Source organism: Citrobacter braakii (assembly GCF_002075345.1).
Classification (GTDB): Bacteria; Pseudomonadota; Gammaproteobacteria; order Enterobacterales; family Enterobacteriaceae; genus Citrobacter; species Citrobacter braakii.
Map to the genome: position 1 here is coordinate 52912 of NZ_NAEW01000009.1, position 87426 is coordinate 140337.

Annotated in this window: 80 protein-coding genes, 2 tRNA genes, 2 other RNA genes and 2 pseudogenes (1 of these 86 only partly in view); 40 read left to right on the forward strand and 46 right to left on the reverse strand. The window is 51.9% G+C overall.

From position 1 onward, the window contains the following. From BZK42_RS18610 to BZK42_RS18655, 11 genes are all read left to right on the forward strand, one after another. On the forward strand, positions 1 to 136 hold the 3' portion of the coding sequence (locus BZK42_RS18610; protein WP_080859759.1) for a DUF6631 family protein. The gene continues 332 nt to the left of window position 1, outside the view; 136 of the gene's 468 nt are visible here — the last part of the coding sequence; its start codon lies off the left edge, out of view; the stop codon is at positions 134 to 136. Between the two features lie 23 nt (positions 137 to 159). Then, a complete protein-coding gene (locus tag BZK42_RS28750) occupies positions 160 to 297 on the forward strand; it encodes a hypothetical protein (RefSeq protein ID WP_158083369.1) in 138 nt (45 codons plus the stop codon). A gap of 12 nt (positions 298 to 309) precedes the next feature. Beyond that, positions 310 to 3420 (forward strand): phage tail length tape measure family protein, encoded by a 3111-nt coding sequence (locus BZK42_RS18615; protein WP_080859761.1) that lies wholly within the window; start codon positions 310 to 312, stop codon positions 3418 to 3420. Continuing rightward, positions 3410 to 4366 (forward strand): hypothetical protein, encoded by a 957-nt coding sequence (locus tag BZK42_RS18620; protein ID WP_080859763.1) that lies wholly within the window; start codon positions 3410 to 3412, stop codon positions 4364 to 4366. The genes BZK42_RS18615 and BZK42_RS18620 overlap by 11 nt, the downstream gene beginning before the upstream one ends. Then, complete coding sequence (locus tag BZK42_RS18625) at positions 4366 to 5250, forward strand: hypothetical protein (protein WP_080859765.1); 885 nt, start codon at positions 4366 to 4368, stop codon at positions 5248 to 5250. The genes BZK42_RS18620 and BZK42_RS18625 overlap by 1 nt, the downstream gene beginning before the upstream one ends. After that, positions 5247 to 6929, forward strand: a complete 1683-nt coding sequence (locus BZK42_RS18630) for a hypothetical protein (RefSeq protein ID WP_080859768.1) — start codon at positions 5247 to 5249, stop codon at positions 6927 to 6929. The genes BZK42_RS18625 and BZK42_RS18630 overlap by 4 nt, the downstream gene beginning before the upstream one ends. Beyond that, a complete protein-coding gene (locus BZK42_RS18635; RefSeq protein WP_080859770.1) occupies positions 6916 to 7728 on the forward strand; it encodes a phage BR0599 family protein in 813 nt (270 codons plus the stop codon). Before BZK42_RS18630 ends, BZK42_RS18635 begins: the two co-directional genes overlap by 14 nt. Before the next feature lie 10 nt (positions 7729 to 7738). Next, positions 7739 to 7972 (forward strand): hypothetical protein, encoded by a 234-nt coding sequence (locus BZK42_RS18640; protein ID WP_080859772.1) that lies wholly within the window; start codon positions 7739 to 7741, stop codon positions 7970 to 7972. After that, complete coding sequence (locus BZK42_RS18645; RefSeq protein ID WP_080859774.1) at positions 7953 to 8192, forward strand: hypothetical protein; 240 nt, start codon at positions 7953 to 7955, stop codon at positions 8190 to 8192. Before BZK42_RS18640 ends, BZK42_RS18645 begins: the two co-directional genes overlap by 20 nt. Before the next feature lie 71 nt (positions 8193 to 8263). Then, a complete protein-coding gene (locus tag BZK42_RS18650) occupies positions 8264 to 10996 on the forward strand; it encodes a hypothetical protein (protein WP_080859776.1) in 2733 nt (910 codons plus the stop codon). 1 nt (position 10997) lies between these two features. Then, entirely contained in the window at positions 10998 to 12095 is a 1098-nt protein-coding gene (locus BZK42_RS18655) for a hypothetical protein (protein ID WP_080859778.1), read from the forward strand. A gap of 393 nt (positions 12096 to 12488) precedes the next feature. On the opposite strand, the gene BZK42_RS18660 is transcribed toward BZK42_RS18655, so the two are convergent. The 11 genes from BZK42_RS18660 to BZK42_RS18710 form a co-directional block, all read right to left on the reverse strand. Next, a complete protein-coding gene (locus BZK42_RS18660) occupies positions 12489 to 14201 on the reverse strand; it encodes an alpha,alpha-trehalase (protein WP_016153356.1) in 1713 nt (570 codons plus the stop codon). A gap of 171 nt (positions 14202 to 14372) precedes the next feature. Further along, positions 14373 to 15803 carry a dihydroxyacetone kinase phosphoryl donor subunit DhaM gene (gene dhaM / locus BZK42_RS18665; RefSeq protein ID WP_080859780.1) on the reverse strand — a complete coding sequence of 477 codons (1431 nt, stop codon included), beginning with the start codon at positions 15801 to 15803 and terminating at the stop codon, positions 14373 to 14375. Positions 15804 to 15813: 10 nt separating this feature from the next. Further along, positions 15814 to 16446: a dihydroxyacetone kinase subunit DhaL gene (gene dhaL / locus BZK42_RS18670; RefSeq protein WP_016153354.1), complete on the reverse strand. Its 633-nt coding sequence runs from the start codon at positions 16444 to 16446 to the stop codon at positions 15814 to 15816. A gap of 11 nt (positions 16447 to 16457) precedes the next feature. After that, on the reverse strand, positions 16458 to 17528 hold the full coding sequence (gene dhaK, locus BZK42_RS18675) for a dihydroxyacetone kinase subunit DhaK (protein ID WP_016153353.1): 1071 nt from the start codon (positions 17526 to 17528) through the stop codon (positions 16458 to 16460). A gap of 325 nt (positions 17529 to 17853) precedes the next feature. After that, complete coding sequence (locus tag BZK42_RS18680) at positions 17854 to 19128, reverse strand: Glu/Leu/Phe/Val family dehydrogenase (protein WP_016153352.1); 1275 nt, start codon at positions 19126 to 19128, stop codon at positions 17854 to 17856. A gap of 321 nt (positions 19129 to 19449) precedes the next feature. Further along, a complete protein-coding gene (locus BZK42_RS18685) occupies positions 19450 to 20418 on the reverse strand; it encodes a Csu type fimbrial protein (RefSeq protein ID WP_080859782.1) in 969 nt (322 codons plus the stop codon). Positions 20419 to 20431: 13 nt separating this feature from the next. Further along, positions 20432 to 22717: a fimbria/pilus outer membrane usher protein gene (locus tag BZK42_RS18690; RefSeq protein WP_080859784.1), complete on the reverse strand. Its 2286-nt coding sequence runs from the start codon at positions 22715 to 22717 to the stop codon at positions 20432 to 20434. Between the two features lie 55 nt (positions 22718 to 22772). Beyond that, positions 22773 to 23495, reverse strand: a complete 723-nt coding sequence (locus tag BZK42_RS18695) for a fimbrial biogenesis chaperone (protein ID WP_065554722.1) — start codon at positions 23493 to 23495, stop codon at positions 22773 to 22775. A gap of 14 nt (positions 23496 to 23509) precedes the next feature. Next, positions 23510 to 24040 carry a Csu type fimbrial protein gene (locus BZK42_RS18700; protein ID WP_016153348.1) on the reverse strand — a complete coding sequence of 177 codons (531 nt, stop codon included), beginning with the start codon at positions 24038 to 24040 and terminating at the stop codon, positions 23510 to 23512. 319 nt (positions 24041 to 24359) lie between these two features. Then, entirely contained in the window at positions 24360 to 25091 is a 732-nt protein-coding gene (locus BZK42_RS18705; RefSeq protein WP_032931597.1) for a MerR family transcriptional regulator, read from the reverse strand. Positions 25092 to 25312: 221 nt separating this feature from the next. Further along, positions 25313 to 26524 carry a diguanylate phosphodiesterase gene (locus BZK42_RS18710; protein WP_016156768.1) on the reverse strand — a complete coding sequence of 404 codons (1212 nt, stop codon included), beginning with the start codon at positions 26522 to 26524 and terminating at the stop codon, positions 25313 to 25315. A 318-nt stretch (positions 26525 to 26842) separates the two neighbouring features. Between BZK42_RS18710 and ycgZ the strand changes: the two genes are divergently transcribed. The 5 genes from ycgZ (at position 26843) to BZK42_RS18735 (ending at position 28620) form a co-directional block, all read left to right on the forward strand. Then, positions 26843 to 27079 (forward strand): regulatory protein YcgZ, encoded by a 237-nt coding sequence (ycgZ, locus tag BZK42_RS18715; RefSeq protein WP_016153345.1) that lies wholly within the window; start codon positions 26843 to 26845, stop codon positions 27077 to 27079. A 42-nt stretch (positions 27080 to 27121) separates the two neighbouring features. Then, the gene (locus BZK42_RS18720; protein WP_047358278.1) at positions 27122 to 27394 is read left to right on the forward strand and encodes a hypothetical protein; all 273 of its coding nucleotides are present in this window, start codon (positions 27122 to 27124) and stop codon (positions 27392 to 27394) included. Positions 27395 to 27428: 34 nt separating this feature from the next. Further along, entirely contained in the window at positions 27429 to 27695 is a 267-nt protein-coding gene (locus tag BZK42_RS18725) for a biofilm development regulator YmgB/AriR family protein (RefSeq protein WP_016153343.1), read from the forward strand. A 128-nt stretch (positions 27696 to 27823) separates the two neighbouring features. Continuing rightward, the gene (locus BZK42_RS18730) at positions 27824 to 28069 is read left to right on the forward strand and encodes a hypothetical protein (RefSeq protein ID WP_016156767.1); all 246 of its coding nucleotides are present in this window, start codon (positions 27824 to 27826) and stop codon (positions 28067 to 28069) included. Further along, positions 28069 to 28620: a LuxR C-terminal-related transcriptional regulator gene (locus BZK42_RS18735; protein WP_047358277.1), complete on the forward strand. Its 552-nt coding sequence runs from the start codon at positions 28069 to 28071 to the stop codon at positions 28618 to 28620. Before BZK42_RS18730 ends, BZK42_RS18735 begins: the two co-directional genes overlap by 1 nt. Positions 28621 to 28762: 142 nt before the next feature. Here BZK42_RS18735 and BZK42_RS18740 read toward each other — a convergent pair whose 3' ends face one another. Continuing rightward, the gene (locus tag BZK42_RS18740) at positions 28763 to 29554 is read right to left on the reverse strand and encodes an SDR family oxidoreductase (RefSeq protein WP_047358276.1); all 792 of its coding nucleotides are present in this window, start codon (positions 29552 to 29554) and stop codon (positions 28763 to 28765) included. 148 nt (positions 29555 to 29702) lie between these two features. On the opposite strand from BZK42_RS18740, the gene BZK42_RS18745 reads away from it, so the two are divergent. Continuing rightward, positions 29703 to 30596 carry a LysR family transcriptional regulator gene (locus BZK42_RS18745; RefSeq protein ID WP_016156764.1) on the forward strand — a complete coding sequence of 298 codons (894 nt, stop codon included), beginning with the start codon at positions 29703 to 29705 and terminating at the stop codon, positions 30594 to 30596. Positions 30597 to 30620: 24 nt separating this feature from the next. Here BZK42_RS18745 and BZK42_RS18750 read toward each other — a convergent pair whose 3' ends face one another. After that, positions 30621 to 31610 carry an aldo/keto reductase gene (locus BZK42_RS18750; RefSeq protein WP_047358275.1) on the reverse strand — a complete coding sequence of 330 codons (990 nt, stop codon included), beginning with the start codon at positions 31608 to 31610 and terminating at the stop codon, positions 30621 to 30623. A 26-nt stretch (positions 31611 to 31636) separates the two neighbouring features. Further along, positions 31637 to 32488 (reverse strand): aldo/keto reductase, encoded by an 852-nt coding sequence (locus BZK42_RS18755; protein ID WP_016153337.1) that lies wholly within the window; start codon positions 32486 to 32488, stop codon positions 31637 to 31639. A 394-nt stretch (positions 32489 to 32882) separates the two neighbouring features. On the opposite strand from BZK42_RS18755, the pseudogene BZK42_RS18760 reads away from it, so the two are divergent. After that, positions 32883 to 33095, forward strand: a pseudogene (locus BZK42_RS18760) (LacI family DNA-binding transcriptional regulator); the annotation flags it as partial. On the opposite strand, the gene BZK42_RS29715 reads toward BZK42_RS18760, so the two are convergent. The 13 genes from BZK42_RS29715 to BZK42_RS18830 form a co-directional block, all read right to left on the reverse strand. Beyond that, the gene (locus BZK42_RS29715; protein ID WP_353622582.1) at positions 33038 to 33211 is read right to left on the reverse strand and encodes a transposase; all 174 of its coding nucleotides are present in this window, start codon (positions 33209 to 33211) and stop codon (positions 33038 to 33040) included. The pseudogene BZK42_RS18760 and the gene BZK42_RS29715 overlap by 58 nt on opposite strands. A 285-nt stretch (positions 33212 to 33496) precedes the next feature. After that, complete coding sequence (locus BZK42_RS18775) at positions 33497 to 34114, reverse strand: tetratricopeptide repeat protein (protein ID WP_143329711.1); 618 nt, start codon at positions 34112 to 34114, stop codon at positions 33497 to 33499. Further along, positions 34111 to 34926 carry an SDR family oxidoreductase gene (locus tag BZK42_RS18780; RefSeq protein WP_230852504.1) on the reverse strand — a complete coding sequence of 272 codons (816 nt, stop codon included), beginning with the start codon at positions 34924 to 34926 and terminating at the stop codon, positions 34111 to 34113. The genes BZK42_RS18775 and BZK42_RS18780 overlap by 4 nt, the downstream gene beginning before the upstream one ends. After that, positions 34904 to 35569 (reverse strand): iron-containing redox enzyme family protein, encoded by a 666-nt coding sequence (locus tag BZK42_RS18785; protein WP_047389842.1) that lies wholly within the window; start codon positions 35567 to 35569, stop codon positions 34904 to 34906. Before BZK42_RS18785 ends, BZK42_RS18780 begins: the two co-directional genes overlap by 23 nt. 2 nt (positions 35570 to 35571) lie before the next feature. Next, a complete protein-coding gene (locus BZK42_RS18790; RefSeq protein ID WP_080859787.1) occupies positions 35572 to 37008 on the reverse strand; it encodes an AMP-dependent synthetase/ligase in 1437 nt (478 codons plus the stop codon). Then, a complete protein-coding gene (locus BZK42_RS18795) occupies positions 36998 to 37645 on the reverse strand; it encodes a thermostable hemolysin (RefSeq protein WP_047389848.1) in 648 nt (215 codons plus the stop codon). Before BZK42_RS18795 ends, BZK42_RS18790 begins: the two co-directional genes overlap by 11 nt. A 364-nt stretch (positions 37646 to 38009) precedes the next feature. Further along, on the reverse strand, positions 38010 to 39074 hold the full coding sequence (locus tag BZK42_RS18800; protein WP_047389853.1) for an alpha/beta hydrolase: 1065 nt from the start codon (positions 39072 to 39074) through the stop codon (positions 38010 to 38012). 135 nt (positions 39075 to 39209) lie between these two features. Continuing rightward, the gene (locus BZK42_RS18805; RefSeq protein ID WP_080859789.1) at positions 39210 to 39971 is read right to left on the reverse strand and encodes a carboxymuconolactone decarboxylase family protein; all 762 of its coding nucleotides are present in this window, start codon (positions 39969 to 39971) and stop codon (positions 39210 to 39212) included. Further along, on the reverse strand, positions 39949 to 40428 hold the full coding sequence (locus tag BZK42_RS18810) for a (R)-mandelonitrile lyase (RefSeq protein ID WP_080859790.1): 480 nt from the start codon (positions 40426 to 40428) through the stop codon (positions 39949 to 39951). The genes BZK42_RS18805 and BZK42_RS18810 overlap by 23 nt, the downstream gene beginning before the upstream one ends. A 107-nt stretch (positions 40429 to 40535) precedes the next feature. After that, the gene (locus tag BZK42_RS18815; protein WP_080859814.1) at positions 40536 to 41183 is read right to left on the reverse strand and encodes a DUF4405 domain-containing protein; all 648 of its coding nucleotides are present in this window, start codon (positions 41181 to 41183) and stop codon (positions 40536 to 40538) included. A 51-nt stretch (positions 41184 to 41234) separates the two neighbouring features. Next, positions 41235 to 41885, reverse strand: a complete 651-nt coding sequence (locus BZK42_RS18820; protein ID WP_412097350.1) for a flavodoxin — start codon at positions 41883 to 41885, stop codon at positions 41235 to 41237. 70 nt (positions 41886 to 41955) lie between these two features. Next, on the reverse strand, positions 41956 to 43425 hold the full coding sequence (locus tag BZK42_RS18825) for a heavy metal sensor histidine kinase (RefSeq protein WP_080859794.1): 1470 nt from the start codon (positions 43423 to 43425) through the stop codon (positions 41956 to 41958). A gap of 15 nt (positions 43426 to 43440) precedes the next feature. Then, positions 43441 to 44121, reverse strand: coding sequence for a heavy metal response regulator transcription factor (locus tag BZK42_RS18830; RefSeq protein WP_046275295.1), 681 nt, complete (start codon positions 44119 to 44121; stop codon positions 43441 to 43443). Between the two features lie 219 nt (positions 44122 to 44340). On the opposite strand from BZK42_RS18830, the gene BZK42_RS18835 reads away from it, so the two are divergent. Together BZK42_RS18835 and BZK42_RS18840 are read left to right on the forward strand one after the other, a co-directional pair. Further along, positions 44341 to 45390, forward strand: coding sequence for an alpha/beta hydrolase (locus BZK42_RS18835; RefSeq protein WP_080859796.1), 1050 nt, complete (start codon positions 44341 to 44343; stop codon positions 45388 to 45390). A gap of 668 nt (positions 45391 to 46058) precedes the next feature. Then, positions 46059 to 46454, forward strand: coding sequence for a VOC family protein (locus BZK42_RS18840; RefSeq protein WP_080859798.1), 396 nt, complete (start codon positions 46059 to 46061; stop codon positions 46452 to 46454). Positions 46455 to 47101: 647 nt separating this feature from the next. Here BZK42_RS18840 and BZK42_RS18845 read toward each other — a convergent pair. The 3 genes and pseudogenes from BZK42_RS18845 to pth all read right to left on the reverse strand — a co-directional run. Continuing rightward, a pseudogene (locus BZK42_RS18845) lies at positions 47102 to 47764 on the reverse strand (tyrosine-type recombinase/integrase); the annotation flags it as partial. 221 nt (positions 47765 to 47985) lie between these two features. Further along, a complete protein-coding gene (gene ychF / locus BZK42_RS18850; RefSeq protein WP_016153303.1) occupies positions 47986 to 49080 on the reverse strand; it encodes a redox-regulated ATPase YchF in 1095 nt (364 codons plus the stop codon). Between the two features lie 115 nt (positions 49081 to 49195). Further along, a complete protein-coding gene (gene pth, locus BZK42_RS18855; protein WP_046275292.1) occupies positions 49196 to 49780 on the reverse strand; it encodes an aminoacyl-tRNA hydrolase in 585 nt (194 codons plus the stop codon). Between the two features lie 274 nt (positions 49781 to 50054). Between pth and ychH the strand changes: the two genes are divergently transcribed. After that, a complete protein-coding gene (ychH, locus tag BZK42_RS18860; protein WP_016153301.1) occupies positions 50055 to 50336 on the forward strand; it encodes a stress-induced protein YchH in 282 nt (93 codons plus the stop codon). Between the two features lie 124 nt (positions 50337 to 50460). On the opposite strand, the gene lysC is transcribed toward ychH, so the two are convergent. Then, positions 50461 to 51822 (reverse strand): lysine-sensitive aspartokinase 3, encoded by a 1362-nt coding sequence (lysC, locus tag BZK42_RS18865; protein ID WP_080859800.1) that lies wholly within the window; start codon positions 51820 to 51822, stop codon positions 50461 to 50463. 611 nt (positions 51823 to 52433) lie between these two features. Here lysC and BZK42_RS18870 point away from each other — a divergent pair. Beyond that, positions 52434 to 53819 (forward strand): diaminobutyrate--2-oxoglutarate transaminase, encoded by a 1386-nt coding sequence (locus BZK42_RS18870; protein WP_019076946.1) that lies wholly within the window; start codon positions 52434 to 52436, stop codon positions 53817 to 53819. A gap of 15 nt (positions 53820 to 53834) precedes the next feature. Continuing rightward, positions 53835 to 55298: a pyridoxal phosphate-dependent decarboxylase family protein gene (locus BZK42_RS18875; protein ID WP_016156743.1), complete on the forward strand. Its 1464-nt coding sequence runs from the start codon at positions 53835 to 53837 to the stop codon at positions 55296 to 55298. 97 nt (positions 55299 to 55395) lie between these two features. Here the strand turns inward: BZK42_RS18875 and dauA are convergent, their stop codons facing one another. From dauA to lolB, 4 genes are all read right to left on the reverse strand, one after another. Continuing rightward, a complete protein-coding gene (gene dauA / locus BZK42_RS18880) occupies positions 55396 to 57078 on the reverse strand; it encodes a C4-dicarboxylic acid transporter DauA (RefSeq protein WP_029139565.1) in 1683 nt (560 codons plus the stop codon). Between the two features lie 124 nt (positions 57079 to 57202). Further along, entirely contained in the window at positions 57203 to 58150 is a 948-nt protein-coding gene (gene prs, locus BZK42_RS18885) for a ribose-phosphate diphosphokinase (RefSeq protein ID WP_001518537.1), read from the reverse strand. 217 nt (positions 58151 to 58367) lie between these two features. Beyond that, on the reverse strand, positions 58368 to 59219 hold the full coding sequence (ispE, locus tag BZK42_RS18890; protein WP_080859803.1) for a 4-(cytidine 5'-diphospho)-2-C-methyl-D-erythritol kinase: 852 nt from the start codon (positions 59217 to 59219) through the stop codon (positions 58368 to 58370). Then, positions 59216 to 59839: a lipoprotein insertase outer membrane protein LolB gene (gene lolB, locus BZK42_RS18895; protein WP_047358971.1), complete on the reverse strand. Its 624-nt coding sequence runs from the start codon at positions 59837 to 59839 to the stop codon at positions 59216 to 59218. Before lolB ends, ispE begins: the two co-directional genes overlap by 4 nt. Before the next feature lie 211 nt (positions 59840 to 60050). On the opposite strand from lolB, the gene hemA reads away from it, so the two are divergent. Genes hemA through kdsA form a run of 6 tightly spaced genes read left to right on the forward strand, consistent with a single transcriptional unit; the run spans position 60051 to position 65355 of the window. Beyond that, positions 60051 to 61307, forward strand: coding sequence for a glutamyl-tRNA reductase (gene hemA / locus BZK42_RS18900; RefSeq protein WP_016153294.1), 1257 nt, complete (start codon positions 60051 to 60053; stop codon positions 61305 to 61307). A 41-nt stretch (positions 61308 to 61348) separates the two neighbouring features. Beyond that, positions 61349 to 62431: a peptide chain release factor 1 gene (prfA, locus tag BZK42_RS18905; RefSeq protein ID WP_080859805.1), complete on the forward strand. Its 1083-nt coding sequence runs from the start codon at positions 61349 to 61351 to the stop codon at positions 62429 to 62431. Then, entirely contained in the window at positions 62431 to 63264 is an 834-nt protein-coding gene (gene prmC, locus BZK42_RS18910; protein ID WP_075848720.1) for a peptide chain release factor N(5)-glutamine methyltransferase, read from the forward strand. Before prfA ends, prmC begins: the two co-directional genes overlap by 1 nt. Next, positions 63261 to 63653 (forward strand): invasion regulator SirB2, encoded by a 393-nt coding sequence (gene sirB2 / locus BZK42_RS18915; RefSeq protein ID WP_016153291.1) that lies wholly within the window; start codon positions 63261 to 63263, stop codon positions 63651 to 63653. The genes prmC and sirB2 overlap by 4 nt, the downstream gene beginning before the upstream one ends. 2 nt (positions 63654 to 63655) lie before the next feature. Continuing rightward, positions 63656 to 64465, forward strand: coding sequence for an invasion regulator SirB1 (gene sirB1 / locus BZK42_RS18920; RefSeq protein ID WP_003020775.1), 810 nt, complete (start codon positions 63656 to 63658; stop codon positions 64463 to 64465). 35 nt (positions 64466 to 64500) lie between these two features. Next, positions 64501 to 65355, forward strand: a complete 855-nt coding sequence (kdsA, locus tag BZK42_RS18925) for a 3-deoxy-8-phosphooctulonate synthase (protein WP_016156739.1) — start codon at positions 64501 to 64503, stop codon at positions 65353 to 65355. 152 nt (positions 65356 to 65507) lie between these two features. Here the strand turns inward: kdsA and chaA are convergent, their stop codons facing one another. Then, a complete protein-coding gene (gene chaA, locus BZK42_RS18930) occupies positions 65508 to 66608 on the reverse strand; it encodes a sodium-potassium/proton antiporter ChaA (RefSeq protein WP_016153289.1) in 1101 nt (366 codons plus the stop codon). Between the two features lie 275 nt (positions 66609 to 66883). Between chaA and chaB the strand changes: the two genes are divergently transcribed. Both chaB and BZK42_RS18940 read left to right on the forward strand, forming a co-directional pair. After that, positions 66884 to 67114, forward strand: coding sequence for a putative cation transport regulator ChaB (gene chaB / locus BZK42_RS18935; RefSeq protein ID WP_016153288.1), 231 nt, complete (start codon positions 66884 to 66886; stop codon positions 67112 to 67114). Positions 67115 to 67310: 196 nt separating this feature from the next. Beyond that, entirely contained in the window at positions 67311 to 68006 is a 696-nt protein-coding gene (locus BZK42_RS18940) for a gamma-glutamylcyclotransferase (protein ID WP_080859807.1), read from the forward strand. A 54-nt stretch (positions 68007 to 68060) separates the two neighbouring features. Here the strand turns inward: BZK42_RS18940 and BZK42_RS18945 are convergent, their stop codons facing one another. Together BZK42_RS18945 and BZK42_RS18950 are read right to left on the reverse strand one after the other, a co-directional pair. Further along, a complete protein-coding gene (locus BZK42_RS18945) occupies positions 68061 to 68306 on the reverse strand; it encodes a DUF1883 domain-containing protein (protein WP_003833405.1) in 246 nt (81 codons plus the stop codon). Between the two features lie 262 nt (positions 68307 to 68568). Continuing rightward, positions 68569 to 68922, reverse strand: coding sequence for a DsrE/DsrF/TusD sulfur relay family protein (locus tag BZK42_RS18950; RefSeq protein WP_016156736.1), 354 nt, complete (start codon positions 68920 to 68922; stop codon positions 68569 to 68571). Positions 68923 to 69097: 175 nt separating this feature from the next. Between BZK42_RS18950 and BZK42_RS18955 the strand changes: the two genes are divergently transcribed. Continuing rightward, positions 69098 to 70483: a YchO/YchP family invasin gene (locus tag BZK42_RS18955; protein ID WP_071600324.1), complete on the forward strand. Its 1386-nt coding sequence runs from the start codon at positions 69098 to 69100 to the stop codon at positions 70481 to 70483. A 21-nt stretch (positions 70484 to 70504) separates the two neighbouring features. Here the strand turns inward: BZK42_RS18955 and narL are convergent, their stop codons facing one another. After that, the gene (gene narL, locus BZK42_RS18960; protein WP_003020756.1) at positions 70505 to 71155 is read right to left on the reverse strand and encodes a two-component system response regulator NarL; all 651 of its coding nucleotides are present in this window, start codon (positions 71153 to 71155) and stop codon (positions 70505 to 70507) included. Continuing rightward, positions 71148 to 72944: a nitrate/nitrite two-component system sensor histidine kinase NarX gene (gene narX, locus BZK42_RS18965; RefSeq protein WP_016156734.1), complete on the reverse strand. Its 1797-nt coding sequence runs from the start codon at positions 72942 to 72944 to the stop codon at positions 71148 to 71150. The genes narL and narX overlap by 8 nt, the downstream gene beginning before the upstream one ends. A gap of 340 nt (positions 72945 to 73284) precedes the next feature. On the opposite strand from narX, the gene BZK42_RS18975 reads away from it, so the two are divergent. The 5 genes from BZK42_RS18975 (at position 73285) to narI (ending at position 81734) form a co-directional block, all read left to right on the forward strand. Further along, on the forward strand, positions 73285 to 74676 hold the full coding sequence (locus tag BZK42_RS18975) for a NarK family nitrate/nitrite MFS transporter (RefSeq protein ID WP_016153284.1): 1392 nt from the start codon (positions 73285 to 73287) through the stop codon (positions 74674 to 74676). 395 nt (positions 74677 to 75071) lie between these two features. Next, a complete protein-coding gene (locus tag BZK42_RS18980; protein ID WP_047358964.1) occupies positions 75072 to 78815 on the forward strand; it encodes a nitrate reductase subunit alpha in 3744 nt (1247 codons plus the stop codon). Next, complete coding sequence (narH, locus tag BZK42_RS18985) at positions 78812 to 80350, forward strand: nitrate reductase subunit beta (protein WP_003833388.1); 1539 nt, start codon at positions 78812 to 78814, stop codon at positions 80348 to 80350. Before BZK42_RS18980 ends, narH begins: the two co-directional genes overlap by 4 nt. Then, on the forward strand, positions 80347 to 81057 hold the full coding sequence (gene narJ / locus BZK42_RS18990) for a nitrate reductase molybdenum cofactor assembly chaperone (protein WP_016153282.1): 711 nt from the start codon (positions 80347 to 80349) through the stop codon (positions 81055 to 81057). Before narH ends, narJ begins: the two co-directional genes overlap by 4 nt. Next, positions 81057 to 81734 carry a respiratory nitrate reductase subunit gamma gene (gene narI, locus BZK42_RS18995; protein ID WP_016153281.1) on the forward strand — a complete coding sequence of 226 codons (678 nt, stop codon included), beginning with the start codon at positions 81057 to 81059 and terminating at the stop codon, positions 81732 to 81734. The genes narJ and narI overlap by 1 nt, the downstream gene beginning before the upstream one ends. Before the next feature lie 166 nt (positions 81735 to 81900). Here the strand turns inward: narI and BZK42_RS19000 are convergent. The 6 genes from BZK42_RS19000 to BZK42_RS19025 form a co-directional block, all read right to left on the reverse strand. Continuing rightward, a non-coding RNA gene (locus tag BZK42_RS19000) (RtT sRNA) lies at positions 81901 to 82032 on the reverse strand. Between the two features lie 44 nt (positions 82033 to 82076). After that, positions 82077 to 82208: non-coding RNA, RtT sRNA (locus BZK42_RS19005), on the reverse strand. Positions 82209 to 82252: 44 nt separating this feature from the next. Next, positions 82253 to 82337, reverse strand: a tRNA-Tyr gene (locus BZK42_RS19010). 36 nt (positions 82338 to 82373) lie between these two features. Beyond that, a tRNA-Tyr gene (locus tag BZK42_RS19015) sits at positions 82374 to 82458 on the reverse strand. Positions 82459 to 82614: 156 nt separating this feature from the next. Further along, positions 82615 to 83457: a formyltetrahydrofolate deformylase gene (gene purU / locus BZK42_RS19020; protein ID WP_016153278.1), complete on the reverse strand. Its 843-nt coding sequence runs from the start codon at positions 83455 to 83457 to the stop codon at positions 82615 to 82617. 55 nt (positions 83458 to 83512) lie between these two features. Beyond that, the gene (locus tag BZK42_RS19025) at positions 83513 to 83968 is read right to left on the reverse strand and encodes a YchJ family protein (protein WP_016153277.1); all 456 of its coding nucleotides are present in this window, start codon (positions 83966 to 83968) and stop codon (positions 83513 to 83515) included. A gap of 111 nt (positions 83969 to 84079) precedes the next feature. On the opposite strand from BZK42_RS19025, the gene rssA reads away from it, so the two are divergent. The 3 genes from rssA to galU all read left to right on the forward strand — a co-directional run bounded on the left by rssA (position 84080) and on the right by galU (position 87208). Then, on the forward strand, positions 84080 to 84991 hold the full coding sequence (gene rssA, locus BZK42_RS19030; protein ID WP_016156731.1) for a patatin-like phospholipase RssA: 912 nt from the start codon (positions 84080 to 84082) through the stop codon (positions 84989 to 84991). A 90-nt stretch (positions 84992 to 85081) separates the two neighbouring features. After that, a complete protein-coding gene (rssB, locus tag BZK42_RS19035; protein ID WP_016153275.1) occupies positions 85082 to 86095 on the forward strand; it encodes a two-component system response regulator RssB in 1014 nt (337 codons plus the stop codon). 204 nt (positions 86096 to 86299) lie between these two features. Further along, positions 86300 to 87208, forward strand: a complete 909-nt coding sequence (galU, locus tag BZK42_RS19040; RefSeq protein ID WP_016153274.1) for a UTP--glucose-1-phosphate uridylyltransferase GalU — start codon at positions 86300 to 86302, stop codon at positions 87206 to 87208. Positions 87209 to 87426: the final 218 nt, after the last annotated feature.

Below are 87426 nucleotides of genomic sequence, written 5' to 3' on the forward strand. Positions count from 1 at the left end.
CTGGTGGTGGAGCGTGAACCGGCATTTTTTTATGACCGCTGTCATCCGCCGTCTGGTGTGCAGGCAGGTGACTGCCTCCGGTTCAGCCGCCTCTTCGCCGTCCTCATCCGCGCAGGTCATCCCTCCGGGCGCTTAGGGGACTACACCCTGCGTCAGCTGATGCTCTATTACCGGGAGGCGCTGCAGTTACAGTGCCAGGACAGTCAGTCCCGCATCGCGGATGTCAACGCCGGTCTGACCGGTGGCAGCAGCGCCCGACAGCGTCTGGCCACGCTTGGCCGGGTTGCCGGGAAATAATACGGAGTCTTTATGGCTGACAGCGATCTGAATCTGGCCCTGCGCGTTACCGCCGACCTGAACGAAGCGGTGCAGGGCCTGAATAACCTCAGCGGACAGGTTAAAGCCACCGGCGAGGCCGCCGCAAGCAGCAGCGCGCAGTGGCAGCAGAACGCCCGCAGCGTGGAAGAGGTGGTGGCCGCCCAGGTTGCCGCCATGAATCGCGGACAGGCGTGGGCGCGTGAAGAGGCCCGTCTGGCCGAAGCGGAGGAAGCCGCGCAAAAAGCAGCAGCGGCGCAGGCGAAGGAGACGGACAAACTCCGTAAAGACCTTGATAACCTGCTGGGCTCCATTGACCCGGCACAAAAGGCGATGGGTAAACTGGACGCCCAGGAAGAAAAGCTGCGTAAATCCTTTAAGGCCGGTCTGATTGATAAAGACACGCTGGATGATTTTCTGGGGAAAATCGCGCAGCAGCGTGAGGCGCTCGACACGCTCTCAGCCGGTACCCGTAAATTCTCCCTGAATTCACGTACAGCGGTACGTGAACTGCGTTTCACCTTTGACGAACTGCTGACCGGTCGCTACACCAACGCGGGCAGCAATCTGTTTGCACTGGGCAATCAGCTCGGTCTTCTGCCGCCCATTTTCAGCGCCACCACGCTGGCGGTGGGCGGCTTTGTGGCCGCGCTGGGCGGCATTGGCTATGCCGTTTATACCAGCCTGCGCGACGAGGAGGCGTTTAACCGCAGCCTGCAACTGACCGGCAATATCACCGGGCAGACGGCAGCCAGCCTGGAGAAGATGACCGGAAAACTCGGTCAGGCAAAAGGAGACTTCGCCTCTGTCCGTGATGTGCTCAACGGTCTGGTCAGCAGCGGGCAGTATACCGGGAGAACGCTGAACGATGTGGCGGGCGCTGCCGTGGCCATGATGCAACTGACCGGCAAATCTGCTGATGATACCGTCCGGTCCTTTTCCCGGATGAGCAGCAGCGTCACCGACTGGGCGCTGGAGAGCAACCAGCAGTACCACTGGCTGGATCTGGCGACTTACCAGCGTATCGCGTCGCTGGAAAAACAGGGTGACAAAGAGGCCGCCATTTCGCTGGCCAGCCAGCGGTATACACAGGTCGCGCAGGAACGTCTTGGCGACCTGAAAAACCAGCTCAACTGGCTGGAAAGTGCCTGGGATGGCGTCACCGAAGCGGTGGGCCGGTTTGGTCATGCGCTTAAGCGGGACCTTAAAGTCTCGCTGGGGCTCGGTAATATCGAAGAACAAATCCAGAAGCTGGAAGAGGCAAAGCGACTGGGCATGTACAGTACCCTCGGTCAGCCCATCCCCTGGAATCAGGGCATGGAGCGGGATCTGCAGAACCTGTATCAGCAGCGTGACGCGCAAAATAAAGCCAGCCAGAAAAAAGCCAGTCAGCAGAAAGTAAATGATGATGCCATTGCCGCCCAGAAAAAGCTGCAGCAGACCTGGGACAACAACCGTACCAGCATTGAGAAAGAAGCCGACGCAGTTGAACAATTGCGCCAGAACTATGCTGCGCTGTGGAAAACGGCGAGCGGACGGGAAACCCTTCAGGACAGGGGGGTCACGTCCACTGACGGTAAGCATTTCAGTGGTGGTCAGTGGGATACTGATGTTAAAAATCTCAATCCTGATGAGAAAAAGGCGGAGCAGTACAATGACCAGCTGAAACAGCGTCTGACCCAGGTCGGCAAACTGACGGAGCTGGAAAAAGTTGAAGCGGATATCCGTGACGGAAAGCTGCAGAACGCCACGGTCGCCGAACAGAACGAAGCACGTGCGCTGGCGAAAAAGATTGATGCGCAGGTGGCGGCCAACAAAGCCGCACAGGCTGCAGCCAGTCAAAGCAAGCGGACGTTTGAGGACAACCAGCGTTTTGTGCAGTCCCTGCAGCATCTGGCGGCAAAGCGCAGCGAAGACGCGGCGGTCACCCGGACGCAGGAAATTGCCACCCGCAACCTCACCGCCGCCCAGCGGGCGCAGGCTGAAGCGGCAAATGCCATCATCAACGCCCAGGAGTTTAAGCAGCAGAACTTTCAGCTGCAGCTACAGCTGATGCGCGCCAGTGGCCAGCAGGAACAGGCACAGATGGCGGAACTGCATGCACAACTGGGTAAACAACGGGAAAACTTTGTTGCATCAGGCAATACCGAAGGGGTGAGCCTGATTGACAAACTGCTGCCGCTCCAGGAGACACAGATTCGGGTCAATGAAATCAAACGTCAGTTTGATGAACTTGAGCAGTATCGTTCCCGGCAGGAAAACCATATTCAGGCTGAGGTCCAGACCGGACTGATTAGCGAAATTGAAGGTCGTCAGCAACTGGTTGACCTTCATCAGCAGGTGGCGGACAAAATTAGCGCCACCCTGCCTGAATTACGGGAAATGGCAAAACTGCCGGGTACAGCCGGTGAAAATATCCGAAAGATGCTGGAGGATCTGGATACTGAGTTATTGAGATTACACGCGACAACCGGAAGCCTGACACAGGCATTTAAGAATGGGTTGCAGGACGGGATAGAGTCTTCTTTGAAAGGATTAGCCACTGGCACAATGTCTCTCAGCAGTGCAGTTCTTAACCTTGGACAATCTATTGTTAATGCGATGGCACAAATTGCCGCGCAAAAACTGGCCCAAATGGCGATATCAGGCTTGTCCTCCGGGGCTGGAGCAATTGGTCTTGGGGCATTATTCGCCGCCACCGGCGGCTATATTCAGGGCCCCGGCACAGCCACTTCCGACAGCATTCCGGCTCGTCTCTCTGACGGCGAATATGTGGTTCGCGCCGCCGCTGTCAGTCATTATGGCGTGGATTTTTTACATGCTCTCAACGCCACCCGGCTGCGCAAGTTCGCAGAAGGCGGCCTGGTCTCCCCGTTGCATCTTCCCTCCCTGCCTCCGGTGACCGCGTCGTCATTATCTGACGCACCGGCGCTGAGTTCGCAGGCACCGGCTCCGGTTATTCAGCAGACGCTGGTGATGAATGCGGGTGAGGCATTCCAGCGTGGTATTAACACCGTGGAGGGAGAACGCGCCTTTATGACCTTCATTAGGGTGAATAAACAGACTATAGGACAGGAACTGGGGGTAAGCCCGCATGGCACATGAAACCGGTACGGCCAGCAGTGAAACCGACCTGCTGCAAAAGCTCGATACCTTTCTGACCGGCAACGCACAACTGACGGTCACCGGCGAACAGTGGCAACGCATTTATGATCACACCACGCAGGCAGGCGACAGTGTGGAGACGTCCCGCGCGGTGGTCTGGCAGGCACCGGGGGCTTCCGGCGGCGACAAAATATATATCGGGGCTTATACCCACGGCGTGACGGCCAGTAACACTTACAACCTCTGTTTTTGCGGCGGCAGCATGTTCAGCGCCGCCGGTGTGGTGTATGACGATATGCATTCCGGTTTTATCAATATCAGTAAGGACGTGGTGTTATTTGCCGATCGCCGTAGTTTCCGTTACTGGTTCTTTGCCAGTGGTCGCCGTGTCATTGTGGTGACCGGCGTGAACACCATTTACAGTTCCGCATATTGTGGCTTCATGTTGCCGGTGGTTAATCCGTCAGAATACCCGTACCCGCTGGTGATTGCCGGGAGCGCCAGCAATACCGGACTGCGTTACTCCGATACCACGGATGCGCACAGTTCCATTGTTGATCCGCGACAGAAAAACTTCTGGCTGCTGTATCCCGATCAGGGCTGGCGGGATATTTACGGCAGAAACTACAGTTACAGTACCACCGGGGCAGATAAACGTTATCTGACGCCCAACGGAGCCACGCGATATAAAAGCGGCATTCTGCAGACCCTGACCGCTTTGCAGGCCTCCCCCGGCAGTCACTGCCCGCTGTTTCCTGTGGAAGTCCGGTCGCTGGAAGAGTCCGGCGTCAACTTTCTGGGCGCGCTCGATGGCGTGTTCTGGTTGCCGGGCGTGGGGCGGGCTTCAGAAGACACCATCAGTTCAGCGGATGGTCACCAGTACGTGGTGTTTCAGAATGGTTTTCGTATCACACCCTGTGATTATTTTGCGGTGGAGGTGTCCTAATGGCGTACCAGACGGGTTCGATGAAAGATGCGCTGGATTTAATGAAACAGCTTATTCCTGTACTGCAGGCGCAGGGCTGGGTGGTGGATAAACAGGCATTCAGTAACGGGAACGGGGAATGGTATATCCACAATGCCGCTGATGCTTATTTCAGTATCACTGGAGAAGAGAGTTCTTCCAGCTACAGTTCTCTTGGCATTGCCGGAAATACCGGATTTGATGGTACTAAAAATGCTTATAGTCAACCGGGAAGCACCGGACTGGACTGGGTGTATCTCGGCGGTGGTGATGATCCTGTTATCACTTTTGACGCGTTTATTACTCCCCGCTACTGTCACGTGACCACGCAGACCAGGCAAAGCTTCTTCCGTCATTTCGGGTTTGGCGTGCTTGATAAAGAAGGTGATTACACCGGAGGGCAGTATCTGTACCGGGGCGGTTCGGTCCTGCCGTTCGATCACCATATGAATAGCTACGATTCTTTCGTACGGGCTGAATTACCCGATGAGACCGGGCTGACTGCGGGCTGGTATCCATTCAGAAATACCGTTCCGCGCGCAATGGGACTGGGCGGACCAATGTATGACCCCCTGCATCCGGATTTACTGGCCGTGGAGACGAGTCAGAGTGCGCTGGGTGGCATTCTGGCCCCGGTACCTAATGCCGTCTACCTGACCACGTCAAAGAACGTGAACCTGCGGGCCGGCGTGGTTCCGGACTTTTGTGTCTGTCACATGAAAGGGCTTACTCCCCGGGCGAAGGTTGAAATTAACAGTGAGCAGTGGATGGTGTTCCCCGTCGCGCGTCTGACGCTGACCATGCCTGATAAATGGCATAATGACGACACCTTCACCTATGCCTATGCCCTGCGGATGAACGCATGAGTGACTGTTACCGTATCCCGCAAGCCCGGTCATTTTCGGGACGTCTGCCGGGAATGCCTCACCCGGTCAGCCTGGTCACAGGCCAGCGTCCGCCCTCGCTGGTTATTTCCCCTGTCGTTCGTTCCGGTCAGGTAACTTCTGTGGGGCATTCTCCCCTGGTTTTACCGGCAGCCGGTGACCGTATCCCGGCGTTCATCTGGCAGTTTTATAACCGGGTGATTGCCATTCCGGAAATGCTGTCACTCGGCAGTATCAGCACCACGCAGGTACTGAAGGTCAGCGTCTGGAATGCCACGCTGGCCCCGGTTCAGCTCCGCTCTCAGGTGGTGACCGGCAATGAAGGTATCGCACTCAATGGTCCTGCCATTCCGCTTTCCCTGAACCGGCTCGGCCTGCGGAGCTGGACGCTGACCGTCACGATGGACGGCCCGGATGGCATTAACAGCCAGATAACCTGGGTTACAGATACAAATCGTCGGGTGATTTTTACCCTGACGGGCCGCCGTTCTGTTCCCTGGCTGTTGCTGCCACAACAGGACGTGACCGAAACGCTGTCCTGGAAAACCGATATTCTGGCCTCACAGAACGGGGCGGAGCAGCGTATTGCACGCCGGTTGTCACCGCGACGCACACTGGCGTTTCAGGTGCTGGCTGCGGGTAATGACCGTCAGCGACTGGAGGCTGACCTGTTCCACTTTGGCAGCCGTGTCTGGTCAGTACCGGTGTTTATGGATGTACTGACTTTCTCACACCCCGTTTCTCCGGGCCGTCTGACGTTGCCACTCAGCCCCCGCTGGCGTGATATTCATCCCGGCAGTAATCTTCTGTTGCGCACGGGGTCTGGCATGGCGGATGACAATGAAACTGTGGAGGTCAGTACACTGGATGATAAAACCATCACCCTGAAACGTCCTGTTACCCGTTACTGGCCAGCCGGTACCCGTCTGTATCCGCTACGCAGCGCTCATCTGACGGATATGCCGGTGCTGACGCGGAAATCGGATGGCGTGGCAACGGCGCAGGTTCGTTTTCGTTTCAGTGGTCATCAGGTCTTTGACGATACACACATCACACCCCCTGTTACATACCGGGGTTTTCCGGTACTTGAGCCGGGCAGTGACTGGTCAGAGGATTTAACGGGGCAGTACACGCGTCTGCTGGCGGAGTTCGACAGCGACACTGGCGCCACGGTGCAGATGGATTTGGCCGGACGGGCCTTTACCCTGCAGCGTCACCACTGGCTGGCGGCAGGACGGGAGACTCAGGCCACGCTGCGTGCGCTGTTTTACTCGCTTTACGGGCGTCAGCGCCCGGTCTGGGTCGGCAGCCAGTGCAGTGATTTCACGCCCTTATCCATGACAGGAAATGTGATGCTTATTGTGGCCTGTGGCATCAGTCGCTTCGGACCGCAACCGGGACGCCAGGATATTCGTATCGAAACTCATCAGGGGGTGTATTACCGGCGCATTGTGTCCGCTGCTGCCGCTGACAGCGCGACAGAGCATCTCACCCTCGATGGTGACGGACTGACACTTAAGCAGCCCGATATTTTCAAGGTCTCCTGGCTCACGCTGTGCCGTAATGACAGCGACGATATCGCCTGGAAACATATCACTGACGCAGACGGCTGCGCGAATATTACAGTTAATTTCAGGGGAGTACGCGATGAGCTGGAATAGTCAGGAATACAGCGTGGCGGCAGGTCAGCCGGTTATGCTGTACCAGTTCAGTCTGGGCAATAAGTTCTGGCGTTACACCAGTGCCGATATGGATTTGACCATGCTGGGGCAGCACTGGGAGGCGGTAGCCATCAGGGACGGCGGTTTCATGCAGGGTACCGGTGATAATGTCGAAATCTCGCTGGCCAGTAACAACCCTGTGGTGCAGCTGTTTCGCGGCATTCCCCCCTCCAGTCCGGTGCAGGTCCGGGTATATCGCTGGCATAACACTGACCCGGCTCAGGAGTGCCATACCGTCTGGGTGGGGTCTGTCAGCGAAGTGCGGCGCGAATCGCCGGAACAGGTAAAACTGCTGTCAACCGGCGTGGCCAGCAGTTTTACGCGTACCGGACTGCGGCTGACCTGGGGGCGTGGATGCCCTTATTCTCTTTACGATCACAACTGTCGGGTCAGCGCAGAGCGAATGGCTGTCCGGGATTTGCCGGTTACTGCCGTTACGGGCAGTGGTATCACGGTCACGCTGCCCGCCGGAACAACGCAGGGGTATTTCAGTGGCGGGTATATTGAATGGACGGATGATGGTTTTCTGCAGCGCCGGGGAATTCGTACTCACAGCGACAGCGTACTGCAGCTATTCGGTGGCGGACAGGGAATCAGTACTGGCATGGTCATCACGGCGTATCCGGGGTGTGATCTGACGCTGGAAACCTGCGCAAAAAAATTCAGCAATCAGCTTAACTATGGCGGATGTCCGCATATGCCGGGTATTTCGCCATGGGAAATTATTAAAGTGTTTTAATGGAGGCAATATGTGGGTTCAGATAGCGTATTACGTGGCAGTTCTGGTGGCATCCTATTTTATCAGTGTGGCGGTCGCCAGAAAAAATCAGGGCAGCAACGCGAAGCCGGAAACCGCAGATAACTGGGAATTCCCGCAGGCGCAGGAAGGGACGGCCCAGTGTATTTTCTTTGGTGACTGCTGGACCCAGGACTGGTTTGTCCTGGCTTACGGGAATTATCGTTATGCCGCCATCAAAAAATAATACGGTCCTGCGGGTCACGCTGGTTCATGTTCGTCAGGCGGGTTACTGTCCGCAGGGAGCCCGCCAGTTTGCACGGCGTTATGGACTGGATTTTCGCCGGTTTATTCGCGATGGTTTTATTGATGCTGAAATATTATTGTCCACCGGCGATGAACTGGCAGTCCGGCTGGTTGAATTTGCCCGCCAGGACGCGTTGCAGAATAAAAGTTTGCCAGATTAAATTCGCTGTCTGATTTAATCACCTTAATTGACAGAAAACATCTCACTGTATTTATAACCGGGACGCATATCATGGGGAAAAAGAAAAAGGTCACAGTCGGCTATAAATACTCCTGGGATATTCAGTCCGGTCTGGGGCGTGGTCCCGTGGATGAAATAGTCGCCATTACCGCTGATGATAAATATGTTTTTGCCGGAACGTTGCGTGAGGTAACCGCCAATAAAGCTATCTATATTAATCAGGAGGGCTTATTTGGCGGAACAGATGTGGGGGGCGAAGGCGGTATCCGGGGAACACTGGAATTCTGTATGGGCGAAAGTGACCAGGTTCCTTCTGACAGGCTTAAAGGATTACTGAAAGGCGTGGTGCCGGGATTTCGTGGTGTGGTCACCACTTTTTTCTCCGGGATGATAAGCGCCTACAGCGCCAGCCCGAAACCGTGGAAATACCGTGTCCGTCGAGTACTGAAAGGCTGGGACAACAATAACGCGTGGTATCCGGAAAAAGCGTTGATTGTCCTGCGCAACGATAACGCAAATGTGAACTGCGGCGGTGCGGTAAACAACTCGGATATGATAATACCGCCGGGACCGGGAGGCCCCATTTTTAACCCACCGGTGGGTAATCCTGACGGACGCAATGATAATCTGCACACCATTCATGCCATGAATCCCGCGCATATATTAATAGAGTGTGCGACTAATCGTGACTGGGGGCGGGGGTTGTCCTTTGAAGATATTGATACCGACGCTTATAAACGTATGGCAGATAAACTTTATGATGAAAAGTTTGGTCTGTGTTTTCGTTATAACCGTCAGGACAGTCTGGATACCTTTATTCAGCAGATTCTTGATCATATTGGCGGAGTTCAGTATGGCGATTTAACCACCGGGAAATTAACCGCGAAATTAATTCGCGATGATTATGATCCGGAAAAATTACCATTATTTACTTATGACAATGGCATATTACGTGTTCAGGATGATGACAGCAGTAGCGCCGATAAAATGGTCAATGAGGTTGTTGTTACCTGGCATGACCCTGTGACAAATAAAGATGATACGGTGCGGGCTAAAAATCTGGCATCCATCCAGTCTGTGGGACTCATCAGCCAGTCAGTGGATTATAAAGCGATACCCACGCACGAACTGGCGTCCAGGGTTGCCCAGCGTGAACTGGAATCTGGCGTAAGTGGTCTCACGCGTCTGGTTATTTTTATGGATCGCCGCGCCGGTATTCTGGCTCCGGCAGACTGTTTTCGTATTTCTGTGCCGGACCGGGGTATCAAAAATATGATCCTGCGGGTGGGGGGTATGCGTGAGCAGGATGACGGCAGTCTGAAGGTTACCGCGCTGCAGGATGTTTTTGGTCTGCCTTCTCAGTCCTACAGCAGTGGTCAGCAGGACAGCCAGTGGATACCGCCTGACAATACGGCACATCCTGTCACGCTGCTGAAAGTAACGGAAATCCCCTATTATCTGCTGAGTACCGTCTTAAGCGATCAGGATATTCAGCAACTCCCTGACGATGCCGGATATACAGGCGTCATGGCGTCATCACCGGGGAGTCAGGCAATCAATTACGAACTGCTGACGAGGTCGGGTAACCAGGATTACAACAGAGCCGGGCTGGGTGACTGGACGCCCCTGACAGTTCTGCAGACTCCGCTGGGGCCGCTGGATACGAGGATTAACGTCTCTGTTTCAGAACCGTGGCCAGTGGCAGGTGACAGTATCCTGATTGATGAAGAAATCGCGCTCATTCAGTCAGTCAACAATAACGATGGCAGTCTGACGCTGGGGCGAGGGTGTGCTGATACGATACCCGCCGCTCATGCCGCCGGGGCCGTTGTCTGGTTTATAAGTAAAGAGATTGTTGTTGATCCCCAGGAATATCTGGCAGGCGAAGTTGTCAGCGTTAAATTACTGACCCGCACCTCGGCCAGTGTCCTGGCTGTAGCGGATGCCCCTGAAAACCGTATTACACTGTCCCACAGGCCGGAGCGTCCATATCCTCCGGGTAACCTGCGCATCAATAATCAGCCGGTTCAGACGGTCACGGGTACCGGGAGGATCACTTTCACCTGGTCGCATCGCGATCGGGTTCTGCAGGGCAGCAGTCTGTTACCTACCCAGGGCGGCAATGTCGGGCCGGAGGCAGGTACCCGTTACCGGGTCAGACTATGTAAAGGTAATACCACTCTCCGGGAGGAAATGACTGAAGGTACTTCGTGGTGCTATCCGCCGCAGTCCATGACGGCTGATGAGGCCGCCCATCTGCCCCGCTGGGAAGCCATTGACCGTTTCACGCTTTGCAGTCTGCGTGATGCTCTGGAAAGCTGGCAGGGATACAGTCTGTCGGTCAGCGTCTCATCGGGGTCGATTTTTGATGATGTGACGCCGCCAGAACCACCCACACCGCCCGTTGACCCGGATAAGCCCGTCGACCCGGACATACCCGTTGACCCGGATAAACCTGTTGATCCAGATAAACCCGTTGACCCGGACAAACCTGTTGATCCAGATAAACCTGTTGACCCGGATAAACCTGTTGACCCGGATAAGCCAGACGACCGCCCGGATACACCGGAAAACCGCATCAATGTTCGCGCGGTATATGGCAACACCCTGATTAAGGCAGGTATGGCGATACCCGCTAAAGCGCTCTCTGGCGATATCGTTAGTGGCGGTAATACGCTCAGTATCCCGGTAAAAGCTGTTTGCGGTACGACGCTGGACAGTGGCGCGGATTTACAAAAGCCCGTGAAAAGTGTTTACGGTTATTTATTAGTGACGGAGGTCTGACATGGCAGGCGCAAATCCCCTGGCAGCAATGAAGATTAAAGAGCTGATTAGTTTTAAACAGATTACACCGGGTGAGCTGGGCCAGTATCCGGTACTGGCGTTAAATAACTGTGGTATCACTGCAGTCAATGGTATTTCAAATAATCCCACGACGTTCAGTATCGGGCAGATGACGGTACTGGGGAACACCTTTTATGGTCTTGTGGGTAAAACGCAGACCCGGCAGCGAGTCAGCTATGTTGATATTCTGCTTCTGAAAGACCCGAGCCAGCTGAAGCAGAAAGCGGTTCAGGTGGGAATACGGTTAACCCAGAGTGCGGTACCTGCCAGTCAGCGCGGTGAAAAAATGTTAAACATTGTCAATAATTCGTCCATATCCACCCAGCCCATAGCGGGTACGCTTACTGAGGACAGCAGCGCTTATTATGAAGTCGTTGTAAGCGCTGCCAGCAACAACATTCTTACAGCGCAGGCATTCGTTAATAAGCAGTCTGTCCTGACTGCCACACGACCCATCCAGCAGGGTTACCCGCTTCTTCTCCGTGTGGGAATAGACAGCGCTGGCTTCACGGTAGCGTCTGCTGATGGTTTTACCTTCATGCTCGATGATATCTACATCGCCGAACTGGACTACAACAGCGACGGAACGGTAACGCCGCAACTGCTGGGTAATCTCACCCTGGAGCCGTTCACCGTTGCCAGCTACAGCGGGGATAAGCACACCAACACGAAAAATCAGGATATCGTGACGGCGTTAAACACCCTCGACCCCAACAACGACCTGGGCGTACTGGCAATTAAACCTGTTGAACAACCCGCGAGCGTGACGTTTAACGTTCCGGACATTGCCGGAAAGTCAATACTGGGGGCGTCGCTGAATATCGTCTATAAAGACTCCATTGCGCCCAATAACCGCCTTAACTACCAGATAACGGAAGGCACCACGCAGCTTGCGGCAGAAACCATCACCGAACGAAACGCCGATACCACAGGTTACACCACATTCAGCAAAATACTGACCACGCCGGAAGGTGGTGGAGACTGGAATGCGGATAACCTGAAATTTAAGCTGGATATGGTTAACAAAGGAGTGGAATAACAACCAACCATCTCGCGCGTTACTGTAATTAATTTTCAATATGTGAAAGGGATTTCGCTTCTCATTTATCGCGCGGATCGTGTTTATTTATCGCGCGGCGCATCAGTTTGAGCCAAGGCGGGAAGATGGCGTAGCAGCAATGCAGATGCCACAAGCTGGGCAAACATCCGTCTTGTCAGTGGCATAATTGTTATCCTGAAGGTGATAAAATCGCTATATATTTACATATACAGCGAATAAAAACATGTTCAGAATCAATTTCTCACGGATGAAAACCCGGAATACCCCATAAGGGCTAGATGGCGTAGAGACAACAGGAATGGCGAAATATAAGCCAGAAAAAATCCGCGACGCAGCGCGGATTCGGGGAGTAAAACGCTTCAGGTAACGGCGTTAAGACGTCGGCTGAGCCTGTTTTTTAGGCTCGACTGGCGTGGTACTTGCCGGGGCCGGGCGCGATGCGGGCACGCTGTCACAGGGCTTTTCTTTGGCGCAGATCAGGTCGAGCATTTTTAGCGTTACGCCGTTGGTCCAGCCAAAACCATCCTGCAACGGATATTCGCCGCCGCCTCCGCCAGTGCCTGTGCTACTCACGTCATACTTTTCAACCAGCTTTTTCTCACGATCGTAGGTGTGCTGCACGTTGGTGAGGAATCGCCAGGTCACGTCCATGGCGACATTATCCTGACCATAATTCTGTAATCCCGATGCGGCGACCCACTGGAGCGGGGCCCAGCCGTTGGGAGCATCCCACTGCTGGCCGCTTTTCACCGACGTGGTGGCCAGGCCGCCGGGTTGCAGCAAATGCGCCTGGGTTGCCGCGGCCACTTTACTGGCGCGATCTTTTGCTGCTGCATTGACATACAACGGGAACAAGGCGGCGGCCGTGAGTTGGTTACGTACTTTGTGGCTCTTCAGATCGTAATCGGCATACCAGCCTTCTTTGTCGTTCCACAGGTGCTTTTCGATCCCTTTTTGTCGGGCATTAGCGAAGCCTTCATATTGTGCAGCTTTGGCATTATCCCCGGCGGCCTTGCTGGCGAGGGCGATCATCTTTTCCATTTTGTACATCAACGCATTGAGATCGACTGGAACAATGCTGGTGGTGCGTAGGGTGCCTAGTTGATTGGGGTTATCCATCCAGCGGGAACTAAAGTCCCAACCCGACGCGGCGGCAGAACGCAGGTCGCGGTAGATTTCTGTGGCCGGTCGGTTCGGATTGCTTTTCGCTGTGGCGATATCCTCCACCCAAGACTCTGGCCGCGGCGTATCGCGGTCATCCCAGTAGCGATTCAAAATGGTGCCGTCATCCAGTTTAACCACGCGCTTATTCTGCTGACCGGGCTGGAGCGTTTCGACGCCTTCCATCCAGTAGGTGTATTCTTTGAGCATCTGCGGGAGGTATTTTTTCAGCGCGTCATCCCCGTCATGCTGCGCCAGCAGTTCCACCATAAAGGCAAAGAATGGCGGTTGAGAACGGCTCAGATAGTAGGTGCGGTTGCCGTTAGGAATGTGCCCCCAGGAATCAATCTCGTAAGCGAAGTTTGCCACCATGTCGGAGACCTTATCCCAGTGATTGCTCTCGGCAAGCCCCAGCATGGTGAAATAGCTGTCCCAATAATATATTTCGCGAAAACGCCCGCCAGGCACGACATACGGTTCCGGGAGCGGCAGCAGAGAGTCCCATTTTTCAGCGTCGGTTGTCGAACGAGTGAGTACCGGCCACAGTCCGTCAATATGCTCGCGCAGCGATTGCCCGGCTGGAGGGACGTATTTCTCGCCAGCTTTCGGCAAGGTGAAATTCACTTCCACAAAATGACGTAAGTCGAATCCGGACTGATTTTTCTGCATCCGGTAATCGGCAAGGATCATTAATGGATCGCTGTTAGGGACGGCGTCAGCAAAGGTTTTCTGGTCAGGAAACAGTTTGGCCGTTTGTACATCGTTAAACAGTGGGCCAAGCAAAATATCAGGCGGCTGAGGCGTTGCGGTTGGCGCGTCCTCGGCGTTGACGGCAAAAGAGGAAAGGGCAAAAAAGGTGCTTGCGAGCGTCAGTTTTATTGCAACAGAGAGCAGGCCTGGATGGCGAGTTGCAGGCGTTATCATCGGTTAATCTCCTTAGGGTGTGCCGAAGCAGCGGCATTTACCATGAGAAAACCTTAGTTCAGGATCGACCGTTGCGCGTGATCGACGCCCCATTTTGCGAATAAACAGACATTTCCCGACGCGAATCGAAAAGATGCACACCCTTTGTCGGCAAAGGGCGTGCAACCGACATCAGTCCGCGCGGGTTATCCGCTGGGCCACGCTGTCAAGGGTCAGGGTATCACCCATCGTGATACTCTCGATGGCCTCGCCTTGCTGACATAACCAACATAACCCCATTGCACGGGCGATAATCGCCGGGTGGGACGCTTCGCTCCCGTCCCGCAGGCAGATGCCTTTGATGGTCTTCGGATCGAGTTGCAGCACCGTAGATGGATAGATGACCTCCGCGACCAAAATAGTGGGGCGGATGAACGCGGGAATTTGTGCAGTCTCTCCCGTTAAATACTGCAGAGAACGAGACAACAAATCTTCAATATCGATGTATCGCGCCTGCAGGTAAGGATCGTCGAGCTGTAAATACTGCTGGCTGAGATCGCTCAGCACCTGATGCCAGGCCCAGGCCGCGCTGCACTGCGTTTCACGCATTAGATCACAAGCCATATCGAACAGATCCGGATCGTCCAACAGCGTGTGGTGACCGGAGAAAATAGCGGCGATATCTGCGGAATATCTCTCTTCTGCAAGCGCGGTTAGCTCGCTTAAGTCGTTCAGCGTGCTTTGGATAGCGACCCGTAACCGTTGCTGCTCAATCTGGAGTGAGGCTACAGGCTGCTGGCTTACCTGTGGTGAGAACGGTGTGTAACAGAATGCCGTCCCCGTGACCTGTGAGGGAACCTTCGTCACCACGGTATCAGCATGCGCGGGCTCGAGCGATTCACCAAAATTCTCAGCCGCCAGCTGTTTGAATGCGGCCAGCGCATCCTCTGCCTGTTCGCCCTTGGCAATCAGGCGCAGCGTGTCGTTACAGCGTACCTGCAGCAGGGCAATCTGATTCAGGCTATCAGGGACGACGCACTTGCCATTTTTCTCCAGCCACATATCGGCGTTAAAGCCAGACAGCGCGGAAACCAGCCGGGAAGCCGGACGCACATGAATGCCGTTTGGGTTTTTCACCACAATGGCCACTGAATGAGCATCTGCATCGGGCGCGAATTCGGCAGATGTCGGCTTTGCTGCAGATGACGAAGGTAAACCCAGTTGCTCACATTTGGCATCGAGGGCGTTCATGGCATCACAGATGACCCGCTCGATGTCAGCACCTGCGGCAGCGCTAACCGTTGCGGCGAGCGTGCCTTCGACCAGCGGCGCGGCGCACAAACGTACTTTGGCGGCAATGGCCGGATCGAGCAGTTCCAGCGCGGTTTCCGCACTCAGTAGCGCACTACCGATATCCATCATCACCAGCACGTGATCCGTATCGGCCACGGACTCAATGGCTTCCATCACCTTGATAGGATCGGTGCCAATCGGATTCTCTGGATCGTCAATGCCTGCGGCAATAGCGATTTTGCAACCATCACCCATTAACATCTGCCGGGCTAGCGCGCCGACGCCTTCGCCCAACTGGGCGCTGTGAGAAACAATAACCAGGTTTACCATCGCTTTATCCTTACTCTCTGGACGCCTGAGCCAGCATTTGCATCATAAACATTACGGACGTTGCGCCGGGATCCTGATGCCCAATGCTGCGCTCACCGAGATAGCTGGCGCGGCCTTTGCGGGCCTGCATGGTGATGGTGCTTTGCGCTGCTGCTTCCGCTTGTTGGCTTGCCGCTTCCAGCGCCGCCTGTACGCTCAGCTTTTGCTCGCAGGATTGGCGTAAAGATTCCACTACCGGCAGCCAGACATCGCACATGGTTTTGTCGCCAGGTTCAGCTTTACCGCGGCTAATCACACCTTCCGCGCCATCACGAATCATTTGATACAACTCCTCAAGCGTCAGGCTTTGATGAGCCTGGGTCACCTGGGCGGCGCGGATAAAAAAGGTACCAAACAGTGGACCGCTGGCCCCCCCGACGCTTGAGAGCAGCACCATGCCGGTGTTTTTCAAAATAAAACCAATGTCTTTATCGGCGATGGACGGCAGCTTTTCGACGACTTTGCTAAAGCCGCGGTGCATGTTCAGACCGTGGTCGGCATCACCAATTTCCCGATCAAGACCGGTGAGAAAATCACTTTCGGTGGTGAAGATCTCACCGCAGCGATAGAGCCAGTTAACAATTTGTGTTCTGTTGAGGGACATCATGTATCTCCTTATTTACCCCAGTTGAGAGCAGGGGTGTGAACCGGTGCATCCCATAAGCTCAGCGTGTCGTCATCCACCTGTAACAGGGTGATTGAGAAGCCGGTCATATCCAGAGAGGTACAGTAAGAACCGATCAGGTTGCGCTCAATGACGATGCCGGCGTCCTGGCAACGGCTTTCGAGGCGGTTATACACGCCGAAGAGTTCTGACAGCGGCGTCGCACCGAGATTATTGACCAGCGCAATGACGCGATCGCCGCTTTGCAACGCGCGCTTGCTTTCTTTGCCTTCCTGCCACGCGCCCTGAACGTTGTCCCAGTGGCGGAGCGTACGGCTGTAGTTGCCGTTTTCCAGCAGGGTATCGAACATTTCATCAACGGTCTGATCGAGGGAAGTGAAGGTGCGGCGGTCAATGCCCGGTTCCCCGTGGATACCCACGCCAAACTCCATTTCGTTATCCTGCAACGTGAACGACGGTTGTCCGGCGGCCGGAACGGTACAGGCGCCAATGGCTATCCCAATGGAGTGGCCCTGATTATTCAGTTTACGACCCAGCGCCGCACAGACTTCCAGTGAGTCACCGCGTTCGGCGGCCGCGCCGACCAGTTTTTCGATCAATACGGTATTCGCCACACCACGACGACCGGCGGTATACAGACTGTCTTTCACCGCCACGTCGTCATCCACTACCATGGTGGTGACTTTGACGCCGCTTTCATGCAACAGCTCGGTGGCGGTTTCGAAATTAAGAATATCGCCGGTGTAATTTTTGATGATCAGCAGTACGCCTTCGCCGCCATCAATTTGCATGGCGCATTCGAACATTTTATCCGGCGTGGGTGAGGTAAAAATTTCACCCGGGCAGGCACCAGAGAGCATGCCCTGACCAATATAGCCGCAGTGCATAGGCTCGTGTCCGCTGCCGCCGCCGGAAAGCAGCGCCACTTTGCCCATTACCGGCGCATCTGCGCGGGTGACATATACCGGATCCTGATGCAGTGCCAGGGAAGGATACGCTTTCGCCAGTCCGGCGAGTTGTTCAGTCAGTACGTCTTCAACACGGTTAATCAATTTTTTCATTATTTATGCTCCGCAGACAGTCCTGGATGGCTGCCAGATTCGGGCAGTCATCTGATGTAGGGTATCGGGTTATACAACGCCACGGCGACTGCTCGCTGCCGATAAGGTAATTTTGCACACGGGTTGGCAAAAGAAAATTGCTGTAATGGGCGTTTCAATACGAAACGTAGCAACATAATAATGTTCCGTATTGGAACGTCATGGTGCATAAAACAGCGAAAATGAGAGGTTGGGCCGTATTTGGCCGGGAAGCTGATTCACGGGTGTTTATGGAAAACAAACCACCTGCAGAGCAGGTGGTTTGTAGGCAAGGTCGATTTCGGCGTTAGCCCGGATAAATTCCGCGATCTTTACGTGCCAGCAGAATGCGTTCGCAGGCAACAATGTAGGCTGCCGTACGCAGTGAGCAGGATTTCTCTGCCGCTTTTTCCCACACGTGTACCATCGCATCGGTCATGATTTTGTCCATGCGATTGTTAATCTCTTCTTCGCTCCAGAAGAAGCTAGCCATGTCCTGAACCCATTCGAAGTAGCTGACGGTTACGCCGCCGGCGTTACAAACAACGTCTGGGACAACCACGATACCGCGGCTTGCCAGAACGTCGTCGGCGTCCGGATAGGTTGGGCCGTTAGCGCCTTCGAGTACCAGTTTACAGGTCAGCGTTTCCGCGCGGTGACGGGTGATCTGGCCTTCGAGCGCGGCCGGGATCAGAATATCCATCTCCAGGCTCCAGAAGGCTTCGCTGGCAATGGTTTCAGCGCCCGGGAAACCGGCAATCTGTTTGTGCTCCAGTTGCCAGGCAGACAACGCGGCCATGTCGATACCCGTTGAGTTAAACAGCGTTGCGGTGTGATCCTGAATCGCGACCACGCGTGCTCCTGCTGCCGCGAACAGGCGGGCGGCTTCGCTGCCGACGTTACCAAAACCTTGCACCGCTACGCGAGCGCCTTCAACGTCGATGTTGGCACGACGCGCCACTTCCAGACCGCTGACGAAAACACCACGACCGGTGGCTTTATCACGGCCTAACGAGCCGCCGAGGTGAATAGGTTTACCGGTGACCACGCTGGTCACGGTGGTGCCGTGGTTCATGGAGTAGGTATCCATCATCCAGGCCATTACTTTTCCGTTAGTCCCCACATCCGGCGCAGGAATGTCTTTCTGCGGCCCGATGATAATGCCGATTTCGCTGGTATAACGGCGGGTTAAACGCTCCAGTTCACCTTCGGAAAGCGAGAACGGATCGACGCGCACACCACCTTTCGCACCGCCGTACGGCAGGTTCAACGCTGCGCATTTGATGGTCATCCATGCGGACAGGGCCATCACTTCATTAAGATCAACATCAGGATGATAACGCACACCGCCTTTGCCCGGCCCGCGGGAGAGGTTATGTTGCACGCGATACCCTTCAAAATGACGGATAGTACCGTCATCCATCTGCACCGGGATATCGACAATCAGCGCGCGTTTTGGGTGGCGCAGGGTATCCACCCAATGGGAAAGTTCGCCCAGGTAAGGGGCCACACGCTCGATTTGTTGCAGGTAGGTATTCCAGGCAGATGTGCTGCTATCTGAAGCGTAAGATAACTTATCCATGATAAACCTTAGTTATAAAAGTAATATGTTCTTAATTTGGCCGTGGTATACAGTGAATCACACCATATGAACCTAAATTTAACATTTATTTCATGGAATGGCCTGTCCGGCTAACACGGTTTATCGGCATGAAGCGTGTGGGCTTTAGCTGAGAAGTGAATAGTTATTCTTTGATTGTGCTGATATTTCGGTAATTTTGCTGGCTGGATAATTTAATATGCATGATTTATAAAAATCGCAATTTGTCAGATTTATGACGCACCTCTAAAAGTAAATAATATGATAATAAAATGTATTTGCTTTATTGCGATTAAGCTGGGGTCAGTAGGTCACGGCGATGGTAACGGTATCAGCATAGTTGTCAGGCGTGTAGTTCGCGCTGGGAACGGTGGCGTAAACCGGGTAGGTGGTGGTGGTTCCCGTACCGTTGCCCGCGACGGTATTGAGCGATGAATTGCCCCAAACCGTTCCGGACGGCCCCGGCGTCGAGCTAAGCTGGTAGGGGACCTTGTCCGTATTTGACCCTGTGCCGGCCATCACGCCGCTGCCTGCCGTATTGCCGTTAGAGGGCTGAAGTCCGATGGTGTAAGGCGTGTTATTGGAACATGCTACGCCCACGGTATTTGAAGCCGTTAGGTTACGCCCGGTCGCGCCGGCGGGCGCAAAGCTAATATTGGTTGCAGAGGTGATATTGCACTGTTTGCTGACCGTCGCCGATACGGTGAAGGGAAGCCTGGCGGCAACGGTATCGCCACAGGTGGTCGGCGGGAAAAGCAATCCAGGATTGAGGGTGACAAGGGCTGTCGCCGCCGTATAGCTATCCTGATAGCTTCCGGGGACCGCTGAGGTTTGTGGCGTGACAATCTGTGCTGATACCGTGAGTGAGCCCGTCACTGGCGTCAGATTCAGCAGGTTAAGCTGTATCATTGGAAAAGTTGTTCCCGACTGATACTGACTCCCCCAGACTTTAGTGTGCCCGGCATCCTGGTAAAGCTGGTATGCCAGCGTTCTGGCAGGTGTTCCGTTTAATGACATATTTCGAGGTGTCACCTGGCCACTGACGGCTGAGGCGCCAATATTAAAACAGAGGTTGATCCCTGCCAGCACCTCGCCAAGCTCTTTGGTGCAGGTGTAGTTGAACGTCATTGATGACGTTGCGCCTGTTGCAGACAGCGGATTGACTGAGCCCAAATTTATGGGTTGTACATTGCTCACCGAACAGGTTACGGCATGGCTAATCGCCGGACAAAAGAGTACGGCTGCGATGAGTAACAGATGCCTTAACCTCATGAGCGCACTCCTGTTAGTGTGGCCGGCAAACCAGTGGACCTATTTGCACAATCCCCTTTGCGGAAGCGGGATAGTCAAATTGCACGCGACAACTGCCGGTGTCTGTCTCAACGCGTAGCGCGTTGTGCTGTTCCAGCGTGTCGAACCAGGTCATCCCATCAAAACCAACGACAGACGATTGTCCTGCTCCGCTGATGGCGTATGCCATGCTGCCTTCGGTAATGGGTTTACCCTGATTGTCGACGAGGATGACCTGCGCAGCGCGTATAGGGGTAATGCCAAAGCTAACCAATGTACCGGAACGATCGGCAGGCGTTGCATTCGTCTCAACGCGTGCGATCCGCATATTGGCGGGGAGATCCATAGGGTCAATACTGATCAGGTTTTTTTGATAACTGTTCAGCGGCGTGACCAGCAATAGCCCCTGGTCGTCGCTGCGACCAATCAGGTTATTTTGTAATTTAATCGGGACGTCAGGAACGCCGTCAGTTGATACGACGGCAAAGCCATTGTTGATTTCTCGTGCTGCAAACAGGCCGCCGCCCATGGTAACAAGCGATCCGGTGGCGCCTGCGTAGCCGTAATGGTTATCCGGTAAACGGCTGAATCCCGCGTACGCTTTACCATAACGACCCAGATATCCCACTTCTCCCTGACCGCTTTGCCGGGAAGCCTGCTGACTGGCGGCCAGATTCCATCCCCAACCACCGTCGGCAGGGGGCGTCAGGCTGGCGTTGAGCTGGTAGCCGGTTTCATCATTGGTGCGTTGTAGGGTGCTGCTGGCACTGAGATTATTATCAGTGGTTATTGTCACCATCAAATAGAGACTGCGATCGCGGTTATCGTCGATGTTTTGGTTGAATCCGGCATTCAGTGAAATGTTGTCGGTAATCGATTTGAACCAGCTGGCGTTGGCGTAGCGCACCGCATTTTCGTGCGGATAACGAAACTGCAGGTAACTCAGGCTGACATTACCGGCAGCTTCCAGCGAATAGCCAATGACCGTATTGCTGTTAAGCGTCGGTGGCGGCTCGCCATAATGGGTGGCGACATCACGATAATCGCCGGAAGTGGCCGTCGTACTGGTACTGAAATTAAACCGTTCGCCGGACCAACGGTAACCAAAACTGTACAGAAAACCGTTCTTTCCTGAGTCGGTACTTGCGGCAACTGAGGTCGAAAACGTGCCGCTGCGGGTGCCTGGGATCCAGTCGTTACTGAAGCCCGCGTTAATCAGTCCATCGCTGGTTTCAGCGTGAGTCCCGGCGGTGAACGTATTGCTAAACCCACGACGCCATGTACCGCTCAGTACCGGTGCGCTGGCATAATCAAAAGAGGAGTAACCATAGTTTTCGCGTACCGTACCCAGTTCTGCAGACCAGGCAGTTAATCCTTCCCGCAGCAGTTGCTGATCGTTGTAGAACGAAAAATTTTGTACGCTCGTTCTGCCCAGCGCATCCGTCATCATCACCTGACCCGTTCCCGCGCCGCTGATGTTCGGCATTGTGTTGATCTGAAAGCTACCCGCGGGGACTTCTCCGTTGTAGTACCTGACGCCGTCGACGTACAGCTCAACGTTTGACGGCAACGTCGCGGAGCCAAGATATGCAGGGAGCGGGGTGGTTGGCATATAGGGCCGCAAACCAAAATCGGTTCCTATCTGAATGCCGCCGATACGCGTCGGTCGGGACCAGATAAGTGAACTGGTCAGGGTATCGCCAACGGTTACCGCCAGCATCGTTTCGGGAAATGACGTACGCCAGCTGGTATCGAGTCGCTCAACGCTGTTATCCGCATTTTCCTCGGTGGAGTACTGCGTCAACTGGGTGGTGCTGAGCACGCCTGCAGCATTGAAAGCGCGGAGTTCGCTGAAGGTATTTATTGCGCTTTCATCCCCCTGTTGGGTATAGATATCGTAATTGAGCAGCGCTCCGCGTGATGTTGTCGCCGTCGGCGCGGTCTCTACGGGGGAGTTAAGCTGCGTGGTCGCAAGATCGAGTGAACTGAGTGGCGCAGTAAGCGAAAGCGTTTGCAACTGAACGTTATAGTCAATGGTTAGCTCGGGGATATCGTTCAGGCAGACGGCGTGAGTGGCGTCAGGCGCAAAGCGAAAGCCCATTTTTCGCAGGGTATCTGCCCCTGCATAGAGCTTTCCATTATCGTAACCCAAATGCACCAGCCCAACGGGATTCCCATTTAAGGTGACGTCGAGATACAAATTGACCCCCACGAGCTGCGCTGCGCCATTAATAACACCATCTTCGTTCAGGTTATTATTCAGCGTTTGTGCGCAAACCATTCCCGATATTAATACTCCATTGAGAAAGCAATATTTCACCAGAAGCCAGGATCTGTTACAGATCTTGTACTGTTTTTTTGCCATTGATTGTGACTTCAACTTTCCCGCCATCATGAGTATTACTGGCCGACGGGGAGACTATCCAGCGCATTGTTGAGCCGGGTAAAACGTAGCCTAACAGTCCGGGCGTAATAACTTTTTTAGCACCGTCAGGGCTTATAAATGTTGCAGCAGATAATTGTGCATGCCCATTTCCCTGGTTACTCACTTCAATAAATTTTTTGCCATCAAGCTGTTGTAATTTCCATTGCAATTTAGCCTGCGTTTGCGCCGCTGATGTTGGTTGAATGAAAACGGGGACGGAATAATGCAGCACAAACTGAAGCTTATTTTTTTCTACTTTTGCAGGCGGTAACTCATCTATCGATAACCGATAAGCGTCTTCAGCATGTGCCGAAGGTGGGCCGGTCCGAATAACGCGAATCAACTGACGTTCTCCGGGGGCTAATGCCAGCATCGGCGGGCTAATGACCAGCCCCTGAGAGGGGGAAAGTTTGTCGCCGTAAGCGCTCTGGCTCCAGCGAAAAACCCGAACCTGGGCATTGAGCACATTTTCACCCGCATTACTAAGCCAGATACCATCGGCATTTTGCGTCGCGAGCAAAGTTAATGTGACCGGGGCGATTTGCAGCCCGCTGGCGGCGGCAGGGTTGAGGCTCGCAACCATCCCTAACAGGCATGCGCAGGCACACTGCTGAACAGGCAGTTTTACTCTCATGTGGCTTCCTGAAGTTAGTAGTTAACGTTAACCGTTACCGTGTCGGCATAGTCGTCAGGAGTGAAGTTGGCGCTCGGTGCGGTGGCATAAACAGTAAACGTTTGCACCAGCCCGGTCCCCGTCGCCGCTACGCCGTTTCCAGGCGCGGTGTCGGTGGCGGTGTTCCCCCACACCGGGCCTGTTGCTGATGTTCGATTTAGCTGGTAGGGCACTTTATCGGTATTGGTGGCTGCGTTAGCCACGGAGGACATGGCGCCTGAGCCCGTCGTCGTCCCCCCATTGGCGGCCGACGGCGCCAGACCGATAAAATAGGGCGTGGTTTTAGAACAATTAATCGAAATCGTGTTGCTTGCATTGGTATTTGTTGCCGTGGTATTCACCGGCCCAAGCGTGATATTTGAAGCCGAACCGGCAGTCACGGTACAGGCCTTTTGAATCGTCATCAGTACCTGAAATGTTCCGTTAACGGTTGCTGCATTTGCCACGGGAATAATGGAAAAGGCGCAGCAACAAAGAATTAAGCGTTTGTCTAAGACTAGAGCCATATCCTTTACCTTTTTCAAATAACCACATTTATTACTTTAGAAAAACAATAATGTGGTACAAGAAGACATGGTTTAACCCTAGAATAAGTATTAGGCGTGCGCCAGTTGATCTAATAAATTTTACTTAGGAAAAAGGTGATGTCGTTTGCAAAAAAATAATACCCACGGGTGAGTATGTTGTTTTGTTTTATGCTACTGCGGGTATTAAGTCAGGCGGGTAGGGAACACAGATTCATTGGATGGCATTCAAAATAACCACCCAAAAAATGAGAATTAGTAAGATTTATCTTACTCAGCTCATTACTGCGATACATGTTGGTTACGGGCTGTGAAAAATGACTTTATAACCTTGTTCGTTCCAGTGTTGTAGAAGTTCATTTTGTCTGCGGGTTGGCGTAATACCAGTCCAGACAAAAAGCGTTTGCCCGGGGAAGAGTTCAGGTCTTGGCGATTCAATGGGTTCAGCAAGCACGGCAATATGCCAGCCCGATTGCGATAAACGCCAGGCTTCGAGCCATAAACGGGTTCGGTCTTCAACATCCCAGGCCATCAGGATGGCATCTTTCCCTGATTTGCGCCGCGTTTCAGACAGCAGGGTGGCTACATATTCAATCAATGCGCCATCAAGCATACTGTTCATGATACGGGATGTATTATGGTCAAGTATCAACCGCTGACGCACAGGAAGATAAACGCGATCAATCAACGCATCTACGGGGTAGGCGCGACCGAGTGCGATAATTTTGGCTCGCAGCTTCGGGGGATACGCCATACGAAGAATGCCCATCATCTCTTCTTGCAATTGATTCCAGTCGTCGTCAGTTTCACGGGTACTGGTTTCCAGCAATGCTTTAACTTTGCCAACGGGTGTGCCACTGCTAATCCAACGTTTTATTTCTTCAATACGTTGAATATCCTCTTCATCAAAGAGTCGGTGGCCACCTTCGCTGCGTTGAGGTTTGAGTAAACCGTAACGTCGTTGCCATGCCCGAAGGGTGACAGGATTTATCCCGCAACGTTCTGCGACATCCCCAATGCTGTAATAAGCCATAATTCCCCCAGACACTCCTGATTCTCCGTCACCGATATGCGGTTCCTGCTACTTTGTACAACATGCATCAAATTGTACAAAACATACATAGGATTCTAGCAAAATTAAGATTTACTTTACTATCACGTAGGGAGTAAATGCTGAATTTTTATGTTCAGCATAAAAGAGGTGGCGGGATTATTGTGTAATAACAATACGTTAATTATTGTAACGCTGAGAAATCATTTTTTCTCTGGCCACGCGACAGACGGAGTACCATTCAGGCAGGCTCTTGCAAACAGGTTACCCTGGAAGATCTCAATACCCGCGGATTCAAGCCACATCCACTCTTCAGGTTTTTCGACGCCGACCGCAGAAATCATAATCTCCAGTGAAGCGCAGCATTTGATTATGGCCTGAATGATGGCCTGCCGTGGTCCACTTTTATGCACATCAGTGATGAGTTCGCGGCTTATCTTAATTCGGTCCGGTTGAAAGCGAGACAAAAGCTGAAGCCCGGCAAAACCTGCCCCGAAATGATCTATCGCCACACATATACCCGCTGCCTTGAGTGACTTCACGGCCTGCGCGAACGTATCAAAACGCGAAATAACTTCACTTTCGGTAAACTCTACAATGATTTGTTCAGGCACCAGTCCATGCGCCGCGATTTCGTTTATAAGAAAGCTGACTGCATCGGGTCTGTTTACCAGGGTCATGGGTAACAGATTAACCGACAGCATTTTGTGATTAAGTCCCAGTGCGCTTGCCATTGCAAATGCAGTCTTTTTGCTCTGCAGATCAGCGGTATACACATCTTCAGGTTTGAATTTGTCAAAATACGTTGCGGGCGTTTCACCGTCTTTACCGCGAATAAGGGCTTCCAGCGCAATGACGCGCTGTGACATAGGATCGATAATTGGTTGAAAAGCAAAGCTGAAATCTGTATCTGACGGGAGTGTGCTTTCATCCAGGATGGTACAGGTATTGTCGGTTATAAAACTCCAGTAATCAGGCGCAGGTATTTCAAAATAGCTCGATTTTTCCGTGGCGAGGACAAATGTGCGGAAAAACTGTAATGCTCTGTCATCATACGTGAGCTGAAATTTGGACGTACCCTTATTGAGTACAGCTTGCAGGACGTCATTCCGTTCATGTTTTTGTAAATCAAATAACTCCATCCCTACATTTCCGAATCTTCTCGCTGGCGCGTAATCACACATCAGTTCAACGATATTGTGGTGCCGGGGGTCGTTACAAATACAACGATAGATCTCTTTTACCTGCTCCTCTGGGCCTTCAAGCAGTTGGAAAAAGTGATGGCCGTTAAAGAGTAAGATCCCCGTAACATCTGATCGCCTGTTTTTGATATTTGCGGCTGTCACCATATCCTCAAGCGCTTTGAGAGGGGCGTCTTCACGTAGATGGCTACGGTAAATAATGGTCGTGAGCATGGACAGTCCGGGATCAAGGAAGGAGAAGAGGTCTGGTCAGTATCAGACAAACCAGGTTACGCCCTGATTTTAATACATAATTCTAACTTTGTCTTTACAAGTGATCGGGCTAATACAGATCAATTTCATTGATAACACAAAGTGATTTGTACAAAGAAATTGAATTTCATGAAGATTTGAAACATCGTAACTACATGATTTAATTTATTTAGCATTTTTTGCTAAAAATTAGCGTGCTATGTTGTACACATTTTCGGTACAGCTTTGCTACTGTTATAAAACTTAATATTCACCAGCATTTTGTTACAGGAGCACTCCATGCAGCAGCATACCGTTCGCACTGATTCTGCAAGCGCGATTTCTCGTTACTTTGCTAAAGCGCATCTGCCAACCCAACAGGAAACGTTGGGCGAAATCGTGACTGAGATACTAAAAGATGGGCGCAATCTCAGTCGCAAATCACTGTGTACCAAACTTCTGCACCGTCTTGAAAATGCATCAGGTGAGAATGAACAGAAACATTACAATGCGTTAATCGGCCTGCTTTTCGAATAAAATAAAGCCCTACTATGATAATGGGTAAGTAGTGAAGGAGTTATGAAGAAACCTGACAGTGAACGCTTGAAACATGAAATTACAGGTTTGGCTGTGCTAGAAATTTTGCGAATGCATAAAGACGTTTCGTTAGCTGCACTGATTAAGCAATTGCGGCTTATGCATGCCAGTGAAATGGATGGTACACGTAAACAATTAATTGACAGCGTTATCAATGATTTCACAAATGTTAATCCGGGGAAGATAAGCAGAAAACCGGAACAAACGAGAGATGAGAGTGCTTTCAGTGCCAGCAAAAACCCTAAATTACATTAAAGATAATTCTCCAGACTATACAAGCGAGGTTACCATGCTTCATGAAATTAATGTCCACAGTGTAATGACGGATAAAGCTTTATCAAGTTACTTCCATAATGCAGGTGAACTATTAGCAGATGAGTCAGTGGTATTGGGGCAGGCGGTGACAAATGTAATTCTGGCAGGTGATAATGTTAATAATAAAAACATCATTTTAAGCCTGATTAGTTCTCTGGAGTCAACAACTGACGTTGTCAAGGCAGACATTATCAGAAAAACCCTGGAAATAGTGTTACGTTATACGGCTGATGACGTCTAATGAGATAGCACATTAATATAAATACACAGCACAATTATTGTATGATGTAAGTTCTGTCGCTTCGCTGTTTGGATTAAGACTATACATAGCATCCTCTTATTTTTATGACTGCATATTATGGAGTTGATATGGCTAATTCAATTCCGGAAGATTTTATTTTCCGCTGCGCTTTGTATAAGGATATAGAGCGTAATGTCATGTTAAAACAGGGTTGTATCAGTAATGATGTTCTTATTCAGGCATTCAGCACGCAGTTGAAGAATGAGAAGAATGTGATACTGACCGATCTCTATTCACAGATTCTGGCACATCTTCAACTCGATAAAACTTCGCAGCCCGGTGAGGTCAATGGTGATTTTTCGTTGAGGTCATAATGATGAACATCATGCAGGAACATGCTGGAAACGCAGTTTTATGGATTGATGATATCTATATCAGGCAAGGGTTAAAGAATATCCTTGCAGATATCGTTTTTGAAGATGACAAGGCGCGACTTGTTTTCTTCACCGCTAATCACTTTGACGCGGTAAAAAAGCAAAATTACGATCTGAATACATATCGCCTGGTGCTGCTGATTGATGGCCATCTGTATCAGTATCTCAATGACATCTCACTTTACAGACTGCCAGTAGATAGCGATGTTGCCTCAATCAAGCAATTTATTATTGATATTACTCGTGCTGGTGGAAAGCACGAGCATCAATCGGAACTCAATATCTCCTTGACTGCGCGAGATAAATATATTTTAACGCAGCTAGGGGAGGGGCGAACTGTTTTTGAGATATCTGCCATGTTAAATCTACACTTAAAAACCATTTACCAGGCCAGGCAGAATCTGATCAAGAAACTTGGTTGCTCAGGGCTGATTGATTTTCAGGGAATACTGCAAGCGCAAATATTCCGAAACTGGCTGAAGCATGCCTGATCATCGATACGCTAAACTTACCTTCAGCGATTTGTGTAAGTTTAAATCAATCGCTCGGGTTATCTTATCGATGATGTCTTCTGTTGTGAACATAAATTAACGCTCATTATAAGAGGGCGATGATACAGCCTTGTCGAGATGCTTATGATTTATTTATAGATTTCAGCAACCCCGTGCGGTTCAGCTCGTTAATAATGCACTCAGGTTCTTCATACAGAGGCATATTGTCTATATCTAAAACGCCATCATTTTTTTGTGGATCATCAGCCTGCAGGTCTGCAAACAGTGGAGTAAGATCCTGCGGTGCTTCGCCTCGTTCGGCCACCAGCTCAAACGTTTTATTTTTTGCTGCCTCGTTGGTCAGGGCACTGACCAGAACCTGGGCGATTTGCTGCCTTGATATCACACCATCTTCTGGTGTTCCTGCATGGCGACGATCCCCCTGGAGCAAAACAATTCTGTGTTCATCATCATTGTTGTAATCAAACCAGCCGGGTCTGACGATGGTATAGGGGTGACCACTCGCTCTGACCAGACGTTCGGCACGTCTTTTCCAGTCATGAACCTCAGTGCGTTGATTCCAGGTACTGAGTCGTTCAGTCACGCCAATCGTGGTCATTAAACCGATGCGTACAGGTGTATCCCTGAAGAGTCGTAAAATGTTACGCACACCGCCGTAATCTATCGCTCTGGCGCCAATACGCCCCTGGCCATCGGAACCGAGAGTGAAGATGATGGCATCAATATCTTTCGGCAAATCGGTAAGTGTTTCAGGCATTGAAACATCGCCGTAAAAAACATCCGTTCCACGCGGAAGTAATTTTACTTTCCGTTTATTTCTGACCAGCGCCACGGGCTGATGACCCATTTCGATAGCGGTATTCACGACATGAAGACCAATACTTCCGGTCGCGCCTGCAATGAGTATTTTCATGATAAACCTTCTGATAATTCAGACTTATTTTCTCTACAGTCAGAATATCAATTATCATTATTGTCAGTAATAGGGCTAAAATGATTGTGTCTATGAACACCCTTCATGAGTGCGCGATGAAGGGAATGCCACCATAAGGAAATCGCCGATGCTCAAAGAAAACTTCAACGAACTGCAAATCTTTCTGGTGGTGGCAAGGGAGCGAAGTTTTACCAAAGCAGCGGGCAAACTGGGTGTTTCTCAGTCTGCACTCAGCCATGCGATGAAGGCGCTGGAGGAAAGGCTCAATATCCGCCTTCTGACCCGTACGACCCGAAGCGTTGCCCCTACGGAAGCCGGTGAGCGAATTATTGCCTGCCTTGAACCGCGTATTGCCGATCTTGAACAGGAGCTGGAATCGTTGGTTCAACTGAACGGCACTGCCTCCGGCAATATCCGCTTATCTGCTGGGGAGCATGCCGCGCGAAGTCTGGTATGGCCAAAGTTAAAACCTTTCCTCAGGGAATATCCGGAAATTAATCTCGAACTGGTGGTTGATAACGGCTTTGTCGATATTGTTGAGGGCCGTTTTGATGCCGGGATCCGCCTGGGCGAAAGCGTGGATAAGGATATGGTTGCTGTAAGAATTGGCCCGGACATGCGCATGGCCGTGGTGGGAGCACCGTCTTACTTCGCGGCAAACCCTGCACCTGAAACGCCGCACGAGCTACAAAATCATCGGTGCATCAATATGCGCCTGCCGACTGCCGGTGGGCTTTATCACTGGGAGTTTGAGAAGGAAGGGAAACCGTTACGGGTCAGAGTGGAAGGGCAGGTAACGTTTAACCAGCAGGCAGAAAGGATTGATGCTGCTTTATCCGGTTTTGGCATTGCCTGTATGCCTGAAGACAGAGTGCAGGATTATATCAAGTCAGGAGAGCTTATTCAGGTTCTGCAGGACTGGTGTCCATCTTTTCCCGGCTATTATCTCTACTACCCGAGCCGTAAGCAGCACCCGCCCGCATTTGCGCTGATGATCGATGCACTTCGCTACGCCCAATAACGGGTCCGTAGACCCGTTCGGGTATTAACGGCCTACGCGGGCCAGGTGCTCAGGAGAGTAACGTTCACCGACGATGTTAATCGTTTCCAGCGCCTGGGTTATCTGCTGCGTATCCTTCTGCGAAAGAATGATGTCGGCAGCCCCCAGGTTTTCCTCCAGCCGGTGTAGTTTGGTGGTACCAGGGATAGGAACAATCCACGGCTTTTGTGCCAGCAGCCATGCCAGCGCGATTTGCGCAGACGTCACGCCTTTCTCTGCCGCCAGTTCACCCAGCAAGGTGACCAGCTTTTCATTGGCTTCAATCGCCTGCTCGGCGAAACGCGGCACTTGGCTTCTGTAATCATCCTTGCCAAAAGTGGTTCCTGGCTTAATCGATCCCGTCAGGAAGCCTTTGCCTAATGGGCTGAAGGGAACGAAACCAATACCCAGTTCCTCCAGTAACGGCAGGATTTCCTGCTCAGGTTCGCGCCACCACAGAGAGTATTCGCTTTGCAGCGCAGTGACCGGTTGTACGGCATGTGCACGACGAATGGTTTGTGCGCCCGCTTCGGACAGACCGAAATGTTTGACTTTGCCTTCCGCTATCAGGTCTTTCACAGTTCCCGCGACATCTTCAATGGGGACATCCGGGTCGACACGGTGTTGATACAGCAGATCAATGACATCAGTCTTAAGGCGGCGTAATGATCCTTCCACGGCTTCACGGATATGCTCCGGACGGCTGTTTAAAATCTGCTGCTTGTTGTCCGCACCGAAGGTAAAACCAAACTTGGTGGCAATAACCACACGGTCACGAAACGGTTTTAAGGCTTCGCCTACAACCTCTTCATTAAGAAAGGGGCCATACACTTCAGCGGTATCGAAGAAGGTGACGCCACGTTCAACCGCAGCGCGAATGAGCTCGATAGCCTGACGGGTATCGGTCGCCGGACCGTAGCCATGGCTTAAGCCCATGCAGCCGAGCCCAAGCGCGGATACTTCGAGTCGGGATTTACCCAGATAACGTTTTTGCATTGAATGAATACCTCTTTTATCGCGACTTAAACATCAAGTTTGCGGCCGGTCAGCCATTCCACCATCGCCGGGTCGCGGTGAGAGAAGAAGGCGCTGGTTGCAGTGTCGAGGGCAGCAATCTGCAGCATATCTTCAGAACTGAGTTCAAAATCGAGAATGTTAATGTTCTCTGCCATGCGTTCTTTGCGCACCGATTTCGCCAGTGAAATGATGCCTCGCTGGAAGATCCAACGCAGAACAACCTGGCCCACGCTTTTGCCGTACTTCTGACCAATTGCCGTTAACACGGGATGCTGGAACAGACCATTTTTCCCTTCAGCAAACGGAGCCCAGGCTTCCGGCTGAATGCCACGGCTTTGATTCCAGGGAACGGCATGCAGCTGCTGGTTGAAGGGGTTAACTTCAATCTGGTTTACCGCAGGGGCAACGTTGTTGAAGGCGATAAGGTCGGCCAGTCTGTCAGGATGGAAGTTGCTGACGCCAATGGCGCGAATTTTTCCTGCCTGTTGTAATTCTTCCATGGCACGCCATGCCCCATGGACATCACCGTAAGGCTGGTGAATCAGATACAGGTCAACATAATCAAGTTGCAGACGATTCAGGGAGCGTTCGAACTGGGCTTTAGCGCCTTCGTAATGAGTATCCTGCAGCCACAGCTTGGTCGTTACAAAGAGTTCGTTACGGGCGATACCGCTTTGTTTCAGAGCGTTCCCAACCTGGGTTTCATTCTGGTAAGACGCGGCGGTATCGATCAGGCGGTATCCCGTGTCGATGGCATCAATCACGGCTCTTTCGCATTCAGCGGCATCAGACATTTGAAACACACCAAAGCCCAGCAGGGGCATTTCAATACCGTTGTTCAGTTTTACAGTTTGCATGACGTTATCCTTTGGCTGTTGTCGAGGAAAAGCATAACGCAAAGTTATTTATTCGATTAGATGGGGTAATTAGCTAGGGTTTATTAGATGTGTTCATTAATTTTGAGGAGGGCTGATGGGCGGCTTTGTGTAAGAAATGAACGTTTTAAACACTAAGGAAAGGCATTTATCCGTCGGGAGACAGTCCATGCAGCTGCCCGTCGCACCTCAGACCCTATAATACCTCGTAAATCAGCAAACTCGCGGGGATTGAATTTTTTGCGGCGCTAACGCCAATGGAAGTGAGAGCGCGAACTGGGTTTCATGTAACGCAACAACATGTGAACTGGCTTACATCTTTGACCTCTATCACACTTTATAGTGACATTACTTTTTAGAGGCACATTTCATCATCATGGCTTCCATTAAAGATGTTGCAAAAAAAGCAGGAGTATCAACGGCTACTGTATCGCGGGTGCTTAACAATCATCCCAGCGTAGTGCCTGAAACGCGTCAGGCGGTACGTGATGCAATGGATTTCCTGTGTTATGTGCCCAGTAAAAGCGCGATTCAACTGAGCGGCAAATGTTCAGGCCTCATCGCCGTCGTGTTGCCGAACCTGGTCAATCTGTAGTGGCACAGTTCATTTGGCCACTTGAACAGCCGATTATCGTTGATTCCATGCTCACGAGCGAGTTTCGCCACGGAGATCTCTGGTCGATCTGAGCGTTCAACCATTTTGATTTTGAACTCAACGAGATAATTAGGGCTTTTTTACGCACTGTAGTTAACAATTTCATGGATAGCGCCCATCATATTTGGTGTCCGCTATGCTGTCAGAAAATTGAGAGTCTGCCAGACGGTGCTGAAATGACGCCTACAATAGGTGAGCTGGGTGTGGATGACAAGCCTGAAAAAGACGAAGGCATCACCACAGTGATGGCTATTCTCGTCAAAGGAAAAAGGGAATATCTGTACCGTTCACAGGGAACAGTGGGCGGCACAGTATATTCTGCGGGTACTGGTTTTTTACTTAATACTGGCCAGATCCTTCGCAATATCACGACGGCGTCCATTATCAGCAATCTCTCGTCCTGGGCGCGCCGGAGCTTTCAGTGCTTTATCCAGATAGCGCTTCGCGTCCTGGTTTTTTTTCTCCTGCAATAGAAAGTCACCATAAAAATAGTTAGGGTCAATACCGTCAGGATTGATCGCCAGCGCTTTCTTTAACATTTCTTCGGCTTTTTCTTTATCACCAAAACCAATCGGCCAGCCTGGTACCTGATAATACAGCGCACCGAGGCTAGTCCAGGCTGACCCCTGCAATGCGCCTGGATCAATCTCAATGGCTTTTTCCAGATTACTGCGCGCCTGTTTAACAAGGCTCAGCGCGCCAAGACCGCCTTTGGCGCCAGCCCAACTGCTGTCAATGATACCTGACCAGATTAACAACGATGCATCGGTATTGTGAGCTTGAATAGCATTGTGGGTCTTTTGGCTGAGCGCACTGAAACAACTCTCTTTTTTCGCGGCTAACGTCTGATATTGGCAAATGGACCACTCATGCTGTAAATCTTCCAGCGTCGTATTCGCCATTGCAGAGAAAGGTATCACTGTCGCAATAATGAGTACATGTAGAATTCTCATTTATGTTCTCCCTTGAGCGGTTTTCTGGCAAATAACTGAATCACAGGTAATTTTTTTCCTAATGCCCCATCGATGACGGTGGGAAACCAGGCATTGATTTTGACAAACAGGCGTTCCATCACGCCAAAGCGGTAGCGTTTCTGTTCAGTTTCAAGGAGACGGGTGAGTCGCGCGGCAACAAAGTCGGGGGAATCGCTACTGTTGCCGAGTTTCTGATTCAGGGCATACACATGTTCGTTGTTCAGCAAGGTTTCTGTTGAACGCGGAGCGGCATACAGTACCGTGATGCCGCTACCCTGTAATTCACGCCCTAATGCTTCAGAAAAACGGTGTGTCGCTGCTTTGGTCGCACTGTAAACGCTCCAGGCTGGATGACCAATTTCCCCAAAGATAGACCCTATATTGAGCACGATCCCTGGTGTATTCATCTTTTGCATTAAAGCACGGGTGAGTAAGGCCGGGATCTCAATGTTGGCGCGGATCTGCTCACGAATATCGTCAAAAGATTGCTGTTCAAACAACGCAAAGCGACTACTTCCCGCATTGTTTATCAGGATATCCAGCCCACCATCCTGGCTAAATCGTGCGGCCAGGGCGTTGATTTCATCATCAGAATAATTACGCATTAGCGCAATGCTGTGCCGCTCCGCATAGGGAAGTGTCTGTTGCAGAAGCTTCATTGCCTGTTCGTTGCGCCCGACAAGGCAAAGCCGTGCCCCTTTTTTCGCCAGCGACAGTGCCAGCGATTGACCGATACCCCCGCTTGCGCCGGTGAGTAAAACCGTCTTGTCATGCAGGTTCATTTGCGTCATTTCCCAGTTGCTCAAGCATCTGCCCATACAAGTTATAAACACGACGGGCGGTGTGGATAATGGCAGTCTGATCGTCCTTATCGGTGATGGTATCCATCAGAGATGCAAAAAATCGCAAATGTCCCTGATCAAGCTCGCCATGTGAACGCAGATAAGTGGTAGCCTGCTCAGGTAGCGCCAGCGTATGCTCAACTTGTGCGGCAACGGCTGATGCTATCGACACGCTGGTACCTTCCAGTACCTGGACCATGCCAAAGAGGCTCATTGGATTGATTCGTTCAATACGATAGTAGAGGTAAGCGATCATCATTTCGATTGGTAGCCCAGGCGTTCCATTTCTGACTTTTTCCGCGTCGCCACCACAGGTGCGAATATCATTGAGGATCCATTCCTGATGTCCGTACTCTTCATCAATATATTCGGCAATGGCTCCTCGCACTGCTTCACGTGAAGCAGCAAGACGACTGCCGGCGCACATCAGCAGCGGCACGGTATGGCTGACGTGGTAATATGCCTGTGTCAGAAAGTGGATATACATTGCGCGGGAAATATCGCCTTGCTGGCAGCGGGCGATGATTGGCGATGCCAGTAACCGCTGACGGTCCTCAGCGGTTTGTTTTTGCAGTTCCTGATAAAAACTCATGATTATTCCTCCTCACTGCAGGTGAGAATATCTTGTTTCAGGGAGTGCCAGATGGCGCTCCGCCGGGGACGCCCATTGGCGGTAAACATATCGGGAGATGACAGGACTGAAGTAAAAAGCAGTCGATGGAACCGGGCATAGTCAGGCAAGCGAGCGGAGAGGGCCTGAAGTTGCTCACGGGCCAGTTCCTGTTGACCGTCAAAGACATCAACCAGGGCAACATTGCGTCGCAATCCCTCGCCGAAGATCACAATACGTCGGACCGCCGAACATGCCATTGCTTCAGCTTCCGGCCATTCTGGCGAGAAATTGCGACCAAAAGCATTTATCTGAATATTTTTTAGACGCCCATGAAGATATATAAATCCTTCTTCATCCACTTTGCCGAGATCGCCAGTCGCAACATTCTGCGAGGCTGGTTCAGTCCCCAGATAGCCCAGCGCATTGGCCGGGCTGTTTACATACAGTTGCTGACTGGCATCAACCGATACCTTGATACCCGGTAACGGTTTGCCGACGCTGCCCGCTTTTGCCGCATCAGGCAGATTCAGTGCCACAACGGAACCACATTCCGAAAGGCCGTACCCTTCAAATACCGGTAGACCGCTTTGTCCCGCCAATGCCAACAACTGGGTTGAAATTTTTCCACCGCCGACGGCGATAAAGCGCAAGGATTGCGTGCTTTCCGGGATCTGCTGGTGCAGGTGGAGCAGCGCCCGTAACAGTTCTGGCACCAACACCAGACTTTGTGGATGCCATTTCATCAACACGTGGAAAAACTGAGAGGGATTAAACTGGCTGGAACCTGCGAATCCAATCTGTGCAGAGGGCAGTACCACTGTCTGTGCGCCCAGCAACATAGGGATATAGATTCCGCACAAATTCTCCAGCAGAATGCTGAGCGGTAGTGTGACCAGATGCTTTTGCGAATTGATATTCTGCAGGGCCCTGGCCAGCGTTTGTGCAGTCCAGAACATCCCTTCCTGGCTCAGACAGACGCCTTTAGGTTCACCTGTAGTGCCAGAGGTATACGTTATTTTGGCCGTCCCGGCAGGCAGGGGCGTTGGAGCAGTAATCTGGCGAGTTTGCAGTCTGCCGAATGGGAAATCATGCCTCAGCCAGCCGACCATCAACTCGCCGCCGATTTGCGCATCAACCGATGCCGATGCGCGTACCCACTCTTTTTGTGCGTCGGTGAAGAAGGCGGGGACAGGGATAATAATGATCCCACAAGCCAGACAGGCGAGATCGATGATCGCCCACTCCGGGCTGTTGTCGGCTTCCAGCGCCAGACATTTAACTCCGAGTGACTGTAATCGTGTTGCGGTGTCAATCACGGTTTCATGATATTGCCGCCAGCTCCAGAACCGGGTTTCTCCTTGCAGGGCTACGCTATCGGGATGTAGACGAGCCTGCTGCTCAAGCGCGTTAAGAAACATGGCGTCCTCCTGAAAGATCAGTCCATGGGGCATCTGGTAATGGCGTAAACAGGGCTAACAGCATGGTGTTCTGACTCAGCGCTGTGTATCCGCGAGTCAGTTCTCCTGCCATTATTTGTGGATCATATTGGTAGTACTCACCCCATTCCAGGGCCGCATCGCCCAGTCTGCCAGGATCAGCAGACATCAACTGAATGGGATGTAGATTCAGACGGTAGAAGGTGTTGCGGATTTTCTTCGTACCAGTAAACACGATCCATCCGTAGTGATATTGATTAAGCAACAGACAGAGGGCGGCATACATAATCCGCGCGCTGGCACCATCACGCGCGCTGAAATTGCCGATTTCGACAATTGCTTCACGCGGAACAGGCAGTTCCAGCCGCGACGATAATGTCGTTTCAATTGGAGTATCAAGGTATTGTTCCAGGTATAACGTTCCATGAGATGCCACCTGGACGCCGCATGCGGCTTTAAGTTCACCGTTGGCGTCATACATACCAAGAAGCCAGGGCATACAGCGGGAAAGTGAAGCATGGTAAACCTGATGATAGTTTTCGCGTATTAATGCAGAAATATCATTATGTTCGCTTCCGCCATGTAGCCATTTTAATGTGTAGGGCGAGATTATTCGCATGATAAGACCTCTCACAGATGTCCTATCAATAATGGGGAGATATTATTATGTTAACCTTAAGATGACTGATTATTTAAATTTTCCAAATTTAATAAAACTTTAAGGTTTTCTATCTATAATTCATCACTTTCGTTAACGGCTTTACGACATGCCCCTTTTTTAGAAGTAAATACCGGTATTTATGCTCGGGTATATGGTGAAAGAACACCAACTGGGATGCTATCCTTAATATAATGTGAAATTAGCGGGAAGCAAAATTCCGCCTCTCCCTTATAGCAGACTTTCGCTCCCCCATTTTATTTTTTTTGATATAACTGATGATTGTATTGAGCCCTCAATAATGAAGGCTCAATACTAGCTCTTCCTATTGTAGATCTTTTTCCTCCAGGAATTTACTCACCATATCAGCAATCTGCACGTTATTCAGATCCGAGAACGGGAAGTGGGTATTCCCTTTGATTCCTTCCTCAGGCAGATGCGTCACAGTGACATCCCCGCCATGCTTGTTCACCACGTCACGCCACTCGCGAGCCATTGCCAGACGCACGCGCCAGCTGTCTTGCGCGGGCATGGCGACAGGTTTATCAGGGATGTTATCGCCGTAAATAATCAGAATCGGAATTTTAGTCAGTGCCATAAACTGCTCCATCGGCACCGGTTCACCCTTCAGCGTGTCGAACGCGCTTGGCATTGGGGCAGGGAGCTCTTTCTCCGGGAAGACAAAGCTGCTACCAGGCTCGAAGGCGACAATGGCTTTGACCTTGTCATTTTTCATCGCCGTGTACCAGCCTGGTCCGCCACCCTGGGAGTGGGTGAAAAGGATAGCCGGGCCGGATTTATCCACGACGGCGGACATCGCATCGGAGATAACATTGATATCAAACGGCCCGGTATTTGGGGTCATCTGACGGAAATACTGATTCAGGGCTTCTTTGTCGTGAGAAAACTGAACGCCCTTAAAATACTCCGGCCACACGCCAACGCGGAACTGGTTAAACCACATCTGTTCATCCGGTTTAGGCGTAACCGTACCTTCTACCGTCGTGCGCCCGGCGCTGCCCCGGCGGGGCTGATCGACAAGATAAGTTGAGAATCCACGACGCAGGAATATGTTCTGGAACCCTTCGCGACCATCCGGCGTGGTTTCCCAGGTGCGGGAGAACTGACCTGCGCCGTGCAGCATGACGATAGGGTATTTATGCGGATTTTCCGGAATTTGATAGAACACAGACGCATGATCGCCATGCCAGGTTTGACCCGCAGAGTCCAGCGGCGTTTTCGCGTCAAATTTCCCTGGTGCGGTGATGATAGTGCCACCAGCAGAAAAGCTTCCCTGTTCCTGAATGACCAGCGGCTCGGCGTATACCGACTGAGCCACCATGCCACCCGCCATCGCGCAGATGGCCAGCGTTTTTAAGACAGTTTTCAAGATTACATCCTCTGTTATGTTTGCCGTTCAATCATATCTGAGTTGTCAGCGTGAATTATTTAGCACCTTTGATTGCCCTTATTTGGCAGACTCATGAATGCGGAGGATTAGCACCGTATCGTCTCAAACCAACGCCTAACTGTTTGCTAACGCCTGTTGCAGCGCCTTTTCAGCCCGCGTTGCTGCATCACTTTCGCCATGTTCACGCAGAACCTGTGCCAGTTGGCGCAGTTGCGCTGCCGTCAGGCCGACTCGCATGCTGGCTCGCGTATGCGATAACAGCTGAGCTTCAACGCCCGGCGTGGCGGCTAATGCGCCAACCGTTGCCAACTCGCGGCTTTGCCAGTCGAGGTTATCGCGGGCGAAAATGTCGCCGAACAGATGCGTTTGTAGGAATTGATTAATGACCGGGGCAAAATCAAACAGAGGTCCCTGGACGGGGGCGCCGGAGATTTTAGTCTGGTTTGCGGTACCGACACGGCGAAGCTCATCTCCGACAGGGATGGCGGCGACCGGCTCTTTACCTTCAACGTCTTCAACGCCACGTTGTTTACGTGCTTCGACGACTTTCATCAGTTCATTCAGCGCGTTCAGGCTACGGGGAAATCCCGTATAGGCATAGAGCTGGACGAGAATCTCTTTGGTCTCGTTTATCGTGAGTCCTGCATCAAGCCCCTGATTCAGTGCCGCATTCAGCTTATCCATCTGACTGCTGGCCATTGATGCCGCAATCAACGGGATGGCTTGCTGGCGAGCTGACAGCGTATCTGAAACCGTTTGTTCGTGGTTCATTTCTGAGGCTCCTTTATTGACGGGCGCAGCATGTGCCGTGAGACCCAAACCAAAGGTCAGCAGTACCGCTGCCGTTAATGCCTTAATGGGCGTGGTATTGTTCATCTGTCACTTTCTCCATCCAGTTAACGCTTTTGCCATCCACAATCCCGGTTATCGCCAGGTGCGTCATTGCGCTGCCGGGTGCCGCCCCGTGCCAGTGTTTGACGCCCGCCGGACAAGAGACAACGTCGCCAGCGCGGATGACCTGCACCGGCTGGCCTTCTTGTTGGGTAAGCCCAACTCCCGAGGTTACAATCAGCCGCTGGCCTGCCGGATGCGTATGCCAGGCGGAACGAGCACCTGGCTCAAAGGTGACATAAGCCCCGGAAACGCTAATTTCGTTATCTGGTTTGAAGAGAGGATCAACCCGGACGCGACCGGTAAAGTTCTCTGCTGGCCCGTACACCGCATTCTGGCTTCCGGCGGTGGCGATATGGACAGCGGGATTTTGCTCCGCCGCCCAGGATGAAAACATAAAGAGGGGCAGTAACAGCCCGAGGTAACGTAAATGTCTGATCATGCAAAGCGTCCTTATCTACAATGATGGAGAGGGTCTGCAATGATTCTAATCATGGGGAGATGTCGTCAGACTGACGCCAGCCTGACAATTCTGTCAGTTAACCCTTATTATGGTGACGCGGCTTTGTCTTTTCTAAAAATAAGGCCCCAAAGCGAAAACCGTGTCATTAATGAAAATAAAACAATAATGGCCAAGTAGCGTAGATAAAAAAGTAGGGCAGATTCATCGTAATCGAAAAAGGAGAAATCGACCTTTATCAACAAATAATCGAGATAGTCCTGGTTCAGTAATTCGTACAATCCCAGTAGTGCGATTAGCGAAAAAACTCCTGGCATCATGACATTTGCATAGAATGAATTGCTGGAGATGTTCAGGACCCGGCAGAAAAAAGTCGCCAGCATTTTCCAGTGCAACCCGATATGCAGCGCCAGAATGAGCATTCCCCAGTGGACCGGCGTCATGTGTACTTTCCTGACCCAGCTCGCCGGGTTGTGGAACGCCTGGTCCAGAAGGATATGTCGGGACAGCATCATGCCCGAGACAATCGCGGTCAGAATGACAACGAATGTCACTGCATTAATGATTCTGTTAACTACCAGCATGGTTAACGGAACATTGGGCGACAGTGACCACAAGCGATGCCGGTTAAGATATAAATGCAGCATGATGAGCAGCGTAAAAATAATACCCGCCCATTCATGCACGATTTCACCGTGAAGGTGAAATCCCATCAATACCAACAGAAGTAACGTCATCAGCGCATCCTGCATGACCTGGAAAATATAAATTTTCTTCATGTCGAGGGATTAACGCTGTGGCTGGACTTGTTTTACCCATTGCTCAACCTGCGCGGGTACGTCAGGAGCTGAAATATCGTTGCGCGAGATCGCGAGCGCACGAGTGACTAATTTGGCCTGTGGCTGCATGCGAGCAATTTCTCGCAGGGAGTCGGCTAACCTGCTGCCACCATGGGTGGTAAAGGGAACGACCGTTTTGCCTGCAAAGTCATTTTGCTCAAAGAGGCTGTATATCACCATTGGCATGGTATACCACCAGATGGGGTAGCCGACGTAAATGGTGTCGTAACTGCTCAGGTCAGGGTGCGGCGTTTTTAGCGAGGGTCTGGCTTTCGTTTGCTGTTCCTTTTCGGCAACGCGCAAAAGTGCATCATGCTGGCGAGGGTAGGGAGTGGCGGTTTCAATGCGAAACAGGTCGCCGTGAGTCTGCTTCTGAATCAGTTGCGCAATAAACTGCGTGCTGCCGGTCTCTGGCGTATTTTTTTGTAATACGCTGGCCCCGGAAAAACCATCCACGGCACCAGGTTTCATCTCCTCTGGTTGTGAAAAGTAGATAATCAGCGTGCGGGCGTGTGCGGATGAATCCTCTGATGCGAACGCGGGCTGCCCCAGAAGCCCCATGACCATCATCGCCAGAAACCCGCTAAATACCTTTTTCATTCTCACTGTTTCATTCCTTCAATCAGCCGTGGTGAGTATCAGCAGTGATTCTGGCGCAGATAGCCTGACATCAGACTGACGACTCTCTGACAATTTTGTCAGAAGTCTTTGCGCGCGGAGATCCCGATTTTGTCTCTGAAATCAGTCTCCCGGTTCGGATAGCGTCAGGCTGTTTAGCAAACGTCAGGCCAAAGGTATTGATACCGTTCTCGCTACGGGCAAAGACATCTCCCCGGTGCATAATGGCGACGGCACGGACAATCGACAGGCCCAGCCCATGATGGGTATCACTCCTGGCTCGGGAGGTGTCAACACGATAGAACCGTTCGAAAAGCCGGTGTAAGTGCTCAGGCGCTATCGGGTCGCCAGGGTTAGAAACGTCTACACAAGCTTGATTGCCTTTTTCGCTTAAGCGCACCGTAACCGTGCTATTGGAGGGGGAATGCCTGGCGCTATTTTCCAGCAAATTAGCCAGTGAACGGTGAAACAGCCGCCTGTCGATATGCGCCGTGACGTCGCCCTCAACCTCCAGCGAAAGCTGTTTTTCAGCAAAAGAGGGTTCAACATATTCCGCTGTTTTCAGGGTTTCTTCGCGCAGGGAGACTTGCGTAAGCTGGGAAGCATGTTCACCCGCGTGCGCATGAGACAGGAACAGCATGTCGTTAACTATCGACGTCATGCGTTCAAGCTCTTCCAGATTGGAACCCAATAACTCTTCCAGTTCATCTTGTGAACGTCGGCGTGATAACCCGAGTTGCGTCTGACCGATCAGGTTAGTCAGCGGGGTACGAAGTTCATGCGCAACATCGGCATTAAAGCTCTCGAGCTGTCGCCAGGCGATTTCCTGACGCTCTAACACGCCGTTAAATGATGATGCCAGTTGCTGCAGTTCTTCGGGCAACGCGCAGGTATTCAGGCGCTGGCCATGGTCACCTGGTGCAAGGTGTTGTGCCTGCTGACTGAGCATGCCCACCGGACGCAGGCCAATCCGTGAAACAACGTATCCCAGTAAGGCGACAATCAGTACGCCCAGCGCGGCAATAATCAACAGCGTTCGTGTGAACGCATCAAGTGTGCCCATATACGGCGTAGAGTCGATGGCAACCACATAGCGCAGCTCAGGCCTTTCACCGTTGGCGGGGATGGTTTTCACTAACAGGAACAGTGAGCATGCACCTTCCGATGCGCCGGGCACTTTATTAAATCCCTCCTGCAAAGAAGACCACTGAACGCCCACCGGTGGTATTCCCCCCATGCTAAAGCGCGGGTTATCGCTCACTATCCAGTAACGAACGCGCTCACCTTCAGAATTGGTTAGCAGAGTAAATTTATTAGCCAACGTCGACCAGCCGTCAGCCGAGGTTCGTGCGGTGATCCACGGGCTCATTAATGATTCCCGGAACAGCAGCTCGTTGTGCATCTGCTTTTGCAAAGAGTCATGTAAGGAGCTTCTGAGCAGGATACCGATAATGGACACAATCAGCAGCGCGGATAAGGCAAACATCAGCGCCAGGTGAACGGAGATGGAACGTTTAGGCATGCTGAGCCTCTTCATTTATTCCGACCGGACTTCGAGGACATACCCCATGCCACGAACGGTATGTAACAGTTTGACGTCGAACGGGGTATCCACTTTGGCTCGCAGACGTTTAATGGCGACTTCAACCACATTGGCATCGCTGTCAAAATTCATGTCCCATATCTGCTCAGCAATCATCATTTTTGACAGGATCTCCCCCTGATGCCGGGCCAGAAGACTTAACAGGGAAAACTCTTTTGCGGTCAACTCCAGTCGCGTTCCGGCGCGAAATACGCGGCGGGCCAGCAGGTCGAGATGCAGATCGTGAATTTGCAGTTGGGTGATGTCTGCGCCATCCGTGGAGCGGCGACGCACCAGAGCCTGAATGCGCGCCACCAGTTCAATCAGCGAAAAGGGTTTAGGGAGATAATCATCCGCGCCAAGCCGAAGCCCTTTGACGCGCTCGTCGACCGAACCGCGGGCCGAGAGCATTAGTACCGGCGTCTGTTTGACGGCCCGCACCCCCTCAAGTACCCGGTAGCCATCCATCCCCGGCAGCATCACATCAAGGATTATCGCGTCGTAGTCAAGCTCCAGCGCGTAATGAAGACCTTCAGCGCCATCTGCAGAGACATCTACCGTAAATCCGGATTCACTCAACGCACGGTTGAGATAGGTTGACGTTTTTTCTTCATCTTCGACTAGCAACAGGCGCATAACGGGATTTCCTCTTAACTGTGCAATCGGGCTTATTCTGCCTCTTGATTGCCAACATAAAGCTGACGCTTACCTGACAGCATTGTCAGAAACATGAAGCCATCTCAGCCTGCTTGCTGACAAAAATGTTATTTACCTGTCACGATGCTGACAGGCCTCTCTCTCTAACCTGAGTCTGCACATTTAAATCCGCAAGCCTGAAACTCATCGGGAGAGACCATGAAATTCAATCTGTTAACTGCAATACTGCTCACGGCAATAACCGGGGCCGCCTCAGTCAATGCGGCTGATTACAAAAAAAATCCATTCACCCTGGCCTATGACGGTGCCATCACTGAGAACGTCAAAGGCAAGGTCAACATTCATCCGGTGAAGTACGATCTGCATGGCATTCAGATAGCTGCGAATGTCTATACCCCTGCTAACTACGATCCCGCCAAAAAATACCCTGCCGTGGTGGTTGCACATCCGAATGGCGGCGTAAAAGAGCAGGTCGCAGGCTTGTATGCCCAGCGTCTCGCCGAGCAGGGCTACATCACGATTACTGCCGACGCGGCTTATCAGGGCGCGAGCGGTGGGATGCCTCGCAGCGTGGATAAACCCGCTAATCGCATCGAGGATATCCACGGCATGGCTGACTACATCAGCCAGTATCCGGGAGTGGATACTTCCCGCCTCGGTCTGCTGGGTATTTGCGGAGGCGGCGGTTATTCACTTGTTGCGGCCGAAACGGATCAACGGTTTAAATCGATTGCAACCATCAGCATGTTTAATTCAGGCCTGGTGCGCCGCAACGGTTTTCAGGACTCACAGCTGGATACTATTCAGCAGCGTCTTCAGCAGGCTTCTGACGCACGTGCTCAGGAAGCTACCGGAGGCGAAGTCCTGTACTCCGGTGATGCCAATCTGACTGATGAACAGATCGCTAAGTTACCTTTTGCCTTATATCGACAGGGCTATGAGTACTACTGGAAAACTCACGCGCACCCGAACTCTACGTTTAAATACACGACAAGCAGCCTGTTAGATTTGATTAGTTTTGACGTTACGGACCATATCAATCTCATCAATAAACCGCTGCTGATGATTGCTGGCACAAAAGCGGATACGCTCTATATGACGGAAGATGCGTTTGCGAAAGCCACCGGTACAAAAGACAAAGAACTCTTCCTGATCGATGGCGCTACCCATATCGAGACGTATTGGGTTCCTGAGTACGTCGACAAGGCTTTGCAAAAGCTGGACGTCTTCTTCGATAAGAGTATTTAACCCCTATCAGACGATACCTTTGGCCAGCCACTCAGGCTGGTCATATCAGGACATAATGAGTGTGTCCGCATGTGACCCAGACTAACGAAGTCGGGAGGAAAGATAATTACGCACATAAAATAGCCGCTATGAATGAAATTCATAAAACGGCAGGGACATCTGAGGATTATTTTTTGCCTGTAAGGTTTTACTTCGTGGTACAGGCCAACTTTAGGTTTAGCATAACGGCATTGAGTACCTCCTTATCCAGCATGGCTTCGGCATGCAGCTTCTTGAGGCGGGCGTTCTCCTCTTCAAGCGACTTGTTCGTCGGAAAAAACTTTAAAATAATACTTAAGGCGTTAAGTGCTAATACCCGACGCCTTTCAGGTTACTTGCAGGACGGTCACAGCGGGAAAATGCAAACACGGTTGTGCTATTAGTCAGATACACACCTTTTAACTTGCTAAGAAAAGCTATAATCTGATGTCGTCAACGCAAACAATAAGCTCAATGAGAGAATATACAGGAACAGAACTGGAATAATCACACTTTCAGGAATACAAAGGAGCACCAGGATGATATATCTGAATTTTGACAGAGCTTATCTCTGATAAGCCAAATTAATAGTCACGCTCAGATGCTCAAACTTGCGTTTTGTGGTTTATGTAATATATAAGGGAAAATATATGAAATTCAACAATGTAAGACTGTTAGTCAAAGATTACCGCAAATGTTTCAATTTCTACACCCAGAAGCTTGGTTTGGAAGCTGTCTGGGATATTGAAGATTGCTATGCCAGCTTCAAAGTCGCCGAAGGTATAGAAGGCCTTGCTATCTTTACTTCTGATCTGATGGCCCCAATTATTGGAAATGCTGACAGAGAAAAATCGATAATATATCGCGAAAAATCAATGGTTTGTTTCGAGGTTGATAATGTAGATGAAAGCTTTGAGGCCTATTCGTTAAAAGGGATTAAATTCATTAACGAGCCAATGGATAGGCCAGAATGGGGGGTGAGAGTGGTTCATCTGTACGATCCGGAGGAAAACTTGATTGAGTTATTTACGCCGCTTGGAGTCTAACAGGGGTGTCATTACTTGAGGCATAACACCCGACTGTTGATACACGGTTATCCGGACCAACACTAAACTCGTTGGGGACTGCAGACGTTTTGGCTATCGTCATATATGACACCTCTGTATGGCTGAGGTCAGTATGCCTGCAACTGCTCCGTCATGTGCCCCCTAACTTCTCGTTCGTGCTTCCTATTTCAAGTAGATTCCCCTCTGGATCGGAAATATAAAAATTTCGGATGCCAAAAGAAAGCGTCATTGGTCTACCTGCAGAAAATTGCAATTTCGACTTTAACTCTTTACTTGCAAATAATGGTTATTATCACCTGATAATATAACTGAGCTAATTCACTTATTACTTAACCACCTTTAGCTAAATTCGCAAAATCCCTTTTATTTCTACTAAAGGTGAATTATAATGATGTGATTGATGCGCATCCCATTATATTCTTTGCTTACGCTTAATAACGTCTTAATTCAAGAATGAGATTACATAAACACGAACAGAGCTGTTGTGACCGGTTTCCCATTGATTAAGACACTTGTATTTAACCGTCGCCGCTGCCAGCCAGGTAACCGTCAGGCTTTTTTGAACGTGCACTGACCATCACCCGTGAACGCTACGCTTATTTTGGGCCAGCGAGAAGCTCGCTGAGGCTTATGGTCTTTGACCCTATGATATCGTCAAAACAGCTTAATAACTTTCCGATTTGCTGAGGATTCAGTGCCTGTTTGTGCTGTGTCTTATTGGCGGGGAGGGCCTTGCGCACAGGCCAGACAGGATCACTATCAGCTCTAAGTGTTGCGACTGCTAACTCGAAAACTGATGAAATGGTTCGACGAGCTTCAGCGGCAACGGTCGGAGCGCCGCGCTTAGCCGTTTCCTGAAGAATTTTAAGGATGTGGTGTGGAGTGATCTCTCTGACTGGGAGCTTACCGGTTGCGGGAAAAACTACTCGTTCAAGCATATCAAGTCGGCGCGTTTTGGTGATTTCGGCCCAGTCTTTCATCTGCAACCACTCTTTTGCGATTAGCTCAAAGGTGTTGGATGCGTCGTTGACCTTGCGAATCTTATCTAACTGACTAGCCTGTGTCGGACTAACTCCATCCGTGACTTGTTTACGCGCTTGCTCACATTTCTCGCGAGCTTCGGCAAGTTTGACTGTCGGGTTCTCACCCAGCGCAAACATGCTGGATTTACCGTTGAGTCTAAACCGATAGCACCATGCCTTTTTGCCATTGGGTTTCACTTCGAGGTAGAGACCGTTGAAGTCATTGAGACGATAGAGTTTTTCTTTAGGCTTGGCAGTGCGTATCAGTGAACCTAACGAGCCTTGTTTGTTTATTATACCGTTATCGTATCCACTAAAAATGAAGATGGCAGAATGTTGTGCTCATCCACGTACTCATTTTTGACTGTGTCGTTACGAGATGGATTTACACTCTATGAAATGAGAAAATCCACGCAATTGCGTGGATTTTATAGACTTTTTCGATATTCATGAGATTTGATGAAACCTCATGAGACGAGAAGTTTTATTTAGACGTTGAACAGGAAGTTCATCACATCACCATCTTTAACGATGTAATCTTTACCTTCTGCACGCATCTTACCGGCTTCTTTCGCACCTTGTTCACCTTTATAGGTGATGAAATCTTCAAACGCGATGGTTTGTGCGCGGATAAAGCCTTTCTCGAAGTCAGTATGAATTTTACCCGCCGCCTGTGGAGCCGTTGCGCCAACAGGAATGGTCCACGCACGAACTTCTTTCACGCCAGCGGTGAAGTAGGTCTGCAGGTTCAGCAGTTCGTAACCAGCGCGGATTACGCGGTTCAGACCAGGTTCTTCCAGACCCATTTCAGCCATGAATTCTTCACGGTCAGCATCATCGAGTTCTGCGATGTCAGCTTCAACGGCAGCGCAAACTGCAACAACCACGGAGCCTTCAGCTGCGGCGATTTCACGCACTTTATCGAGGTATGGGTTGTTTTCAAAACCGTCTTCGTTGACGTTGGCGATATACATCGTTGGCTTCAACGTCAGGAAGCTCAGGTATTTGATAGCCGCTTTGTCTTCATCGGTCAGCGTTTTCAACGCACGCAGCATGCCAGCGTTTTCCAGCTGTGGCAGGCATTTTTCCAGTGCAGCCAGTTCCGCTTTAGCGTCTTTATCGCCGCCTTTAGCCTTCTTCTGTACGCGATGGATAGCGCGCTCACAGGTATCCAGGTCAGACAGCGCCAGTTCGGTATTGATAACCTCAATGTCGTCAGCCGGATCCACTTTGTTATTAACGTGGATGATGTTGTCGTTTTCAAAGCAGCGAACCACGTGGCCGATAGCTTCGGTTTCACGGATGTTAGTCAGGAACTGGTTACCCAGACCTTCGCCTTTGGACGCGCCTTTTACCAGACCGGCAATGTCGACGAATTCCATCGTTGTTGGCAGGATACGCTGCGGTTTGACGATTTCGGCCAACTGATCCAGACGCGGATCGGGCATCGGGACAACACCTGTGTTCGGCTCGATAGTACAGAACGGGAAGTTTGCCGCTTCAATACCCGCTTTTGTGAGCGCGTTGAACAGGGTGGATTTGCCTACGTTTGGCAAACCGACGATACCGCATTTGAATCCCATGTTTAAATCACCTTAATCTTTTGATATTCAACCTGTTATGGAAAACAGATTGTAGAAAAGTAAATAACTCTGCCTATTATACACAGCACGCGAGAAAAATGCCGCACATCGCTGCTTATTGCGCTTTAAAGGTGTGTAACCGGCTCGTTGCCTTGGTCAGGCCATCTTTGAATAAAATCTCGGTACAACGTGCCGCTTCGTCAATTGCTTCATCAATTAACTTCTGTTCTGAAACAGGCGGTTTGCCTAAAACAAATCCGACAACTTTGTTTTTATCACCCGGATGACCAATTCCCACGCGTAAACGATGAAAGTTGGGGTTATTGCCCAACTTGCTGATGATGTCTTTCAGGCCATTATGTCCGCCATGACCGCCACCGAGCTTAAATTTTGCCACGCCAGGCGGCAGGTCTAATTCGTCGTGCGCGACCAAAATTTCATCGGGGTTGATACGATAAAAACTGGCCATCGCACTCACTGCCTTGCCGCTGAGATTCATAAATGTGGTCGGTACCAGCAAACGGACATCTTCCCCTTCGAGCGTTACTCTGGAGGTGTAGCCGAAGAATTTCGGCTCATCACGCAGGGGCGCGCGTAATCTCTCTGCCAGTAAATCGACATACCATGCGCCTGCGTTATGTCGCGTTGCCGCATACTCTGCGCCGGGGTTCGCCAGGCCGACAATCAATTTAATCGTCACGTGTTTTGTCCTGAGTGTTTCCATAAACGACGTGTAGTTTACTGTCTGACGCTGCTCTTGACAAAAAACTGCGTTCTAATCGCCAAAAACTGAATAATTGCACAAATGGACTATTAGAAATTGAGTATGTTCAGTAGCTTATTTGTAAAGTTTTGTTGCGTGAGTGTTTGTAATTGTGATCGCTCCCGCACTTGCGAACGGCAGTGTTGTCTATACTTTACACATAAGGATTAGGGGTATTCCCTGTAGCAACCCAAAGTTCCGGAGGTGACACATGAAACGCAAAAACGCTTCGTTACTCGGTAACGTGCTCATGGCTTTAGGGTTGGTGGTGATGGTGGGGGGGGTTGGTTACTCTATTTTAAACCAATTGCCGCAATTTAATCTGCCACAGTTTTTCGCACATGGTGCCGTGCTCAGTATTTTTGTAGGTGGTGTTCTGTGGTTGGCGGGAGCCAGAGTGGGCGGGCACGAGCAAATCAGTGACCGTTACTGGTGGGTACGCCATTATGACAAACGCTGTCGTCGCGGTGATACCACTCATCGTCATAACTAAATCGTTTCCCGGTAGAGAGGGCTGCGGTTTGAATACAAAGTCCTGGTTGAAAAACCAGGACTCTGCTTGTTCATTATCCTTGCATAGAACGCACTTTTATATTCGCTACGGAATATAAGAAACGTTATTCGAATAACCGATAATGTAACGTTTTAACCGCGCTATCCGCGTCTTCAGCGGGCAACAGGAAACACAGGTTGTCATTTGACGCGCCGTGGCAAATCATTCGCACCGTATGCTCTTCAAGCCAGGCAAAAACGTCTTTGCAAACACCCGCCGCCTGAGTCAGTCGATTCCCCACCAAAGTCACCAATGCCAGTCCGGTTTCCACTTCCACACGACAGTGGGAGGATAATGCGGTAAACAATGCGCTGGTCAGTATATGATTTTCACCTGAGGTTGCGTGAGTCGCGTCCAGCGCCAGCGCAATACTGTTTTCTGAGGTTGTAACCAAATCCACCGTGACCGCGTGGCGAGCTAAAATGGCGAAGGACTGCGCCAGGAAAGAACCGGACGGTTGTGTCTCCAGACTATGTAATCGCAACAGCGTCTGTTTACGGCGCACGGCAAGCGCACGATAGCGAGGTGGGTTGTCGGTGGTGTTATGCACCAGCGTACCACCGGCAGCCGTATCCTTACTTGAGCCAACAAAGACCGGAATGCTTTTACGCATTGCCGGAAGCAGCGTAGCCGGGTGGAGGACCTTCGCACCAAAGGCGGCCATATCGCTGGCCTCGGAAAATGAGATGTGGTCAATCCGTTTGGCCCGCGGCGCAATACGCGGATCGGTGGTGTAGATCCCTGCGACATCGGTCCAGATGTCCACGCGTGCGGCGTGAAGCGCCTCACCGAGAAGCGTCGCCGTGTAATCACTACCACCGCGTCCCAGCGTAGTGGTATGCCCTGCGGCATCCCGGCCGATAAACCCCTGGGTCACCATAATCGCTTGCTCAAGACGAGGGCGCAGGTGAGTCTCCACCAGGTGGTGCAAGGTACCGAGTTCGGGTTCGGCGCAGCCGAAACTGGAGTTGGTACGCATCACGCTGCGGGCGTCAAACCACCCGGCCTCGGCATGCCGTTCACGTAAGACTTCAGTAAACAGTAAAGAGGACATCAGCTCGCCGTGACTGACCAATTCATCGCTTAGCGCATCAGACGGTGAAACGGTCGCCGTTTGTGCAAGATGGCGGATGTTGTTGAGAAGATTATCGATTTCCGTGCTGATAACGGACGGCTGCTTCAGGCGGGAAATAATGTTGTATTGGATGGCGCGTAAGGTCTCAAGCTTATCTAATTGTTGATGCGTTTCCAGACCTTCAGAAAGCTCGACCAGTAAGTTTGTAACGCCTGCTGAAGCAGACAGTACGACTAAACGGACATCTTGATCAGCAAGGACAATGCTGGCGCTTCGGTTCATCGCATCAAAATCAGCGACGCTGGTGCCGCCAAATTTGGCAACGACGGATGGTGGATAAATGCGAGTCATAACAATCTCATATCAGGGCGCCATAAAAGTATGGCTAGAAAATTTTCATTCTCGGCATAAGGGGAAACGGTGTTCGCCTTACGAAATGTCCGCCCGCGAACATTTCTGCTGACAACCCAGGGAATTCCTGTTGTCGAAAACGCGTGTCGCCTGTACGCGTTACCGGGTGCTGCGCATTAATTTTATTTACATAGCCTGCAAATAAGCGCGCCATACTAAGTGATTTATATTTAGGGATCGACTTTTTTATTCGATTTATCGACAAATAAGTGAAAAATCATGTCGTAACAAGAAAACGCGTACATTATTAATGGTAAAAACGTGTAAAAAAATAATAAAAACATGAAAATTACATGGTTTTTATAACATCGTATGCGTTGCAATTGGCTACGGTAATTGTTAATTAAATAGATATATTTCTTTAGGATTTCGTAATGAAGGGTGGCTGTTACACTTTGAATTATAAAGAAAAAACACCCGCTAAATGTGTTGAAAAATAAATGATTGAGTCCAGGGCTAAAACAACATATATTAGCCGCGCTTTTTTACAGGTAACCCTTATAACCATTTATTCAATCAGGCGTTAATCTACACCTGGTTGTAGGAGTGATATGATGACGGATAAAGTCCGTATTGATACTTTAAGTGCTAATTCATTACCACAGAGCAATGATACCTTTTTAGCAAGACAGGCTGAGTTTGAATCTAATGTCCGCAGCTATCCACGTAAACTGCCATTAGCGATTGCTAAAGCGCAGGGCGTCTGGATTACTGACGTAGAAAATAATCAATATCTTGATTGCCTGGCAGGTGCCGGAACCCTGGCGCTTGGTCATAATCATCCTGAAGTGCTGCAGAGCATTCAAAGTGTCATCACAAGCGGCTTACCGTTACATACGCTTGACCTTACCACACCGTTAAAAGATGAATTCTCATCGTATTTACTTTCTTTATTACCGGGCCAGGGCAAAGAGTATTGCCTGCAGTTCACCGGGCCGTCCGGTGCCGATGCCGTTGAAGCGGCGCTGAAGCTGGCGAAGAAAGTTACCGGCCGTTCCAGCATCATCAGCTTCTCCGGTGGCTACCACGGGATGACCCACGGCGCGCTGTCCGTGACCGGCAACTTGTCGCCGAAAGAAGCCGTCAGCAACATGATGGCGGAAGTGCAGTTTATGCCGTATCCGCATCAGTACCGTTGCCCGCTGGGTATTGGCGGCGACGCTGGCGTCAAAGCATTGACCTACTACTTCGAAAACCTGATCAACGACGTTGAGAGTGGCGTGCGTAAACCGGCTGCCGTGATCCTTGAAGCGGTGCAGGGCGAAGGCGGGGTAAACCCGGCTCCGATCGAGTGGCTGCAGCGTATTCGTAAAGTGACCCAGGAACATGGCATTCTGCTGATTATCGATGAAGTTCAGGCTGGCTTCGCGCGCACGGGTAAACTGTTCGCCTTCGAACACGCCGGTATTGAGCCGGATATCATCGTGATGTCCAAAGCGGTTGGCGGCGGTCTGCCACTGGCGGTACTGGGCATTAAAAAGCAGTTCGATGCGTGGGCCCCGGGCCACCACACTGGCACCTTCCGCGGCAACCAACTGGCGATGGCGACCGGTCTGACAACGCTGAAAATCCTCAAAGACGACAAGATTGCCGATAAAGTTGCTGCCCAGGGCGAGTGGCTGAAAGGCAAACTGACTGACCTGCAGAAACGTTACCCGGTTATCGGCCAGGTACGTGGTCTGGGCCTGATGATTGGTCTGGAAATCGTTAAGCCGAACGAAGCGCAGGATCACATGGGCTGCTACCCGGCCGATGGCGAGCTTTCCGCGCTGCTGCAGAAAAAATGTTTCGAAAACGGCCTGATTCTTGAGCGTGGCGGCCGTAACGGTTGCGTACTGCGTCTGCTGCCGTCTCTGTTGATCACCAACGCAGAGCTGGAGATTTTCCTCGATAAATTCGAAAATGCCCTGCTGGGCGCTGGCGTGAAGCCGGTTTAAACGGAGTTGGATCGAATGTCAGACGTAAATCCGATTCTGTCCGGCTCGGCACAAAGCATTGCTGCCTACCAGGACGCGATCGAGCAGAGTACGCAAGCGGTCGTTGAATGGTTGAAGCAACCTGAGATGTATCAGGGCAAAACCGTTGAGCAACTGCGCGAACGTATCAACCTGAATTTTACGTCTCAGGGCCTGGGCAACCAGGCCGCTATTGAGCGTGCGGTTGAATACTTTCTGAAAGACAGCTTGTTGGTTCACCATGCGCAGTGCGTGGCGCACCTGCACTGCCCGAGCCTGGTGATTAGCCAGGCGGCAGAAGTGCTGATCAACGCCACCAACCAGAGTATGGACTCCTGGGATCAGAGCCCGTCGGCGACCATCATTGAGATCAAACTGATCGAATGGTTGCGTGAGCAGGTGGGCTATGCGGCAGGCGATGCGGGCGTGTTCACCAGCGGTGGCACCCAGAGCAACCTGATGGGCCTGATGCTGGCGCGCGACGCCTTTTTTGCCCGCCAGGGGCATTCCATTCAGCAGAATGGTCTGACCGGCGACCTGAGCAAAATCAAAGTATTTTGCTCTGAAAGCGCGCACTTCTCTGTGCAGAAGAACATGGCGCTGATGGGGCTGGGTTACCGTTCCGTCACCCAGGTGAAGACTGATGCGTTCTCACGCATGGATCTGGCTGACCTGAAAGACAAGCTGGCCCAGGCGAAAGCCAACGGCGAACAGGTGATGGCGATTGTCGCCACTGCGGGTACTACCGATGCGGGTGCGATCGACCCGTTAGCGGACATTGCGGCGCTGGCGGCAGAACACCAGATCTGGATGCATGTGGATGCAGCATGGGGCGGGGCGTTACTGCTTTCTGAGCAGTATCGTCACTTCCTGAACGGCCTTGAACTGGCGGATTCTGTGACGCTGGACTTCCACAAACAGTTCTTCCAGACCATCAGCTGCGGCGCGTTCCTGCTGAAAGACGCGCGTCATTACGAGCTGATGCGTTACCAGGCGGCGTACCTGAACTCTGATTTTGATGAAGAGGCGGGCGTACCGAATCTGGTGTCGAAATCGCTGCAGACCACGCGCCGTTTTGACGCGCTGAAGCTGTGGATGGGTCTCGAAGCGCTGGGCAAAAAGCAGTATGCCGAAATCATTGATAACGGCGTAACGCTGGCGCGTGATGTGGCTGCGTTTGTGAAAACTCAGCCACACCTGGAACTGGTGATGGAGCCGCAGCTGGCAAGCGTGCTGTTCCGTTTCCGTCCGCACAGTGACGACATGGCGTTCGTTGCGCTGTTGAACCAGCGTATTGGCGACGTTCTGCTGGCTTCTGGTAGCGCCAACGTTGGCGTGACCGAAGCAGATGGCGTAACCTGCCTGAAGCTGACGCTGCTGAACCCCACGGTGTGTCTGGAGGATGTCAAAGTCCTGCTGGCAAGCGTGAAAGCGACAGCTGAGCAACTGCTGAACGCGTAAGCAATAAGCTGATTATAAAAATGGCTCCCACACACGGGAGCCATTTTTTTGCCTGTCATTTGTAGTCCGGCGGCGCTTCGCCTGGCTGGGCTACACGTCAGCTGATATCTGCCAGCGCGGCGTCTTTATTCGGGAAGAACGTCAGGCGTCCGGCAATCGGCTGAATGCCCGCGCGCGCCATGGTTCGTAACGGCTGGAATTCCAGATTACTGATCCGCAGTTCACACCCTTCCGGGAGGCGTTTTACAAAACGCTGGAAAGCGTCCAGACCACCGGCATCCAGTACCGGGACCGCGTCCCACTTCAAGACCACAATACGTTTACCTGCAATACGCGATTCGAGATCGGTAAATAATCCCTCCGCAGCGGCAAAGAAAAGTGGGCCAATAACGCGCAGCACCAGCACATCGTCAGGTACGTCTACGTTGACCGGCGCCAGACGCGTCATGCGCGCGATACGACGCATAAACAGCAGGGAGGCGAGAACGATACCGACGCTGATGGCGATCACCATGTCGAATAGCACCGTCAGCGACATACACATAAGCATGACAATGATGTCGTCTTTTGGCGCATGACGCAGCAGATCCACCACTTTATGCGCTTCACTCATGTTCCATGCCACCATCAGCAGCAGGGCGGCCATGGCGGAAAGCGGTAACCAGGAAAGCAGCGGCGCAAGCACCAGCAGGGCAAGGATCACCAGAATCGCGTGGATGACCGCTGAAATTGGTGAGGTCGCCCCGGCGCGGACGTTTGCCGCAGAACGGGCAATTGCCGCCGTGGCGGTGATACCACCGAAGAACGGTGCCACGATGTTACCCAGGCCCTGGCCAATCAGCTCACTGTTGGCTTTATGCTTGGTGCCAGTCATCCCATCAAGTACGACGGCGCACAGTAGAGATTCAATCGCCCCGAGCATCGCCATGGAGAAGGCGGCTGGTAACAGCGCCTGTAACGAACTCCAGCTCAGGGTAAAGTTTGACTCCGGCATGTCCCACGGTAATACCAGTTGCGGCAGCAATTGCGGGATACCGTTACCCTGCGAGCCATCAGCCAGAATGTAGTGGAACTGAGAACCGATGGTGGCGACATGGCCGCCGGTCAGGTTCACAATCCCCATTACCGCACAGCCTGCCAGCAGCGCAGGAAGGTGGCCCGGCAGTCGGATCCCCAGACGCGGCCAGAAAATCAGGATCCCCAGCGTCACCACGCCAATTGCGGCATCGCCAACGTTGAGGGTTGGCAGGGCCATAAACAGCGCGCCGACCTTTTGCAGGTAGTGCTCCGGGACATGGGCCATTTGCAGACCGAGAAAATCTTTAATCTGCATGGTACCGATGGTGATACCAATACCCGATGTAAAACCTAACGTAACGGATACCGGGATATATTCGATCAGGCGACCAAAACGGGCGAGGCCGAAAAGGATCAGAAATATCCCGGACATTAGCGTTGCGACCAGCAGGCCTGCCAGCCCAAACTGTTGCGACACCGGATACAGAATCACCACGAAAGCGGCGGTTGGTCCAGATACGCTAAAACGTGAACCCCCGGTAAGGGCGATAACAATCCCAGCCACGGCTGAGGTATACAAGCCGTACTGCGGCGCCACGCCACTGCCTATTGCCAGGGCCATCGCCAGCGGAATGGCAATGATCCCAACGGTTATCCCGGCGATCAGGTCGCGGGTAAAGCGAGAAGCGGTATATTTTTCTTTCCAACAAGCGTCGATGAGGGCGCGGAAAGGCATCACATGTGAGGAAAATAATCTGTTCACAATAATGTTTCATCCATGAGCGCATCATCTGTCAACTAAATGGCAGGTGAAGGAGGCATAAGTCATACAAATAGATGTTGCAGATAAAAAAACCCGCCGCAGCGGGTTTTTGAGCCGGGCTCGATTAATGCTCGAACATAGCAGAGATGGATTCTTCGTTGCTGATACGACGAATCGCTTCGGCCAGCATACCCGACAGGGTCAATGTACGCACGTTTGGCAGTGCTTTGATTTCGTCAGTCAGTGGAATCGTGTCACAGACAACGACTTCATCAATCACTGAATTGCGCAGGTTGTTTGCCGCATTACCTGAGAAGATCGGGTGGGTAGCGTAAGCAAATACGCGTTTTGCACCACGTTCTTTCAGTGCTTCTGCTGCTTTACACAGCGTACCGCCGGTATCGATCATATCATCAACCAGCACGCAGTCACGACCTGCAACGTCACCAATAATGTGCATCACCTGAGAAACGTTCGCGCGCGGGCGTCGTTTGTCGATGATAGCCATGTCGGTATCGTTCAGCAGTTTAGCGATAGCGCGGGCACGCACGACGCCACCGATGTCCGGAGAAACCACAATCGGATTGTCCAGATTCAGCTGCAGCATGTCTTCTAACAGGATCGGGCTACCGAATACGTTATCAACCGGTACGTCAAAGAAGCCCTGGATCTGTTCAGCATGCAGGTCAACGGTGAGGACGCGGTCAACGCCAACGCTGGACAGGAAATCAGCGACGACTTTAGCAGTAATCGGTACACGAGCGGAACGTACGCGACGATCCTGACGTGCATAGCCGAAGTAAGGAATAACGGCGGTGATACGGCCTGCGGAAGCACGGCGCAGCGCATCAACCATAACGACCAATTCCATCAGGTTGTCGTTAGTAGGGGCACAAGTGGACTGGATGATGAAAATATCACCACCGCGTACATTTTCATTAATTTGTACGCTGACTTCGCCGTCGCTAAAGCGACCTACAGCGGCGTCGCCGAGTGAAGTGTACAGGCGGTTGGCAATACGTTGTGCTAGTTCCGGGGTGGCGTTACCAGCAAAAAGCTTCATATCAGGCACGAGAAGAACCTCAGGCATGCGTCCATTGGTGGAAAGAATCTGCCGAAAACTGTGCGGGCCAGGCAGTATCCTCTCCATGCGGTGTATTAAAGAGCGCGATGCAACGTCTGGAACAGGGTGACGTTGTCACCGCAACTCAGCTTGCCCGGCTTACTCGTCATCGTTCACGTTTCATGTGTGCTGGCATATTTCGCCATCTTCCTGAAACCCGAATGATTTAGAGTAACGCTCTGTGCAATGGGGAGAGGTTGACACCTTTCGCCACAAAGCCTTTGAGCCATTCCGGGGCTTGCTCAAGCACCTGGCGAGCACGAGACTCAGTGTCAAATTCAGCAAAGACACAAGCCCCTGTACCAGTCAGGCGCGACGGCGCGTATTCTAACAGCCAGGAAAGCGCCGCATCAACCTCGCGAAAACGTTTTCTTGCGATAACCTCGCAATCATTGCTGAATTCACATTTTAGTAACGTTTTTATTGACCTTTTTGGCGTGTTGCGCGGGAGGTCGGGATCTTTAAAAATCACTGGCGTCGGAATACTGACTCCCGGGTGGGCGACCAGATACCATTTTTCCTCTGGCTCGACCGGGGTCAGAATTTCACCTACGCCTTCAGCAAAGGCCGCATGGCCGCGCACGAATACGGGAACGTCCGCCCCCAGCGTTAAGCCGAGTCCTGCCAGTTCATCAACCGAAAGTCCGCACTGCCAAAGGTGATTCAGCACCACCAGGACGGTAGCTGCATTAGACGAACCTCCGCCAAGACCGCCGCCCATCGGCAGGCGTTTTTCGATACTGATGTCGGCGCCGCTCCCTTTGGGAAGGCGATCGCTTTCAGACGCCGCCTTTATCAGCAAGCGCGCCGCACGGACAATGAGATTGTCTTCATGTGCAACGCCTTCCACCGGCGTTAACAGGCGGATTTCGCCGTCGCCACGCAGCGCAATACCTAACGTGTCGCCATAATCAAGAAACTGGAATAGCGTTTGCAAAGTGTGATAACCGTCCGCACGCTGCCCGGTGATGTATAAAAACAGATTCAGTTTTGCCGGAGAGGGCCAGTGGGTCATCATTTCACAATCCAGTTATCCATTTTCAGCTTAATACGCTGATCGCCGTCGGACAGTTCCATGTTTGCCGGCATCGCAGGCTTAATTTTGCTGTCGTAGGCGCTATAGACCACTTTCCAGTTTTTACCGTCTTTGCTGTAGTTCACTTCACTCAGACGATACTGGTCGTCGAGTTTGTAATCGCTGGCGTCTCCCGGCAGGCCAAGGATCCACTGGCGCAGGCTGTTCAATGGAATAGGCATGCCGGTCAACTTACCAATCATCTCTTCGGCGTCGTCAGCGGTGTAGTGCTTGCCTTTGTTATCGACAAGTTCGACGTTGCCCGGCTGGGCATTGAGTTCCAGTTCAGTGCTGCCCAGGGGATTGGTCAGCAGGAGACGGTAGCGATCCTGTCCGGTTTGTTGCCAGAAAAAGCGGGCATAGACTTTCTGTTGATCGGAAATATACGCAAACGCACCGCGCGTCTGATATTGGTTCAGGGCGCGTACTTCCTGCTGGTGCTGGCGCCACTGTGGAGAGTCAGGGCTTTTGCCGGGACCTTTCGGCGCGTTGAGCGTACAGGCGGTAAGAGCCAGGGCCGCCAACGGCAGCAGGCGAATCAGGCGAAAATCAGGCAGGGTCATAATGATGACAAATCCTTGAGATACGTTGCAGTTATAACTCTTAATGCTAGCGCCGCCATCATACATCGTCTACGTTCAAGTTATCTTAAATCGCTCAAATTTGTGCACTAAGCTATTACTCCAAAAGGGGGCTGTCTCTTTTATTGACCGCACGCATCCTGTATGATGCACCCAGTCTAACCTTATCAACGCTGGTACTATTCCCGCACACATGACCCTTTTAGCGCTTGGTATTAACCATAAAACGGCACCTGTATCGCTGCGAGAACGCGTAACGTTTTCGCCGGATACGCTCGATCAGGCGCTGGACAGCCTGCTTGCGCAGCCAATGGTGCAGGGCGGGGTGGTGCTGTCGACGTGTAACCGTACGGAACTGTATCTCAGCGTTGAAGAGCAGGATAACCTGCAAGAAGCGCTGGTTCGCTGGCTGTGCGATTACCATAATCTTAATGAAGAAGACTTGCGCAATAGCCTGTACTGGCACCAGGACAACGACGCCGTCAGTCATTTGATGCGTGTTGCCAGCGGTCTGGATTCGCTGGTGCTTGGTGAACCGCAGATTCTGGGGCAGGTGAAAAAAGCTTTTGCGGATTCGCAAAAAGGTCACCTGAACGCCAGTGCGCTGGAGCGCATGTTCCAGAAATCATTCTCTGTCGCTAAACGTGTACGTACAGAAACAGACATCGGTGCCAGCGCCGTGTCCGTGGCTTTTGCCGCCTGTACGCTGGCGCGGCAAATATTTGAATCGCTCTCCACGGTGACCGTGCTGTTAGTGGGCGCAGGCGAAACCATTGAGCTGGTGGCGCGACACCTGCGTGAGCATCAAGTGAAGAAGATGATCATCGCCAACCGTACCCGCGAGCGGGCGCAAGTGCTGGCGGATGAAGTCGGCGCCGAAGTGATTTCGCTGAGTGATATCGACGCGCGTTTACAGGATGCCGATATTATTATCAGTTCTACCGCCAGCCCGCTGCCAATTATCGGCAAAGGAATGGTGGAGCGCGCGCTTAAAAATCGCCGTAATCAACCTATGCTGCTGGTGGATATCGCCGTACCGCGCGATGTCGAGCCGGAAGTGGGTAAGTTGTCCAACGCCTATCTGTACAGCGTTGACGACCTGCAAAGCATCATTTCGCATAACCTGGCCCAGCGCAAAGCGGCGGCCGTGGAAGCCGAAACCATTGTGGCGCAGGAAACCAGCGAATTTATGGCCTGGCTACGCGCTCAGGGCGCAAGTGAAACTATCCGCGAGTATCGCAGTCAGTCAGAACAGATTCGTGATGAACTGACTGCCAAAGCGTTGGCCGCTCTTCAACAGGGTGGTGATGCGCAAGCCATTATGCAGGATCTGGCCTGGAAACTGACCAACCGCTTGATCCATGCACCAACCAAATCACTTCAACAGGCCGCCCGTGACGGGGATAGTGAACGCCTGAATATTCTGCGCGACAGCCTCGGGCTGGAGTAGCAGCACACCAATCTTATTTTTTACAGGGTGCATTTACGCCTATGAAGCCTTCTATCGTTGCCAAACTGGAAGCCCTGCATGAACGCCATGAAGAAGTTCAGGCGCTGCTCGGGGATGCGGGGACTATCGCAGACCAGGAACGCTTTCGTGCACTGTCGCGCGAATATGCGCAATTAAGCGATGTATCTCGCTGTTTTACGGACTGGCAACAGGTTCAGGAAGATATCGAGACGGCTCAGATGATGCTCGACGATCCTGAAATGCGTGAAATGGCGCAGGATGAACTGCGTGAAGCAAAAGATAAATGCGAGCAGCTGGAGCAACATCTGCAGGTTCTGCTGTTGCCTAAAGATCCTGATGACGAACGTAACGCCTTCCTCGAAGTGCGTGCGGGAACCGGTGGTGATGAGGCCGCGCTGTTTGCCGGCGATCTGTTCCGCATGTACAGCCGTTACGCTGAATCGCGTCGCTGGCGGGTAGAGATCATGAGCGCCAGCGAAGGCGAACATGGCGGGTTTAAAGAAGTCATTGCCAAAATTAGCGGCGAAGGCGTGTACGGTCGACTGAAATTTGAGTCCGGTGGGCATCGTGTGCAGCGCGTACCTGCGACGGAGTCACAGGGCCGTATTCACACTTCTGCCTGTACGGTCGCGGTCATGCCGGAACTGCCGGATGCCGAACTGCCGGACATCAACCCGGCCGATCTGCGTATTGATACCTTCCGCTCATCAGGCGCAGGGGGGCAGCACGTTAACACCACCGACTCCGCAATCCGTATTACCCACTTGCCGACCGGTATCGTAGTGGAATGCCAGGACGAACGTTCGCAGCATAAAAACAAAGCGAAAGCGATGTCGGTGCTGGGGGCGCGAATTCGTGCCGCCGAAGTGGCAAGACGTCAACAGGCAGAAGCCTCTGAGCGTCGCAATCTGTTGGGCAGTGGCGATCGCAGCGATCGCAACCGTACCTATAACTTCCCGCAGGGTCGCGTGGCCGATCACCGCATTAACCTGACGCTCTACCGTCTGGATGAAGCGATGGAAGGCAAACTGGATATGCTCATTGAGCCAATTGTCCAGGAATACCAGGCCGACCAACTGGCGGCGTTGTCCGAGCAGGATTAATGGATTATCAGCACTGGCTGCGTGAAGCGATAAGCCAATTACAGGCAAGTGAAAGCCCGCGCCGTGACGCCGAGATTTTGCTCGAGTTTGTTACCGGTAAGGGACGCACCTTTATTTTGGCTTTCGGTGAAACGGTATTAACCGAGGCGCAGCGTCAACAGCTCGACACATTACTGGAGCGCCGTCAGCGGGGTGAGCCGGTGGCGCATTTAACCGGCGTGCGGGAGTTCTGGTCGCTGCCGCTGTTTGTGTCTCCGGCTACGCTTATCCCTCGTCCGGATACTGAGTGTCTGGTGGAACAGGCGCTGGCTCGCCTGCCGGCGTCAGCGTGCCGCATTCTCGATTTGGGAACTGGCACGGGCGCCATTGCGCTGGCGCTGGCAACCGAGCGTCCGGATTGCGCAGTAACGGCGGTTGACCGCATGCCGGATGCTGTTGCGCTGGCCACTCGCAACAAACAGCATCTGGGCATCGACAATGTTTGCGTGCTGCAAAGCAACTGGTTCAGCGCTTTGCAGGGACAGCAGTTTGACATGATTGTCAGCAATCCGCCGTATATCGACGAACAGGATCCGCACCTGGCGCAAGGCGATGTACGCTTTGAACCTCTGTCGGCACTGGTGGCGGGCGATCGAGGACTGGCGGATATCGTGCATATCATTGACCAGTCTCAGCGCGTGTTAACGCCCGGCGGCTATCTGTTGCTGGAACATGGCTGGCAGCAGGGGCAGGCCGTCCGGGACGTCTTTACTCGTGCGGGTTACCAGACGGTTGAAACCTGCCGTGATTATGGCGGCAACGAACGAATTACGCTTGGACGCATCCCATCATGAGTACCTTCAGTGTGTTACTCAACATTCATCTCATCAGTATTGCGCTTTCCGTTGGCTTGCTGACGCTGCGTTTTTGGTGGCGTTACACCGACTCGCGTCTTGCCTGCGCACGCTGGACGCGCATTGTGCCACCGGTTGTGGATACCGTTTTATTACTCAGCGGCGTGGCGCTAATGGTTAAAGCGCACATCCTGCCATTCACTGAGCACGGGACATGGCTGACTGAAAAGCTGTTTGGGGTTATCATTTACATCGTTTTGGGTTTTATTGCGCTCGATTATCGTCGGGCGCGCAGTCAGCAGGCGCGATTAGTCGCATTTCCGCTGGCGCTGGTGGTGCTGTACATCATCATTAAACTCGCCACCACAAAAATACCGTTACTGGGGTAAGCATGAGGTCGTTAGCTGATTTCGAATTTAATAAAGCGCCATTGTGTGATGGGATGATCCTGGCGTCGGAGTCTATCCGTCTGGATTTTCCAACACAAACTGTCTACGACGAACTGGAACGTCTGGTCAGTCTGGCGCAAGAAGAAATTAGCCAGCTCCTGTCTCAGGATGAGCAACTGGAAAAACTGCTGGCACTTTTTTACGGCGAATGGGGATTTACGGATACCCACGGCGTCTATCGTCTTTCTGATGCACTCTGGCTTGACCAGGTACTGAAAAATCGGCAGGGCAGCGCCGTGTCTCTGGGGGCGATCTTATTGTGGATTGCCAACAGACTGGAGCTGCCGCTGGTACCGGTGATTTTCCCGACGCAACTGATCCTTCGTATTGAGTCGCTCGATGGTGAAATGTGGCTAATCAATCCATTCAATGGCGAAACGTTAAATGAGCACACGCTGGAAGTGTGGTTGAAGGGGAACATCAGCCCGGTCGCGGAGCTGTTTAACGAAGACCTGGATGAGGCGGATAACGCGGAAGTGATCCGCAAACTGCTCGACACGCTGAAATCATCACTGATGGAAGAGCGGCAAATGGAGCTGGCGCTGCGTGCCAGTGAAGCACTATTGCAGTTTAATCCTGAAGATCCGTATGAAATTCGCGATCGTGGTTTAATATACGCGCAACTCGAGTGCGAACATGTTGCGCTGACAGATTTAAGTTATTTCGTTGAACAGTGTCCGGAAGACCCGATCAGCGAAATGATTCGTGCGCAAATTAATACTATTTCGCACAAACAAATTGTATTGCATTGATTAATCACACTTTACCTACCGTTTAAGGCGATCCTATGAAACAAAAAGTGGTTAGCATTGGCGACATCAACGTGGCAAATGACCTGCCGTTCGTGCTGTTTGGCGGAATGAACGTGCTGGAATCCCGCGATCTGGCGATGCGCATTTGTGAGCACTACGTAACCGTTACTCAAAAGCTGGGTATCCCTTACGTGTTTAAAGCCTCCTTTGATAAAGCCAACCGTTCTTCCATCCACTCTTACCGTGGACCGGGCCTTGAAGAAGGGATGAAAATCTTCCAGGAACTGAAACAGACTTTTGGCGTAAAAGTGATCACCGACGTTCACGAAGCCAGCCAGGCACAGCCTGTTGCTGATGTGGTGGATGTGATTCAGCTTCCGGCATTCCTTGCTCGTCAGACCGATCTGGTGGAAGCAATGGCGAAAACCGGTGCCGTTATCAACGTGAAGAAACCGCAGTTCATCAGCCCGGCTCAGATGGGCAACATCGTGGATAAATTCCATGAAGGCGGCAACGATAAGGTTATTCTGTGCGACCGTGGTGCGAACTTTGGTTATGACAACCTGGTTGTGGACATGCTGGGCTTCAGCGTGATGAAGAAAGTCTCCGGCAACTCACCGGTGATTTTTGACGTTACCCATGCGCTGCAGTGCCGCGATCCGTTTGGCGCAGCAAGCGGCGGTCGTCGTGCGCAGGTTACCGAACTGGCGCGTGCCGGTATGGCGGTTGGTCTGGCAGGTCTGTTTATTGAAGCGCATCCGGATCCAGCCAATGCGAAATGCGATGGTCCATCCGCGCTGCCACTGGCGAAGCTGGAACAGTTCCTGACGCAGATTAAAGCGATTGATGACCTGGTGAAAAGCTTCGACGAGCTGGATACCGAGAACTAAGAGATTGTGACAGGCCGGAATTTCCCTCCGGCCTGCTATTTGAAAAGGGTATAAAGGTCGCCGTCAGGCACCAGACGCGCCATCGATTGTGTTATATCGGCAGAAAAGAAAACGGCCCTGAAGAGGACCGTGGGGTACGTCTAAAATAATACTCAGGCAAATATTGTCATCAGATAAGCGATAAACAGTGCCAGATGCGCTGCACCGTTAAGCACATTGGTGCGTCCGGTGGAGAAAGAGATCTGACACAGAACCAGTGATGAAACCATCACAATCATCTCTGGCGCACCCAGCGCAAACATCAAATCATTCCCGGTTGCCCATGCAATCAGCGTCACCACCGGTACGGTCAGCGAAATTGTGGCTAACACCGAACCGAAGAATAAATTCATTGCCCGCTGTACCTGATTGCTCAGAACCGCTTTCAGTGCGCCCAGTCCTTCAGGCGAGAGGATCAGTAACGCGACCAGGAAACCCGTAAATGCGACTGGCGCATTCAGTTCAGTCAGCAAGGTCTCAAGCGGGCTGGCGTTCATCTTGGTCACGGCGATAACAGCGATCAGATGAATGATAAGCCAGGCGGCGTGCCACAGATTGCTGTGCGCTGACGGCTTACCGTGATGCGGGTCATCGTCGTCACCCTCGTCTTCATGCTCGTAAATGAACAGACTTTGGTGCGTTTTAGTTTGAATCAGCAAAAATACGCCGTACATCGCCGCAGAAATTAACGCCACCAACAGCGCCTGCGCGGTAGTGAAATTTGCCCCCGGCAACGCCATCGGGAATACCAGTACAATAATGGCCAGTGGGAACAGGGCGATTAAATACTGCTTAATACCAAATAGGTTCATATACTGAGTGGCAAATTTACGGCCACCTAATAGTAATGAAAAACCGACCAGACCCCCGGTTACGATCATAATGATTGAATACAGCGTATCGCGCATGAGCGTAGGTGCGGCATCGCCGGTTGCCATTAATGCGGAGATTAAGCTGACTTCAAGAATAACAACGGACAAACTGAGGATCAGCGACCCGTAGGGTTCGCCAAGTCGATGGGCTAATACGTCCGCATGACGGACAACGCTGAATGCGCTGCTTAATATACCAATAAGGGCCAGCGCATTAATACCGATGACCACTGGTAGTGACTGACTGCTCCCCCAGAAGAACAGTACTACCAGCGCCAAAATCGGGAAGACGAGAGAGGTCTCCTTGTGGCGGGTTTTTACCGCCTCATGTGCTTGTGTCATTGCATTAATTCTCCATCTCTGCAGGTATTTATAATTATAAAAAGTATTAAAGAATGTAAAAAATAACAGAAAACGTGGTTTTGTAGGTGACATTTTACGAAATTTTACTACATCACCTGTTTTCCCTCTCAAAGCGGCCAAAAACCAATTTCTTGTTTATAGACTGTTTAATTAACAGAGGGTTAGGTAAAGAAAATTTCTAAAAATGTCCATTATTGGCGTCTCGCCGCATTGTTAACCACACTTAAGGTTTAGCCTAAAAAGAGGAGTTCACAATGCCCTATAAATCTAAAAGCGATCTGCCTGACAGCGTGCAGCACGTTCTGCCAGCCCATGCTCAGGACATTTATAAAGAAGCTTTCAACAGCGCCTGGGAACAGTATAAAGACAAATCTGACCGACGTGACGATGCCACCCGAGAAGAGACTGCACATAAGGTGGCGTGGGCCGCGGTTAAAAATGATTACCAAAAAGGTGATGATGGTAAATGGCATAAAAAGACGTAACAGTATCAATTATAATGCCTTTATAAACTCGCTTGCATCAGGCGTTAGCGAATCGTGCTACGCCGCGCGGTTACTGGCTTGCAAGCGAGCGGTGAATTGCCTATTGTCCAGCTATTGGTTTCAAAATGAGCAGTAAAAAAGCCCGGAAGGCGTCAAAAAAGTTGTCGCAGGGAAGCAGCAGTGGCGGAGGTGTAAGGTGTTAACGCGTGATTTTTTATTGAATGCCGACTGTAAGACGGCATTTGGTGCTATTGAAGAATCACTACTCTGGTCAGCGGAACAACGTGCAGCCTCACTGGCCGCCACGCTCGCTTGTCGACCAGATGATGGACCTGTGTGGATCTTCGGTTATGGATCGTTGATGTGGAACCCGGCCTTAGAGTTTGAAGAGTCCTGTACCGGCACATTAGTCGGCTGGCACCGTGCATTTTGTCTGCGCCTGACGGCGGGGCGAGGAACGGCGTGTCAGCCAGGCCGCATGCTGGCCCTGAAAGAGGGCGGACGTACCACCGGTGTGGCCTACCGCTTGCCGGACGCGTCGCTGGAACAAGAGCTTTCTCTGTTGTGGAAGCGAGAAATGATCACCGGATGCTATCTGCCGACCTGGTGCCAGCTGGCGCTTGATGACGGCCGTACGGTGAACGCGCTGGTGTTTATTATGGATCCGCGCCATCCGTTGTTTGAGTCAGACACGCGCGCGCAGGTGATCGCGCCGCTTATTGCCGCGGCCAGAGGACCTTTAGGCACTAATGCCCAGTATCTGTTCTCGCTGGAACAAGAGCTGGTCAAGCTGGGGATGCAGGATGATTGTCTTAATGATCTGGTGATCACGGTCAAACGATTGTTGGGAGAGAACCTGCCGGAAGGCGTTATGCGGCCAGGGTTTGCCTGAACCCGGCGTGGAATTGTATGCCCGAAAGCCAGGTGCTTTTCGGGCATGTCACGCTTAGGCTGCAATATAACTTATCGAATGCTCAAGCGACTGACTGTGGCTGTCGATCAGCACGTTCCAGACGCCGGTATAGGGCACGGTCAACCATGCGTTATCACGATCCTGCACGCTTAAGATGTCGGACTGCGTGTCTTTGACGTGATTTTTTTCGCTCATCAGATGGATGTGACAGCGCTCGGAACAGCGCACAACCACCGTATCGCCACCAAATAACTTTAAACTTGCCTTCACTAATGCCATTTTTCACCCCGTTCTTGAAAACAACGTACTTTCTGTCGAAAGTGCTGCGTGATGTTGTTCACATTTCACTCATTGCATAACACCAAAGGGGGAGCAACAGGATGCTGATTTTGATCAAAAAATGGCATAACGATTAAACAAAAGTGACAAAACACCTCAAAAGGGTTGAACGGGCGTGCTAACGTTCAACGAAACCGCGCCCATCAAATATTAAATCCGGAAATTATCGACACTTTCAGTGCGCTTGCCTGAAAACGGTGTATCAGAAGGTCAACACTTTATCTGCAGCCAGCGTCCATTGAGCCAGTTCTACCAGCGTGCCGACGGCCACTCCGTCAATTAACGGCAGCGCCGTGATCCCACGACCATCGGTGCAGGTTTTGCATAGTTTTACCGGAACATTTTGCGCTGTCAGGATCTCCAGCATTTGCTGAATATTGTAGCCCTCCGCGGGTTTCTGACCACGTAATCCTGCGGTTACGGCGTCAGACATTAAAAACAGACGCAGGTCGAGACCGGCTTCCTGTTCGCGCAGGGCGATAGCCAGACGCAGGCTGTTAAATAACGATTCGCTTCCATAAGCCGCTCCGTTCGCGACGATCACTATCTTTTGCATTTTTACTCCTGTTACTGCATGTAAGCGTTAATAACCGACACGTATGTTACACCTATTTCTCAATGCCAGGATAATGCCGAAAAAAGGGGGAGGGGCTGAAAATCAACGCTGAAAACGTTATGGTTTAAGATAAGTATGCCACTGTGGCTAATTGATGTAAGAAACCACTAACGATTTGAGCCGTATTATCTGTTCTTCTCTTGCTGTATTCGCACTCTTGCCGCTGGCAGGCGGTACTGCTAACGCGCAGTCGTCCTTTGTGCACCAGGCTGAAAACCCTTTCGATAACAATAGTGATGGCTTGCCCGATCTTGGTATGGCCCCGGAGTCGCGGGCAGGCGAAAAGCATTTTGCCGAAATGGTCAAAGCGTTTGGTGAAGCCAGCATGACTGATAACGGGCTTGATACCGGTGAACAGGCGAAGCAGTTCGCGTTTGGCCAGGTGCGAGATACGGTCAGCGAACAGGTGAATCAGCAACTGGAATCCTGGCTCTCTCCCTGGGGAAACGCCAGCATCGGGTTGCAAGTTGATAACGAAGGCAGTTTTACCGGGAGTCGGGGAAGCTGGTTTGTGCCGTGGCAGGACAACCAACGTTATCTTACCTGGAGCCAGCTAGGAGTGACGCAACAGGACGACGGCTTAGTCAGTAATGCGGGGATTGGGCAACGTTGGGTACGCGACGGTTGGTTACTGGGTTACAACACCTTTTATGACAACTTACTGGATGAAAATCTGCCCCGGGGAGGCCTCGGCGCGGAGGCATGGGGCGAATATTTGCGCTTATCCGCTAACTATTATCAACCGTTGTCTTCCTGGCAGGATCGTTTTGCAACCCAGCAACAACGGATGGCCCGCGGCTACGATCTGACCGCGCAAATGCGGATGCCGTTCTATCAACATCTCAATACCAGCGTCAGCGTGGAACAGTATTTTGGCGACCGGGTGGATCTATTTCATTCGGGAACCGGGTATCACAATCCGGTGGCGGTGAACCTCGGGCTGAGCTATACACCGGTGCCGCTGATCACGGTGACAGCGCAGCATAAGCAGGGTGAAAGCGGCATTAGCCAGAATAACCTCGGCTTAACGCTTAGTTACCGTTTTGGCGTGCCGTTAAAAAAACAGTTGATGGTCAGTGAGGTGGCGAACAGCCGTTCACTGCGCGGCAGTCGTTATGACGATCCGCAGCGTAACAATTTGCCGACGCTGGAGTATCGCCAGCGTAAAACGCTGTCGGTATTTTTGGCCACGCCACCCTGGGATCTCAAACCGGGAGAGACGGTGGCGCTGAAGCTGCAGGTGCGTAGTTTGCATGGGATCCGCCACCTGACGTGGCAGGGCGATACTCAGGCGTTGAGCTTAACGGCTGGCAGCAATAACCGAAGCGCGCAGGGCTGGACGATTATTATGCCGAAGTGGGACAGCAGAGAAGGTGCGACGAACCGCTGGCGGTTGTCTGTGGTGGTAGAAGATGAGCAGGGCCAGCGTGTCTCTTCCAATGAGATCACGCTATCACTGACCGAACCGTTTACTACCGTTTCGGAAAATGATCCTCGTTAACAATGACGCATGCGCGCGTTATCAGAAAATACGTTCCTGGTGCACCCATACCGCGGCTTCAACACGTGATTTGAGCTTCATTTTCTTCAGCATATGCTTCACGTGAACTTTTACCGTGCTTTCGGTGATGTCCAGGCGGCGGGCGATCATCTTGTTAGGCAGGCCCTGGGCGATGAGCTTAAGAATATCGCGTTCGCGCGGCGTCAGTTGGGTAACATCACGGTCGGACGTTGCACGATTGGCGCGTAGGCTGGCGGCCAGAACCGGCGTTAAGGCTTCGCTCAGCACCATTTCACCGGCAGCCGCTTGCTGCAATGCTTTCAGCAAATCTTCCGGCTCCATATCTTTCAGCAGATAACCGTCGGCACCGCGCTTCAGTGCAGTAACCACGTCTTCTTCATGATTGGATACGCTAAACACGACGATACGGCCTGACAGTGATTTCTCACGCAGCTTGTCGAGTGTTTCCAGACCGTTCATGCCGGGCATATTGAGATCAAGAAGGATCAGATCGGGATCAAGGGATTCTGCCAGCTCGATACCCTGCTCACCATTGCTGGCTTCGCCGACAACGGTGATATCGGGCGCCATGCTGACAAGCTGTTTTACACCGGTTCGCAGCATCGGATGATCGTCGATCAACAGGATGGTTGCCGGTTCCAGATTACTCATGGGTATCTCCTTGGACTTCTGTGAAGTTTGTTTCGGGAATAAAAGTGACAGCAACTTCAGTACCGCCTGTCTCGCGACGGCGTACACGGCAATCGCCGCGCAAGCTTTGCGCACGGTCGCGCATGATTATCATGCCGTAGTGGTTACTGCGTTCGGCGTTTTCCGGTACGCCGCAGCCGTTATCTTGCACTGTTAGTTTGACCTGCTTACCATTTTGCACCACCGTCACAACTACTTCATCGGCCTGAGAGTGTTTGAGGGCGTTGCTCAGGGCTTCGCGCGCAATTTGTAGCAGGTGAATCGCCTGATGCGAAGGGACCAGACGCGGTGGCAGCTGATAATCCAGCTTAACCGTAAAGCCAAAACGCGCGCTGTATTCCTGACAGCTGGCTTCCAGCGCCGGTCTCAACCCAGGTTCCGTCAGCTGTAAACGGAAGGTCGTTAACAGCTCGCGCAGTTGCGCCCAGGAAGCGTTTAGCTCGTTACGAATCTGACTGAGCAGCTCGCGGCAGTTATCTGAAAGCGCATCGCCCTGCATCTGCAAACAGCTCACCTGCATCTTCATACAGGAGAGCGATTGTGCAATAGAATCATGAAGTTCGCGCGCAATGGTGGCACGCTCTTCCATCACGATCAACTGCTGCTGACGCTCCTGATGCCTGTCGAGTGCAAGCGTTGCGGTCAGTTGCTCAACCAGGGTATCAACCAGTTGCTGCTGATCGTGGCTGAGATGGCGTCCGTACGGCAAAGTCGCGAGCAGGATACCATACTGGGTATGGGCATCGGTTAGCCGCCATTTCAGCGTGATACCGCCGTCAATGGCGGGTAGCGTACCGCGCGGACACAAATGGCAGCCTTTCTCATCACAGCTGACATTGGACTGGCAGGTAAATTCCTGATGATTATCTTCATCTTCCAGGTCATAGACCCGCAGTTCAATATCATGCAGCAGGGTCAAATTTTGCAGGCCGTTCAGTACCGGAGAGAGGCGTTCGCACAACGGCACCTGAGAGTGCAGGCGGCGGTTGGCTTGCCACAGGAAAGAGAGGATCTGATTTTTGTGCTCCAGACCCGCCGTTTTCTCCTGTACCCGCTGTTCCAGCACCGCGTAACTTTCGGCCAGTTCTTCCGACATATTATTCAGCGCCGAGCCCAGCGCTGCCATCTCATTACGCCCACTGATATGTGCGCGTTGGGTAAAATCACGTTGACTGACGGCTCGCGCCATCGCCAGCAGTTGTTTCCACGGCTGTAACAGGCGCACGCGTAGCCAGATAATGGTGAAGACCAGCAGCAATGCCATAAATACGGCCATCAGGCGATGCAGCAGAACGACGCGTTCAATGCGTAACTCGGTGGTATGGTCAAAGGCGGTGACCAGCTTATCCAGTCCGCCCACAAAGCGCCTGACATCCTGCGCTACCGCATCAGGCGTTTGCGCATGCGCAAGCCCCGGTGCCAGTTTGGTGTGCCAGTAATCCTGTAAGGCTTTTAATTGCGCCTGTTGTCCGTCACGCTGCGCGGCACGCGTCAATTCCGGGCTAAACGCCGTTTGCTCCATTTCATCCAGCAGTGGTTGATCGTTGGCGTCCAGCGGTATGGCCGCCAGCAGGCGATAGCTTTGCATGCGTAGCGATCCCGCTTTGTTGATTGCATGCGCGCTACCCTGAACGCCCTGAACCAGCCAGCCAGAGACTGCCATACCCGCCACGCCGATGGCAGTAGACAATAAAACAATCAGCGCCACCTGGTTGACCAGCGTAAGCGGGGAAAGACAACGTTTAAACATGGTGACTTGTTCCTTCGGGTTTTCGTAAAACCGAAAACCTTATTGAATGACGATTCTGCTGCAGGCAGTGGCGTTATTCTCGGCGATACACTGGAGTATACCCATACCTCAAACGGGCTACCCCTTAATTGCCGCCAGAGGGAGAGATCCTAAACGAGGGGGAGTAGGGGACGACAGAAGCGTGAAAAACCACATCTTTTTTACCGAAGTTATGTACTCATTTAGGATGATGATAAATTTCAGGCATCAATAATGACACCTTTTCCTTTGATTTATATCAACTTACCTCCAGCTGTAAACCCTAATGTGGCAGGCATCGAAACAAGTATCAGAGGTGTCTATGAGTCACTCATCTGCCCCGGAAAGGGCATCTGGAGCTGTAATTACCGAATGGCGGCCGGAAGATCCCGCCTTCTGGCAGCAGCGTGGTCATCGAATCGCCAGCCGTAACCTGTGGATTTCCGTCCCTTGCTTGCTGCTGGCGTTTTGCGTGTGGATGTTATTTAGCGCCGTGGCGGTGAACTTACCGAAAGTCGGATTTGATTTCACCACTGAACAACTGTTCATGCTGACGGCATTACCTTCGGTGTCCGGCGCGCTGCTGCGTGTACCGTACTCCTTTATGGTCCCCCTGTTTGGTGGACGTCGCTGGACGGCGTTCAGCACCGGTATCCTGATCATTCCTTGCGTATGGTTAGGTTTTGCGGTGCAGGATACCTCCACGCCATTTAGTACCTTTATCATTATCTCCCTGTTGTGCGGTTTTGCCGGCGCGAACTTTGCCTCCAGCATGGCAAACATCAGCTTCTTCTTTCCAAAACAGAAACAGGGCGGCGCGCTGGGTCTGAACGGTGGTTTGGGTAACATGGGCGTCAGCGTGATGCAGTTGGTCGCTCCGCTGGTGGTTTCACTGTCAATCTTTGCCGCATTTGGCAGCCAGGGTGTTGAACAACCGGATGGTACGCAGCTGTATCTGGCAAACGCCGCATGGATTTGGGTCCCGTTCCTGGCTGTATTAACGCTGGCCGCATGGTTTGGTATGAATGAACTGGCAACCTCAAAAGCTTCGCTGAAAGAGCAATTGCCGGTGCTGAAACGCGGGCACCTGTGGATTATGAGCCTGCTGTATCTGGCAACCTTCGGTTCATTTATCGGTTTCTCTGCCGGTTTCGCGATGCTGTCAAAAACGCAGTTTCCTGAGGTACAGATCCTGCATTACGCCTTCTTTGGACCGTTGATTGGCGCCCTGGCACGTTCAGCAGGCGGCGCAATCTCTGACCGACTGGGGGGGACCCGCGTAACGCTGGTGAACTTCGTGCTGATGGCTATTTTCAGTGCCTTACTGTTCCTGACGCTGCCATCAAACGGTGTCGGTGGCAACTTTATCGCCTTCTTTGCGGTGTTCCTGGCGCTGTTCCTGACGGCTGGTCTGGGGAGTGGTTCAACCTTCCAGATGATCTCCGTTATCTTTCGCAAGCTGACGATGGACAGAGTGAAAGCTGAAGGCGGTTCAGAAGAGAAAGCGATGCGCGAGGCGGCGACCGACACCGCGGCGGCGCTGGGCTTTATCTCAGCTATTGGTGCGATCGGCGGCTTCTTTATCCCGAAAGCATTCGGTACGTCCCTGGCATTAACTGGCTCCCCGGTCGATGCGATGAAAGTATTCCTGATCTTCTATGTCGCCTGTGTGGTTATCACCTGGGCGGTGTACGGACGTCATTCTAAAAAGTAAAAAAGTAGTAACTGTTGATTATCCATTGCGCGGTGTTAGACCGCGCTTTTTTTTGCCCGCTATTAGTTACAACATACTTTTATATTGTGACGCGACAACAGCCTGTTAGAACGGTGCTCGTAATATGCTAAACAGGGGGGATACCCCTTAATACCCACTTATAAAGAATTTAACATTTGTATGATAAGTGAGTTTAAAAAAATCAATAAAATTCAATATGTTGATTGATTTATCGATATCCCACTAAGGGGGTATGTCAAAATCGGCCCTCAATTTTCATCCCTGCCTGCCTTGATCGTTATCAATTCTCACGCCCTTTCAGAGCGTTACCTTCGCTCTCAATCAAGCAATGTCGATTTATCAGAGAGCCGTCAGGCTCCTACAGGAGAAAACCGATGAGTAAATTCCTGGACCGGTTTCGCTACTTCAAGCAGAAGGGCGAAACCTTTGCCGATGGGCACGGCCAGCTTCTCAATACCAACAGGGACTGGGAGGATGGATACCGCCAGCGTTGGCAGCATGACAAAATCGTGCGTTCAACCCACGGTGTAAACTGCACCGGCTCATGCAGCTGGAAAATCTATGTGAAAAATGGTCTGGTGACCTGGGAAACCCAGCAAACTGACTACCCACGCACTCGTCCAGATATGCCCAACCACGAGCCTCGCGGCTGCCCGCGTGGTGCAAGCTATTCATGGTATCTCTACAGCGCTAACCGTCTGAAATACCCGCTGATGCGCAAACGTCTGATGAAGATGTGGCGTGAAGCAAAAAGACTGCACAGCGATCCGGTAGATGCATGGGCATCCATTATCGAAGACGCCGATAAAGCAAAAAGCTTCAAACAAGCGCGTGGTCGTGGTGGATTCGTTCGTTCTTCCTGGCAGGAAGTGAATGAGCTGATTGCCGCATCTAACGTTTACACCATCAAAACCTATGGTCCTGACCGCGTCGCAGGCTTCTCGCCGATCCCAGCGATGTCGATGGTTTCTTATGCGTCCGGCGCACGTTATATGTCGCTGATTGGCGGGACCTGCCTGAGCTTCTATGACTGGTACTGTGACCTGCCGCCAGCCTCCCCGCAGACCTGGGGCGAGCAGACCGACGTACCGGAATCTGCCGACTGGTATAACTCCAGCTACATTCTGGCATGGGGCTCTAACGTACCGCAGACCCGTACCCCGGATGCGCACTTCTTTACTGAAGTTCGTTATAAAGGCACCAAAACAGTAGCAATTACCCCGGACTACGCAGAAATCGCCAAACTGTGCGACCTGTGGCTGGCTCCGAAGCAGGGAACCGATGCGGCGATGGCAATGGCGATGGGTCATGTCATGCTGCGCGAGTTCCACCTCGATAACCCGAGCCAATATTTCACCGACTACGTTCGTCGTTATACCGACATGCCAATGCTGGTGATGCTCGAAGAGCGCGACGGCTACTATGCTGCTGGTCGTATGCTGCGTGCTGCGGATCTGGTTGACTCTCTGGGCCAGGAAAATAACCCGGAATGGAAAACTGTCGCTATCAACAGCAACGGCGAAATGGTTGCGCCGAACGGTTCAATTGGTTTCCGTTGGGGCGAAAAAGGCAAATGGAACCTTGAGCAGCGCGATGGCACGTCCGGTGATGAAACTGAACTGCAGCTCAGCCTGCTGGGTAGCCAGGATGATATCGCTGAAGTGGGCTTCCCGTACTTTGGTGGCGAAGGCACCGAGCACTTCAGTAAAGTCGAACTGGAAAACATTCTGCTGCATAAATTGCCCGTTAAACGCCTGCAACTGGCCGATGGCTCTACGGCGCTGGTGACCACCGTTTACGATCTGACTATGGCCAACTACGGCCTGGAACGTGGTCTGAACGATGAAAACTGCGCGACCAGCTACGATGACGTGAAAGCGTACACGCCAGCGTGGGCAGAAAAAATTACAGGTGTATCACGTTCTCAGATTGTACGCATCGCCCGTGAATTTGCGGATAACGCAGATAAAACGCACGGTCGTTCGATGATTATCGTCGGCGCCGGTTTGAACCACTGGTACCACCTCGATATGAACTATCGTGGCCTGATCAATATGCTGGTGTTCTGTGGCTGTATCGGCCAGAGCGGCGGCGGCTGGGCCCACTACGTAGGGCAGGAAAAACTGCGTCCGCAAACCGGCTGGCAGCCGCTGGCGTTTGCGCTTGACTGGCAGCGTCCGCCTCGTCATATGAACAGCACCTCCTACTTCTATAACCACTCCAGCCAATGGCGCTATGAGACGGTGACTGCGCAGGAACTGCTGTCCCCGATGGCAGACAAATCCCGCTATAGCGGTCATTTGATTGACTTTAACGTTCGCGCTGAACGTATGGGCTGGTTACCGTCTGCGCCGCAGTTAGGGACTAACCCGCTGTATATCGCGAAAGAAGCGCAGAAAGCAGGTATGACGCCGGTGGACTACACCGTTAAATCCCTGAAAGAAGGTTCTATTCGCTTTGCGGCGGAGCAGCCGGAAAACGGTAAAAACCATCCGCGTAACCTGTTTATCTGGCGTTCAAACCTGCTCGGTTCTTCCGGTAAAGGCCACGAGTACATGCTCAAGTATCTGCTGGGTACTGAACATGGTATTCAGGGCAAAGATCTCGGCCAGCAGAGCGGCGTGAAGCCAGAAGAAGTGGAATGGCAGGATAACGGACTGGACGGCAAACTGGATCTGGTCGTTACGCTGGACTTCCGCCTGTCGAGTACCTGTCTGTATTCCGATATCGTGCTGCCGACCGCAACCTGGTATGAAAAAGACGATATGAATACCTCGGATATGCATCCGTTTATTCATCCTCTGTCTGCGGCCGTTGACCCGGCCTGGGAATCAAAGAGCGACTGGGAAATCTATAAAGCCATCGCCAAGAAATTCTCTGAAGTTTGTGTGGGCCACCTCGGTAAAGAAACCGACGTCGTTACGCTGCCGATTCAGCACGACTCCGCCGCTGAACTGGCGCAGCCGCTGGACGTGAAGGACTGGAAAAAAGGGGAATGCGACCTGATTCCAGGTGTTACGGCACCGCACATCATGACCGTTGAGCGTGATTATCCGGCAACGTACGAGCGTTTCACCTCCATCGGTCCGCTGATGGAAAAAATCGGTAACGGCGGTAAAGGGATTGCCTGGAACACCCAGAGCGAAATGGATCTGCTGCGTAAGCTCAACTACACCAAGGCTGACGGTCCGGCGAAAGGCCAACCGATGCTGGATACCGCAATTGATGCTGCTGAGATGATCCTGACGCTGGCTCCGGAAACTAACGGTCAGGTTGCCGTTAAAGCCTGGGCGGCGCTGAGTGAATTTACCGGTCGTGACCATACGCATCTGGCGCTGAATAAAGAAGACGAAAAAATTCGTTTCCGCGACATCCAGGCGCAGCCGCGCAAAATTATCTCCAGCCCGACCTGGTCAGGTCTGGAAGATGAACATGTGTCTTATAACGCCGGTTATACCAACGTTCATGAGCTGATCCCATGGCGTACGCTATCTGGTCGCCAGCAGTTGTATCAGGATCACCAGTGGATGCGTGACTTCGGTGAGAGCCTGCTGGTGTATCGTCCGCCAATCGACACCCGTTCGGTGAAAGCGGTGATCGGCGAGAAATCTAACGGTAACCCGGAAAAAGCGCTCAACTTCCTGACGCCGCACCAGAAATGGGGTATCCACTCCACCTACAGCGACAACCTGCTGATGCTGACGCTGTCTCGCGGTGGTCCGATTGTGTGGATGAGTGAAGTTGATGCGAAGGATCTTGGTATCGAAGATAACGACTGGATCGAAGTCTTCAACAGCAACGGGGCGCTGACGGCGCGTGCAGTTGTCAGCCAGCGTGTGCCGGCCGGGATGACCATGATGTACCACGCGCAGGAACGTATTGTTAACCTGCCGGGTTCTGAAATCACCCAGCAGCGCGGCGGGATCCACAACTCGGTAACCCGTATTACGCCGAAACCAACTCATATGATCGGTGGTTATGCGCAACTGGCATACGGCTTTAACTACTACGGTACCGTCGGTTCAAACCGAGATGAGTTCGTAGTTGTACGTAAGATGAAGAACATTAACTGGTTGGATGGCGAAGGCAATGACCAGGTACAGGAGAGCGTAAAATGAAAATTCGTTCACAAGTCGGCATGGTGCTGAATCTCGATAAGTGCATCGGCTGCCACACCTGTTCAGTGACCTGTAAAAACGTCTGGACCAGCCGTGAGGGTATGGAGTACGCCTGGTTCAACAACGTCGAAAGTAAGCCTGGCGTTGGCTTCCCGAACGACTGGGAAAACCAGGAAAAATGGAAGGGCGGTTGGATCCGTAAAATCAATGGCAAGCTGCAGCCGCGCATGGGTAACAAAGCACTGCTGCTGGGTAAAATCTTTGCTAACCCGCATCTGCCGGGCATGGATGATTACTATGAACCGTTTGATTTTGACTACCAAACGTTGCACAACGCCCCAGCAGACAGTAAGGCGCAGCCGATTGCGCGTCCGCGTTCGCTGATCACCGGTCAGCGGATGGATAAAATCACCAGCGGTCCGAACTGGGAAGAAATTTTGGGGGGCGAGTTCGAAAAACGCGCCAAAGACCAGAACTTCGAAAACATGCAGAAGGCGATGTACGGTCAGTTCGAAAATACCTTCATGATGTATCTGCCGCGTTTGTGTGAGCATTGCCTTAACCCGGCGTGCGTGGCGACCTGCCCAAGCGGCGCTATCTACAAGCGTGAAGAAGATGGCATCGTGCTGATCGACCAGGATAAATGCCGCGGTTGGCGTATGTGTATCACTGGCTGCCCGTATAAGAAGATCTACTTCAACTGGAAGAGCGGGAAATCTGAGAAGTGCATTTTCTGCTACCCGCGTATCGAAGCCGGTCAGCCGACCGTTTGTTCCGAAACCTGCGTAGGCCGTATTCGTTACCTCGGCGTACTGCTGTATGACGCAGATGCGATTGAAAGTGCGGCAAGCACGGAGCACGAGAAAGATCTGTATCAGCGTCAACTGGACGTGTTCCTCGATCCGAACGATCCGGCTGTTATTGAACAAGCGCTGAAAGATGGTATTCCGTTGAGCGTCATTGATGCTGCACAGCAGTCGCCGGTTTACAAAATGGCGATGGACTGGAAGCTGGCGCTGCCGCTGCATCCGGAATACCGCACGCTACCGATGGTCTGGTACGTGCCGCCTTTGTCACCGATCCAGTCTGCCGCCGATGCGGGCGAGCTGGGCAGCAACGGTATTCTGCCGGACGTTGACAGTCTGCGTATCCCGGTTCAGTACCTGGCGAACCTGCTGACCGCAGGCGACACTCAGCCGGTACTGTTGGCGCTGAAACGTATGCTGGCGATGCGTCACTACAAACGTGCGGAAACCGTTGACGGTAAAGTTGATACTCGTGCGCTGGAAGAGGTGGGCTTAAGCGAAGCGCAGGCACAGGAAATGTATCGTTATCTGGCGATTGCTAACTACGAAGATCGTTTCGTGGTACCGAGCAGCCATCGTGAACTGGCGCGTGACGCGTTCCCGGAGAAAAGCGGTTGTGGCTTTACCTTCGGTGACGGTTGCCACGGTTCTGATACTAAATTCAATCTGTTCAACAGCCGCCGCATCGACGCTGTCGATGTGACCAGCAAAACGGAGCCGCACCAATGATTGAACTTGTCATTGTTTCGCGTCTGCTCGAGTACCCGGATGCTGCCTTGTGGCAGCATCAGCAGGAACTTTTCGATGCACTCGCGTCATCTGAGAACCTGGATAAAGAGGATGCCCAGACTCTGGGCATTTTCCTGCGCGATCTCACCGCGCAGGACATGCTGGATGTGCAGGCAAGCTATAGCGAACTGTTTGACCGTGGCCGCGCCACCTCGTTGCTGCTGTTTGAACATGTACACGGCGAGTCCCGCGATCGTGGTCAGGCTATGGTTGACCTGATGGCGCAGTATGAACAGCACGGTCTGCAGCTCGACAGCCGCGAACTTCCCGATCATCTGCCGCTGTATCTGGAATACCTTGCGCAGTTGCCGAAAAGCGAAGCATTAGGGGGGTTACAGGATATCGCGCCGATTCTGGCGCTGCTCAGCGCTCGCTTGCAACAGCGTGAAAGCCGTTATGCGGTGCTGTTCGATCTGCTGTTAAAACTGGCGAATACCGTTATCGACAGCGATAAAGTGGCTGAAAAAATTGCAGATGAAGCGCGTGACGATACCCCACAAGCGCTGGATGCGGTCTGGGAAGAAGAGCAGGTGAAATTCTTCGCCGATCAGGGGTGTGGTGAGTCGGAAATTTCCGCTCACCAGCGTCGTTTTGCCGGGGCCGTTGCGCCGCAGTATCTGAATATCACCACCGGAGGACAGCAATAATGCACTTCCTGAATACGTTCTTCTTTGACATCTATCCGTACATCGCGGGTTCTGTCTTTCTGATTGGCAGTTGGCTGCGTTATGACTATGGGCAATATACCTGGCGCGCGGCTTCCAGTCAGATGCTGGATCGCAAAGGGATGAACCTGGCGTCAAACCTGTTCCACATCGGGATCCTGGGGATTTTTGCCGGGCACTTCCTTGGCATGCTGACACCACACTGGATGTATGAAGCGTGGCTGCCGCTTGAAGTGAAACAAAAGATGGCGATGTTCGCGGGTGGTGCCAGTGGTGTGATGTGTTTGATTGGCGGCGTCCTGCTGCTGAAACGCCGCCTGTTCAGCCCACGTGTGCGGGCGACCACTACCGGAGCGGACATTCTGATCCTCTCCCTGCTGGTGATACAATGTGCGCTGGGCCTGCTGACCATTCCGTTCTCCGCCCAGCATATGGACGGCAGCGAGATGATGAAGCTGGTGAACTGGGCGCAGACAGTGGTGACCTTCCAGGGGGGGGCGTCTCAATATCTGGATGGCGTCGCGTTCATTTTCCGTATGCACCTGGTGCTGGGTATGACGCTGTTCCTGTTGTTCCCATTCTCGCGTCTGGTGCACATCTGGAGCGTTCCGGTCGAATATCTGACGCGCAAATACCAGATTGTTCGTGCGCGTCATTAATCGGTTATCTGTGTAAGACAAAACCCCGCTCCGGCGGGGTTTTTTTACGACTAATTGCCGGATAAGCATTGTGCATCAGGTAAATTGCCGACCCGAATTGAGGCTTGATCGAGGGTCGGGTATGGGGCATTACAGATGGATGGGATGCTGGTGCTTTATGAGGTGATGGTGGTGGGGGAAGGATTACTCAGCGCGGTGCGCCTCGCCCTTCGGGTCGTTGCCTGCGGCAACGCTTTCTCGCTAACGCTCGAATCGAACCTTAGTCGAAGCTTCTCATCCTTCCCGTCTGGGCAGAATATGAGGCATAACAGATGGATTTGATGCTGGTGCTTTATGAAGTGATGGTGGTGGGGGAAGGATTACTCAGCGCGGTGCGCTTCGCCCTTCGGGTCGTTGCCTGCGGCAACGCTTTCTCGCTAACGCTCGAATCGAACCTTAGTCGAAGCTTCTCATCCTTCCCGTCTGGGCAGAATATGAGGCATAACAGATGGATTTGATATAGGTGCTTTATGAGGTGATGGTGGTGGGGGAAGGATTCGAACCTTCGAAGTCGATGACGGCAGATTTACAGTCTGCTCCCTTTGGCCGCTCGGGAACCCCACCAGGGGTATACTAATTTTATGAATCTATCGGAATGAATGGTGGTGGGGGAAGGATTCGAACCTTCGAAGTCGATGACGGCAGATTTACAGTCTGCTCCCTTTGGCCGCTCGGGAACCCCACCACGGGGTAATGCTAGTTACTGGCCTGCTTCCGTTGGAAGCGGGGCGCATCATATCAAATGATGCGCCCCTGTAAAGTATTCCGTTGATAAAAAAGAACTGGTTGCCTGATTTTTACGCGTAAAGATGTAAAGGTAACCAATTCAATTATCAATCGATTACAGAATAATCGTTCGGTTACCGTAAACAAAGACGCGTTGAGCCAGAACCTGATACAGCGCGCGGCTTAATACATTTTTCTCAACGTCGCGGCCCGCACGCATCATGTCTTCCGCGGTGTAGGTGTGATCCACATGAATTACGTCCTGCATAATGATTGGGCCTTCATCGAGGTTATCATTCACGTAGTGGGCTGTCGCACCGATGATCTTCACGCCGCGCTCATAAGCCTGATGGTAAGGGCGAGCGCCAATAAACGCTGGCAGGAATGAATGGTGAATATTGATAATCTTATTCGGGAAGCGTGAAACAAATGTTGGCGTCAGAACGCGCATGTATTTTGCCAGCACGACATAGTCAGGTTGGTGCGCGTCGATAGCGTCGGCCATTTTCAGATCATGTTCGTCACGCGTTAAACCTTCGTGGCTGACCAGCTCAAACGGGATATCAAACCGTTCAACCAAAGGTCGCAGCGTCTCGTGGTTGCCGATCACAGCGGCGATTTCAACATCCAGCCCGCCATAATTGGCCTTCATTAACAGATCACCCAAACAATGAGCCTCCTTGGTGACCAAAATGACGATACGGCGGCGTCCTGCTGGTGTTAATTCACGAATGGAGCCATCTGGTAGGGCACTATCCAGATCGGCAAGCAGCGTGACGTCGTTAAAAATACCCTCCAGTTCGGTACGCATAAAAAAGCGCCCGGTACGGTGGTCCACGAACTCATTGTTCTGCACGATGTTCAGTTCATGCTTGTAACAGATATTCGTAATGCGCGCGATCAGACCTTTTTGGTCCGGACAAATAGTACGCAGCACTTTTCGTTGTAATGAATGCATTTGCAGCGGTGATCCTGTTGAGAATGTTTGCAAAATTGATACTGTCGGGCGTTGATTAGCCGCAGCACTTTTTAAATTTTTTACCGGAGCCACAAGGGCAGGTATCGTTTCGTCCAATTTGAGGGCGTGTACCGTCTATATAGTACCACTGACCGTTTTCTTTTAAAAAACGAGAGCGCTCGATAATTGCACCTGTTTTACCTTGTTCAGAAAATCGCGCAACAAAGCTGACATAGCCGATATTTTCTGTGTCTGCCGTTTGTTGTTCAAAAACGGTCAGCCCGAGCCATTCAGTGTGGCTAAATCCTGCGATAATGTCGTCGCGAAACGCGGCTGCATGACAGTCCGGATGCCAGGTCTTGATAAGGTAATCTGCGTCTTTCATCACAAAAGCACAGTAACGAGAACGCATGAGGTGTGACGGCGTAGGTGCTACTTGCGCGCCGGACACATAACGGTAGCAACATAGGCTATACTCGACAGCGCTACCACAGGGACAAAGCTGAGACACAAAGTACTCCCTGGAATAAAAAAACGGCGTAAAAACGCCAAGGTAGCACTATGTTAACTGAGCGGTAGCGATGTTGCTACGTCTGCAAGCCAGGGGAAGTTTGTACGTACAATGAGAAAAATAAAAATTGGGCTGGCGCTAGGTTCCGGCGCGGCGCGAGGTTGGTCGCATATTGGCGTTATTAAGGCCCTAAAGCATATGGGCATTGATGTTGATATTGTGGCAGGGTGTTCCATTGGTTCGCTGGTTGGTGCAGCCTACGCATGCAATAAGTTACCTGCTCTCGAACAATGGGTTTGTTCTTTCAGCTATTGGGATGTCTTACGTCTGATGGATCTCTCGTGGCGCAGGGGCGGTTTACTGCGTGGTGAACGGGTATTCAATCAGTACCGTAATGTCATGCCGGTAGAAGCAATTGAGCAATGCACTCGCCGTTTCGCAACTGTGGCTACTAATCTGAGTACGGGTCGGGAGCTCTGGTTCACGGAAGGTGATTTGCACCTGGCTGTTCGGGCCTCCTGCAGTATTCCTGGTCTGATGTCCCCTGTAGCGCATAATGGTTACTGGCTGGTCGATGGCGCGGTGGTGAATCCCGTTCCTGTATCCTTAACTCGCGCGCTGGGCGCTGACATCGTTATTGCCGTCGATCTGCAACACGATGCGCATCTTATGCAGCAAGATTTACTCTCCTTTAACGTCAGCAGTGATGCCGAAACGGGTGATGATGTCGACGCGCTTTCATGGCGTGCCCGACTGAAAGAGCGCTTGAGCAACATAACGGCCAGGCGTGCGGTAACCGCGCCGACGGCGATGGAGATCATGACGACTTCTATTCAGGTTCTGGAAAACCGTCTGAAACGTAACCGCATGGCCGGTGACCCGCCAGACATCCTGATTCAGCCGTTTTGTCCGCAAATATCCACGCTGGATTTTCACCGCGCCAGCGCAGCAATTGCTGCTGGACAACTGGCGGTCGAGAAGAAAATGGATGAACTTCTACCCCTGGTGAAAACCAACATCTAACGCATTTTTTATCAACACTTAAGCAAATTCTGACAGGCGTGAGTAGCAATAGCATGCCACTATTTACTAAAGCCAGTCAGGGGGGAGAATATGACGCAGCCATTGGTCGGAAAACAGATTCTTATCGTTGAGGATGAGCCGGTATTTCGCTCACTCATGGACTCATGGTTTTCCTCTTTGGGAGCGACAACGGCGGTAGCTGGCGATGGACTTGAAGCACTTGAATTACTCGGGCACTTTAACCCCGACCTGATTATCTGCGACCTGGCTATGCCACGAATGAACGGCCTTAAGCTAGTAGAGTATCTGCGTAATCGTGGCGATCAGACCCCAATCCTGGTGATATCAGCGACGGAAAACATGTCTGATATAGCCAAAGCACTGCGATTGGGTGTGGATGATGTGCTGCTAAAGCCGGTAAAGGACCTGAACCGCCTGCGCGAAACCGTCTTTGCGTGTCTGTATCCGAATATGTTTAATTCACGCGTGGAAGAAGAAGAGCGGCTGTTTCGCGACTGGGATGCGATGGTTGGTGATCCCGCCGCTGCAGCGAAGCTGTTGCAAGAATTACAGCCTCCTGTGTCGCAAGTTATTTCACGATGTCGGATCAACTATCGTCAATTGGTGGCTGCCGATCAGCCGGGGCTGGTACTGGATATTGCACCGCTATCGGACCATGACCTTGCGTTTTATTGTCTGGATGTGACGCGGGCAGGGGATAATGGCGTTCTGGCAGCATTGTTACTGCGGGCGCTATTTAACGGTTTGCTGCAGGAACAGCTCGCGCATCAAAATCAACGATTGCCGGAGCTCGGTGCGTTATTGAAACAGGTTAACCATTTATTGCGCCAGGCTAATTTGCCCGGACAATTCCCTTTGCTGGTGGGTTATTACCACAGCGGATTAAAAAACCTGATTCTGGTATCAGCAGGGCTGAATGCGACATTAAATACAGGTTCCCACAATGTACAAATCAGCAATGGCGTTCCGTTGGGAACCTTAGGGAATGCGTATCTTAATCAACTGAGCCAACGTTGCGAATCCTGGCAATGCCAAATTTGGGGGGCCGGTGGTCGGCTGCGCCTGATGTTGTCTGCAGAATGAACAACCGAGTGGAGTGAGAATGAAATTGACTCACTCCACTCATGCTGTGAGTGCTACTATCAGCGCCAGATTTATTCGTATTTATCTTAATTATACCGACGCGCGTCCTTTTCAGACCAGAAGCTTGTCGCGGTACTGATATACTTGGATGCGATACAGATTGATGAACACGTTCAATACATGAACAGTCCAGGAGAGTTTTAAATGGCTGCCCTTAATTCAAAAGTCAAAAAGGCCGTTATCCCGGTTGCGGGATTAGGAACCAGGATGTTACCGGCTACGAAAGCAATCCCGAAAGAGATGCTACCGTTGGTTGATAAGCCATTAATTCAGTACGTCGTAAACGAATGTATTGCTGCGGGCATCACTGAAATTGTACTTGTAACTCACTCGTCTAAAAATTCGATTGAAAACCACTTCGATACCAGCTTTGAACTTGAAGCTATGCTGGAAAAACGTGTAAAACGCCAGCTTCTGGAAGAAGTGCAATCTATTTGTCCGCCACATGTCACTATTATGCAGGTGCGTCAGGGACTGGCCAAAGGTCTGGGCCACGCGGTATTGTGCGCGCACCCGGTGGTTGGCGATGAGCCCGTTGCGGTTATCTTGCCGGACGTCATTCTTGACGAATACGAATCTGATTTATCACGCGACAACCTTGCCGAAATGATTCATCGTTTCGATGAAACAGGCAGCAGCCAGATTATGGTTGAGCCGGTAGAAGATGTTACCGCTTATGGTGTTGTTGATTGTAAAGGTGTTGAATTAGCGCCGGGCGAAAGCGTACCGATGGTTGGCGTTGTTGAAAAGCCGAAAGCGAATGTGGCGCCATCTAATCTGGCCGTCGTGGGGCGTTACGTCCTTAGCGCGGATATCTGGCCTCTGCTGGCAAAAACGCCTCCGGGAGCCGGTGACGAAATTCAGCTGACTGATGCTATCGATATGCTGATTGAAAAAGAAACGGTTGAAGCTTATCACATGAAGGGCAAAAGCCATGACTGTGGTAATAAGCTTGGCTATATGCAGGCGTTCGTTGAATATGGTATTCGCCATAATACTCTCGGCGCTGAATTTAAAGCCTGGCTGGAAGATGAGATGGGTATTAAGAAGTAACCAGCTGGTATTCTCAGGTCTGAACGGTGCTGTTAATCCAGCACCGTTTTTTTATACCTGAACTGGGTAGGGACTGTGCGAAGTACAGGTAAATAAATATCCTCCGGCATAGCCGGAGGTTTTTCGGATGCGCCTATAAGGCTCTGTTACCAGCCGCGCCCTAACAGGCGCATACGATCTGACATTTGCATCAGACTTCGTTACTTACGGCCCGTAAA

Coding starts and splice junctions, on each gene's coding strand:
- ycgZ (WP_016153345.1), top strand. CDS start 26,843: ATGCAGCAGCATACCGTTCGCACTGATTCTGCAAGCGCGATTTCTCGT.
- BZK42_RS18645 (WP_080859774.1), top strand. CDS start 7,953: ATGCCGCCATCAAAAAATAATACGGTCCTGCGGGTCACGCTGGTTCAT.
- chaB (WP_016153288.1), top strand. CDS start 66,884: ATGCCCTATAAATCTAAAAGCGATCTGCCTGACAGCGTGCAGCACGTT.
- BZK42_RS18690 (WP_080859784.1), bottom strand. CDS start 22,717: ATGGTTTGCGCACAAACGCTGAATAATAACCTGAACGAAGATGGTGTT.
- narL (WP_003020756.1), bottom strand. CDS start 71,155: ATGAGTAATCTGGAACCGGCAACCATCCTGTTGATCGACGATCATCCG.
- BZK42_RS18685 (WP_080859782.1), bottom strand. CDS start 20,418: ATGAGGTTAAGGCATCTGTTACTCATCGCAGCCGTACTCTTTTGTCCG.
- BZK42_RS18635 (WP_080859770.1), top strand. CDS start 6,916: ATGAGCTGGAATAGTCAGGAATACAGCGTGGCGGCAGGTCAGCCGGTT.
- prmC (WP_075848720.1), top strand. CDS start 62,431: ATGGATTATCAGCACTGGCTGCGTGAAGCGATAAGCCAATTACAGGCA.
- purU (WP_016153278.1), bottom strand. CDS start 83,457: ATGCATTCATTACAACGAAAAGTGCTGCGTACTATTTGTCCGGACCAA.
- dhaL (WP_016153354.1), bottom strand. CDS start 16,446: ATGTCCCTCAACAGAACACAAATTGTTAACTGGCTCTATCGCTGCGGT.
- chaA (WP_016153289.1), bottom strand. CDS start 66,608: ATGACACAAGCACATGAGGCGGTAAAAACCCGCCACAAGGAGACCTCT.
- BZK42_RS18840 (WP_080859798.1), top strand. CDS start 46,059: ATGAAATTCAACAATGTAAGACTGTTAGTCAAAGATTACCGCAAATGT.
- sirB1 (WP_003020775.1), top strand. CDS start 63,656: ATGAGGTCGTTAGCTGATTTCGAATTTAATAAAGCGCCATTGTGTGAT.
- BZK42_RS18655 (WP_080859778.1), top strand. CDS start 10,998: ATGGCAGGCGCAAATCCCCTGGCAGCAATGAAGATTAAAGAGCTGATT.
- BZK42_RS28750 (WP_158083369.1), top strand. CDS start 160: ATGCTCTATTACCGGGAGGCGCTGCAGTTACAGTGCCAGGACAGTCAG.
- prfA (WP_080859805.1), top strand. CDS start 61,349: ATGAAGCCTTCTATCGTTGCCAAACTGGAAGCCCTGCATGAACGCCAT.
- BZK42_RS18710 (WP_016156768.1), bottom strand. CDS start 26,524: ATGCTCACGACCATTATTTACCGTAGCCATCTACGTGAAGACGCCCCT.
- BZK42_RS18975 (WP_016153284.1), top strand. CDS start 73,285: ATGAGTCACTCATCTGCCCCGGAAAGGGCATCTGGAGCTGTAATTACC.
- BZK42_RS18620 (WP_080859763.1), top strand. CDS start 3,410: ATGGCACATGAAACCGGTACGGCCAGCAGTGAAACCGACCTGCTGCAA.
- BZK42_RS18785 (WP_047389842.1), bottom strand. CDS start 35,569: ATGAGTTTTTATCAGGAACTGCAAAAACAAACCGCTGAGGACCGTCAG.
- rssA (WP_016156731.1), top strand. CDS start 84,080: ATGAGAAAAATAAAAATTGGGCTGGCGCTAGGTTCCGGCGCGGCGCGA.
- dhaM (WP_080859780.1), bottom strand. CDS start 15,803: ATGGTAAACCTGGTTATTGTTTCTCACAGCGCCCAGTTGGGCGAAGGC.
- BZK42_RS18615 (WP_080859761.1), top strand. CDS start 310: ATGGCTGACAGCGATCTGAATCTGGCCCTGCGCGTTACCGCCGACCTG.
- BZK42_RS18820 (WP_412097350.1), bottom strand. CDS start 41,885: ATGAAAAAGGTATTTAGCGGGTTTCTGGCGATGATGGTCATGGGGCTT.
- BZK42_RS18695 (WP_065554722.1), bottom strand. CDS start 23,495: ATGAGAGTAAAACTGCCTGTTCAGCAGTGTGCCTGCGCATGCCTGTTA.
- BZK42_RS18730 (WP_016156767.1), top strand. CDS start 27,824: ATGGCTAATTCAATTCCGGAAGATTTTATTTTCCGCTGCGCTTTGTAT.
- BZK42_RS18775 (WP_143329711.1), bottom strand. CDS start 34,114: ATGAGAATTCTACATGTACTCATTATTGCGACAGTGATACCTTTCTCT.
- ychH (WP_016153301.1), top strand. CDS start 50,055: ATGAAACGCAAAAACGCTTCGTTACTCGGTAACGTGCTCATGGCTTTA.
- BZK42_RS18650 (WP_080859776.1), top strand. CDS start 8,264: ATGGGGAAAAAGAAAAAGGTCACAGTCGGCTATAAATACTCCTGGGAT.
- BZK42_RS18680 (WP_016153352.1), bottom strand. CDS start 19,128: ATGGATAAGTTATCTTACGCTTCAGATAGCAGCACATCTGCCTGGAAT.
- BZK42_RS18810 (WP_080859790.1), bottom strand. CDS start 40,428: ATGATCAGACATTTACGTTACCTCGGGCTGTTACTGCCCCTCTTTATG.
- BZK42_RS18825 (WP_080859794.1), bottom strand. CDS start 43,425: ATGCCTAAACGTTCCATCTCCGTTCACCTGGCGCTGATGTTTGCCTTA.
- BZK42_RS18950 (WP_016156736.1), bottom strand. CDS start 68,922: ATGCAAAAGATAGTGATCGTCGCGAACGGAGCGGCTTATGGAAGCGAA.
- BZK42_RS18660 (WP_016153356.1), bottom strand. CDS start 14,201: ATGATAACGCCTGCAACTCGCCATCCAGGCCTGCTCTCTGTTGCAATA.
- rssB (WP_016153275.1), top strand. CDS start 85,082: ATGACGCAGCCATTGGTCGGAAAACAGATTCTTATCGTTGAGGATGAG.
- galU (WP_016153274.1), top strand. CDS start 86,300: ATGGCTGCCCTTAATTCAAAAGTCAAAAAGGCCGTTATCCCGGTTGCG.
- BZK42_RS18745 (WP_016156764.1), top strand. CDS start 29,703: ATGCTCAAAGAAAACTTCAACGAACTGCAAATCTTTCTGGTGGTGGCA.
- BZK42_RS18805 (WP_080859789.1), bottom strand. CDS start 39,971: ATGAACAATACCACGCCCATTAAGGCATTAACGGCAGCGGTACTGCTG.
- narH (WP_003833388.1), top strand. CDS start 78,812: ATGAAAATTCGTTCACAAGTCGGCATGGTGCTGAATCTCGATAAGTGC.
- BZK42_RS18835 (WP_080859796.1), top strand. CDS start 44,341: ATGAAATTCAATCTGTTAACTGCAATACTGCTCACGGCAATAACCGGG.
- BZK42_RS18740 (WP_047358276.1), bottom strand. CDS start 29,554: ATGAAAATACTCATTGCAGGCGCGACCGGAAGTATTGGTCTTCATGTC.
- ispE (WP_080859803.1), bottom strand. CDS start 59,219: ATGATGACCCACTGGCCCTCTCCGGCAAAACTGAATCTGTTTTTATAC.
- BZK42_RS18625 (WP_080859765.1), top strand. CDS start 4,366: ATGGCGTACCAGACGGGTTCGATGAAAGATGCGCTGGATTTAATGAAA.
- kdsA (WP_016156739.1), top strand. CDS start 64,501: ATGAAACAAAAAGTGGTTAGCATTGGCGACATCAACGTGGCAAATGAC.
- narJ (WP_016153282.1), top strand. CDS start 80,347: ATGATTGAACTTGTCATTGTTTCGCGTCTGCTCGAGTACCCGGATGCT.
- BZK42_RS18755 (WP_016153337.1), bottom strand. CDS start 32,488: ATGCAAACTGTAAAACTGAACAACGGTATTGAAATGCCCCTGCTGGGC.
- lysC (WP_080859800.1), bottom strand. CDS start 51,822: ATGACTCGCATTTATCCACCATCCGTCGTTGCCAAATTTGGCGGCACC.
- BZK42_RS18945 (WP_003833405.1), bottom strand. CDS start 68,306: ATGGCATTAGTGAAGGCAAGTTTAAAGTTATTTGGTGGCGATACGGTG.
- BZK42_RS18795 (WP_047389848.1), bottom strand. CDS start 37,645: ATGCGAATAATCTCGCCCTACACATTAAAATGGCTACATGGCGGAAGC.
- BZK42_RS18725 (WP_016153343.1), top strand. CDS start 27,429: ATGCTTCATGAAATTAATGTCCACAGTGTAATGACGGATAAAGCTTTA.
- ychF (WP_016153303.1), bottom strand. CDS start 49,080: ATGGGATTCAAATGCGGTATCGTCGGTTTGCCAAACGTAGGCAAATCC.
- narI (WP_016153281.1), top strand. CDS start 81,057: ATGCACTTCCTGAATACGTTCTTCTTTGACATCTATCCGTACATCGCG.
- BZK42_RS18735 (WP_047358277.1), top strand. CDS start 28,069: ATGATGAACATCATGCAGGAACATGCTGGAAACGCAGTTTTATGGATT.
- sirB2 (WP_016153291.1), top strand. CDS start 63,261: ATGAGTACCTTCAGTGTGTTACTCAACATTCATCTCATCAGTATTGCG.
- narX (WP_016156734.1), bottom strand. CDS start 72,944: ATGTTTAAACGTTGTCTTTCCCCGCTTACGCTGGTCAACCAGGTGGCG.
- BZK42_RS18780 (WP_230852504.1), bottom strand. CDS start 34,926: ATGACGCAAATGAACCTGCATGACAAGACGGTTTTACTCACCGGCGCA.
- BZK42_RS18980 (WP_047358964.1), top strand. CDS start 75,072: ATGAGTAAATTCCTGGACCGGTTTCGCTACTTCAAGCAGAAGGGCGAA.
- BZK42_RS18830 (WP_046275295.1), bottom strand. CDS start 44,121: ATGCGCCTGTTGCTAGTCGAAGATGAAGAAAAAACGTCAACCTATCTC.
- BZK42_RS18875 (WP_016156743.1), top strand. CDS start 53,835: ATGTCAGACGTAAATCCGATTCTGTCCGGCTCGGCACAAAGCATTGCT.
- BZK42_RS18790 (WP_080859787.1), bottom strand. CDS start 37,008: ATGTTTCTTAACGCGCTTGAGCAGCAGGCTCGTCTACATCCCGATAGC.
- BZK42_RS18720 (WP_047358278.1), top strand. CDS start 27,122: ATGAAGAAACCTGACAGTGAACGCTTGAAACATGAAATTACAGGTTTG.
- BZK42_RS18630 (WP_080859768.1), top strand. CDS start 5,247: ATGAGTGACTGTTACCGTATCCCGCAAGCCCGGTCATTTTCGGGACGT.
- BZK42_RS18815 (WP_080859814.1), bottom strand. CDS start 41,183: ATGACGTTACTTCTGTTGGTATTGATGGGATTTCACCTTCACGGTGAA.
- BZK42_RS18705 (WP_032931597.1), bottom strand. CDS start 25,091: ATGGCTTATTACAGCATTGGGGATGTCGCAGAACGTTGCGGGATAAAT.
- BZK42_RS18700 (WP_016153348.1), bottom strand. CDS start 24,040: ATGGCTCTAGTCTTAGACAAACGCTTAATTCTTTGTTGCTGCGCCTTT.
- BZK42_RS18750 (WP_047358275.1), bottom strand. CDS start 31,610: ATGCAAAAACGTTATCTGGGTAAATCCCGACTCGAAGTATCCGCGCTT.
- lolB (WP_047358971.1), bottom strand. CDS start 59,839: ATGACCCTGCCTGATTTTCGCCTGATTCGCCTGCTGCCGTTGGCGGCC.
- BZK42_RS18640 (WP_080859772.1), top strand. CDS start 7,739: ATGTGGGTTCAGATAGCGTATTACGTGGCAGTTCTGGTGGCATCCTAT.
- BZK42_RS18870 (WP_019076946.1), top strand. CDS start 52,434: ATGATGACGGATAAAGTCCGTATTGATACTTTAAGTGCTAATTCATTA.
- dhaK (WP_016153353.1), bottom strand. CDS start 17,528: ATGAAAAAATTGATTAACCGTGTTGAAGACGTACTGACTGAACAACTC.
- hemA (WP_016153294.1), top strand. CDS start 60,051: ATGACCCTTTTAGCGCTTGGTATTAACCATAAAACGGCACCTGTATCG.